The sequence below is a fragment of the Planctomyces sp. SH-PL62 genome (genome assembly GCF_001610895.1).
Lineage (GTDB): Bacteria > Planctomycetota > Planctomycetia > Isosphaerales > Isosphaeraceae > Paludisphaera.
The window spans coordinates 1786950-1902292 of record NZ_CP011273.1 but is presented as its reverse complement, the minus strand read 5'-3'; the positions used below and the strand labels follow the sequence as shown (position 1 = coordinate 1902292).

General features: G+C 69.5%; 81 protein-coding genes and 3 pseudogenes (2 of these 84 cut by a window edge). 46 read left to right on the top strand and 38 right to left on the bottom strand.

Features of this window, described 5'->3' with window-relative positions; translation table 11 throughout:
• Positions 1 to 203 carry the final stretch of a metallophosphoesterase gene (locus tag VT85_RS07305; RefSeq protein WP_068412684.1) on the top strand. 508 nt of this gene lie to the left of the window's left edge, so 203 of the gene's 711 nt are visible here — the last part of the coding sequence; its start codon lies off the left edge, out of view; its stop codon occupies positions 201 to 203.
• Positions 204 to 273: 70 nt separating this feature from the next.
• Entirely contained in the window at positions 274 to 732 is a 459-nt protein-coding gene (locus VT85_RS27415) for a hypothetical protein (RefSeq protein ID WP_156512724.1), read from the top strand.
• 133 nt (positions 733 to 865) lie between these two features.
• Here VT85_RS27415 and VT85_RS07295 read toward each other — a convergent pair whose 3' ends face one another.
• Positions 866 to 2437 carry a hypothetical protein gene (locus VT85_RS07295; protein ID WP_068412678.1) on the bottom strand — a complete coding sequence of 524 codons (1572 nt, stop codon included), beginning with the start codon at positions 2435 to 2437 and terminating at the stop codon, positions 866 to 868.
• A gap of 454 nt (positions 2438 to 2891) precedes the next feature.
• A complete protein-coding gene (locus VT85_RS07290) occupies positions 2892 to 3908 on the bottom strand; it encodes a HEAT repeat domain-containing protein (RefSeq protein WP_082858419.1) in 1017 nt (338 codons plus the stop codon).
• 488 nt (positions 3909 to 4396) lie between these two features.
• Between VT85_RS07290 and VT85_RS07285 the strand changes: the two genes are divergently transcribed.
• Positions 4397 to 5254, top strand: a complete 858-nt coding sequence (locus VT85_RS07285; protein ID WP_068412676.1) for a hypothetical protein — start codon at positions 4397 to 4399, stop codon at positions 5252 to 5254.
• On the opposite strand, the gene VT85_RS07280 is transcribed toward VT85_RS07285, so the two are convergent.
• Entirely contained in the window at positions 5154 to 5990 is an 837-nt protein-coding gene (locus tag VT85_RS07280; RefSeq protein ID WP_068412674.1) for an RNA polymerase sigma factor RpoD/SigA, read from the bottom strand. The genes VT85_RS07285 and VT85_RS07280 overlap by 101 nt on opposite strands.
• Positions 5991 to 6611: 621 nt before the next feature.
• Here VT85_RS07280 and VT85_RS07275 point away from each other — a divergent pair.
• Complete coding sequence (locus tag VT85_RS07275; RefSeq protein WP_082858418.1) at positions 6612 to 7832, top strand: DNA methyltransferase; 1221 nt, start codon at positions 6612 to 6614, stop codon at positions 7830 to 7832.
• Positions 7833 to 7897: 65 nt separating this feature from the next.
• On the opposite strand, the gene VT85_RS07270 is transcribed toward VT85_RS07275, so the two are convergent.
• Positions 7898 to 9781, bottom strand: a complete 1884-nt coding sequence (locus VT85_RS07270; protein WP_068412672.1) for a 30S ribosomal protein S1 — start codon at positions 9779 to 9781, stop codon at positions 7898 to 7900.
• Positions 9782 to 10180: 399 nt separating this feature from the next.
• On the opposite strand from VT85_RS07270, the gene VT85_RS07265 reads away from it, so the two are divergent.
• The 3 genes from VT85_RS07265 to VT85_RS07255 all read left to right on the top strand — a co-directional run bounded on the left by VT85_RS07265 (position 10181) and on the right by VT85_RS07255 (position 15400).
• A complete protein-coding gene (locus tag VT85_RS07265; protein ID WP_082858417.1) occupies positions 10181 to 10726 on the top strand; it encodes a DUF3568 family protein in 546 nt (181 codons plus the stop codon).
• Between the two features lie 949 nt (positions 10727 to 11675).
• Positions 11676 to 14240 carry a heavy metal translocating P-type ATPase gene (locus tag VT85_RS07260; protein WP_068412667.1) on the top strand — a complete coding sequence of 855 codons (2565 nt, stop codon included), beginning with the start codon at positions 11676 to 11678 and terminating at the stop codon, positions 14238 to 14240.
• A 65-nt stretch (positions 14241 to 14305) separates the two neighbouring features.
• Positions 14306 to 15400 carry a heparan-alpha-glucosaminide N-acetyltransferase domain-containing protein gene (locus VT85_RS07255; RefSeq protein ID WP_068412665.1) on the top strand — a complete coding sequence of 365 codons (1095 nt, stop codon included), beginning with the start codon at positions 14306 to 14308 and terminating at the stop codon, positions 15398 to 15400.
• A gap of 350 nt (positions 15401 to 15750) precedes the next feature.
• Here VT85_RS07255 and VT85_RS07250 read toward each other — a convergent pair whose 3' ends face one another.
• The 4 genes from VT85_RS07250 to VT85_RS07235 all read right to left on the bottom strand — a co-directional run bounded on the left by VT85_RS07250 (position 15751) and on the right by VT85_RS07235 (position 21599).
• Positions 15751 to 18726 (bottom strand): zinc-dependent metalloprotease, encoded by a 2976-nt coding sequence (locus VT85_RS07250; protein ID WP_068412662.1) that lies wholly within the window; start codon positions 18724 to 18726, stop codon positions 15751 to 15753.
• A gap of 261 nt (positions 18727 to 18987) precedes the next feature.
• A complete protein-coding gene (locus VT85_RS07245) occupies positions 18988 to 20193 on the bottom strand; it encodes a rhomboid family intramembrane serine protease (RefSeq protein ID WP_068412659.1) in 1206 nt (401 codons plus the stop codon).
• A gap of 22 nt (positions 20194 to 20215) precedes the next feature.
• A complete protein-coding gene (locus VT85_RS07240; protein ID WP_082858416.1) occupies positions 20216 to 20926 on the bottom strand; it encodes a CAAX prenyl protease-related protein in 711 nt (236 codons plus the stop codon).
• Positions 20927 to 20942: 16 nt separating this feature from the next.
• Positions 20943 to 21599 carry an HAD family hydrolase gene (locus VT85_RS07235; RefSeq protein WP_068412656.1) on the bottom strand — a complete coding sequence of 219 codons (657 nt, stop codon included), beginning with the start codon at positions 21597 to 21599 and terminating at the stop codon, positions 20943 to 20945.
• A 211-nt stretch (positions 21600 to 21810) separates the two neighbouring features.
• Here VT85_RS07235 and VT85_RS07230 point away from each other — a divergent pair, with 211 nt between their 5' ends.
• Positions 21811 to 22764, top strand: coding sequence for an aldo/keto reductase (locus tag VT85_RS07230; RefSeq protein WP_068412653.1), 954 nt, complete (start codon positions 21811 to 21813; stop codon positions 22762 to 22764).
• A 232-nt stretch (positions 22765 to 22996) separates the two neighbouring features.
• On the opposite strand, the gene VT85_RS07225 is transcribed toward VT85_RS07230, so the two are convergent.
• The 5 genes from VT85_RS07225 to thrS form a co-directional block, all read right to left on the bottom strand.
• Positions 22997 to 24178 (bottom strand): hypothetical protein, encoded by a 1182-nt coding sequence (locus VT85_RS07225; RefSeq protein ID WP_068412650.1) that lies wholly within the window; start codon positions 24176 to 24178, stop codon positions 22997 to 22999.
• Between the two features lie 159 nt (positions 24179 to 24337).
• Positions 24338 to 24835 (bottom strand): YajQ family cyclic di-GMP-binding protein, encoded by a 498-nt coding sequence (locus VT85_RS07220; protein WP_068412647.1) that lies wholly within the window; start codon positions 24833 to 24835, stop codon positions 24338 to 24340.
• Between the two features lie 110 nt (positions 24836 to 24945).
• Positions 24946 to 26247, bottom strand: coding sequence for a C4-dicarboxylate transporter DcuC (gene dcuC / locus VT85_RS07215; protein ID WP_068412645.1), 1302 nt, complete (start codon positions 26245 to 26247; stop codon positions 24946 to 24948).
• 980 nt (positions 26248 to 27227) lie between these two features.
• A complete protein-coding gene (locus VT85_RS07210; RefSeq protein ID WP_068412642.1) occupies positions 27228 to 28214 on the bottom strand; it encodes a pyridoxal-phosphate dependent enzyme in 987 nt (328 codons plus the stop codon).
• Positions 28204 to 30414, bottom strand: a complete 2211-nt coding sequence (thrS, locus tag VT85_RS07205; protein ID WP_068412639.1) for a threonine--tRNA ligase — start codon at positions 30412 to 30414, stop codon at positions 28204 to 28206. The genes VT85_RS07210 and thrS overlap by 11 nt, the downstream gene beginning before the upstream one ends.
• 314 nt (positions 30415 to 30728) lie before the next feature.
• Between thrS and VT85_RS07200 the strand changes: the two genes are divergently transcribed.
• The 3 genes from VT85_RS07200 to VT85_RS07190 are packed head-to-tail and all read left to right on the top strand — an operon-like array spanning position 30729 to position 35261.
• Entirely contained in the window at positions 30729 to 33692 is a 2964-nt protein-coding gene (locus VT85_RS07200; protein WP_068412636.1) for a PVC-type heme-binding CxxCH protein, read from the top strand.
• Positions 33693 to 33708: 16 nt separating this feature from the next.
• The gene (locus VT85_RS07195; RefSeq protein WP_068412633.1) at positions 33709 to 34491 is read left to right on the top strand and encodes an amidohydrolase family protein; all 783 of its coding nucleotides are present in this window, start codon (positions 33709 to 33711) and stop codon (positions 34489 to 34491) included.
• Positions 34488 to 35261 carry an amidohydrolase family protein gene (locus VT85_RS07190; protein WP_068412630.1) on the top strand — a complete coding sequence of 258 codons (774 nt, stop codon included), beginning with the start codon at positions 34488 to 34490 and terminating at the stop codon, positions 35259 to 35261. Before VT85_RS07195 ends, VT85_RS07190 begins: the two co-directional genes overlap by 4 nt.
• A 33-nt stretch (positions 35262 to 35294) precedes the next feature.
• Here VT85_RS07190 and VT85_RS07185 read toward each other — a convergent pair whose 3' ends face one another.
• The 3 genes from VT85_RS07185 to VT85_RS07175 are packed head-to-tail and all read right to left on the bottom strand — an operon-like array spanning position 35295 to position 37734.
• On the bottom strand, positions 35295 to 35726 hold the full coding sequence (locus VT85_RS07185; RefSeq protein ID WP_068412627.1) for an STAS domain-containing protein: 432 nt from the start codon (positions 35724 to 35726) through the stop codon (positions 35295 to 35297).
• Positions 35723 to 36361 carry a pyridoxamine 5'-phosphate oxidase gene (gene pdxH / locus VT85_RS07180; protein WP_068412624.1) on the bottom strand — a complete coding sequence of 213 codons (639 nt, stop codon included), beginning with the start codon at positions 36359 to 36361 and terminating at the stop codon, positions 35723 to 35725. The genes VT85_RS07185 and pdxH overlap by 4 nt, the downstream gene beginning before the upstream one ends.
• A gap of 14 nt (positions 36362 to 36375) precedes the next feature.
• On the bottom strand, positions 36376 to 37734 hold the full coding sequence (locus VT85_RS07175) for an AGE family epimerase/isomerase (protein WP_068412621.1): 1359 nt from the start codon (positions 37732 to 37734) through the stop codon (positions 36376 to 36378).
• Between the two features lie 307 nt (positions 37735 to 38041).
• On the opposite strand from VT85_RS07175, the gene VT85_RS07170 reads away from it, so the two are divergent.
• A complete protein-coding gene (locus VT85_RS07170) occupies positions 38042 to 38647 on the top strand; it encodes an RNA polymerase sigma factor (RefSeq protein WP_068412618.1) in 606 nt (201 codons plus the stop codon).
• Complete coding sequence (locus tag VT85_RS07165; RefSeq protein WP_156512723.1) at positions 38647 to 42585, top strand: serine/threonine-protein kinase; 3939 nt, start codon at positions 38647 to 38649, stop codon at positions 42583 to 42585. The genes VT85_RS07170 and VT85_RS07165 overlap by 1 nt, the downstream gene beginning before the upstream one ends.
• A 36-nt stretch (positions 42586 to 42621) precedes the next feature.
• Here the strand turns inward: VT85_RS07165 and VT85_RS28295 are convergent, their stop codons facing one another.
• Positions 42622 to 42900, bottom strand: coding sequence for a hypothetical protein (locus tag VT85_RS28295; RefSeq protein WP_068412611.1), 279 nt, complete (start codon positions 42898 to 42900; stop codon positions 42622 to 42624).
• Positions 42901 to 44372: 1472 nt separating this feature from the next.
• A pseudogene (locus VT85_RS29965) lies at positions 44373 to 44525 on the bottom strand (LEPR-XLL domain-containing protein); the annotation flags it as partial.
• A 453-nt stretch (positions 44526 to 44978) separates the two neighbouring features.
• Between VT85_RS29965 and VT85_RS07150 the strand changes: the two are divergent.
• Positions 44979 to 53081, top strand: coding sequence for an MG2 domain-containing protein (locus VT85_RS07150; RefSeq protein ID WP_156512722.1), 8103 nt, complete (start codon positions 44979 to 44981; stop codon positions 53079 to 53081).
• 373 nt (positions 53082 to 53454) lie between these two features.
• Here VT85_RS07150 and VT85_RS07145 read toward each other — a convergent pair whose 3' ends face one another.
• The gene (locus VT85_RS07145; RefSeq protein ID WP_068412603.1) at positions 53455 to 54609 is read right to left on the bottom strand and encodes an HD-GYP domain-containing protein; all 1155 of its coding nucleotides are present in this window, start codon (positions 54607 to 54609) and stop codon (positions 53455 to 53457) included.
• 315 nt (positions 54610 to 54924) lie between these two features.
• Here VT85_RS07145 and VT85_RS07140 point away from each other — a divergent pair, with 315 nt between their 5' ends.
• Positions 54925 to 56247 (top strand): protein kinase domain-containing protein, encoded by a 1323-nt coding sequence (locus VT85_RS07140; protein ID WP_197491144.1) that lies wholly within the window; start codon positions 54925 to 54927, stop codon positions 56245 to 56247.
• A complete protein-coding gene (locus tag VT85_RS07135) occupies positions 56244 to 58058 on the top strand; it encodes a tetratricopeptide repeat protein (protein WP_197491143.1) in 1815 nt (604 codons plus the stop codon). The genes VT85_RS07140 and VT85_RS07135 overlap by 4 nt, the downstream gene beginning before the upstream one ends.
• 17 nt (positions 58059 to 58075) lie before the next feature.
• On the opposite strand, the gene VT85_RS07130 is transcribed toward VT85_RS07135, so the two are convergent.
• The 6 genes from VT85_RS07130 to VT85_RS07105 all read right to left on the bottom strand — a co-directional run bounded on the left by VT85_RS07130 (position 58076) and on the right by VT85_RS07105 (position 64634).
• Positions 58076 to 58864: an energy-coupling factor ABC transporter ATP-binding protein gene (locus VT85_RS07130; protein ID WP_068412594.1), complete on the bottom strand. Its 789-nt coding sequence runs from the start codon at positions 58862 to 58864 to the stop codon at positions 58076 to 58078.
• 3 nt (positions 58865 to 58867) lie between these two features.
• Positions 58868 to 59491, bottom strand: coding sequence for an energy-coupling factor transporter transmembrane component T family protein (locus tag VT85_RS07125; protein WP_068412591.1), 624 nt, complete (start codon positions 59489 to 59491; stop codon positions 58868 to 58870).
• Complete coding sequence (locus tag VT85_RS07120; protein WP_068412588.1) at positions 59481 to 60488, bottom strand: energy-coupling factor ABC transporter permease; 1008 nt, start codon at positions 60486 to 60488, stop codon at positions 59481 to 59483. Before VT85_RS07120 ends, VT85_RS07125 begins: the two co-directional genes overlap by 11 nt.
• A 138-nt stretch (positions 60489 to 60626) precedes the next feature.
• Positions 60627 to 61874: a hypothetical protein gene (locus VT85_RS07115; protein ID WP_068412585.1), complete on the bottom strand. Its 1248-nt coding sequence runs from the start codon at positions 61872 to 61874 to the stop codon at positions 60627 to 60629.
• An 81-nt stretch (positions 61875 to 61955) separates the two neighbouring features.
• A complete protein-coding gene (locus VT85_RS07110) occupies positions 61956 to 62741 on the bottom strand; it encodes an alpha/beta hydrolase (protein WP_068412581.1) in 786 nt (261 codons plus the stop codon).
• A 321-nt stretch (positions 62742 to 63062) separates the two neighbouring features.
• Positions 63063 to 64634: a CARDB domain-containing protein gene (locus VT85_RS07105; RefSeq protein WP_068412578.1), complete on the bottom strand. Its 1572-nt coding sequence runs from the start codon at positions 64632 to 64634 to the stop codon at positions 63063 to 63065.
• 349 nt (positions 64635 to 64983) lie between these two features.
• On the opposite strand from VT85_RS07105, the gene VT85_RS07100 reads away from it, so the two are divergent.
• The 3 genes from VT85_RS07100 to VT85_RS07090 all read left to right on the top strand — a co-directional run bounded on the left by VT85_RS07100 (position 64984) and on the right by VT85_RS07090 (position 68529).
• On the top strand, positions 64984 to 65820 hold the full coding sequence (locus VT85_RS07100) for a DedA family protein (RefSeq protein ID WP_068412575.1): 837 nt from the start codon (positions 64984 to 64986) through the stop codon (positions 65818 to 65820).
• Positions 65821 to 66197: 377 nt separating this feature from the next.
• On the top strand, positions 66198 to 66989 hold the full coding sequence (locus tag VT85_RS07095) for a hypothetical protein (RefSeq protein ID WP_068412572.1): 792 nt from the start codon (positions 66198 to 66200) through the stop codon (positions 66987 to 66989).
• 250 nt (positions 66990 to 67239) lie between these two features.
• Positions 67240 to 68529: a lactate racemase domain-containing protein gene (locus tag VT85_RS07090; protein WP_068412569.1), complete on the top strand. Its 1290-nt coding sequence runs from the start codon at positions 67240 to 67242 to the stop codon at positions 68527 to 68529.
• 412 nt (positions 68530 to 68941) lie between these two features.
• Here VT85_RS07090 and VT85_RS07085 read toward each other — a convergent pair whose 3' ends face one another.
• On the bottom strand, positions 68942 to 70336 hold the full coding sequence (locus VT85_RS07085) for a Gfo/Idh/MocA family protein (protein ID WP_068412565.1): 1395 nt from the start codon (positions 70334 to 70336) through the stop codon (positions 68942 to 68944).
• Between the two features lie 219 nt (positions 70337 to 70555).
• Between VT85_RS07085 and VT85_RS07080 the strand changes: the two genes are divergently transcribed.
• The gene (locus VT85_RS07080; protein WP_197491142.1) at positions 70556 to 72040 is read left to right on the top strand and encodes a hypothetical protein; all 1485 of its coding nucleotides are present in this window, start codon (positions 70556 to 70558) and stop codon (positions 72038 to 72040) included.
• A gap of 1 nt (position 72041) precedes the next feature.
• Here VT85_RS07080 and VT85_RS07075 read toward each other — a convergent pair whose 3' ends face one another.
• Positions 72042 to 73292, bottom strand: coding sequence for an SGNH/GDSL hydrolase family protein (locus VT85_RS07075; protein ID WP_068412562.1), 1251 nt, complete (start codon positions 73290 to 73292; stop codon positions 72042 to 72044).
• A gap of 300 nt (positions 73293 to 73592) precedes the next feature.
• Between VT85_RS07075 and VT85_RS07070 the strand changes: the two genes are divergently transcribed.
• The 3 genes from VT85_RS07070 (at position 73593) to VT85_RS07060 (ending at position 77628) form a co-directional block, all read left to right on the top strand.
• Entirely contained in the window at positions 73593 to 74933 is a 1341-nt protein-coding gene (locus tag VT85_RS07070; protein ID WP_197491141.1) for a hypothetical protein, read from the top strand.
• Between the two features lie 9 nt (positions 74934 to 74942).
• Positions 74943 to 76166 carry a hypothetical protein gene (locus tag VT85_RS07065; protein ID WP_068412557.1) on the top strand — a complete coding sequence of 408 codons (1224 nt, stop codon included), beginning with the start codon at positions 74943 to 74945 and terminating at the stop codon, positions 76164 to 76166.
• Between the two features lie 94 nt (positions 76167 to 76260).
• Positions 76261 to 77628, top strand: a complete 1368-nt coding sequence (locus VT85_RS07060) for a BNR-4 repeat-containing protein (protein ID WP_068412554.1) — start codon at positions 76261 to 76263, stop codon at positions 77626 to 77628.
• Between the two features lie 4 nt (positions 77629 to 77632).
• Here VT85_RS07060 and VT85_RS07055 read toward each other — a convergent pair whose 3' ends face one another.
• Positions 77633 to 79069, bottom strand: a complete 1437-nt coding sequence (locus tag VT85_RS07055; RefSeq protein WP_068412551.1) for an APC family permease — start codon at positions 79067 to 79069, stop codon at positions 77633 to 77635.
• 165 nt (positions 79070 to 79234) lie between these two features.
• Between VT85_RS07055 and VT85_RS07050 the strand changes: the two genes are divergently transcribed.
• A complete protein-coding gene (locus VT85_RS07050) occupies positions 79235 to 79639 on the top strand; it encodes a hypothetical protein (RefSeq protein WP_156512721.1) in 405 nt (134 codons plus the stop codon).
• A 34-nt stretch (positions 79640 to 79673) separates the two neighbouring features.
• Here VT85_RS07050 and VT85_RS07045 read toward each other — a convergent pair whose 3' ends face one another.
• The gene (locus VT85_RS07045; protein ID WP_068412545.1) at positions 79674 to 80441 is read right to left on the bottom strand and encodes a class I SAM-dependent methyltransferase; all 768 of its coding nucleotides are present in this window, start codon (positions 80439 to 80441) and stop codon (positions 79674 to 79676) included.
• A gap of 154 nt (positions 80442 to 80595) precedes the next feature.
• On the opposite strand from VT85_RS07045, the gene VT85_RS07040 reads away from it, so the two are divergent.
• The 5 genes from VT85_RS07040 (at position 80596) to VT85_RS07020 (ending at position 84358) form a co-directional block, all read left to right on the top strand.
• Positions 80596 to 81360, top strand: a complete 765-nt coding sequence (locus VT85_RS07040) for a 4'-phosphopantetheinyl transferase family protein (RefSeq protein WP_068412542.1) — start codon at positions 80596 to 80598, stop codon at positions 81358 to 81360.
• A gap of 117 nt (positions 81361 to 81477) precedes the next feature.
• Positions 81478 to 82353: an RING finger protein gene (locus VT85_RS07035; RefSeq protein ID WP_082858412.1), complete on the top strand. Its 876-nt coding sequence runs from the start codon at positions 81478 to 81480 to the stop codon at positions 82351 to 82353.
• Between the two features lie 154 nt (positions 82354 to 82507).
• Positions 82508 to 82816 (top strand): Rieske (2Fe-2S) protein, encoded by a 309-nt coding sequence (locus VT85_RS07030; protein ID WP_068412539.1) that lies wholly within the window; start codon positions 82508 to 82510, stop codon positions 82814 to 82816.
• A 72-nt stretch (positions 82817 to 82888) separates the two neighbouring features.
• Positions 82889 to 83875, top strand: a complete 987-nt coding sequence (locus VT85_RS07025) for a GNAT family N-acetyltransferase (protein WP_068412536.1) — start codon at positions 82889 to 82891, stop codon at positions 83873 to 83875.
• A gap of 78 nt (positions 83876 to 83953) precedes the next feature.
• A complete protein-coding gene (locus tag VT85_RS07020) occupies positions 83954 to 84358 on the top strand; it encodes a hypothetical protein (protein ID WP_068412533.1) in 405 nt (134 codons plus the stop codon).
• 28 nt (positions 84359 to 84386) lie between these two features.
• On the opposite strand, the gene VT85_RS07015 is transcribed toward VT85_RS07020, so the two are convergent.
• Positions 84387 to 85370, bottom strand: a complete 984-nt coding sequence (locus VT85_RS07015; protein ID WP_068412530.1) for a serine hydrolase — start codon at positions 85368 to 85370, stop codon at positions 84387 to 84389.
• Positions 85371 to 85767: 397 nt separating this feature from the next.
• On the opposite strand from VT85_RS07015, the gene VT85_RS07010 reads away from it, so the two are divergent.
• Complete coding sequence (locus tag VT85_RS07010; protein WP_068412527.1) at positions 85768 to 86868, top strand: peptidylprolyl isomerase; 1101 nt, start codon at positions 85768 to 85770, stop codon at positions 86866 to 86868.
• 55 nt (positions 86869 to 86923) lie between these two features.
• Here the strand turns inward: VT85_RS07010 and VT85_RS07005 are convergent, their stop codons facing one another.
• Entirely contained in the window at positions 86924 to 87898 is a 975-nt protein-coding gene (locus VT85_RS07005) for an NAD-dependent epimerase/dehydratase family protein (RefSeq protein ID WP_197491140.1), read from the bottom strand.
• A 395-nt stretch (positions 87899 to 88293) separates the two neighbouring features.
• Between VT85_RS07005 and infC the strand changes: the two genes are divergently transcribed.
• From infC to VT85_RS06965, 8 genes and pseudogenes are all read left to right on the top strand, one after another.
• Positions 88294 to 88806, top strand: a complete 513-nt coding sequence (gene infC / locus VT85_RS07000; protein ID WP_068421543.1) for a translation initiation factor IF-3 — start codon at positions 88294 to 88296, stop codon at positions 88804 to 88806.
• A 279-nt stretch (positions 88807 to 89085) separates the two neighbouring features.
• Positions 89086 to 89274, top strand: a pseudogene (rpmI, locus tag VT85_RS29960) (50S ribosomal protein L35); the annotation flags it as partial.
• Between the two features lie 212 nt (positions 89275 to 89486).
• On the top strand, positions 89487 to 89885 hold the full coding sequence (gene rplT / locus VT85_RS06990; protein WP_068412521.1) for a 50S ribosomal protein L20: 399 nt from the start codon (positions 89487 to 89489) through the stop codon (positions 89883 to 89885).
• Between the two features lie 11 nt (positions 89886 to 89896).
• A complete protein-coding gene (pheS, locus tag VT85_RS06985) occupies positions 89897 to 90904 on the top strand; it encodes a phenylalanine--tRNA ligase subunit alpha (protein WP_068412518.1) in 1008 nt (335 codons plus the stop codon).
• A 73-nt stretch (positions 90905 to 90977) separates the two neighbouring features.
• Positions 90978 to 91214: a hypothetical protein gene (locus VT85_RS06980; protein ID WP_068412515.1), complete on the top strand. Its 237-nt coding sequence runs from the start codon at positions 90978 to 90980 to the stop codon at positions 91212 to 91214.
• Between the two features lie 11 nt (positions 91215 to 91225).
• Complete coding sequence (locus tag VT85_RS06975) at positions 91226 to 92785, top strand: APC family permease (RefSeq protein ID WP_068412512.1); 1560 nt, start codon at positions 91226 to 91228, stop codon at positions 92783 to 92785.
• Between the two features lie 4 nt (positions 92786 to 92789).
• Positions 92790 to 94811 carry a phenylalanine--tRNA ligase subunit beta gene (pheT, locus tag VT85_RS06970; protein WP_068412509.1) on the top strand — a complete coding sequence of 674 codons (2022 nt, stop codon included), beginning with the start codon at positions 92790 to 92792 and terminating at the stop codon, positions 94809 to 94811.
• Between the two features lie 99 nt (positions 94812 to 94910).
• Positions 94911 to 96518 carry a hypothetical protein gene (locus VT85_RS06965; RefSeq protein ID WP_068412499.1) on the top strand — a complete coding sequence of 536 codons (1608 nt, stop codon included), beginning with the start codon at positions 94911 to 94913 and terminating at the stop codon, positions 96516 to 96518.
• Between the two features lie 573 nt (positions 96519 to 97091).
• Here VT85_RS06965 and VT85_RS29955 read toward each other — a convergent pair.
• Positions 97092 to 97721: pseudogene (locus VT85_RS29955) on the bottom strand (efflux RND transporter periplasmic adaptor subunit); the annotation flags it as partial.
• A gap of 245 nt (positions 97722 to 97966) precedes the next feature.
• Between VT85_RS29955 and VT85_RS06960 the strand changes: the two are divergent.
• Both VT85_RS06960 and VT85_RS06955 read left to right on the top strand, forming a co-directional pair.
• Positions 97967 to 99325 (top strand): Gfo/Idh/MocA family protein, encoded by a 1359-nt coding sequence (locus tag VT85_RS06960; RefSeq protein ID WP_068412496.1) that lies wholly within the window; start codon positions 97967 to 97969, stop codon positions 99323 to 99325.
• A gap of 110 nt (positions 99326 to 99435) precedes the next feature.
• Positions 99436 to 99672, top strand: a complete 237-nt coding sequence (locus VT85_RS06955) for a hypothetical protein (protein WP_156512720.1) — start codon at positions 99436 to 99438, stop codon at positions 99670 to 99672.
• A 36-nt stretch (positions 99673 to 99708) separates the two neighbouring features.
• Here VT85_RS06955 and VT85_RS06950 read toward each other — a convergent pair whose 3' ends face one another.
• The 3 genes from VT85_RS06950 to VT85_RS06940 form a co-directional block, all read right to left on the bottom strand.
• The gene (locus VT85_RS06950) at positions 99709 to 100764 is read right to left on the bottom strand and encodes a tetratricopeptide repeat protein (protein WP_068412490.1); all 1056 of its coding nucleotides are present in this window, start codon (positions 100762 to 100764) and stop codon (positions 99709 to 99711) included.
• Between the two features lie 17 nt (positions 100765 to 100781).
• Positions 100782 to 103559, bottom strand: coding sequence for a tetratricopeptide repeat protein (locus VT85_RS06945; protein ID WP_156512719.1), 2778 nt, complete (start codon positions 103557 to 103559; stop codon positions 100782 to 100784).
• A 108-nt stretch (positions 103560 to 103667) separates the two neighbouring features.
• Positions 103668 to 104117 carry a beta-lactamase hydrolase domain-containing protein gene (locus VT85_RS06940; protein WP_068412484.1) on the bottom strand — a complete coding sequence of 150 codons (450 nt, stop codon included), beginning with the start codon at positions 104115 to 104117 and terminating at the stop codon, positions 103668 to 103670.
• 235 nt (positions 104118 to 104352) lie between these two features.
• Here VT85_RS06940 and VT85_RS06935 point away from each other — a divergent pair, with 235 nt between their 5' ends.
• From VT85_RS06935 to VT85_RS06925, 3 genes are all read left to right on the top strand, one after another.
• A complete protein-coding gene (locus VT85_RS06935) occupies positions 104353 to 104976 on the top strand; it encodes a TetR/AcrR family transcriptional regulator (RefSeq protein WP_068412481.1) in 624 nt (207 codons plus the stop codon).
• Positions 104973 to 106319: an efflux RND transporter periplasmic adaptor subunit gene (locus VT85_RS06930; protein WP_068412478.1), complete on the top strand. Its 1347-nt coding sequence runs from the start codon at positions 104973 to 104975 to the stop codon at positions 106317 to 106319. The genes VT85_RS06935 and VT85_RS06930 overlap by 4 nt, the downstream gene beginning before the upstream one ends.
• A 61-nt stretch (positions 106320 to 106380) precedes the next feature.
• Positions 106381 to 109527 (top strand): efflux RND transporter permease subunit, encoded by a 3147-nt coding sequence (locus VT85_RS06925; protein ID WP_068412474.1) that lies wholly within the window; start codon positions 106381 to 106383, stop codon positions 109525 to 109527.
• Between the two features lie 123 nt (positions 109528 to 109650).
• Here the strand turns inward: VT85_RS06925 and VT85_RS06920 are convergent, their stop codons facing one another.
• The gene (locus VT85_RS06920; RefSeq protein ID WP_068412471.1) at positions 109651 to 109893 is read right to left on the bottom strand and encodes a hypothetical protein; all 243 of its coding nucleotides are present in this window, start codon (positions 109891 to 109893) and stop codon (positions 109651 to 109653) included.
• A gap of 805 nt (positions 109894 to 110698) precedes the next feature.
• Between VT85_RS06920 and VT85_RS06915 the strand changes: the two genes are divergently transcribed.
• From VT85_RS06915 to hslU, 3 genes are all read left to right on the top strand, one after another.
• Entirely contained in the window at positions 110699 to 112318 is a 1620-nt protein-coding gene (locus VT85_RS06915; RefSeq protein ID WP_068412468.1) for a glycosyltransferase family 39 protein, read from the top strand.
• A gap of 132 nt (positions 112319 to 112450) precedes the next feature.
• Positions 112451 to 112999, top strand: coding sequence for an ATP-dependent protease subunit HslV (gene hslV, locus VT85_RS06910; protein ID WP_082858411.1), 549 nt, complete (start codon positions 112451 to 112453; stop codon positions 112997 to 112999).
• Complete coding sequence (gene hslU, locus VT85_RS06905; protein ID WP_068412463.1) at positions 112981 to 114357, top strand: ATP-dependent protease ATPase subunit HslU; 1377 nt, start codon at positions 112981 to 112983, stop codon at positions 114355 to 114357. The genes hslV and hslU overlap by 19 nt, the downstream gene beginning before the upstream one ends.
• A 444-nt stretch (positions 114358 to 114801) precedes the next feature.
• Here hslU and VT85_RS06900 read toward each other — a convergent pair whose 3' ends face one another.
• Positions 114802 to 115239 (bottom strand): hypothetical protein, encoded by a 438-nt coding sequence (locus VT85_RS06900; RefSeq protein WP_156512717.1) that lies wholly within the window; start codon positions 115237 to 115239, stop codon positions 114802 to 114804.
• A gap of 20 nt (positions 115240 to 115259) precedes the next feature.
• Positions 115260 to 115343: the end of a DUF1559 domain-containing protein gene (locus VT85_RS06895; RefSeq protein ID WP_068412456.1), read on the bottom strand. 897 nt of this gene lie beyond the right edge of the window; 84 of the gene's 981 nt are visible here — the last part of the coding sequence; its start codon lies beyond the right edge, outside the window; it ends in the stop codon at positions 115260 to 115262.

The window sequence follows — 115343 nt, the reverse complement described above, 5'->3', positions numbered from 1 at the left end:
TCGTCGTCGGCCCGAGTCTCATCGTCCTGCCCGCGTTCTCGGGCAACGCCGCCGGGCTCGACGTCGCGACGGCGGCGACGCCCGCCGCGTGGGGCGCCTCGGGGCTCCGCTGCCTCGTCGCGGCCGGCGAGAGCTTGCTCGATTTCGGTCCGATCGAGACCCTCGCGGCCCGCCTTCGCCCCTCGGCCGCGAGGCTGGATTGATCGGGCCGGTCGGGCGAATTACGATGGGGCGAGTCCTCAACGCAGCGACCGCTTGAAGAAGGTCCCTCCCATGAAAACCCCCGTTCGCGGTTCTCGAGGACGTTGGCGGAGCACCCTTCGCGTCGCCGGCCTCGTCGGACTCGGTTGGCTGCCGCTCGGCTGCGGCTGGTGGTCGGACGAGATACCCAGCCTGGTCTGGGGCCAGGTTGTCGCAAGGGGGAAGCCGCTCACCCAGGGAACCGTCATCCTCATGCCCCTCGCCGAGGACACGACGACCTGGGGCATCGGCGCGCTGGATTCCACCGGCCGATTCGAACTCATCTCGTCGAGGTTCGACATCCCGATCCAGCCCGGCCGCTACGCCGTCTACATTCGTCCGCCGATCTACACCGATCCCGAGACGATGAAGATCATGCCGCCTCCCGGCTACGCCGTCCCGCCGAGGTTCCTCGACCCCGAGAGCACGGACATCACGATCGACCTCAAGGCCGCCGAGCCGACCCGGCTCGACCTCACGCTCCAGGATTGAGCCCCGCCGCGTGGGGCTCGATCCCCCGGAAAAGGACGAGGGGCGGCGCCGTTCCCACGGATGGGAGGGCGCCGCCCCTCGTCGAATCCTCCGGCCCGCGACGGTTCGGCGTCGCGGGCCGGGATGGTTTCGCTCAGTAGCAGGTCAGGCAGGTGGGGACCACGACGGGGACCGTCGTGTACTGCTGGACGGCCACGGTCCGGGGGACGTAACGGGCGACCACGCGGTTCGTCGTGACCGGGACCTGCTCGGCCACGGTCACCGGGACCTGGCGGCTGGCCGTCTCGGCGACCATGCGGGTCTGCGTCACCGGGACGTTTTCCACCCGCTCCTCGGCGACGTAGCTGCATGTGGTCACCGGGATCGTGTCGACCCGCTCCTCGGCGACGTAGCGGCAGGTCTGGACCTCGTAGGGCTCAACCCGCTCCTCGGCGACGTAGCTGCAGGTGGTCACCGGGATCGTCTCGGAACGCTCCTCGGCCACCATCTCGCAGGTGCGCACCTCGTAGGGCTCGACCCGCTCTTCATTGACGTAGCTGCAGGTCTGGACCTCGTAGGGCTCGACCCGCTCCTCGGCGACGTAGCGGCAGGTCTGGACCTCGTAGGGCTCGACCCGCTCCTCGGCGACGTAGCGGCAGGTGGTCACCGGGGTCGACTCGACGCGTTCCTCGGCGACGTACCGGCAGCGAGTGACGGGCACCTGGCGGACCATGGTCTCGCGGACGTAGGTCGTTTCGGAGACGTCGCGGGTGACGGGACGCGAGACGAAGACCCGCTGGCTGACCGTCCGGGGCGGGCACTGCACCGCGACCGTCGCGGTCACCTTCTTCTTGTGGAGGCAGCCGAACAGGCCCCGAGGACGCTCGTAGCCGCAGGGCTCGCACACTGGCGCCGGAACGCGGACCTGCCGCTCGACCACGGGGCCGGGGATGGTCGTGTACTGCCGCTCGAAGTAGCCGGTTTCCACGACCTCCTGGCGAACCGTGGTGACGGGACGGCAGACCGTGTAAGGCTGATCGACCATGACCGTCTCGGTCACGGGCTTCATCACCGTATAACGCCGTTCCTGATTGACGGTCTGATACACGGGCTTGGTGACGGTGTAACGGCGCTCGCGACGCTCGGTCTGATACACCGGCTTCATGACCGAGTAGCGCCGCTCCATCTTCTGGGTCTGATAGACCGGCTTGGCGACGGTGTAGCGCCGCTCGAGCTGCTGGGTGCGGACCACCGGCTTCATGACCGTGTACTTGCGTTCCTGGTTCACGGTCTGGTACACGGGCTTGGTGACGGTGTACCGGCGCTCGCGACGCTCGGTCTGATACACGGGCTTCATGACCGTGTATTTGCGCTCCTGATTGACGGTTTGATACACGGGCTTGGACACCGTGTATTTGCGCTGGACGTACGAGGTCTCGACGACCGGCCGCATGACGGTGTAGTTCTCCGTCTGCAAGGCCGTGCGATACCGCGTCTCCATGAGGGTGACGGGCTGGTTTTCATAGACGGTCTCATAAACCGTCTGATAGACGGTCTGCACCTGGGGGGCCAGGGCGACCACGCTCAACTGGGTTGCGACGACGGGAGCGGGGGCGCACGAGTGGCAAGCCCCACCTCCGTAGGTGGCCCACGCCGGCGAGGCGAACCCGGTGAGCAGGGCCGCGGCGGCGCCGGCGAGACGCACGGCTTTCAAGGACGTCAACATGCGGAACTCCTCGGCGGATCCTCGGGCTTCCACCTCGCCGCCGGACCGTTGCGGACCGGCGGCCAGCCCCGAGGGAGTCGCTGTCTCGTCCCTGAGATAGCCCTCCCGACAAAAATTCTTTCCGGCCTCTCGAAAACTCCCTCAAGAGACCGACCGACTCATGCCGAAATCAATACGTTCGAGGCTCACTGCGGGCCCCACGAAGTCGAGTATAACACCGGCCGATTTCGCGACTTTAGGAATTGGCGGGAATTCCCGGCGGCCTTCGTCCTTCTCTAGCGATCGCAACGCCTGAGCCGGAAGGATGGGTCGCTCTCATCGGGGAAGTGGAGCAAGCCGCATGCCGACGGGGCGATGCGGCCGGTCGCCCTCCCCATCTGCACTGTACGCAGAATCCTTGCGAAGGGTGCGGAGATTTGCGCCTAACTCTCAAGTATTGCGCGGTTTGTAAAATTTACAGGCGGGGGCTTGCTTGTAGTTTTTGCAAGACTTCCGCAGCCCTTATGCGGACGGCCGCCGAGCCCGATCGCGTGAGGGCTTCCACCTCGGGCTGGAGTCGATGGAAGGGATCGATCGTGGCCGCCGCGATGATCGCTTCGAGAGCCTGGAGCTGGATCGTCTCGACGAGTCGGGACGAGTCCGGTTCGTCGGGCGTTTCGAGGGGCCGTTCCAGTTCGGTCGTCGCGAGCATCTCGCGGAGGGGGGCCGTCGCGGCGGGGTCGCCCCGCCTCGCCAGCGCGACCGCGGCGTTATAGCGGACGAAGCGGTCGGCGTCGCTCTCGACCCGAACTTTCAGGGCGTCCGACGCGGCCTCGCCGGCGCAGAAGCCCAGCCCGAAGACGGCGAGACGTCGAAGTTCGGGCGAGTCCGGGGCCGCCGCCGCCCCGGCCAGCGCGGCGACCGCGCGAGCGTCGTCGAACCGGCCATCCAGCCTGGCGGCGTGCCGGGCCAGGCTCGCCGCGGCGGCCAGACGGATCGGAATCCCGAACCGGGCGTCGAGCGCGGTGGAGAGCGTCGCCAGGGGATCGACGGCGCGGCCGTCGGCGAGCCTCGCGTCGAGGGACTGGAACGTCCCCAGCGCCAACGTCAGGTAGCGGGCCAGTTCCGGGTCCTCCGCGCCGGCGAGCTCGGCGTCGAGCATCTCCGTCAGTTCGCCCAGCAGCCTCGGGTCGCTCGCCAGCGCGGGATCGTTCCCGAGCAGCGTCGCCAGCTCGTAGGCCGACCGCCAGCTCCCGGAGCCGGAACGAATCTCCCGGACGTAATCGAGCGCATCCCGTCCGCCGCCCGCGAGTTTGCCGAACAGCAGCCAGACCGCGACCACCGCCACCACCACCGCGGCGGGGATCAGGAACAGCTGCACGACGAAGCTCGCCGAGGGAAGCTCGACCGGCGGAAGGTCCGGCAGCTCACGAGGGGAGTCGGAGGCGGGCGTCCGCGCGCCCTGTTCGTCGGGCGGGATTGGAGAGGTCATGGTGATCGTCGCCGCGGGATCGTCCGCGACGCCGCCTCGCTGGTTGGAAGTCGTCGGGGGGAAGGCGACGGCGGTCCGCCACGCCTCCCCCGAGTGTAGGGGCCGGGGGCGTGGGCGAGCAAGCGCGAGCCGTCGCGATCGAGGGCCGCGGCCGTCAGGCGTGGCGAGGAGGCTCGTCGCGATCGCGACGGTCGGGACGCTTGCGGCGGATTTCGGGGTTGACGGACGCGGCGCTCCCGGTTTTAATCCTCGGCGTCGCGGACCATGAGGACGCCGCTCGCGCGGTCGCCCCCAGAGCTTCGACGGACGGAAGCTCGGATGCACACCTTCGACCTGACACCTTCGTTTCCGAACCGGGTCCCGACGACCCTCTTCGGCTCGTCCTCCGCGCCCCGGGCGCGGCGGAAAGTCTAAGAGATCAGCATGATGCCGATCACCAGGAGGTCAGGTCGCGCTCGCGGGATGCGAGCGTACGAGGGAACGTCGCCATGCACCGGATGCGAAACGACATCAAACGATTGGTCATTCCCGCTCTCGTGCTCGTCTTGAGCAGCCTCGGCTCCCCTTCGCGCGGCGAGCTGATCCGTCCCCACGGCTTCCGAGCCTACCCCAACATCGCGGGCGAGATGGCCGGGGAGCAGACGTACGAGTACGACGCGCTGTCGCAGACCGGGGTTTTCCGGGTCACCAACGCGCCCCACGTCATCACGCTCGGGCCGACCGGGCGTCAGATGATCAACGTCATGCCCGACGTCGAGGGGACGCTCAACGAGACCCTGAATCTCACGCTCGACCGCGAGGGCCGGCTCGTCGATCAGGACGACAACAATTTCGAGCTGCGCGGTTCGGTCACGATCGGCGGCCAGGTCTACGAGGGCCTGCTGCTCACCGGTCGGCCCACGGCCTTCGGGGCGCAGACCCTCGGCGAGAAGGCGGGGGGAGGGGCGGGGATCTTCGATCTCAGCCTGAAGGTGACCGGCGGCAAGCTGGCCAAGGCGTTCGGCCCGGAGGCGTACTTCCGGATCACGCCCCAGGTGGGGGGCACGTTCCAGGGGACCTTCGCCGAGAACTTCTCCGGCGACCGCCCCCTGACGAGCCTGCGGGCCTCCCGGTCGGATAGCGCCCCCATCCCGGTGCCCGAGCCCACCCTCCTGCTCTTCATGGCGACCGTCGGCGGAGGCTGCATCGCCGCCCGCTCCGTTCGTCGTCGCCGGTTCCGCCGTCGGCAGGCCCTCGCCGCCTCGCTCAGTCGGCCTGCATCTGCGCCGACAGCTTGCCTAGCGCCTCGTTCTCGATCTGCCGGACCCGCTCCCTCGTCAGCCCGAGGGACTCGCCGATCTCCTTGAGCGTCTTCGGCTCCTCGTCGTTGAGGCCGAATCGCATGCGGAGGACCGTGGCCTCGCGCTTGTCCATCTCATCCAGGCGATCCATCACCATGCGGAGGTTGTCGGCCTCGACCATCTCGACGTCGGGGGCGCGAGTGCGCTCGTCCATCAGCATCTCGCCCAGGCTCCAGCCGTTCTCGGGCTGGTCGGTCTGGGGGACGAGGTTGTAGACCTTGATCGCCTTCTTGACGATCGCCAGCTTCTTCTTGGGGAGCTTCAGGGTCTTGGCGATCTCCTCGACCGTCGCCGCCCGCCCCAGGGTCTCTTGCAGCTCGGCCGAGGTCCGCCGCCACTTGAAGAGCAACTCGACCATGTAGGCCGGGATGCGGATCGGCTTCGCCGTATTCACCAGCGCCCGTTTGATGGATTGCTTGATCCAGTAGCTGGCGTAGGTGCTGAACCGCGTCCCCACGGCCGGGTCGAACCCCTCGACGGCGCGGAGCAGCCCGAGGTTCCCTTCCTCGATCAGGTCCTGGAGCGCGAGGCCCTTGCCGACGTAGCCCCGGGCGATATTGACCACCAGGCGGAGGTTCGCTCGAACCATCCGATCCCGAGCCTGGTCGTCCCCGTCCGCGATCCGATAGGCGAGTTGCTTTTCCTCGTCCGCGGTCAACAGGGCCACTTCATTGATCTCCCGGAGATAAGTCTCCAGGGGGCTCTGCACCGTATCACGGCGATGTCGTCGAATCCGGGCCATGAAGATCCTCGTTGTATCGGTCGTCAGCAGGTCCGCTCGCGTCCCCCGATTCGGGGCACGCGATACGAAGCCGGGACGGTGGGCCCAAGGGAGGACGCAGACCGGGACCCAACGCCCCGCGTCGACGCGACGATTCGAATTCGAAACACCCCGCCAGCATCGAGGGAGAGTCTCCCCCCCGCGACCAGGCGGCGTCGGCGGGCGATCCCCGACGCACCGTCGTCTCGCGACGGCCGACGCCAGGTCCGACCCCGAGTTCGCGGCGAGGCCAGGCACCCGGGCGGAAACCCCTCCAGATCAGGGCCTCCTCCCGCTCGCGCTCCGCATCCCGCCTCACGCCCTTGCGACTCCGCCATTCGCGGCTTGACAATCGAAATATCGGATGTTCGGCGGTTGGATGATAAGCTGAGAGAGGATTGGAAAACTAGGATAATTTGGAAATGTGTGGGGCATGGGGGTTTGAGGGTCTGGTTAGAAGGCATGGTATAGCTCGGATGTCGCGGGTTTGCCGGTTAGGCAAGCCTTGCCAGCTTTATTAAGAATAGAGATGTGCTTCGTCCGGGGTCAAGATGAATGCAAGGCAAGTTGAGTTCGTGTACGGGTGCGAGACCTGGGTGCTGCATGAATGCGTTTGATTCGCCCTCGGTCCTCCTGGGCGACTGCCTGGCGCACTTGAAGGGGATGGCGTCGGGGGTCGTCGGGCTGGCCTACCTGGACCCCCCCTTCCAGACCGGGCGGGTCCATCGGCTGTCCGCGAGGGATCGCGTGACGGCCTACGAGTTCGACGACGTCTGGGAATCGCCACAGGCCTACGAGTCGTTCCTGCTCGCGAGGCTTGTGGAGGTCCGGCGGGTGCTGACCGAGACCGGATCGCTCTTCTTCCACTGCGGTCGCGACGCCGGCCACGTCGCTCGGGGGTTGCTGGACCGGGTGTTCGGCCCGGAGCGGTTCCGCTCCGAGATCATCTGGCACTACCGGCGCTGGTCGAGCGGCGCGTCGTCGCTGCTCCCCGCGCACCAGACGATCCACTACTACACGAAAACCGATTCTTACGTGTTCAACCCGATCTGGGAGGCGTATTCGCCGGCGACGAACGTCGACCAGCTCCTCCAGCGCCGCCGCCGCGACGCCTCGCAGAAGGCGATCTATGATCGCGACGAGGAGGGCCGTCCGGTCCCTTCCGGCCCGAAGCGCGGGGTGCCGCTGGGCGACGTCTGGGACCTCCCCTACCTGAACCCGAAGGCCCGCGAGCGGACGGGCTATCCGACCCAGAAGCCGCTCGCCTTGCTCGAAAGGATCATCGCGCTGGCGAGCCGTCCGGGCGATCTGGTGCTCGATCCGTTCTGCGGCAGCGGGACGACGCTGGTCGCCGCCGCGGCGCTGGGGCGGCGGGCGATCGGCATCGACCGCTCGGAGCCGGCCGTGGAGTTGGCGAGGGCGCGGCTGGAACGCCCGGTGCGGAGCCGTTCACGCCTGCTGGAGCGCGGTCGCGAGGCGTACCGGACGGCCGACCCGGTGAGCCTCGCGCTCCTGGCCGGGCTGGACTGCGCGCCGGTCCAGCGGAACGGAGGGATTGACGCGATCCTCAAGGAACCTCACGACGGCCTCCCCGTCGCGGTGCGGGTGCAGCGCCCGGGGGAGACGGCGGCGGAGGCCGCGGCCAAGCTCCGTCGCGCCGGGGCGTCGAAGCGGGCGTCGCGGCTCATCCTCGTGGTTCGCGAGCCGACCGAGCCCGGCGCGGCGTTCGAGGGAGTCGAACTGATCGAGTCGCCGGCCGCCGCGATCACGCGTCGGCTGGGGGGCGGCCTCGGCGATCCGGGGCCGGATTCGCCCGGCGCATGAAAAACGCCGCCCCGGGATGGTCCCGGGGCGGCGTTCGTGAGATGGCGGTTCGAGGCGAGCCTCGGTCAGCCTTCGGTTTCGGCTTCAGCTTCGGTCTCAGGCTCGGCTTCGGCTTCAGCCTCGGGTTCGGCTGCGGCCTCGGGCTCGGGCTCGGGCGTGGGCTCGGGTTCGGCCGGCGTGGTGCCGCCCATGCTGAAGAGGGGGCCGCCGCCGCCGAGGCCGCCCTTGAGTTCCTTGTTCTCCTTGGACTCCTTCGGAGCCGTCGTGGAGAGTTCGCCGCCCTCGGAGGTGGCTTCGCCTTCCTCATCCTCGCGGCCCGACCAGTGGGCCTTCTTGCGGGAGAGGCCGATCTTGCGCTCGCCGCGGTCGACCCGGAGGATCTTGACCTCGATCTCGTCGCCGACCTTGACCACCTCTTCGGGGCTGTCGACCTTGTGGTCGGCCAGCTCGGAGATGTGGAGCAGGCCTTCGAGGCCCGGCTCAAGCTCGACGAAGACGCCGAAGTTGGTGAGCTTCGTGACCTTGCCCTTGACGACGTCGTTGGGCTCGTAGCGGCCGGGGATGTCGGTCTCCCACGGGTCTTCCTTGAGCTGCTTGAGACCCAGGGCGATTCGCTTGCGGTCCTGGTCGACGTTGAGCACCTGGCAGCTGATCCGCTGGCCCTTCTCGAGCACCTCGTTGGGGTGGCCGATCTTGCGGGTCCAGCTCATGTCGGAGATGTGCAGGAGGCCGTCGATGCCCTCCTCGATCTCGATGAACGCGCCGTAGTTGGTGAGGTTCCGGACGGTGCCCTCGACCATCGTGCCCGGCGGGTACTTGTTGGCGACCTGGTCCCAGGGGTTGACCTGGGTCTGCTTCATGCCGAGCGAGATCTCCTGCTTGTCCTTGTTGATGCCAAGGACGACGACCTCGATCTTGTCGCCGGTGTTGACCAGCTCGCTCGGGTGGTTGATCCGCTTGGTCCAGCTCATCTCGGAGATGTGGACCAGGCCCTCGATGCCCTCTTCCAGCTTGACGAAGGCGCCGTAGGACATGACGTTGACCACCTCGCCGACGACGCGGGTGGTGACCGGGTACTTGTCGGCGACGTTCTCCCAGGGGCTCGCGCTCTTCTGCTTGAGGCCCAGGGCGATCTTCTCGCGTTCCTTGTCGACGTGGAGGACCATCACCTCGATCTGGTCGTCGATCTTGAGCATGTCGCTGGGATGGTTGATGCGGCCCCAGCTCATGTCGGTGATGTGCAGCAGGCCGTCGATGCCGCCGAGGTCGACGAACGCGCCGAAGTCGGCGATGTTCTTGACCGTCCCCTTGCGGATCTGGCGCTCGGCGATCTCCTCGAGCAGGGCCTTCTTCTGCTGCTCGCGGGTGATCTCGATCAGCTTGCGGCGGCTGACCACGATGTTGCGGCGGGACTCGTCGATCTTCAAGATCATGCACTCGATCTCTTGATCGATGAAGTCGGCGATGTCGGACGGGCGGCGGATGTCGACCTGGCTGGCGGGCAGGAAGACGTTGACGCCGATGTCGACCAGCAGGCCGCCCTTGATCTTGCGGGTGACCTTCCCCTTGACCACGTCGCCTTCGTGGTACTTGGAGATGACCATTTCCCAGGCCCGCATCCGGTGGGCCTTCTTGCGCGACAGGACGATCTCGCCGGTCTCGTCCTCCATGCCTTCGAGCAGGACCTCGACCTCGTCGCCGGGGACCGGCGCGGGCTCGTCCTCCCACTCGTTGAGCGAGACCAGACCCTCGGACTTGTATCCCACGTCGACGACGACCTGATCGCCGACGATCTCGATGACCTTGCCCGAGACGATCCCGCCGATCTCGAAGTTCTGGCCTTCGCCCAGGAAGTCGTCGAGGGTCTTCGAGCCGTCCTCCGCCGTGATCACGGCGGCCAGTTCGTCCTCGTTGACGTCGAATTCACGAAGGAGGTTGCGATCTACCATATGTTCGATTCGTGGATGTCTTCCGCCGGAAGCCAAGCCGCGGCCGTGGCGGACTCGCCGGCATGCGTCCCCCCGCGCGGCGGCCCGAAGGCCGATCGGCGAGGTCCCGCGGAGACCTGGCGAAAGCTGAAAAACAAAAACCACCCCGATACGCGCGGGATGGAGGGACTCTGACGAATCCTATCAGCTAAGGTGGGGCGATGACAACCTCATTCGGCCCGCCGCTTGCAAACACGCCGCGCCGCCCCCCCCGAGATCGTCCCGCCGTCGAGAGGACGGGGTTGACCGCCCCCTCGGCCCGCGATAGCGTGCCGCCGATTCGGAAGGCGCCCGGCCCTCGCCCGTGCTTCGCGGAAGGCCGTCGGACGCCCTGGGCATTCGCGCCGAGGTGATTCACGGATGAGACGCCGAGCGACGAGACGGGCCTCCCTGGCGGCCGTGCTGCTGGTCACGGCCGGATGCGCCGTGACATCGCCTCGGATCGCGCCCCCGATGGGGGTGTCGACGGACGCGGGGGCGGACTTCGCCTATTCCGCCGGGCAAGGCGCGCGAAGCTTCGCCGCCCCCCAGTCGGCGGTCGGCCCGGCGGCCGCCGAGGCCCTCGCCGACCTCGGCCTGCGCGACCTTCGCCCGACCCGCGACGGGACCGTCCTCCGATACGAGGCCGTCACCACCGATGATCGCTCGGCCTCCGTCACGATCCGGTCCCTCGGACGGACGTCGCACGCCGTCGTCAGGGTCGGCTGGTTCGGCGACCAGGCGCTCTCCCGCGCCATCCTGGAACGGGTCGCCGTCCGGCTGGGCCACAGCGCCCCCGAACCCATCCCCGACGCCCCGCCCAGCACTCCCGCCTCCAACCCCTTCTTCTCCCGAAGCGCCGTCCCCGACTCGGTGATGCTCCGCGACCAGGCCGACGCCGCGTACACCGACCGCGTCATCCCCTGATCCAGGCGATCGGACGGCCCCGGCTGCGACGAAAAATAAAGCCGACCTCCCCCGGCGGGTGCAGGTCGGGCGGTCACGTCTTCGAAACGCGCTCGCCGCCGAAAACCGGCGGCGAATGCGATTTATGCTTATTAAAGCTTGTCGTTGGCCCACGGCGGTCCGGTCCGATGGTCACATCCTTGTGATATCGGGGTCCGGACCGTGTGGCCGAACGTGAGCGGACGCCTCCGGCGGGGCCGACGGAGTCCACTCAAGGGGAAGGCCGAACCAGACGCGCGCATCCGTGCCGCCCGGAATCGAACCTTGAACTTTGGGGGGGTGAGGCCGTAGCGTCGGGAAGCGACGTACGGTCGACCGGCATGAAGGGATGAAATAATGACTAACTGGCACTGCGGCATGACGTTTTGTTGATGAATTTCGTCGTCATGTCGCGAACGAACGTCAAAATACGATCAATCTGCGTGCGAGTCAACCCTCCCTATGATTTTTCTTCATGCGGCCGGCTCCGTGTTTCGGGCCCTCCCGAGACCCTGGCGGAGCCAGTGTAAGGCCCTTCGGCGTCCTGGGCCGATCTCTCCGCCGCGAGCCCCGGACGTCACGTCGCGCGAACAAGGCGTGCGGCCGTGATTCGAACCGGAAAGGCATGGCGATGACGGAACGGCCCTTGAGACGGTGGCCGCCGGACGCGAGGTCACGGTCGATCGAGGCGATAGTAAACGTCTTGCCAAACTAGACGGCGGGCGCGGCCGGTTTCCCAGATTGGTTTAATTGTGCTGATCCTCTCATGAAACGCCCTGTTCGCGCTTTGACGAGAGCATGAAACCCGTCTAATGAGCGTCGACGGAGAGGCGGCCTTGCGGGTCGCTCTATAATGCTCCGGTGCGAGGCGCCTCGCTCGGCGGTTCGCCGGCCTGGCGCAAGCTCGATGTCTTGAGTGCGAGGATCAGCCATGGCGGTCGCGACCGAGGTTTGGGATGTTCCGGTCCGGGGAATGACCTGCGGGCATTGCGTCCGATCGGTGACGAAGGCGCTGGAATCGACGCCCGGCGTCGTCTCGGCCGTCGTCGACCTGGCGGGCGCCAACGCGGAGGTCGTCGTCGATCCGGTCGTCGCGAGCCGCTCGGCGGTCGCCCGGGCGATTCGAGACGCCGGCTACACGACCGACGACGGGGACGATCCCGGCGAGGCCGTCCCCCCTCCCCCGGTCTTGCTGACGATCGGCGGCCTCGCGGCGAAGCCGGCGGAGGATTCGACCCCTCCTCCCACGACCGAACCGGCCGTCTCCCCGGGGCCCGCACAGGAGGAATGGGACCTGGCGATCGGCGGCATGCACTGCGCGAGTTGCGTCGCGAGGGTCGAGAAGGCGTTGAAGGAGGTGCCCGGCGTCGAGGATGCGCGGGTCAATCTGGCGACGGAACGCGCGGCGGTGGTCGTCGTTCCCGATCGGGTGGCGATCGAGGATCTGGCCCGCGCCGCCGCCGACGCCGGGTACTCGGCCCGACGGGACGACCTGATGTTCGGGGCCCGCGCCGCCGCGCAGCTCCGCGAGGAGCGGGCCGCGAGCGTCGCCATGTGGCGGAACCGGCTGGTCGTGGGCGTCGTCGCGACGGTCCCCCTGGTGGCTCTCGGGATCGGCTCGATGGTCGTTCCGTCGTGGAGCCACGCCGCCTGGGTCGGGTGGTCGATGTGCGGCCTGGCGGCGTTCCTCCAGGTCGCGCTGGGGGGGCCGTACATCAGGGGCGCGTGGCGGAGGCTCCTCCAGGGCTCCGCCAACATGGACACGCTGATCGCCCTGGGGACTTCCACGGCGTTCCTGTACAGCCTGTATCACCTGCTGGTGGGGCATCTCCATCAGGCCCATTTCTTCATGGACGCGGGCTTGATCCTGACCCTGATCACGCTGGGCAAGTTCCTGGAGGTCCGCGCCAAGGGGAACGCCGGCGCGGCCGTCGAGCGGCTGCTGGACCTGTCCCCGCGGACGGCGAATCGTCTGGACGAGGCCGGCGGGGTCGTCGAGGTGCCCCTCGCCGACCTGGTGCGAGGCGACCGGGTCCGGGTCCAGCCGGGCGAAACGGTCCCGGTCGACGGCGACGTCCTCGAAGGGGAGTCCGAGATCGACGAGTCGATGCTCACCGGCGAGTCGGTCCCGGTCGCGAAGAAGCCGGGCGACCGCGTCACCGGCGCGACGATGAACGGCGACGGATCGCTGGTGATCGAGGTCAAGCGGCTGGGCAAGGAGAGCGCGCTGGAGCAGATCGTCCGCCTGGTCCTGGCGGCGCAGGGGTCGAAGGCGGGGGTGCAGCGGCTGGCGGACCGGGTCTCGTCGATCTTCGTGCCGGCGGTGCTGGTGGTCGCCCTGGCGACCTTCCTGGGCTGGGGGCTCGCCACCGCCGACTGGAGCCGGGCGGTGCTGAACGCGGCGGCGGTGCTGATCATCGCCTGCCCGTGCGCCCTGGGGTTGGCGACGCCGATGGCCGTCGCCGTGGCGACCGGCCGGGGCGCCCGCGCGGGGCTGTTCATCCGGGAGGCGTCGGCCCTGGAGAACATGGACCGGATCGGCGTGATCGTCTTCGACAAGACGGGCACGCTGACCGAAGGCCGTCCGAGTCTCGTCCAGGCCCGCGCCCTCCCCGGCTGGGACGAGCCAGAACTCGTCGCCCTGATCGCGGCGGCCGAGTCGTCGAGCGAGCATCCCCTGGCGCGGGCCTTCGCCGGGAAGGGGGACGACCGGGCCGCGACGGAGTTCCGGGCGATCCGGGGGCGCGGCGTCTCGGCGACCGTCGACGGCCGCAAGGTCCTCGTGGGCTCGCGGGCGCTGCTGGCCGACCAGGGGGTCGAACTCGGCCCCCTGGACCCGATCGCCGACGCCTGGGAAGGCGAGGCCCTGACCGTCCTCTGCGCGGCGGTCGACGGCCGTCCGGCGGGGGCGGCGGCCCTGGCGGATCGCCTCAAGCCGCACGCCCGCGAGGTCGTCTCCGGGATTCGCGAGCGGGGGGGCGACGTCGTCCTGTTGACCGGCGACAACCCGGCGACGGCCCGCGCCGTGGGGGCCGAACTGGGGCTGCCGCCCGATCGGGTGATCGCCGGGGTCCTCCCGGACGCCAAGGCCGCGAAGATCGAAGCGCTCCGGAGCGAGTTGAACGGGAAGAAAGTGGCGATGGTGGGCGACGGCCTCAACGACGCCCCCGCGCTGGCGGCGGCGGACGTCGGGATCGCGCTGGGGACGGGGGCCGACCTGGCCAAGGCGGCAGCCGACGTGGTGATCGCCTCGGGGGATCTCCAGGCCGTCCCTCGGGCGCTCGTCCTGGGGCGGGAAACGCTCCGGGCAATCCGTCAGAACTTGTTCTGGGCCTTCGCGTACAATACGCTGGGGATCCCCCTGGCGGCCCTCGGCCTCTTCGGGCGGCATGGACCCATGATCGCGGCGCTGGCGATGTCGCTCAGCTCGGTCACGGTCGTCGCCCGATCAGGCTGGCTCGCCAGGCTCGACCTCGACGAGTCGACCGCGACTTGAGGTCGGACGTCGTCGCTCCACCGGTCGAACTCGAACGAAACGAAAAAGAAGGGAACGGACGCCGGATGAGCGACGAGCCGAAGGTCTCGCCCGGGCGCATCGCCTCCCTCGACCAGTTCCGGGGCTACACGGTCGCCGGGATGCTGTTCGTCAACTTCGTCGGCGGCCTGGCCGCCTCCCACGCGGTCCTCCGGCATCACAATACGTATTGCAGCTATGCCGATACGATCATGCCGCAGTTCTTCTTCGCGGTGGGGTTCTCGTACCGGCTGACCTTCCTCCGCCGGCTGGCGACGCTGGGCCGCCGCGCGGCGTCGACGGCCGTGATCCGGCGGGCCTTGGGGCTGATCCTGGTGGGGTTCGTACTCTACCACCTGGATGGCGGCGTCAAGACCTGGGAGGAGCTGCGTTCGCTGGGCTTCTCGGGTTTCCTGGCGACGGCGTTCCGGCGCGAACTCTGCCAGACGCTCGTGCAGATCGCGCTGACGTCGGTCTGGATCCTGCCGGTCGTGGCGGCCTCGGCGCGGGGGCGAGCCTTGTATCTCGTCGGCGGGGCGATCTTGCACCTGGTCCTGTCGTCGTGGTTCTACCTGGACTTCGCCATGAAGACCCCGGTGATCGACGGCGGCTGGCTGGGGATCTTGAGCTGGGCGATCCCCATGCTGGCCGGGACGTTCGCCTATGATGCGATCGCCGCCCGAGACGCCGTCGGCCGTCCCCGGGCGTCGGCCGTCCCCGCCCTGCTGGGCTGGGGGGCGGTGATGATGCTGGCCGGTTACGGGCTGTCGTCGATGGCGGGACTCGCTCCGCCGCCGTTCACGCCGCCGGCCGAAGGGTATGTCGTCGACCTCTGGACGATGAGCCAGCGCACCGGGAGCGTGTCCTACATGACCTTCGCGGCCGGCTTCTCGCTGGTCGTCTACGCCCTGTTCGTCGTCGTCTGCGACGCCTGGGGATGGTCGGTGGGCCTGTTCCGCACCTTCGGGACCAACGCCCTGGCGGCCTACGTGCTCCACGGCATGGTCGCCCAGGCCGTCCGCCCCTACCTTCCGCGCGACGCCCCGCTCTGGTACGCCGCCCTGGGGACGCTCGTGTATTTCGTGATCTGCTGGGGCCTGATCCGCTACCTGGAGAAGAACCGGATCTTCCTCAAGCTGTGAGCGGGGAGACGCGATCCGGCCGATGGCTTCCGTGCTCAATCGAGCGGTCTTCCGCCCCCTCGCGGGGGAAGACAGACCCCGCAGGGGTCAGATGAGGGGGAAAACGAGCGCGCCAGCCGTCGGAATTCGCAGTCCGGCCGACCATAACGCCGTCGGTCTTCGTGCTGGTCTTCCCTCTCATCCGGCCCTGCGGGCCACCTTCCCCCGCGAGGGGGGAAGGACGTTATTAGGATTCCGACGGCGCTCGGAATCGTCCGCCGTCAACGAAAGCGGGACCGCTCGGCCGCCGGATGAGGGCGTGCGGAGCGGTCCCGAAGGGGTTCCGGCTTCAGGAGCGAGGTCCGGCCTGATCAAAGGTCGCGGGTGTCGATCCGAGCTTCGAGGATCTTGGCGATCTTCTCCTTGCTCTCTTCCAGGTGGGCCCGGGAGGTGTCGTCGAGCTGGGTGCCCTTGGCGTCGAGTTCCTTGGTGATCCTGGCGGCGATCTCCTTGAGGTGGAGTCGGGCCAGGGAGCGGGCGTCGGCGGGGACGGAGCTGTTGCCGCGGCCGTAGAGGACGACGAAGGTGGGGCCTTCCGCGCCTCCCCCGCCCTGGCCGACGACCAGGAGGCCCAGCCGCCGCAGGTGCTCGCGCTGGAGGTTCCGGCGGACGGTGGAGAGGGCCGGCTTGGGGTCCTTCTCGTCCTGGGTCGGCAGCTTGTCCAGGTCGGCCCAGACGCCGTCGGTGAGGGCGCGGAAGACCTCGTCGATGCGGAGCGGCGACGAGCCGGGGTTGGACTGGAGTTCCTGGTTCTGGAGCCTGGAGAGCGTGGACCCGCCGAGGCAGTGCCCCAGCACGATGCGCTGGATGCCCAGGATCCGCTCATAGACCGAGATGTCGGCGTTGGGGCCGGAGAACAGGCCCTCGTTGCCCCAATGCATCCAGCGCTCGTTGCCGAGCCGCCGCATGACGGAGGGCGAGAACGTGAACGGCTTGTCGGTCAGGATGTTCTCGGCCAGGAACTTCAGGCACTCGCGCTGCTTCTCGCCCGGGATCGGGTCGATGGGGTCGCGGGCGTCCTTGTCGGCCTTGTGGTCGCGCGAGATCGACTGGCCGGCGACGTACTGCGAGGCGAGGGTCGCCGCGTTGCCCCACTGGTTGAGCAGGACGCTGAACGCCCGCCGCATCCGGGACCAGGACTCGCCGTCCTTCACGACTCGCGAATCGAGGTCCTTGAGCAACTCGCTGGCCAGCTCGATCCGGTCCTTGGCGAACTGGCAGGGGTCGGAGCCCAGGTCCCAGCGGTTGACGTAGGGGTCGTCGTTGAGGACGACGTCCTCGTCGGTGGCGTAGGTCAGGTCCTTCTCCGGGGCCCGCGAGGCGATCTTCTTGAGCTCGGCCGCCTCGTCGCCGTCGACCTGCTTGTAGCCGTACTCGATCGCCCAGTAGTCATAGGGGCCGATGGTCGTCGAGTAGTAGTCCCCCTGCTTCTTCCCCCGAGGGGCGAGGTTCACCGGGTTGTAGTCCATGACGCTCCCCCCCAGGCCCTTCTCGCGGGTGACGGCCGTGTCGTTGAGCTGGTCGGCGGTGAGCATGGTGCTGGACTTGAAGTTGTGGCGGAGGCCCAGCGAGTGGCCGACCTCGTGCATCACGACGTCCTTGATCGCCTGGCTGAGGAACTCCTCGGGGAGTTCGTCCTTGATCTCGGGCTTCTTCTTCTCCTCGGGCTTGGCGTCTTCCTTCTTCTCGCCCGGCTTGGCGGCGTCGGCGGCCGGGGTGGTCGGCGCCTGGGGGCCGGAAAGGGAGATGGCGGCCAGGCTGAGGTCCTGGGTGAAGCCCTGGTGGCGCTGGCAGAAGCCCTGCGCGTTGCGGGCGAGGTTCCGGGCGAACTGCCACTTGAGCAGGCTCTGGTCGGCCGGGATCAGCTCGGGGACCATCTGGCCGGGAAGGCGATGGAGCGGGTCGAAGCCCGGCATGGACGACGCCTGGGGGACGCCGTAGCCCATCTTCGAGGCCAGGATCGGGCTGACGACCTCGCCGAGGGCCAGGGGCGTGACCTGGGCCTCGCCGCCGGCGGTCGTCGCGTTGCCGACCAGCAGGGCGTACTCCTGCTTCCAGTGGCGGATCCAGCTGGCGTCGAAGATGACGTCGCCGTCGATGATCTCGCCGGTCAGGGGGTTGGCCCGCACGCACGACATGGCCGAGCCCGACTCGCTGGCGACCCAGCGGAAGGTGCAGTAGTTCGTGTCCTCGGGGTCGAAGTCGTCACGCCCGGACTCCTGCCAACGGACGGCCAACGCATTCTTGAAGCCGATCTTCTCGAACGCCTTGTTCCATTCGAGGATCCCCTCCTCCACGTACGGCCGGTACTCCAGGGGGACGTTGTCCTCGACGTACCAGACGATCTGCTTCTTGGGGGGGGAGAGCTTGGCCTTCGGGTCCGACTTCTCCAGTCGCCAGCGGTAGATCGAGCGGACGAAGTTGCCGTCCTGGCTGTCGCTGCCGAAGTCCTTCGCCGCCGCGAGGAAGTAGCCCACGCGGTCGTCGGCCGGGCGGCTGCGGAAGCCGGCGTCCGGCGTCTTCATGATGCTGTAGTGGACCACCACCGTCAGCCCGCGCGGATCGGCGACCCCGCCGTCGCCCCGGCCGAAGTTGCCCCGCCCGGTATAGGTCGTTTCGAGCTGCAATTCCACGTTGTTCGGGAACCCCTTGACCTTCTGCCAGGTGCTCCGCGAACGGTCGATCGAACCCAGGCCGAGCTGGGCGAAGTCGGTCATGAAGATGTCCGACAGGTTGATCAGCGGCGCTCCGCCTCGCATCGGGTTGAGCGTGACGATCGGCAGGGCCATGAGGATCGAGTCGGTGTAGTTCTGCTTCACCGCCTTGTCGATCGGCGTCCCGGCCGGGGCCTTGTAATGGATGTTGCGGCGCACGACCTGGATCCGGTCGCCGACCCGCTTGAAGATCAGGACGAGGTCGTCGTCGCCCACCGGCATGCCGGCGTTCGCCATCCCCTTCGCGATCGTGACCGGCACGAGCAGCGTCTGGTTGAACTGGTCCGGGCGGATCTCGGCGTAGAGGTTGTCGCCGGTCTTGTACAGGGTGAACAGGCCGTCGATCTTCTCGGCGTCCTTGGTCACCTCGTTGAAGTCGCGAAAGTTCCCCTGGGGGCCCGGCCGGGCCCCGCCGGAGCCCTGCGCGGCCCTGGCGGCGGCGATCGCCTCGCCCACGTCGAGCTTCGCGCCGTCCTGGACTGGGAGGCTCGCCGGCGACTCCTGCGCCTTCGCAGCCGGCAACGCCGCAAGCGCCAGGGACGCCAGGACCCCGAAACGACCGATGCGCGTCATGAAGCGCTCCTCGAAGGTGGATGCGGACTCGGGAAGTGTCGCAAGAGGTCGCCCAGGGCGACCGTCGGAGGGGGAGCTCGCCGCGGGAGAAGCCGTCGAAGCGGAAGAATCGCCTCGCCTTTCCCAGGGTGTGCGACCCTTTCATCCTGCCTAACGGCTTCGGGGATTGCAAGGTCGACAGGCGGCGCTCAGGCGTGCGGGTGCCGTCTTCAAGGAGATTGGCGATTGGGTAGGTGGCGACGGTCTCGAGGGCGATGGCGGTCAGAGAGGCTGGACTGCATCGTCCAGCTCCAGGACTCCTTCCTCGCGGAGTTGCTCGGCCAGGGTCACCAGCTTGCGGCGAGCGTCGACGAGGTTTCCGGGGAGGTCGGATTCGGGGAGCCGTTCGATGGTCCGGAGCCCGGCGACGGGGCGTTCCAGGCGTCGGATCAGCACCTCGGCCAACTTCAGGCGGATCTTCGGCGAGGGGAGGTTGGACTCGTCCAGGTAGGCCTGCATCACCCCGGCGGCCTCCTCCCAGGCCTGCGCCGCGACCAGGGCCTTGATGAGATCGACCCGTTCGGGGTCCGGGGGCCGCCAGCCCCGCAGCCGCCGGCGGGTCGTCCGGTAGAAGCTCAGGGCCGCCTCGGTCTCCTCGGCGTCGAGGTGGCCCCGGAGCGTCCGGAGCGCGACGACGTCCGGGGCCTCGCCGGCCTGCTTCGCCTTCTTCGCCTTGGCGAGCTTCTTCTGGGCCTTCTCGACGAACGAGCGATGCGGCTTCCGCTTGGTGGGTCGGTGCATCGTCCCGGTCCGGCCGTGCTTCATGCGAGAGAGCAGATCCCAGCCCTCGCAATCGACCAGGTCCAGCTTGAGCAGCGCGAGCCCCAGGAGCACGCCCCCGAGCGCCCCGAAGCTGTGCCCGAGCCCGCCGACCCAGGCCACCCCCGCGATCGACAGCGTGCTCACCTTCACCACGTCCCAGACGATGTAGAAGGCCGCGAACCAGAGGATCGGGATCTCCGGCTGGAAGACCAGCATCCGCATGAACCCGCCGAGGATCACCAGGCAGTACAGGTCGTTCCTCGGCGCCCAGATCAGGCAGAGCGCCATCAGGCCGAAGATGGCGCCGGACGCTCCCATCGCATGGCCGACCTCCTCGCGAGACACGAGCGCCTGGATCAACGCCCCCGGGAAGATCCCCAGGATCAGGTAGGCGGCCAGGAATCCGATCGCGCCCAGCTTCCCCTCGACGATGATCCCGAACGCCCAGAGGAAGAGCAGGTTCCCCAGCAGGTGGCCGATCCCCTGGTGGATGAAGATGTGGGTCGCCCATTGCACCGGATGCAGGCCGTCCCCCAGCGCCAGCTGCCATTCCGTGTGCCGGTGTCCCGGATCGATCGCGAAGACCAGGACGCACGCGACCATCACCCCGACCGTGGCGATCGGCCGGTGGTAGATCGGGGCGTCGGTCCCCCAGGGGATGATCATGCGGCCCCTCCCAGGGCGAGGCTCACCAGAACTTCCACGACCTGGTGGCGATCACATAGATCCCCAACGCCAGGTTCGCGACGACGTGGCTGATCACGCAGGCCGAGATCGAGTGCGAGTAGGCCAGCAGCCCCGCCCAGATCAGGCCGGTCAGGAGCGCGGGGAGCCATTCGGGATGCGCCAGCGCGAACGCCCCGGAGCTGATCAGGGCCGCGGTCCAGGTCACCCGGCCGATGGGGACCTTCCAGAACTCCTGGTCGATCAGCCAGCGGATCAGGAACGACCGCCAGAACAGCTCTTCGAACACCGGGACCAGCAGCACCAGGCCCGCCAGCCGCACGGCGACGAACGCCATCCTCCCCGCCGGGCTCAGGACCTCGGGATCGAAGGCCTGCCTCGCCCCTCCCATGAACGGCAGGTCGGGATAGCGGCCGTCCAGGCCGATCCAGAGCGCGAACACCACCAATCCGACCGCCGTCGCCAGCACGACGTCAAGGATCCGGGGCGCGGGCCGGAGGTCGCTCCAGGTCGAGCGGAAGTACCACATGATCGCCGCCACGACCGCCGCCTTCGCCGCGTAAGCCGCCGGATACCAGCCGGGGCTCGGGAGGTAGCCCTCCAGGCTCGAAAGGGCGACGTACGCGAACATCGGGGCGATGTAGGGCAGGAAGTCTCGAGTCACCGTGGGGAGGGCGTCGAACGTCTGGGGGGGGCTCTCGACGGGGGCGGACATCGGCGTTCTCCTTGGGTCAGGAGCCCAGCCGCGCCAGCAGCGCGGGGGCGTCCAGGCGGGGGACGATCAGGTCGGCCAGGCCGAGCCCCTCGGCGACGCTGTGCGTGTGGGGCACGGCCACCACGAAGGCCCCGGCGGCGCGCGCCGCGGCGACGCCCGCCGGGCTGTCTTCCAGAACCATAAGGCTTTCGGGCGCCACGCCGAACCCTTCGGCCGCCTTCAGGTAGATTTCCGGCTCCGGCTTGCCCCGCTCCACGTCTTCCGAGCCCAGGACGAACGCGAACCGATCCCGCAGCCCGTGCCCGGCCAGCAGCCGTTCGGCGTGGGCCCGTCGCGACGACGTGGCGACCGCCTTGGGGAGCCTCCGATTTTCGAGCCGATCCAGCAGGGCCAGCAGCCCCGGCGTCGGCGCGGCGTCGGTGTCCAGCACCGCGAGGTATCGCTCGCGGACGTCGGCGAGCAGTTCCGCCGGGTCGGCGTCGATCCCGCTCATCGTCTGGAGGACGTGGCCGGCCTCGACGGCCCGGCGGCCGATCATCGCCGCCATCATCTCGGCCGTGAACCGGCCCCCCCGGGCCTCCAGGGTCTCGCACGCGACCCGGAAGAACAGGGCCTCCGTGTCGAACATCAGCCCGTCCAGGTCGAACGCCACGGCGTCAATCGTCGCTTGCATCGTTCTCTGCGGTCCCCGGCCTCGGTTGCGTCCCCGCCCCATCCTGTGGCGGGCGTCTCGACGAGCTTACCGTTTCGCCGTGCGTTTCGCATCCGGGACGGCTCCCGGTCCCCAAACGGCGGTCGCGGTTTGCCTGCCCGCTAAAATGTCGGCGAAGCGCGGCGAAATGTCGAAGCTGCGTCGCGGAACACCTCGAACAGGGAGATGGACGATGGAAAGGCGCAAGGTCGGCGGCTCGGAGTTGGAAGTCGTCCCGCTCGCGCTGGGCGGGAACGTGTTCGGCTGGACGATCGACGAGGCGGCCTCCTTCCGGGTGCTCGACGGCTTCGTCGCCGCCGGGTTGAACTTCATCGACACGGCCGACGTCTACTCGCGATGGGCCCCCGGCAATCGGGGGGGCGAGTCCGAGACGATCCTGGGCAAGTGGTTCAAGGCGAGCGGCAAGCGAGACCAGGTCGTCCTGGCGACCAAGGTCGGCATGGACATGGGCGACGGCAAGGTCGGCCTGAGCAAGTCCTACATCCTCCGCGCCGCGGAAGACTCGCTCAGGCGGCTCCAGACCGACCGCATCGACCTCTACCAGACCCACAAGGACCAGGACCCCGAGACGCCCCAGCAGGAGACGCTGGAAGCGTACGACCAGCTCATCAAGGAGGGCAAGGTCCGTGTGATCGGAGCCTCGAACTTCACCGCCGAGAGGCTGGCCGAGGCCCTCAAAATCGCCGCCGATACCGGCCTCCCGCGCTACCAGTGCCTCCAACCGCACTACAACCTGGTGGAGCGGGCGGACTTCGAGGCCGAGCTGGGTCCCTTCTGCCTCAAGGAGAACATCGGCGTCATCCCGTATTACTCGCTGGCAAGCGGCTTCCTCACCGGCAAGTATCGCCGCGAGGACGACCTGTCGAAGAGCCCCGCGCGGAGCACCAACGTCAAGAAATACCTCAACGATCGCGGCTTCCGCGTCCTCGACGCGCTCGACCAGGTGGCGTCCGGCCTGAAGGCCAAGCCCGCGAGCGTCGCCCTGGCCTGGCTGCTCGCCCGCCCCGGCGTGACCGCCCCGATCGCCGGCGCCAACAGCGTCGAACAGCTCGACGATCTCGTCCAGGCCCTCTCGATCAAGCTCGACGCCGAGGCGATGAAGCTCCTCGACGACGCCAGCGCCTGATTCCTGGGACCTGACGACGGTTTGAGCCCTCATCCGGTCTATCGGGCGATCTTCCCCCGCGAGCCGGGAGGGCGTTCGGTCGGTCTTCGAAATGAGCGACACGAGGGGGAAAAGGATGTCGCCGCCCGCTTTCGCGTTCGGCTTCCCCCCTCGTGGCTCGATCGGACGGCGACGGCCCCGGGTCGCGAAGGCTGACGACTCCGCGGGCCGTTGCGTTCGATTGGTTCGTGGATCAGGCGGCGGCGGTCAGCCAGCGCTTGATGCGGTCGACTTCCGCGGCCCAGGATGCGGCCGTCTTGCGGTCGCGGTAGGCGGCGAACAGCAGGTCCAGCGTCTCGGCGAAGTGGCGGAGGCCGTCGATCCGCTCGCACTTGGCCTCGTACGGGGCCAGGCGGTCTTCGGGCTTCGGGAGCAAGGCGCCGGTGACGGCGAGGCTCTCGGCCTGGATGGTGAACTCATACTGGGCGCCGTGGCGGACGACGATCAGGCCCGCCTTGCGCGGCAGCTTGCCAGACTGGAGGGCGCGGAAGGCCTCCGGGAGCCGGGTCGGGGCGTCGTCGGTGAGGCTGTCGCGGCCGGTCTCGCCGCGAGGGCAGTCCAGCATCAGCGTCTTGGCGAGCATCACGGCGACTTCGGTGCCGTCGGCCAGCGGGATGGTGTCGCTCTCGTTCTGGAGCTGGTGCCAGAGCCAGACCAGGAACTCGTTACCGAGGTGGTCGAGCATGTTCGGGGCCTTCTCGGCCCAGGCGACGGTGGAGAGCTGGTCGCCGCTGTCGCCGCCGTACAGGTTCAGCGAGTTCGTCCCCAGTCGCTCGGCCGTGCGGTCGGACTCCTCGATCGTGTCCGGGCTCCCCATCGCCAACGCCCCGGCGGTGATCGGCTCCAGGGGGCGCTCGAACGTCTCGCGGAACAGGGCCGTGGCCCGCTCGACGACGTTCGAGCTGGTCGAGCCGACGTAGAGGATCCCCTGACGGCCGTCCCAAAGGATCGGATAATGGTTGCAGCGGCGGAATCGGCCGTCGGCGGCCTCGGACTCGGCGCGGGCCTTCGCGGCCTCCTTCGCCTCGGTCTTCTGGGCCTTCGTGGGCGTCCCGCTGGGGTTCATCGCCGCCCGGGCGTCCAGCTCGATCTGGGTGTAGGCGCGGAGCAGCGTGCCGGGGATCTTGTCGGTGTCGACGCGGATCGCGGCGTGGAGCGAGTCGTTGATCAGGTTCTTGTCCAGCTCGAATCGGACGTCGAGGACGTGGCTCCCCCCCGCCCAGCCGGTGGTCACGCCGTCGGCCGGCTCCGCCGCGCTGTGGTGGCCGATCCGATGGCTCTCCAGCACCGCCAGCGTCTCCTCGGAGAACGGCAGCGGGGACGGGCCGCCCACGCGGAACCGGGTGAAAGTCATTCGTCCGTTCAGGAAGCCCATCCGTCATCCTCCTCGATAGTCCGTCCGGGCGGCCTCTCGCCGATCCGCGAGCCCGGATCACAGCCAGGTCTCTATCAGATCGGCGTCGGGAGGATGTCGCTTCACCCCGTACCCGCCGGTCGGGCCTTCGACCCTGCCGGCGCGGTGCGGTCGAGAGGGTCAGGTGAAATTGACGAACTGGAGAGGATATTCCGGTCCGTTCTCCTTCAGGTGGGCGATGACCGCCTGGAGGTCGTCCACTTTCTTGCCCGTGATCCGGACCTTGTCGTCCATAATCTGGGCCTGGACCTTGATCTTCATCTGCTTGACCTCCTTGACGATCTTGCGGGCGTCGTCCGACTCGATCCCGGAATGGATCGTCATCGTCTCGCGCACCGAGTCGTGCGAGGCCTCCTCCAGCTTGCCGCGGACCACGGCGTTCACCGGAACCCCGCGCTTCGCCATCTTCTCCTTGAGGACCTGGAGGACCGTCTCGAGCTGTCCCTTGTGATCGCCGGTGAGCGTCAGGGTGTTGTCCTTCTTGTTGTACTCGATCGCCGCCTTGGTCCCCTTGAAGTCGTAGCGCACGGTGCACTCGTGCTGGGCCTGCGTGACGGCGTTGTGCATCTCAACCTGGTTGATCTCGCTGACCACGTCGAACGAATGGTTGTCGGCCACGGCTGGACGGGCTCCCCTCGGGCTGGCGTTTCGGGATCGGGCACCACGGGCGTGCGTAAGCCTTTACGGATACCAATCCCCGACGCCGGCGACAAGTCGATCGCCTCGCGTCAGAAGAGACGGAGGACGCTGACGACGATCATGACCGCCATCCCGACCAGGAGCGGCGGGACGACCCGGCGTATCAAATTCGTCGCCGACTCGCCCGACAACCGGACGCACATGGCCACGACGGCCGCCGCCGGGCTCATCGTCCGGCCGAAGTGCGCGCCCAGCGACGCAAGCGTCCCGATCCGGACCGGGTCGAGCCCCAGGTGCTCGGCCGCCGGCACGAAAAACTCCATGATCGCCACCGCCGGCGCGATCCCGCTCCCCGAGATCACCCCCAGGCTCCACGGGATGACCACCGAGGCCATCGGCGCGAGCGCCGGCTGATCGCCCAGCAGCCGCACCAGGACCTGGATCAGCCCGCTCCGCCGCACACCCTCCGCGAAGGTCGACGCTGCCACGATCAGCGAGATGACGTGCGTATAGGCGTAGCCCGCCCCCTCGAAGAACTCCGGAGCGAGCCGCGAACCGGTCTTCGGCACGGCCGCCCACGCCAGGAGCACGCCCACGAGCATCGCCGTCAGGATCTTCGACGGCCCCGCGAACTCGACCAGCGGCGAACTCGGCCCCATCGCCCCGTCCATGAACAGGATCGCCAATGGCGCGATCGGGATCATCGCCTTGAACGGGTTGACCCGCATCTGCCCGAGACCATCCTCGGCCTCGACGTCCGCTTCCGACTCCGACCGCGCCCGCCGCGCGGCCAGGATCCAGAAGGTGAGCAAGGCCGAGCCGCAGGCCGCGAAATTGAGCGGGGCCTGTCGCGAGACGACCTCGTGCCCGGCGATCCCGGTCAGCTCGGAGAGCTTCCGCATCTCGACCGCGCCGGGGTTGAACAGCTCGCCCCCCATCGAGGCCCCCATCAGGAGCACCGCGCCGGCGGTCGCCGCGTCGAGCCCCCCCGCCCGGAGCAGCGGGATCAGGATCGGCCCCAGCACGGCCGCCGTCCCCGCCTGGCTGACGATCGTCGTGTTGACGAGATAGCCCGCCGCGATTCCCCCCGGAACCAGCAGCGCAGGGGCTCGACGGAGCGGGCGGAGCAGGAGCCGGACCATCTCGCCGTCGCACCCCGTCATCCGGAGGACGTACGCGAACCCCATCGCCGAGCCGATCGGCACGATGGTCGCCGCGTTCGACATCTCGGCGGCCACCTTCCGCATCATCTCCACCATCCCCGGCCCGCCGGCCGCCGCGAACAGCGGCAACGCCCCCAGCAAGAGCACGAGGCGCACGTCGACCCGGCGCGCGGTGAGCAACACGACCGCGAGCAGGTCGACGACGGCGAGCCACGCGAGGATTGTCATGAACGTTCTCGGAAGCGCAAGCGGAAGATTCCACGACCGCCCCGATCTTGCGGGCCGATCGCCCCCCGCACAAGGCCCCCGCGGAGTTTCGCACGGCGACGGTCGCTCCCGACGCGATCAGACCTTCTCCCCTGACGATGCCCCGCCGGAAACACCCGGCGTCGCTCGGCCCGCCCGACCCGTGGCCCCGCCGGCCCGGCCGGGCGTCGACGGCGTGCGAGGGGCGTTAGGGCCCGGCCCCGGATCCCGGCGGCCTCCTCAACTCGAAAGGCCTCTGGCTTCCGTGCGAGGAAAGTCTTCCCCCCTCGCGGGGGAAGACAGACCGCGAAGCGGTCAGATGAGGGGGTGACGGGCCGGGAAGCCGTCGGGGTTCGCGACCCAGACTCAGTTTACGCCGACGGTCTTCGTGCTCGACAACCGTCTTCCCCCCTCGCGGAGTAAGCCAGACGCCGAAGGCGTCAGATGAGAGGGAAGACCGGCACGGGAGCCGTCAGATTCCGCAGGTCGGCCGCTTGAAACGCCGACGGTCTTGGTGTTCGTCCCCCCCTCATCCGGCCCTTCGGGCCACCTTCCCCCGCCAGGGGGGAAGGGCTTGATGACGGGGACGGCGGGCAGGGGCGCCGTCGGGATTCGCAGACCGGCCGCCTGAACCGCCGGCGGTTTCCGTTCTCGTCCTCCCCCTTCGCCGCGAGGGGGGAAGGGATGAGATCTGCGACGAGGGCGGATTCCTCGCCGTAACCGGGTTCCAAGGTGCATCGTCAAGGTAAGCGACGGTGCGCCTCGGCCCTCGAAGTCTCGGCCGTTGGGCGTCGCGAATCGCTGCGGGGACGCTTGACGCGATGCGACGAAAACCGCCGGACGAACCCAATTTCCAAAGCCGAAATCCGGCCGTAAAGTCATTGCTATGTTGGATTTGCGTCGATTGGGTTCGGTCGACGGGGGTTGCGAACGAAGCCAATCGTGGGGCCGATTGCTGGGCGTCAGAGCCAGCGGGCGGCGAGGGCGTCGAAGAACGGGCCCAGGTCGACGTTGCCGCCGCTGAGCACGGCGCCGATCCGACGGCCTTCGAGGTCGAGCTTGCGTTCGAGGAGCGGGGCGACGACCACGGCGCTGGAGGGTTCGACGACGAGCTTGAGACGTTCCCAGAGGAAGCGGAGGGCGTCGACGATGGCGGCCTCGCTCGCGGTCTCGATCCGGTCGACCTGGCGGGAGATGACGGCGAACGGGCGTTCGCCGAGCGAGGTGCGGAGTCCGTCGGCGATCGTCTGGGGGTCGCCGGAGGGCTCGATCCGGCCCGAGGCGAGCGAGCGCCGGGCGTCGTCGGCGCGCTCGGGCTCGACCCCGATGACGAGGGTTTCGGGGGACCGCGCCTTCACGGCGAGGGCGGTTCCCGCGAGCAGGCCGCCGCCGCCGACGGGGACGACGACGGCGTCGAGCGGCCCGACCTGGTCGAGCAGCTCCCACGCGGCGGTCGCCTGGCCGGCGATGACGTTCCAGTCGTTGAACGGATGGACGAGCGTCAGCCCCTTGCGGGCGATCTCGTCGGCGACGGCCGCCTCGCGGGCGGCGAGGGTCGGCTCGCAGAGTCGGATCGTCGCCCCGTACCCGGCCGTGGCCGCCTGCTTGATCGGGGGGGCCGTATCGGGCATCACGACGGTCACCGGGACCCCCAGCAGCTTCCCCGCCAGGGCCAGGGCCTGGGCGTGGTTGCCGGAAGAGTGCGTGACGACCCCCGCCGCCTTGCTCGCGTCGTCCAGTTGCAGGAGGGCGTTCATCGCCCCCCGGAACTTGAACGCCCCGACCCGCTGGAGGTTTTCGCACTTGAGGAAGACCGACGCGCCGGCCCGCTCGTCGAGCGTCCGCGAGGTCGCCACCGGCGTCAGGTGGACCCACGGCGCGAGCCGTTCGACGGCCTCGCGGATCTGCGACTCGCCGATTGGGACGGCCGGCGAGGTCTCAATACTCATGGTTTTCGGCCGACTCGTCGCCGGTCGTCGGGGGGGCGAGCGGGGCGGCCTGGTGGAAGACGCGCTCGTCGTCTTCCTTGCGGACGCGGGCGAGCGCTTCGTCCAGGCTCATGACGCCCTGGTCGCCGGCGACGCGGTCGCGGTAGGCGACGGCGCCGGCCTCGGCTTCCTTGGCGCCGACGACGAACATGACCGGGATCTTGTCGAGCTGGGCGTCGCGGATCTTGGCCCCGATCTTCTCCGGGCGGTGGTCCAGCGTGGCCCGGAAGCCGGCGTCGGTGAGCCGCTTGAGGACGGTCTCGGCGTAGTCGGCGGCCTTCTCGGAGATGGGCAGGATGCGGACCTGTTCAGGCGCCAGCCAGAGCGGGAACGCGCCGGCGAAGTGCTCGATCAGGATGCCCATGAACCGCTCCATGCTGCCGAAGGGCGCGCGATGGATCATCACCGGCCGATGGGTGTGGTTGTCGGCGCCGACGTACTCCAGGCCGAACCGCTCGGGGAGGACGTAGTCGAGCTGGACCGTCCCGAGCTGCCACTGGCGGCCGATGCAGTCGCGGACGATGAAGTCGGCCTTGGGGCCGTAGAAGGCCGCCTCGCCGGTCGCCTCCTCGTACGGCAGGCCCATCTCGTCGAGCACCGACCGGATGTCTTCCTCGGCCTGGCGCCAGGTGTCGCCGGCGGCGCCCTGGTATTTGGGGTCTTCGGGGTCGTGCTTGGAGAGCCGGACGCGGTAGTCCGCCAGCCCCAGCGAGCCGAGGATGTGCTGGGTCAGCTCCATCGTGGCCCGGAATTCCTCGCGGACCTGGTCCGGGGTGCAGAACAGGTGGGCGTCGTCCTGGGTGAAGCCCCGGACGCGGGTCATGCCCGAAAGCTCGCCCGACTGCTCGTAGCGGTAGACGGTGCCGAACTCGGCCAGCCGGAGCGGCAGCTCGCGGTAGCTCCGGGGCTGGGCGTCGAAGATCTGGATGTGGTGCGGGCAGTTCATCGGCTTGAGCAGGTATTCCTCGAACTCGCAGGTCTGTTCGAGGTAGCCGATCCGCTCCGCGACGCTCATCTCGAAGTAAGGCCGGGTGAACTTGGTCTCCGACGCGGCGTCGGGCAGGCGTTCGGGGATGCCGGCCTTGCCCAGCAGGACGCGCTGGGCGTCGTCGTCGACGTTGCCGGCGATCAGGCCGTCGAGCAGCTCCTTTGCGGAGGCGTCGGCGGGCATCTTGAGGGTCGGGAACTGCGAATCCTTGTAGTACGGATAGTGCCCGCTGGTCTTGTAGAGGTCGACCTTGCCGATGTGCGGGGTGTAGACCGGCTGGTACCCCCGCTTCATCAGCTCGGACTTCATGAAGTTCTCGAGCAGGCCGCGGATGATGGCGCCCTTGGGCATCCAGAGGATCAGGCCGGGGCCGACCAGGGGCGAGATTGTGAACAGGCCCAGCTCCTTGCCGAGCTTGCGGTGGTCGCGCTTGCGGGCCTCCTCGACCTGGGCGAGATAGGCGTCCAGCTCCTTCTTGTCGAAGAAGGCGGTGCCGTAGAGCCGCTGGAGCATCGGCCGGTCGGTGCGGCCCTTCCAGTACGACCCGGCGATGGAGAGGAGCTTGAACGCCCCCAGCTTGCCGGCGTTGGGGATGTGGGGGCCGCGGCAGAGGTCGACGAACTCGCCCTGGCGATAGAAGCTCAGGACGCCGAACTTCGCCAGTTCCTCGTCGATGTGCTCGACCTTGAGCGTCTGGCCGAGGTCGGCGACGAACTCGCGGGCCTTGTCGACGGGGAGCGAGAACCGCTCGAAGGGCTCGGCCTCCTTGGTGATCTTGGCCATCTCGGCCTCGATCGCCGGGAAGTCGTCCTCGGAGATGCTCCGGCCGTCGACCTCCATGTCATAATAGTAGCCGTTGGCCGTGGTCGGCCCGAAGGCCAGCCGCACCCCCGGGAAGAGCCGCATGACGGCGCGGGCCATGATGTGCGCGGTGGAGTGCCGCAGGACGTCCAGGGCTTCGCGGTCGCGCGAGGTCAGGAGCCTCAGCTCGATCGCCCCGTTCGCTGGGTCGCCGATCTCCAGCGGGCGGTCCATGTCGACGATCGCGCCGTCGACCACCGCCGCGATCGACGCCTCCGCCAGCCGCTTGCCGATCCCGGCCGCGACCTCGCGCGGGCTGGTCCCCTCGGGATATTCCTTGATCGACCCATCCGGCAACTTGATCTGGAGCATCTTCGGCCGCGTCTCCGCTCTCCCCGAACCCTGCGCAGGCCGGGGCGTTCCCCGCACTCGCTTCAAGCTCCCCAGCGTAACCGACCGCCGCACCGCTGCCAATGTCGAACGACCGGGGCCGAGCGGCGAAGCTTCAGCCGGCCGCGCCTGCGTTGGGAAGCAAGGCCCGGCCTGCCGGATTGCTCCCCCGGCCGGGGCGGGTTATCTTCCGGAACCGTCGCGGCCGGCGTCCAGGCTTCGGGCCTGTCGATGAGACCGGAGGACGGCCGTTCCTCCGTCGCCCTCGGGCCACGGCAGCCTTACCGGGTGGTGCTATGAATCGGTCACTCAAGGCGGGGCTCGCCCTGCTGACGCTCGCCATCCTCGGCGCCGACGACCCGCTGCCGAGGCTCGCCCCGCAAGAGCCGGCCGAGGCGGCGAAGTCGTTCCGGATGCAGGCGGGATTTCGGCTGGACCTCCTGGCGGCCGAGCCGCTGGTCATGGACCCGGTGGCGGCGGCCTACGACGAAAACGGGCGGCTTTACGTCGTCGAGATGACCGACTACCCGCACGTCGACGCTGCGAAGGATCGCCCGTTCGCCGACAACCAGGACCCCCCGGTCGGCCGCGTCCGGATCCTGATCGACGACGACGGCGACGGCGTCTTCGACCGGAGCGAGATCTTCGCCGACAAGCTCTCCTGGCCGACGGGCGTCGCCGTCTGGAAGGGGGGCGTGTTCGTCGCCGCGACCCCCGACGTCTGGTATCTCAAGGACCACGACGGCGACCTGAAGGCCGACGAGCGGCGGCAGGTCCTCACCGGCTTCCGCAAGTACAACGTCCAGGCGGTGATGAACAACCTCCAGTGGGGCCTCGACCACAAGGTCTACGGCGCCGGTTCGAGCAACGGCGGCAAGATCCGGCCGACCGACGCCCCGGAGCAAGCCGGGGTCGACGTCGCCCGTCGCGACTTCCGGTTCGACCCCGGCTCCGGGCGGGTCGAGGTCGTCTCGGGCGGGGCGAGGTTCGGTAACACGTTCGACGACTGGGGCGACCGCTTCCTCTGCGACATCCGCAACCCGGCCGAGCACGTCGTGCTGCCGTCCCGCTACCTCGCCCGCAACCTGTTCCTCCCCACCCCGAAGGTGCTGCACGACGCAGCCGAGGCCGGCGACGCGATCCCGATGTACCGGGTGAGCCCCCCCGAGCCCTGGCGCGAACTCCGCGCCCGGCGCTGGACGGAGGTCGGCAAGGCCCTGCCCCGCAGCGAGCTGGTCGCCGGCGGCAGCCTCACCTCGTCGAGCGGCCTGACCGTCTACCGGGGCGACGCCTACCCGGACTCCTATCGCGGCCAGCTCTTCCTGGGCGAGGTCGCGAACAACCTCGTGCATCGCATGCGTGTGGAGCCCGACGGCGTGACCTTCCGCGCGACCCGCGCCGACGACCGGGTCGAGTTCGTCGCCTCCACCGACACCTGGTTCCGCCCGGTCAATTTCGTCAACGCCCCCGACGGCACGCTCCACGTGCTCGACATGTATCGCGAGACGATCGAGCACCCCTGGTCGATCCCCGAGGACATCCTGGCGAGGCTGGATCTCCGCAGCGGCGAAGACCGGGGCCGGATCTACCGCCTGGCCCCGCCCGACTTCGTCCACAGGAGGGCCCCCCTGCTGGGCGACGCCGACGTGGAGACGCTCGTCAAGCTCCTGGAGCACCCCAACGGCTGGCACCGCGACACCGCCCACCGGCTGCTCTTCGAGCGCCAGGACGCCGCCGCCGTCCCGTTCCTGAAAGCCCTGCTTCGCGACTCCCGCGAGGCCGTCGGCCGGCTCCACGCGCTCTATTCGCTGGAAGGGCTCGCCGCCCTGAGCGACGCCGACCTTCTCCTGACGCTCGGCGACGTTTCGCCGCACCTCCGGGAGCATGCCGTCCGGCTGGCCGAACCGAGGCTCGGATCGCCCGAGCTGCGCGAGGCGGTGCTCAGGCTGGCCGAGGACCCGGAGCCGAGGGTCCGATTCCAGGTGGCCTTCACCCTCGGCGAGATCCCCGGCGAGGCCGCCGCGCCGGCGTTGGCGGCGATCGCGCGGCGGGACGCGGCCGACCCCTGGATCCGCACGGCCGTGCTCAGCTCCGCGACGGTCGATCCGGCCGGGTTGTTCGAACGGCTCCAGGGGGACGGCGGGTTCGCCGCCGCCGGTGACGGGGCCTCCCTGCTGCGGTCGCTCGCCCTGGTCGTCGGGGCCCGCGGCAAAGACGATGAGATCGGCCGCGTCCTCGCCGCCCTGTCTCGTGGCGGACGCGACGACGCGGCGTCCGACGCGGCCCTCGGCCTGGGGGACGGACTCGCGCGGAACCGGCGGCGGCTCTCGGGCCTGGTCGGCCTGCCGCCCGAGTCGACCGCCTGGCTCGACGCCCTCTTCGCCACGGCCGCGAGCACCGCCCCCGACGAGTCCGCGACGCCCGCCGCCCGGGTGCGTGCCGCGGCGATCCTCGGCCAGATGGACTACGATCAGGCCGCCGCCGTCCTCGCCCCCCTGCTCGGCCCGGACCAGCCCCCCGCCCTCCAGTCGGCGGCGGTGAAGGCTCTCGCCGGGTTCGACCGGCCGGAGGTGGCCGGGATCCTGCTCGGGCCGTGGAAAGGCTACACGCCGGGGCTCCGCACCGAGGTCGCGGCGCGACTCCTCGGCCGCCGCGCGTGGCTCGGCCCGTTGCTCGACGCCGTCGAGGCGGGGACGGTCGCCGTCGGGCAGATCCCGCCGACCCGCCGCACCCTGCTGGTGGCGGACAACGACCCGGCGGTCCGGGCGCGCGCCCAGGCCCTGTTCGCCGCCGAGGCCGTCGGCCCCCGCGCCGAGGCCGTCGCGCGATTCAAGCCGATCCTGGAGACTCCCGGCGATCCCGATCGGGGCCGCGCCGTCTTCGACCGCGAGTGCATGGTCTGCCACAAGCTCGGCGAGCGCGGGCACGCCGTCGGCCCCAACCTCGCCGGGGTCCGGCGGCGCACGGCCGAGGAGATCCTCGTGAACATCCTCGACCCCAACCGCGAGGTCTCGCCCGAGTTCCTCGAATACACCGTCGCCCTCGACGACGGCCGGGTCGCGTCCGGGCTCGTCGCCTCCGAGACCCCTTCCGGCGTCACCTTGCGCGGCCGGGAAGGAGTCGAGGAGACCATCCTCCGGCGCAACCTCGCGGAGATCGCCGGAACCGGGAAGTCGCTGATGCCGGAGGGGCTGGAGACGTCGATCACCCCGCCGGAGATGGCCGACCTGATCGCCTTCCTACTGCGGATCCAGGATTGAAACCGGGAGTCTCGCCGTGATCTGGGACCTCCACACGCATCTCGCCGGCAGCGGCGAACGGACGCCCGAGGAAGCGATGGCCCGGCTCGTCGTCGCCGCCGACCGGATGGCGATCGACCGCCTGATCGTCTTCATGGGCGACCCGTTCATCGCCGACCCCTCGCCGGCCGAGCTGGTCCGCCAGAACGACCAGGTGCTCCGGGCGCTTGAGCACTGGCGGCACCGGGCCTTCGGGTTCGTCTACGTCAGCCCGGCGCACGTCGAGGCCAGCATCCGCGAGATCGACCGCTGCGTCCGAGACGGGCCGATGGTCGGCCTCAAGCTCTGGGTCGCCCGCCGTTGCGATTCGCCCGAGGCCGACGCCCTGGTCCGGCACGCGCAGGCCCTCAAGGCGCTCATCTTCCAGCACACCTGGATCAAGGCGAAAGGGAACCTGCCGGGCGAGTCGACCCCTTCGGACCTGGCGGCCCTCGCAGCCAGGCACCCGGACGCCTCCTTCGTCTGCGGCCACATCGGCGGCCAGTGGGAGCTGGGCCTCCGGGCCGTCCGGTCCTCCCCCAACGTGGCGGTCGACCTGGGCGGGGGCGACGCGACGGCCGGGATCGTGGAGACGGCCGTCCGCGAGCTGGGGGCGGAGCGCGTGCTCTACGGCAGCGACGCCCCCGGCCGATCCTTCGCCACGCAGCTCGCGAAGGTCTTCGGGGCCGAGATTTCGGAGGCCGACCGCCGGCTCATCCTGGGCGAGAACCTTCGCCGACTCCTCCTGCCGATCCTCCGGGCGAAGGGCATCGAAGCATGATCGACGTCAACGTCTCGCTCTCCCGATGGCCCTTCCGCCGGCTCCCCGCCGACGAGCCGGAAACCCTCGTCGCCCGCCTTCGCGCCCTGGGCGTAACTGAAGCCTGGGTCGGCAACTTCGACGCCCTCCTGCACCAGGATCTCGGGGCGGTGAACGCGCGGACCGTCGCGATCTGCCGCCGCCACGGCGACGGCCTGCTCCGCCCCTTCGGCGCGATCGACCCGATGCTGCCCGACTGGCGGGAAGAGGTCCGTCGATGTCACGAGGAGCACGGGATGCCCGGCGTCCGGCTCCACCCGGACTACCACGGCTACCCCCTGGACGACCCCGCCGTCACCGACCTGCTCGACGAGGCCGGCCGGCGCGGCCTGATCGTCCAGATCGCCCTGAGGATGCAGGACGAGCGGACCTTGCACCCGCTTTTGAAGGACCTGCCGAGGGTCGATCCGGCGCGGCTCATCCCCCTTCTCGCCCGGCCTTCCCAGCCCAAAATCGTGATCCTCAACGCACTGCGGACCCTGAGCGGGGACCCGCTGCGGCGGCTCCTTGCGGCGGGCGAGGTCTGGGTCGACATTGCGCTCCTCGAAGGGCTGGAAGGGCTGAAAAGACTGGTCGCCCAGATCGGCCCCGACCGGCTCCTCTTCGGCTCGCACGCCCCCTTCTTCTATCCGGAGGCGGCGCACTTCCAGCTCAAGGAATCGGCCCTTCCCGCCGAACCGTCCGAGGCGATCCGGCGGGGCAACGCACGGACGATCCTCCCCGCGACCTGATTCCGCGGACCCGCCGCCCTCACCGCCCGGCGCTCACGGTTCGATCTCGAAGAACGAGGCCAGGCGGGTGACGCGGAGGATCTCCTGGAGGTCCGCGTCGAGGTGTCGGAGGGTCAGCCGGCCCTGGGCCCCGATCAGCCGCTTGCGCAGGCTGAGCAGGCGGCCGAGGGCCTCGCTGGCGATGTAATGGACATCGGAAAGATCGAGGATCAGGCGGTCGCCGGGGCGGAATTCGACCGATTTCAGGAACTGGTCGAGCGGCCCAGGGTCTCTCAGGTCGTACTTCGGCCGCGCCACGGGGGCGCCGTCGTCGCTCCGGCTCCAGGTAAACCAGTCGCCCCGGCCGCATCGGGGGCAAGGGGCGTCGAGGTCGTCCCCCTGGGGGATCGCGCCGCAGGCCGGGCAGGGTGGCCGCGGGGGATTCGTCGTCGGGGCGGCGGGCTCGGGTGGGGGTTCGCGATTCATGGGGAGAGCCGCTCGATGGTCCAGGCCTCGCCGGCGGCCTTGCGGTAGCGGAGCCGGTCGTGCAGCCGGCTGGTCCGACCCTGCCAGAACTCCATCGTTTCCGGGAGGATGCGGAAGCCCCCCCAGTAATCGGGCCGGGGGACGACGCCGTCGGCGTGCTTCGCCTCGTACGCGCGGAACAGGTGTTCCAGGTGCTCGCGCCCGGGGATGACCTGGCTCTGTTTGGAGACCCAGGCGCCGATCCGCGAGGCGAGGGGGCGACTCTGGAAATACTCCTCGGACTCCTCGGCCGACACCCGCTCGACCGGGCCCTCGACCGACACCTGCCGCTCCAGGTCCTTCCAGAAGAAGAGCATCGAGGCGTGGGGGTTGGCCTCCAGCTCGCGTCCCTTCCGGCTGCCGTAGTTGGTGAAGAAGGTGAAGCCGCGAGGGTCGCAGCCCTTGAGGAGGACGATCCGCGCCGAGGGACGGCCGTCGGGGGTGGCCGTGGCCAGGGTCGCGGCGTTGGCCTCGACGACGTCGGCCGCCAGGGCCTCGGCGAACCAGCGCTCGAACTGGCGGATCGGGTCGGGGTCGAGGTCCTGCTCCAGGAGGCTGTGGCGGAGGTAATCGCGACGGAGATCGGACAGGCTCATCGAGTCATCCCCTTTCAGGGCGTTTCCGAGGTGGGGGCCGAGGCCGGCGCCGGGGTCAGGAGCCGGGCGACGTTCATCATGGCCCTCGCGGTGTGGTAGTCGGCCTTCCAGGGGCTGGCCTTGGCTCCGTCGCCCCGGAGGCGGCCGTCGCGCTCGGCCTCGGCGAACCAGCCGCCGAATTCGGGGTCGAGCAGGCTCCGTTCGATGAACCCCCATTGCTGGGCGAAGGCGCGGGCGTAGCGGTCGGTCTCGCGGCCGTATTTCCGGTCCAGCATCGCCAGCGCGTTGAGCCCTTCGGCCTGGGTCCACCAGACTTTCGTGAAGTCGTAGGCCCCGGCGGCGAACACGTCCCCCTTGTCGTAGAAGCCGCCGAATCGGTCGTCCCAGCCCCAGTCGAGGGCGTGGTCCACGAGGCCCCTCGCCACCTTCCACGTCGCCTCGTCGTCGGGCATGTGGAGGACCTCGGCGGCCTCGACCAGCAGGTAGGCCGTCTCGACGTCGTGGCCGAACGAGTCGTGCGCCGGGACCGCCCGCCAGTCGCGGGTGAGGTACAGGTTGAGGGCGCCGGGCTCGACGGCGATCTTGTCGCGGACGATGTGGAAGGCCTCGCGAAGCCGCTCCCGGACGATGGGGCGGTCGTCCACCTTGGCCAGCTCGGCCAGGGCTTCCAGCAGGTGGATGTGGGAATTCATCGTCTTGTAGCCGTAATAGACCCCCAGGCGGTCCTTGCGGCCGGCGACGGGGGCCTTCGGGTCGAAGCCGGTGATCGCCGTCCCGTCGCGGCGGACGGCCTCGAACCAGCCGCCGTCCCGGGGGTCGTGGGCGTGGGCTTCGAGCCAGTCGAAGGCGTCGCGGGCGACCTTCAGGGCGAGGTCGTCGCCGGACACGGCCCGCAACTTGGCGGCGGCGTAGACGACGAAGGAGGTCCCGTAGACGTGCTTCTCATCCCCCAGCGCGGGGTCGAGGCGGCCCTTCGCGTCGAGGATCCAGTGGAAGCCCCCCTGCTCCGCGTCGCGCATGACGGTGTCCAGGAACGCCAGGCCGTGGCGGGCGTAGGCGAGATGCTCGTCGCGCCTCGCGGGCTCGAACTCGGCGTACGCGGCGGCCGTCCAGGTCATCCGGGCCTGGTAGACCAGGAACTTGGACTGGTCGGGGCGGATCGTCCAGTCGCGGGCGATCTCCTGATGGAACCCCCCGGCGTCGCGATCGACGGCGGCCGGGAGCCAGCGGCCCGTCTCGGCGGCCAGCAGCTCGCGGAGCCTCGCGGCGGTCGGCGCGGCGGGCTCGTCGGCCCCGGCGGCGAGGGGGGCGACGGTCAGCACCCAGGCGGCGACGACGATCGCCAGGCCCCGCGTTCTCGGTTGGGATCGCATCGGCGTTACGGCCCTCCGGCCATCCGGCGGCGGACGTGGAAATCGTTCGTCGCGGCGGCTCACAAAGTCGGATTATCGCCATAAGCTGAGGGCGAGGGCAACGGGAGACGCGGTTTGGCCGCTCCAGCGGGCCGCCCCCCCTCCCCTCGCCGGTCGGGCCGACGCCTTGTCAACGGCGACGGCCGGAGGTTAGCCTGGGGCGTCCGATCCACGTCCCAGGCCAACCAGGATAGGCCGGGCGGGCCGGCGCGAGGAAGCGGGACGGAGAGCCGGGGGTGATCGCCCGGCCGGGCCGAGGAGGCGAATCATGTCGGTCGGCGATCCTTCGGTGCGGGAAGAGAGCCAGTTGGCCGACTTCCTGAAGCGGATCCAGCAGGGCGACGAAGGGGCCGCCCGCGAACTCCTGCAGCGGTACGAACCCGAGGTCCGGCTGGTGGTGCGCCGCCAGCTCCCCCGGCTCCTCCGCTCCCGGTTCGACTCGCTGGACTTCCTGCAGAGCGTCTGGGGGAGCTTCTTCCGCCGGATGCGCGACGCCCCCACCGATTTCGAAGATTCGCGGCATCTTGTCGCCTTCCTGGCCCGGGCTGCGAAGAATAAGGTGATCGACGAGTACCGTCGCGCCGCCAGCCTCAAGAACGACATGCACCGCGAGGAGCCCCTCTGGGGCGACGGCCGCCGACCCAAGGAGGTGGCCGACCCGATCGACTCTCCCAGCGAGGTGGCCCAGGCCCACGAGGTCTTCGACCGCCTGCATGCGCTCCTGCCCGAGGAACGGCGGACGATCCTGGAGTTGAAGGCGCAGGGCCTCTCGAGCCGGGATATCGGCGACCGCCTGGGGATCAGCGACCGGACGGTCCAGCGCGTGCTCGAGGAGCTCAGGCGACGCATGGAGTCGGAGTGGGAGCCGACCTGATGAGCGTAGGCGCCTGGGGCCGGACGTGGGAGGACGCCTCGACGCCCTCCGCGGCCCGCCTCACCAGACGATACGAGCGCGCCTGGCGCGACGCCCAGGCGTCGGGCTCGCGGCCGGACCCCCGGCTCTTCCTCGCCGGCTGGTCCGAGCCGGGCGGGTTCCCCGGCGCCCGCCTGGCCCTTCTCCGCACCGACATGTCGCTCCGCTGGGAGGCCGGCCAGCAGCCCTCGGCCGACTGGTACGTCGCCCACTTCCCCGAACTCGACCAGGACACGATCGTCGCCCTGATCTACGAGGAGTTCTGCCTGCGGGAAGAGGCCGGCGAGGCGCCCGAGGCCGCCGCCTTCCTCGGCCGCTATCCGTCCTACGCCGAGCCGCTCCGGCGCGTGCTGGACATCCACACGCTCGTCGGCGGGGCGTCCACCTCCAACTTCACCGAGGGATCGACCTCGGGCGGGGCGGCCGAGTCGGCCGACGAACCCGCGTCGAAGCCCCGATTCCCCGAGGCGGGCGACGCCATCGCCGGGTTCCAGCTCGTGGAAGAGCTGGGCCGGGGCTCGTTCGCGCGCGTCTTCCTGGCCCGCGAGACCCAGCTCGCCGACCGCCTGGTGGCCCTCAAGCTGAGCCTGCGGGGCTCGCGCGAGCCCCAGACCCTGGCGCGGCTCCAGCACACCCACATCGTCCCGGTCCACTCGCACCGGGTCGATTCGGCGACCGGCCTCCACCTGCTCTGCATGCCCTACTTCGGGCGGGTCACGCTGGCGCGGGTGCTCGCCGAGGTGGAACGGGCGAGCGGCGGCGAGCCCCCCACCGGCCCGGCCCTGGTCGCGGCGCTCGACCGCCTGGAGCCCCCCGACGGCGCGCCGTCGGGGCCGTCGACCGGCCGCCAGGCCCTGGCGAGCCGAAGCTTCCCGCGGGCCCTGGCCTGGTGGGGCTCCCGACTCGCCGAGGCGCTCGGGCACGCGCACGATCGGGGGGTGCTCCACCGCGACGTCAAGCCGTCGAACGTCCTGGTCGCGGCCGACGGCACCCCCATGCTCCTGGACTTCAACCTCGCCCACGAGGTCGTCCTCCCCGGCGATGCGGACAAGGCCGGGGCGAGCCTCGGCGGCACGGTCGACTACATGGCGCCCGAGCACCTGGAGGCCCTCGCCGAGGGCCGCGGCGACCACGTCGACGCCCGCTCCGACGTCTTCTCGATGGGCGTGATGCTCTATGAGGCGGTGGTCGGCGAGAAGCCGTTCGCCCCCCCTCGCAAGACCGGCTCGATCGTTGAGGCCCTCCTCCGCGCGGCCGACGAACGCCGCGAGCCCCGGGGACTCTTCCCGGCCGGGTCTTCCGTCCCCGCCCCGTTTCGGTCCGTTCTGGAGCGCTGCCTGGCCCCCGCCCCGGCCGACCGCTACCAGTCGGCCGAGGAGCTGGCCCTGGACCTGCAAGCCGTCGCCGACGACCTGCCGCTCGCCTTCGCGCGCGAGCCGGTCTGGAGCCGTCTGGCCCGCCGGCTCCGTCGCAACCGTCTCCGGTTCGCCACCGCCGCGCTCATCCTGCTCTCGTGCGCGGCGGCCGGCGCGGCGGCGATCAACCTCGGGATCGAGCGGAGCGACCGCTACGCCCAGGCCCGCCGGCGGCTCGAAGGCGGCGACGACCTGATGCGGAAGCGCGATTTCGACAAGGCGGTCGTCCAGTTCGAGGCCGCCCTCCAGTTCGCCGAGGGGCCCGATCAGGGCTTCCTCGACCGCGTCTTCGACTGGCGGAACATCCGCGACCTGGCCGAACGCGCGCGAGTGCGGCTGGCCGAGCCCGACGCCCACAGCGACCTCGAACGCCTGGAAGAACTGGCCAAGGAGAAGAAGGCCCTCGCCGATCGTTCGGCCACCAAGCGCCGGGAGGCCCAGGCGATCCACGACGCCTCGGAGGGGCTGCGGATGCGGTTCGTCGGCATCGGCGAGGACCGCGCCGGCGCGACCGAGGAGTTGCAAGTCCTGCTGAAGCCCTTCTACGTCCTCGGCCAGAAGGACTGGACCCAGCTCGACCACAACCTCGACATGCTCGACCCGGCCGAGCTGGACCGGCTCAGATCCGAGGTGAACGAGCTGCTGTTCCTCTGGATGGTCGGCGTCGAATCGGCACTCCCCGCCGCGGGCTCGGCCGACGCCCCGGCCCGCGAAAAGTCCGTCGCCGCGGCGATCGAGGTCTGCGACAAGGCGCTCCGGTTCGTGACCCCGGCCGGCCCCTGGCTGGAGCTTCGCTCCCGCTTCCAGGCGCGGCTCGCCGACCAGGACGACCCCGAATCCGCGGGCGGCGACGTGACCGCCGAGCCCCAGGTCGGCGACGAGCGATCGGCCCTGGCCTGCTTCCAGTGGGGGATCCTCCATTCGAGCCGTCGCGAGTCCGGCCGCGCCATCTCCTGGCTCCAGCGGGCCGTCCGGATCGACTGGTCGAACTACTGGTATCAGTTCTATCTCGGCTACCTGGAGGACGAGGAGGGCGCGGAGGATGAGGCGCTCTACCAGTACAGCGTCGCCGCGGCGGTGAAGCCCGAATCCCCCTGGGTGCTCTTCAGTCGAGCTCGGATCTACCGCAAGAAGGGGAGGTGGACCTGGGCGCTGGAGGACCTGCAACGTTCCCTGGAGCTGATGGGCCCCCGGCCCGAGGCGCTGAAGGTCCGCCTGGAGATGGGCTACGTCCACCAGGCGCTCGGCGACTTCCCTCGGGCCCGCGCCCAGTATCATGAGGTGGTCAAGGCCGACCCGACGGACGAGTTGGGACGGGCCGCACGGCTGAACCTGGCCAATCTCGACGCCGAGTCGGGGGACGTCGACCGCGCGCGGGCCGGGTACGCCGAGGTCCTGGCGCTCGACCCGGACGATTCCGCCGCGCGGCTCAGCCGGTCCCTGCTGGATCTTCGGGAGGGGCGCCCGGCGTCGGCCGCCGAGGCGCTCGACGGCCTGATTCCCCGCGAGCGTCGCACCGCGGCGCGGAGCGACCTGCTGGCGACCCGGTCGGTCGTCCGCATGATGCTCGACCGAGACGACGAGGCGGTGGTCGACGCCCTCGAAGCGCGTCGGCTCGATCCCACCCCCGCCCGCGACCGCCTGGTCGAGCGGGCGCTCCTTGCCGCCGGACGCGACGACGAACTCCAGCTGGATCGTCCCGAGGAACTGGTGCTGTTCCCGTTCGGCGCCGCGCCGCTTCGGGCTGATCTGGAAGCGGCCGAGCGGCGGCTGGCCGAATCGGCCAGAGGCCGTCCCGGGGTCGTCTACCGCGCCCAGTCCACCCGCGCGGTGATCCTCTCGGCCCTGGGACGTCACCGCGAGGCCGCGCTGGCCGCGCGCGAGGCGATCGCGGCCTCCAACCAGAACTCGCCGGAAGCCCACCTGATCGCCGCTCGGGTCGCGCATCGCGCCGGCGACCGCGCGTGGGCGCTCCAGGAGGTCGAGCTGGGCCTTCGGCTCGACCCCGGCGATCCGGGGCTGCTCGAAATCCGGGGCGCTCTCCGCGCCGAAGGGGGGGACGCCCAGGCCGCACTGCCGGATCTGGAGCTGGCGATCGCGCGTTCGGGGGGGACGTTCGCCCACACCCGCAAGGCCGAGGCCCTCCGGCGTCTGGGCCGCCTTGAGGAGGCCGTGCACGAGTGGACCTTGACCCTCAGGCGCGATCCCGAGACGGCCGCCGGCTATCTCGGCCGGGCGCGCTGCTATCTCGACCTGTCCCCCCCGCAGATCGAATCGGCCCTGGTCGACCTGGAACAGGCCGCGTCGTGGTCTCGAAACGACGCCGAAACCGAGGTCGGTGTCCTGGTCGCCTACGCCCATTGCCTTCGCGAGCGTCCGGACCGCTTCCCCCGATGGCTAAGCCTCCTCAGGCGCTCCATCGGACGCCTCGGGACGATCGCCATGCCCTGGGTGGACCGGCACGACGACGTCCTCGCGGACTGACGTTGAAGGGGCGCCGGCTCGGGCTTCCGCCTCCGATCAGAGGCTCTTGGGGTAAGCGGGGAACTTGCCGGCCGACGCGCGACGTCGGGAGGGGCGGGACTTGCGGAAGAGTTTCTTCCGGGCGAACGCGATGAGGTCGGGATAGAGCGGTCCGGTGGCCAGGCCGAGCCCGATGAGGAACCCGAAGGCCCGGGTGGCGAGCCCTGCGCGGGCGAGCTCCTCGCCCTGCGCGTCGGCGTCGAGAAGGGAGGGCGCGGTGAGGTCGTCGGCGAGGAGGTCGGCCGCCTCAAGCTGGCGTTCCAGGCTCTCCACCATCGCCTCGGCGTCGCTGCGGTCCTCCTTCGCGTGGAGGGTGCCGACGAGGATCGGCGCCCCCCCGCGCCCCGAACGGTCGCGGTCACTGCGCCCGGCTCATCGCCGGGGCCGGCGTCGGCGAGCTTTCCTGGTTCGCTTCGGCCGCGGCCCGATCGGATGCTGAGGAGCAGCTCCGGATCGAGGCTGAACCCGAACGCATTCTGGGCGTCCGGACCGGAAGAGGCGGCTCGGGAGGTGGCGGGGGTCGGGTCGTCGGTCGAGGTGGCCAGCCCCGGACCGAGAGGCGCGGAGGTCCGCGAGACCAGAGGCCCCAGGAAGACCGAAGGGGCCGCTTCCTGGGGGATCCCTGCGTCGTCGCGGTCGATTTTCGAGGACCGATCGACGTCGCCGACGACGCCGCTCGTCGCGGCCCCCGCCTCCGAACTCGCGGAGGACTCCGCGGTCCTCGGGGCCTGGATCTTGTCGGGGGTCGCGGACGGCAGATAGATGACGGAGGGGGCGCCGTTCGACGTTGCGTACGTCGCGAGGGTCACGCTCGATGCGGGCGAGGGCTTGGGGCTGGCGTCGCTACGCTGAACATTCAGCTCGTAGGTGGCGGGGGACCAGGAGGGATCGTCCGGCGCGTCGATCGGGGATGAGGGGAGTTCTGGGTCCGGTTCGGTCGACGCGGGGGCGTTGTAGAACGGCACGACGCGAACGAGCAGTTCGCCGCCGTTCGGCACGCCGTGGAGGGACACGAAAAGCGTCTGGCGGCTGTCGCTGGTCATGAAGGCGACGTCGCCGATCTCGGCGAGGACGTCCCCACGAGGCCCGAGCAGGAAGATCTGATCGACCTTCACGCCGACCGGGTCGCCGTCGCGCCCAGGTCGCACGTCCACCTTCAGCATGTTCGTCACCGGACCGACGGGGATCCTGAAGAAGCTGGACCCCTCGCCCGGTTCCAGGGTGCCGTTGAACGTAATATTCGCCTTCCAGGGGATCTTCGGAGTTGCGGCCAGCTGTTGGGGCGGCGGCGGTCCCGATGGGGGCTCGAACGCCAGGAAGGGCTCGAATTGATCCGGGTCCATCCCCTCCCCGCCGACATCCCCCCCCGGACCCGTCTCCAGTTCCAGGTTGGGGAGGTAGAACGCCGGGTCGAGCGACGATCGCGTATTGCCGGCCTCGTCCTCCAGCAAGATCTGGGACGAAATCAACGGCCCGACGCGGACGGGCTGAGGCGTCGTGATCCGAGGGGCCTGCGGAAAGATCGCGTCGGCCCCGTCCGGAAACAGCGATTCGAATTCAAGGGGATCGCCCGCGTTGGGGGCGAACGTGGAGGAGGCCACGGACCTGGGGGACGGTCCTTCCCCATTCCAGCCCCCGCCTTGATAGCCGAGGATGAACGGAGCCACCGGGCCGACGAAGGGGCCGCGGCCGATCTCCAGCACGCCTGGTCGGTCTGCGGGAGAGACTTCCGAGGAAGGCCAGAGCGAGCCCACGTCCCCACTCAGGAGCATCCGGGGCTCCAGGACCTCCAGACGACCTAGGCGCGCCGGAGAGCCGTGCGACGATCGGCGACGATGGGGCGATCGGCGTCTTGCCTCATGCAATCGTCGCCAAAATCCATGCACGGCTGTCGCCACCATCGGTCTCCGTCAGCGTAGGTTCGTCGCGAAGCGGGGCTGGCGACGAAATTCTAAGGAATCCTTCCCGGCTGTCGAGCGAAGTTGCGTAATTCGGGCCGAAAAAATCGTGCGGGATGATTCGCGTTGCTGTGAAATATCTCGGCTTATGGAATAACCTCGTAATCCGGCGTCGTCCGGCGACAGGTCTCTACCGGAATTTTTCCAGCGGGCCCATTTCGACGGCGGATCTGGATCGGAAGGCTAAGAGAGTCGATTCCCGCACGTAGAACCCACCGGCCCCCTCGTCGCGCGGAGATCAAGGGAAAGGGCTGGTTCCACGGAACCAGGGGCCCGTTCCGGGCATCTCATGGCATGTCGTGCAGGCCGCTTTCGACGGTTTTCGGGATTGAGTGGATGCGTCCTCCTCGGGTGCGCCCCGTCCCTCTCCGCCTCTGCTTGATGGAGACCGATCTCGTGAAGCCACGTCGTCTGCAACTCGTCCTGTTCATGTTCGCGGCGACGGGGATCGTCGGGGAGTCGGCGACGGTCGACGACGCGGCTCCGGACGCCCCCGCCGTCGCCCCGACCGGAGACGAGGCCAAGGGGAGCCCGCCCGCCCCGGCGCCCGCCCTCCCCGGCGAGATCGTCGCGGCCCTACAGGAGAAGAAGTTCGCCGAGGCCCGCGCGGCGCTCGCGGGGCTTCGCGAGAAGGCGACCGGCGACGACGAGCAGGCCTACCTCGAATTCCTGTCCGCCGTGGCCGACCGCCTGGAAGGTCGCCGCGACCCCGGGCGGGAGACGCTCCGCAAGGCGATGACGGCGCATCCCCAGAGCGTCTGGATCCCCAAGATTCGATACGAGCTGGCGACCCTGGAATTGGCGGCCGGCGACCCCGCCCGCGCCGAGGAGCTGGCGAGGGCCACGGCCCTCCCCCTGCTCGCCGACGAGCGGAAGGACCGCCTGGCCGACGTCTACAAGTCGTTCGCGCGGGGCCTGCTCAAGCCCGACGACCCGGTGACGCCCCCCGACCCCCAGGGCGCGCGCGAGTTGCTGATCCAGGCGAGGCTGCTGGCCAAGGGGGCTGCGGCCCGCGCCGACCTGACCGTCGAGATCGCCCACGCCAGCCGATTGATGGGCGACCACGCCCGGGCGGTCCAGGAACTCGAGTCTCGTCTCAGGGACTATCCCGGCGTCCCCGGCCGTTCGGCCGTCCGTCTCGCCCTCGGCGAATCGCTCCGCGACGCCGGCCGCATGCTCGAGGCCCGCCTCGCCTGGACCGACCTGGCGCGCGACGTCGAACGGATGAAGCCCGAGGAGCGGACCCCGGCGGACGAGGATTCCCGGGCGCTGGCCCTGGCGCAGATCCCGGCGACCTACGGCGTGCCGGCGCCGACCGACGACCCCAGCCTGACCCTGGGGGTCGCCGCCTTGCAGCGGTTCCTCGCCGCGTTCCCCGCCCATCCCCGGGCCGTCCGCGCCGCCTTCGACGTCGGCGCCTCGCAACACGCCCGGGGCAAGAGCGACGCCGCCCTCGCCGCGTTCGGCCGCTTCCTCGCGGGCGATGGCTTCAAGGCGGAGTCGGACGAGGCCCGCAAGGACCTGGCCGAGCTCTCGATGACCGCCACGTTCCTCTCCGGCGAGATCCTGCTGGGCCAGGGGAAGTTCGACGAGGCCGTCGCCGCTTGGGAGGGCTACCTGGCGAAGTTCCCCAACGGCCCCCAGAGCGCCGACGCCCAGCGTTCGATCCTGGAGGCGAGGCTCCGCAAGGCCGACGACGAGATCCGGCTCGGCCGCCACGCCGAGGCCCGAGCCCTCTGGGCCGAGTTCGTCGCCCAGAATCCGCTCGACGCCCGCGTCCCGGAGATCCTGTTCCAGATCGGCCGGAGCCACCTGCCGGAGAAGCAGTTCGACCAGGCGATCGCCGCCTGGTCGACGCTCCTGGGGAAGTTCCCCGGCGTCGAGCCGGCGGCCCACGCCCAGTTCCTGACCGGGACGATCCTGGAGGTTGAGAAGGGGACGCTCGCCGAGGCGGTCGAAGCCTACAAGAAGATCCAGATCCAGCCCTGGGCGGCCCAGGCGGCCCAGCGGATCGCCGTGATGGAGACCAAGGCGCTGACGGTCGTCACGCCCCGCGCCTTTCGGAGCGGCGAGGCCCCGTTCCTGAAGGTCGCGACGCGGAACCTGGAGCGGCTGACCTTCACCGCGTACAAGCTCAACGCCGAGTCCTATTTCCGCAAGAAGCACGGATTCGAGAACGTCGAGGCGCTCGACATCGGCCTCGTCGCCCCCGACGCCGAGTGGACCGAGGACGTCCCCGGCTACGCCCGCCTCAAGCCGGTCGAGGTCGACTACGCCCTCAAGAAGCTGGAGTCGCCGGGCGTCTACGTGGTCAAGGTGACGGACCAGAAGACGCTCCAGGCGACCACTCTGGTCGTCGCGAGCGACCTCGACGCGATCGTGAAGACCTCCCGCGACCAGGTCCTCGTCTTCGCCCAGGATATGAAGACCGGCAAGGGGCGGCCCAACGCTCGGGTGCTCGTCGCCGACGCCGGGCAGGTCGTCCTGGAAGCCGCGACCGGCGCCGACGGCGTCCTGCTCCACGACTGGTCCCCCCCGCGCGAAGGGGGCCGGAGGCTCACCTATCTCGTCGTGGACGGCCCGCACGTCGCCGGCTCCAACCTGGGCGTCCAGGAGGGCGTGTCGCAGGGGCTCGCCCCGCGCGCCTACATCTACACGGACCGGACGGCGTACCGGCCGGGACAGACGGCCGAAATCCGAGGCGTGGTCCGCGAGACCAGGGACGGCCAGTACGCCAACCTCCCCGGCGCGGTCTATCGCTTCGAGGCCGTCGACGCCGCCGGCCGCCGGCTCGTCTCGCGCGACGTGACCCTCTCCGAGTTCGGCACGTTCCACCAGTCGGTGGCGATCGACTCGGCGGCCCCGGTCGGGACGTATCAGGTCCGCGTCTTCCAGCCGGGCAAGAGCGAGTTCAGCGGCTCGTTCGAGGTCCAGTCGTATCAACTCCAGCCGATCGGTTTGAGCTTCGACCTCCCCCGGACCGTCTACTATCGCGGCGAGACGATCGAGGCCGACGTGCTCGCCCGGTTCCACTACGGGGCCCCGGCGTCCGCCCGGCCCGTCGAGGTCGCCCTGCCGGACGGCCGGACGATCCGAGGCGCGACCGACGCCGAGGGCAAGTTCCACGTCAGCTTCCCGACCGAGGGCTACGCCGAGGAGCAGCGCCTGCCGCTGGTCGCGACCCTGCCGCAGGACGGCGTCCGGGCCGTCGCGGCGGTGGCGCTGGCGGTCAAGGGGTTCGCGATCCAGGTCGAGACGACCCGCGACGTCTTCCTCAGCGGCGAGACGTTCGACGTGAAGGTCGGGACATCCGACGCGCAGGGCTCGCCCCTCGCGCAGGAGTTGTCGGCGGCGCTCGTGAAGATCGTCGACGACCACGGGCGCACCGTGGAGCGCGAGGTCGAGCGGAAGCCGGTCTCGACCGACGCGGCGGGGCGCGGCGTCGTCGCCTTCCGGGCCGATGACGAGAGCGGGGGCCGGTTCCTCGTCCGAGTCGCGGGGACCGACCGATTCGGCAATGCGATCGTCGCCGACCGGGGGGTCTTCATCTCCGGCAAGGACGACGAGACGACGTTGCGGCTGATCGCCGACCGGACCCGTTTCAAGGTCGGCGAGCCCGCCAGGCTGAACCTGCACAGTCGCGGCCGCGCCGGGACGGCCCTGCTGACCTGGGACGCCGACCGCATCCTTACTTATCGGATCGTGACCCTGGCCGACGGCGACAACGCCGTGGCCTGGGACGTGGACGGGCCACAGTTCCCGAACTTCACGCTCACCGCGACCCGGATGTGGCGCGACAAGCTCGACCAGGCCCGGCTCGACGTGGCGGTCGAGCGCGACCTCCGCGTGACCGTCGCGGCGACGAAGCCCCAGGTCGGCCCCGGCGAGCCCGTCGAGGTGGAGGTCACGACGGTCGACCAGCTCGGCCGCCCCGTCGCCGCCGAGCTTTCGCTGGCGGTCGTCGATCAGGCGCTCCTGCGTCGGTTCGCCGACGCCCGCCCGATCGGCGGGTTCTTCTACGACCAGACCCGCGTGGGGGCCTTTGCGGTCTCCTCCACCAACACCTTCCGCTACGCCCCGGCCACCACGCCGGTCGCGCGGGCGATCGTCGACGAGGCCGAGCGCGCCGCCGCGACGCTCGCCAACGCGGCGAGCCAGGTCGACATGCGGAGCCGGCTCGCGGAGATCGCCCCGCCCGCCGCGGCCCCGGCGTCGCGGCCCGCCCGAGGGCAGGTCGCGGACGGGGCCGGGATGATGGGCGGCGGTATGGCTGGGATGGGCGGGATGATGATGGGACGCGCCGGCCAGGACCAGCTCAGGAGGAAAGCCGGCGCCGCGTTCGACGCCGCCGGGATGCCGGGCCTCGAGACCGAGGCCCTGGGGGAACCGAGCAGCTTCTTCTCGACTGGTTTGGCCGCCGACAAGAAGGAGCTCGGCGACGTCGCTCTCGGTTTCCGCGACGGCCGGGACGCCGCGCCCCCTCGCGAGCGGACCGTCGAAACGGCCTACTGGAACCCCGCCGTCGTGACCGGGGCGGACGGCAAGGCGCGGGTGACGTTCCCGGCCCCCTCGTCGCTCTCGGAGTACCGGATCACGGCCCGGGGCGTCACCGGCTCCGACACGCTGGTCGGCGAGGCCACCTCCACCGTCCAGGTCCGCAAGGACTTCTTCGTGGACCTGAAAGTCCCCCCCGCGCTGACGCAGGGGGACCGACCCCGTTTCGTCGCGAGCGTCCACCACCTGGGCGCGGCCGGGGCCGCGACGCTCAAGCTGGCCGTGGCGGCGGGGGGCCGGTCGGAGGTCTTCCCGAAGACGATCGAGGTCGAGGGGGACGGCGTCGAGGAGGTGTTCTTCGACCCGATCGAGGTGGGCGAAGGGCCGATCCGGCTGACGCTCTCGGCGACGCTCGGCGAGCGTTCCGACGAGGTCGCGGCCGAGATCCCCGTTCGGCCCTGGGGCGTGCAGGCGTTCGCGTCGGCCTCCGGGTCGAGCGGCGACGGCGAGACGGTGTTCGTCGGCCTGCCGCAAGGCCGCTCTTATGAGAATCCGGCGATGCGGATCGTCGTCTCGCCGAGCCTGGATCGGATGATCGTCGCGCTGGCGCTTGGGGAGGGCGTCCGGCCGCTGGACGCCTCGCCCTCGGTCGATTGGAGGTGCTTCCCGCCCGACACCACCGCCGACCGCGCCGCGGACCTGCTGGCGGCGACTTCGGCGCTCCAGTATCTCCGCAAGTCCCGGCCGGGCGACTCGGGCGAAGCCCGCCGGCTAGTCGATCGCATCCAGGGGCTCGTCTCCCAGTTGACGGCCTCCCAGCGCGAGGACGGCGGCTGGGGATGGATGGCCGCGGCGCCCGACCGGCCCGAGAACAACAAGCAGGTCTCCGGCAGCGATCGCTTCACCTCGGCCTCGGTCTTCTGGGCCCTGGCCTCGGCGGAGGAGCTTGGCCTCCTGCCCGATCCCGGCGTCCGCGACCGGGCCGGGGCCTGGCTCAACTCGGCGATCACCGGGACCGACCCCCGCGACCGCGACGCCCGCGCGGCGATCCTGCACGCGCTCAGCGTCCGCAAGCTCGCCGGTTTCGAGGCCGCCAACAGCCTCAATCGCGAGCGTCAGAATCTCTCCAACGGCGCGCTGGCGTATCTGGCCCTGACCTTCGCGAACCTGGGGCGGCCGGAGCTGGCCGCCGAGGCCCTGGCGATCCTCGGGCCCCGCGCGAAGGTCGAGACGCCCGCCCCGGGCCGTCGGCCCCGGCTCTCGTGGGAGGGCTCGGGACAGTCCGCCGGCCTACGCTCGACGCCCGAGACCACGGCCCTCGTCTGCCTGGCCTACGCCCGCACGCGGCCCCAGGCGGCCGAGCTGGCCCAGGGGATCGACTGGCTGGAGGCCCACCGTTTCGGCCTAGGCTGGAATCCCCGCAAGGCCAAGGGACCGGCCGTCGCCGCGCTCGCCGCCTTCCACGGCAAGACGCCGGAGAGCGGCGACCGCTACAAGCTGACGATCACCGTCAACGACCGCAAGGTCTCCGAGATCGACGTCGCCGGCGCGGTCGAGCCGACCGAGATCGCCGTCCCGGCCGACGCGGTCAACGCCAACGACGCCAACCGCGTCGGGTTCGCGATCGAAGGCCAGGGGACCTTCCACTACGCCGTCTCCCTGACCGGCTTCACCCGCGAGTTCGGCCCCGACCAGGCGCGAGACGGCCGTCCGGCCTGGATCGAGCGTCGGGTCTACTGGCCGGCCCCGCCGGAGCTGGACGGGAAGGCGCTTCCCACGGGCTTCGGCGTCGCCGTCAATCCATCGACGTTCGAGAACGTCGCCACCCGGACGACCCTCGGCGGCAAGGCCCGCGTGGGCCTGACCGTCTGGCGCAACATCCCGGGCGACACTCCGGAGTGGGAGCGCGACTTCCTGATCGTCGAGGAACGCCTCCCCGCCGGGACCACGCTCATCGAGGGCTCGGTGGTCTCCTCGGCGGCCTCGTTCACCCTGGCCGACGGCGTCCTCACGTTCTACTTCCCTCCCGACCGCAATCCCGGCGGCATCCAGTACGACGTCTACGGCTGGCTTCCGGGCCAGTACCGCACGCTCCCGGCGAGCGTCCGCAGCGCCGACGAGCCGGGGCGGTTCCACGTCGGCGAGCCGGGCGAGTTCGGCGTCCTCTCGCCGGGAGAGCCCAACCCCGACAAGATCCGGGCCACGCCCGACGAGCTTCACGCCCGCGGCAAGATCCTCTTCGACGCCGGCAAGCTCGCCGACGCCGGGCCGCCGCTCGAAGCCCTGATCAACGACTGGACGCTCCGCGACGACGTGGCGAAGGACGTCTCGCGGATGTTGCTGCTGATCACCGTCGCCCATTACGACGCCCGCAAGATCGTGCGGTACTTCGAGGTGGTCAAGGAGCGCTCGCCGGAGCTGATCCTGTCGTTCGACCAGTTGCAGGTGATCGGACGGGCGTATCGCGACATCGACGAGCCCGAGCGAGCCATGATCGTGTGGCGGGGGCTGATCGAGGCGGGCTACGTCGAGGACGCCCGCGTCGGCGAGCTGCTCCGCCAGCGCGGGGAGCCGCTGGAAGCGTCGGCGTACCTCATCGACCTCTGGCGGAGGTATCCCAACACGCCCTCGATCGAGACCGATTTCTTCGGCCTCTCCCAGGTCGTGGCCGACGCCGCGACCCGGGCGGTCGACGACCCCGTCCTGCGCCGGAAGCTCGCCGCGGCGGGCGTCACGCGGTCGGGCCTGCTGCTCCATGCGGCCCGGATGATCCAGACGTTCCTGGCGCAATCGCCGACCAACCCGACGGCCGACGAGGCCAGCCTCGCCCTCCTGGGGACGCTCCTGGAGCTGGACGACCACGCCGGCGTCGTGAAGGCGGCGGCCCGCTACGCGGCGATGTATCCCAAGAGCCCGTTCCTGGACGGCTTCCAGTACAGCCAGGCGCTCGCCGACTTCCACCTCGGCCGGTACGACGAGGCGGTGACGCTCGCCGAGGCCATCGCCAAGGCGACCTACAAGGACGCCTCGGGCGTCGAATCGCCCAGCCCCAACAAGTGGCAGGCGATCTACATCCTCGGCCAGATCTTCGACGCCCGGCGCATGCCCGCGCGGGCCCTGGAATACTACCGTCAGGCCACCGACCGCTTCACCGACGCCGCGGACGCCGTCGCGTACTACACGCGCAAGAGCCTTCGCGTCGACGAGATCACCGTGGTCCGCCCCGCCGTCGAGCCCGCCGCGACCCCCGCCGCAGGGACGCCGCGGATCACGCTGACCTACCGCAACATGGCCAAGGTCGACGTCACCGTCCACCCCGTCGACCTGATGCAGCTGTACCTCGCCCGGCGGAACCTCGACGCCATCGCGGGCGTGGACCTGGCGGGGATCACGCCGCTGTTCGAGCAGTCCGTGACCCTCGGTTCGGGCGACGACTATGAGGACAAGACGAAGGTCATCGACCTGCCGCTGACCAAGCACGGGGCGTACCTCGTGATGATCCGAGGGGGCGACCTCTACGCCTCGGGCGTCGTCCTGGTCTCGCCGCTGGAGGTGGACGTGCTGGAGGAGGCGGCGCCCGGCCGCGTCCGGGTCGTGGTCCGCGACGCGACCTCGAAGGCGCCCGCGAGCCGCGTGCAGGTGAAGGTCGTGGGGGCGGCGGATCCGGAGTTCCAGTCCGGCGAAACCGACCTGCGCGGCGTGTACTCAGCCGAAGGCCTGCACGGGGCCGCCACCGTGGTCGTCCGCAAGGGGACCACGGAATACGCCTTCCACAGGGGGACGACCTACCTCGGGACCCCGCCGACCCCGAACGCCCCGGCCGAGGTCCCGCCCCAGCCGGAAACCAAGCCGGGCCAGGCTGGCGACGCGAACCAGTCGCTCGACGCCAACCTGCGGATGCTGAATCGGAGCAACAACCTCAAGCAAATCGAGCGGCTCCAGAACCGCTATCAGGTCGTCCCGCCCGAGCAGGCCCCGGGAGCGGCGGCCGGCGAGTTCCGTTGAGCCGGCGGCGCCGTGACGGAACGACTCGGAGTCCGTCTCGGAAGCTCATGCCGGGGCGGCCTCCTCACGGTCTTCCCCCTCGCGGGGGAAGACGGACCCCGAAGGGGTCAGATGAGGGGGAGGACCAGCACGAAGGCCGTCGGGATTCGCAGCCCGGCCGCTTGAGTCGCCGACGGCCGCCTCGCTCGTCCTCCCCCTCATCCGGTCCTTCGGACCACCTTCCCCCGCGAGGGGGGAAGGAATTCATGGGCCCGGACTCGGAGGGCCGGCGGCCTCCTCAACGGTCTCTCCCCTCGCGGAGGTCGTGGCCACGACTGTCGGGCTCGCCCGGTTCTTCGGACCAGCTTCCCGCGCGAGAGGTCGGGAGCGACTCTCAACGGCGGCCCAGGGTCACGTCGACGACGCGGATGAGGCTGTCTCCCAGTCCCTTCTGGCGGATCGCCTCCACGTCCATCCGGCAGGCCCGCAGCGCGTCGACCACGTCCGGGTCCCATTGCACGCCCTTGCCTTTCGCGAGGATCTCGTCGATCTGCATCGGCGAGAGCCGCTTGCGGTACGGCCGATTGCTCGACATCGCGTCGAACGAGTCGGCGACGGCCAGGATGCGCGCCTCCATCGGGATCTCCTCCCCTTCCAGGTGGTCCGGGTAGCCCGTCCCGTCGAAGCTCTCATGGTGGTGGCGCACGCCCGGCATGATGTGCCGGAGCTTCTTGAGGTCCTGGAGGATCGTCACGCCGATCTCGACGTGCTCCTGGATGCGGCGGTACTCCTCCTGGCTGAGCGGCCCGACCTTCTTGAGCACCTCGTCGTCGATGCCGATCTTGCCGATGTCGTGCAGCAGGCCCGTCAGGTACAGGTCGCTGCGCTTCTGCGGCGGCATCCCCAGCTCCTCGGCCAGCCGCACGGCGATCCGCGCGACCCGCTCGGAATGGCCTGACGTGTAGGGGTCCTTGGCGTCGATGGCGGCCGTCAGGGCGCGGATGATCCCGAACAGCAGGTCCTTCAGCTCGGCATAGATCCGGGCGTTGTGCGACTGGGTGGCGATCAGCGAGGCGATGTACTGGGTCCGCTCGACCTCCAGGGGACTGATGACCGCGCCCGGAGGGGGGTTGACCACCACCAGGGCCCCCGACGACCCGGCGACGACGATGGCGAACTGTCGGACGGAGTCGGGGGCGAGCCCCGGCCGATCCTGCCGGGCGTCGACGATCTGGACGGCGTCCCTGCCGTACGACCCCGCGATAACGCGGAGCGCCGTGGAGGTGAGGCCCGGCACCTCGCCGCTGACGACGACCGGTTCATGCTCCTCGGCGGGGACCCAGGCCGTCGCCTCCACTCCCAGCGACGCCCGCAGGACGTTCGTCGCCAGCGTCTGGAATCGCGTCGGGGCGTCCGAGATCTTGAGCCGGCGGATCAGCCGGCCGATCACGACGTGTTCCCCCTCCTCCCCGGCCGGCACCCCGTCCGAGGCCTCGTCCGACCTGACGTTGTCGAGCCGTGGCGCCCGCTCTTGGCGCTCCGCGTACATAAGGAATTCTCCCCTCGGACCGAGGCACGTGTCCCGCGATGCGAAAGCCGCACGTCCATCACCAGGAAGCCTAGGACACGTCTCGGCGGGCGTCGTGATTGCTCGGCCCGTTCGAGGGGCGTGTCGACGAAAAGCCACAGACCCTGGACATCTCCCACGGCGGGGCCTAGTCAGTTGAGTGGGGTTCGTGCATCCATTCGTTTAGATCGCCGGGGGCGACGCCGCTCGCCGCGACGGATGCAAGGGAAGGACTCGCGGCGGCTCGTCGAGGAGCCTCGCCGCGAGGGCGATTCGACCGAGGAGGACCAGAGCCGAATGAGTGGCGACCGCTCGAACGAGAGAGAAGACGAGGTGCTCTACGGCGCCTGGGAGATCGACTCCGTTCGCTCGCTGGACTCGCTCCGACCGTCGCTCGGCGGCGTCCGGGGGCCGCACGCGAAGGTGCCCAGCCGACCTTCGCGGTCGAACGGCGCCGGGGAGGTTCCCGGCGAGGTCGCGGCGCCGAACGGGGGGACGGGAGGCGGTGGGCTCTCGCAGACCTGCGTGCACCTCGAAGGGATCGGCTCGGCGAGCGAGGCGGGCTCCGCTTCGGGCGCCGGCCACTGCCCCGTATCCCTCGAACAGCTCCGTCTCGGCGACGAGGTCGGCGGCTTCCGGCTGATCGCCGAGCTGGGTCGGGGGGCCTTCGCCCGGGTCTTCCTCGCCGAGGAGGCGAGCCTCGGCGGCCGTCGCGTCGCCCTGAAGATCTCCGCGGCCGAGGGGGACGAACCCCAGATCCTCGCCCGGCTGCAGCACGCCCACATCGTCCCCGTCCACTCGGTGCGCGACGACCCGCGGACCGGCCTCCGCCTCCTCTGCATGCCGTTCCTGGGGGGAGCGAATCTGGCGCAGGTGATGGAGGAGGCGCGCGCCGTGCAGGGGGCGAACCACGAGGGCCGGAGCCTGGTCGAGGCGCTCGACCAGCTCAGCCGACGCTTCCCCTGCCCCGTGGAGGACGGTTACCGTTCCGCCCGTCGGTCGTTGATCCGGTCGCGGTCGCACGACGGGGTCTCGTTGCGGGTCGACCCGCCGGTGGGGTCGTCCCGGAAGGCGGCGACGGCCGGCCGCTGCGATCGGCCTTCGCGACGGTTCGGCCCCCTGCGCCGGATGCTCGAGCGCGGGGCCGAGGCGGAAGACTCGGGGCCCGAAGGGGCCGCCGAAGAGATGCTGCCGTCACGTCGGTTCCTCCGCGGGGCCGACGTGGTGCGGGCCTCGGTCTGGATCGTCGCCAGGCTGGCCGAGGGCCTGGAACACGCCCACGGTCGCGGGCTGCTCCATCGCGACCTGAAGCCGTCGAACGTCCTGATCGCGGCCGACGGCACGCCGATGCTCCTGGACTTCAACCTCGCGGTCGAGTCCGAGGTCGTCGAGTCGGCCGACGAGTCGGTCGCCCGAGCGACGGTCGGCGGGACGCTCCCGTACATGGCGCCGGAACACCTGGATGCGCTCGATCCGGAGGGGACGACCTCGCCGGACGCGGTCGATGAGCGTTCCGACCTCTATTCCCTGGGCCTGATCCTCTTCGAGATGATCGCGGACGCGCCGGCCTTCGAACCCGTCCCCACGGGCGGGGCCCGCTGCGGATGCTGCGCCGGATGATCCGAGAACGGCGCAAGCCCGCCCCTTCGCTCCGCTCGCGAGTCCCCGAGGTCCCCCCCAGCCTCGACGCCCTGGTGGCGAAGTGCCTGGACCCCGATCCGGCGCGTCGGCATCGGTTCGCGGCGGATCTCGCGGAGGACCTCCGCCGCTTTCTCGACGACCTGCCGATGAAGCACGGGCCGGAGCCCAGCCTCGTCGAACGCGGGCGAAAGTGGGCGAGGCGGCATCCGGCGGTCAGCTCCTCATCGTCGACCGCCCTGGCCTTCGCCCTCCTGCTCGGGCTCTCGATCTTCGGCGCGTTTCAGGCCTATGAAGCGATGCAAGGGCTGCAGGCGCGGCTCAAGCTTCGGGCGTTCCATCGCGACTTCCTGGAGTGCCAGTTCCTCCTCAACACCTTCGGCGACTCCGACGCGAGGATCAGGCGGGGCGTCGAGCTGGCCGCCTCGACCCTGAAATCGGCGGGCGTCGACGAGTCGGGATCGGCGAAGGGACCGCTCGGGGGCCCCTGGGTCGATCGGCTCGCGCCCCAGGAGCGCGACGAAGTCAGGCGATCGATCGTCGACCTCATCCTCGAAGACGCCCGCGCCCGGGTGGTGCTGGCGGGCCGGGAGTGTGAGGACGAGGCCCGTCGCGAGGCGTTGGCCCGGGCGGTTTCGCGGCTGGACCGCCTCCAGGCGAGCGTCGATCCGGCCCCGTCGGCCCTGTTCCGCGAACGCTCTCGCTATCGTGCGGCCCTTGGCGACGCGCAGGGATCGATCGCGGATCTCGCCGAGGCCGACGCGCGTCCGCCGTCGACCTGCCACGACTGGACGGCGCTGGGGCTCTCATTCCTCTCGACCGACCAGGTGGCCGAGGCCGAGGAGGCGCTGACGCAGGCCGTGGCCCTCGACGTCACCTCGTTCTGGGCCTGGTTCGCGCTGGGACACTGCCATTTCGAGCAGGAGCGCTTCGAGGAAGCCGTCGGCGACTTCACGGCGTGCGTGGTGGCCCGTCCCGAGTTCGCGTGGGGCCACTACAATCGGGGACTCGCCCTGGCCCGCGCGGGGCGTCCTCGCGAGGCGTGCGACGCCTATTCCCGGGCGATCGCGAACGATCCCCACTTCGCGGAGGCGCGGATCGATCGCGGCCTGGTCGAGCTGGATCTGGACCGCCCGGCGGCCGCCGAGGCCGACCTGCGGAGCGGGCTCGATCGCGCCCGACGCGACCCCCGCGTGCTGTCCGCGCTGGGCGACGCGCTCGCCCGTCAGGGCAAGCCGGACGAGGCCGAGCGGCTGTTCGCCGACCTGCTGGCCCACGAGCCGCACGACGCGGCCGTTCGGACGGCTCGCGGCATCATCCGTCTGGGGCTCGACCCGAAGGGGGCGGCCGAGGATTTCGCCCTCGTTTTGTCGGACGATCCTTCCTGCGCCCTGGCCCACTACGGCATGGCTCGCGTGGTCCGCGAACGCGACCGCGACGCGGCGCTGAGCCATCTCGACCAGGCCTTGCGGGACGATCCTCGGCTCTTCGAGGCGGTCGAGCTGCGTGCGCTGGAGCGGGCCCGCCGGGGCGATCGCTCGGCCCTGGACGACGTGGACGTGCTGGTCAAGGCTCCCACCGCCAACCGCCTGTACAATGCGGCCTGCGCCCTGACGATCCTGGGGGAGAAGACCCAGGACGAGGCGAGCCTCTCCCGGGCCGTCGACCTCCTGGGCCGCGCCTTCCTCGCCGGGGCGCCGACGTCCGCCGCCGATTCCGACCCCGACCTGGAGCCGCTTCGTCGGCGGGGCGACTACGCCGAGGCGACGGCCCGGTCGGCCGTCTCGCGGTGAGGACGGGACGCGCCCGATTAGCGCAGGACGTCGTCGCGGCGGTGGATCAGCAGGCTGAGCGGGCGTTCGAGCCCGTGGGCTTCCAGGAGGGGGGCGTCGTCGAGGATCTCGCGCGAGGGGCCGTCGGCGACGACGCGGCCGGCGTCCAGGAGGATCGTGCGAGGGCAGACTTCGAGGACCATCTCCAGGTCGTGCGTGGCGATCAGCTTGGTGGCCGGGAGCGACGCGACCAGGCCGATGAACCGCCGCCGGGCGCGAGGGTCGAGATTCGCGGTCGGCTCGTCGAGGACCAAAACCGACGGCCCGCAGGCGAGGACGCCCGCCAGGCAGACCCGCTTCCGCTCGCCGAAGCTGAGGTGGTGCGGCGGCCGTTCGGCGGCGTCCTCCAGGTCGACCCGGGCCAGGCACTCGAGCGCCAGCCGACGGGCCTCCTCCTTGCCCATCCCCAGGTTCAGCGGCCCGAACGCTACGTCCTCGATCACCGAGGTGGAGAAGAGCTGGTCGTCGGGGTCCTGGAACAGGAGCCCGACCTTGCGGCGGACGGCGGCCGCGTCCCTGGCCGCTTCCAGGCCGTCGATCCAGACCGAGGGCCCGTTGCGGCCCCGGAGCCGACGGCCGGGGAGGAGGCCGTTGAGATGGAGAAGCAGCGTGCTCTTGCCGGCGCCGTTGGGGCCGACGAGCGCCGTCGACTCGCCGGGCGCGATCGTCAGGTCCACCCCGTCGAGCGCGCGGCGGCCGTCGGGGTAGTCGTAGGTCAGGCCCCGCAGGCGGACGGCCGGGGCGGGCGTCTCGTCGGTCGTCGCCACGGGTCAGTCTTCCAGGGTGCGCATGGTGCCGTCCCAGCCCCGGGCCGTCATGGCCGCGAAGACTCGCTCCTCGCGTTCCAGGGCGCGGAACAACAGGGCGGCGATCAGGCCCGCGAGCGTCCCGAACCCCAGGCCGAACCGCCCGAAATTGCGGGCGCGGCGGGCGGTCGTCATCCGTTCGAGTTCCTCGCGAAGGACGAACAGGTAGCGGAACATCAGGCCGAGAGTCGTCACCAGGACCGCGGGCACGCCCAGTCGTCGCATCGCGCCCAGCAGCTTCGGCCAGGGCGTGACGTGGGCCAGGACCATCATCATGACGATCGCCAGGCTGTTTCGGATCACCAGGTCCAGGACCACGAGCTTCGGGCTCAGCCCGGTCCGCGCCGCCAGGCTTCCCGCCGTCAGCAGCGCCAGGAATCCGACCACCAGGGCGAACCCCAGCCAGCGGGCGAACAGGCGGAGCGGCGAGACTCCCGCGATCGTCGCGACGACGGCGAGCGCCGCGGCGAGCGTCCCCTGAGTCCGCCACGAGCCCGGGGGCAGGGCGACCACGACGACGACGAAGCCGACGGCCGCGAGCAACTTCACCCGCGCGTCGAGGCGGTGGATCGGGCCGTCAGGCGACATCGATCAGCACTCCGTCTCGCTTGGGGTCCTTGGCGGCGAAGACGCGGGCCATCGTCCAGGCCAGGGCGAAGACCACCAGGGTCCCGGTCAGGCCGGCGGCGGCCGTGGCCAGCTTCACCTCGTCGACGGCGTCCAGGCCGGCCGGCAGTGGAGCCTGGTAATCGGCCATCGGAGACTTCACGAGGGGCGGGGTTTCGGACTCGGGCAGGAAGTCGAACTTCTCGCCGACGAACTCCAGGCCGTCGGGCTTGTCCCAGGCGAAAGGGGAGGCGAAGACCGCCACCCCGAGGGCCACGCCCAGGCCCGCGACCGCCGTCGAGAGCCATCGCGCCGCGAGGGTCGGCGTCGCCGCGCCTTCGTAGTCGGCCTCCTCCTCGATCAGCTCGGGGCGGGTGAGCAGGACGAAGCGGACCACCAGGCCGGTGATCAGGGCCTCTCCCACGCCGATCGCCGCGTGGACCAGGGCCATCCAGCTCAGGACGCGGAGGAAGTCGTCCCGGCCGGACCCGGCGGCCAGCTCGATCGTGAACGCGCCGGCGGCGAGCAAGACGGAGAACCAGGCCGCGATCATCGACCCGATGAGGATTCCCCGACGCCCCCCGAGGGCGCGTCGGATCGGGGCGTAGATGGCGTAGCCGCCCACGGCGCCGATCACGCCCATGTTGAGGAAGTTCGCGCCGAGCGCCGTCACGCCGCCGTCCTGGAAGAGCAGGCACTGGACGATCAGCACGGCCGCGAGGACCACCGCCCCCGCCCAGGGCCCCAGGATCACGGCCGAAAGCACGCCGCCGAGCAGGTGCCCGGAGACGCCGGGACCGACCGGGAAATTCACCATCTGGGCCGCGAAGATGAAGGCCGCCGTCATCCCCATCAGCGACGTCGTCCGGGGCCCGTGGCGTTCCTCGACCCGACGCAGGCCGTAGGCCAGGCACGCCGCCCCCATGACCGTCGTCGCGATCGAGATCCGGGAATCGATCAGTACGTCCGGGATATGCATGCCTGTCGTGGCTCCGCTCGAACTGCGAGGCGACCGCCCGCGCCGGGGGCGACGGCCCGACCGACACTCTCGAAATCATATCGACGGTATGGCGTCCGGTCAAAACATCATACCGAACCCGCGGCGACGAGTCGCGACTCAGGACGCGCCGGAGGCCTCGTTCGCGTCCCTCGCCCGGCAAGCGGGGAGGCTGAGCAGGCCGTGCTGGAATCGCTGGATGATCTGGCAGAAGGCGTCGTCGTAGAGGACCCTCTCGGCCTCGTCGCCCCGGTTCTGACTGAGCGCCAGGCGGCCTGCGAGGTACGACGCCATGTTGGGGACGGGGACGCGGGTGTGGGCGTTGGGGGCGGTCGTCCAGATTTCCCGGCCCCGCTCGCGGAGGGAGAGCTTCGCCTCGATTCGCGAGGTCCGATTCTGGGTGCCCAGGTAGGCCGCCTCATGACGCTCCAGGATTCGATAGGAGAAGCGATAAGGCGCGCGCGACCAGAGTTCCCGCCACCGGGTCGACTTCGGCGGCGGCAGGTAGCCTTTATTCCGGAGGGCTTCCACCGCCGGAGGCTCGAAGACCTTCTCATAGCCGGCGGGGGTCCCCAGCACGAACTCGCCAGGCTCCGCCTCGATCACGACGCCGAATCGCTCGACGAGCGAGGACGCGATCGCATGGAACCGATTGCGGGCGGCGTCCTGATCGGGCTGGGGGAGATGGATCGCCAGGTCGCCCCCCTCGACGCATGACTGGAAGGCGGCGTCCGGGACGGTTTCGTGGAGGGCCTGCCGTTCGGTCTCGCCGATCCACGCCCGGAGGACTTCGAAGAACCGGGCCTCGATCTCCTTCCGGAGCGAGGTCAGGTCGCGATCCGCCCCCACCCGGGCCACGACGTTCAGCCAGGCTCCGACCGGCTTCGACGAGCCCGGGTCCTCCGCCAGCTTCGTCACGACGTCCTGGAGGTCCCGCCGCGCGAGATCTCCGCGATGCAGCCGGAGGGACTCGGGGTCGGCGAGCGGCGTGCCGGTCGACGGGGCGACCTCAAGGGCCGAGTCGAGGTCGACGAGGGCCAGGTCGAGGCGGCCGTCGTCTTCATGAGACTTCGAGGACTCGATCAGGCGTTCGACCGCGCGGACCTTCGCCGCCCGCTCGCCGCGGATCAGGACCTGGACGCCGGCCGTCCCGATGATTCCCATCAGGACGATCGCGAGCGCCGCCCAGGCCCAGGGAACCCATCGCGGCCGGGTGAAGCGAGCCCGCTTCCACTCCCCGTCCACGCGGGGGAGGAACGGGACCTCGATGAGACGGCCGCAGAACGAGCAGCGGACCTGTCGCCCGGGGCTCGTTCCTCGCACCTGAACCGTCTGGCCGCACTCGGGACAGGCGAATTCGCCGTCCATGTCAGGGGAGTCTCTCCGGGTTGGGCGGGGGGGGACGCGACGCGGCGTCCGATTATACACCAACCCGTGATGAGAGGTGAATCAGACGGCGGGGTTGCCCGTGCAGCGCGTCATGAGCCAGTTGTCGACATCGGCGAGCATGTCGGAGTCGAGGCGGTGGTTGCAGGGGTAGGACTGGAAGGCGACCCGAAGCCCGGCGGCTCGGAGCGTGCCCACCTCGCGACGGGCGCGAGAGAGGGGGACGCGGGCGTTCCAGGCGCCGTGGACCACCAGGACGGGGAAGTCGCGACAGGCGTCGAACCGGGCGAGGGGACGGAACTCGCCGGGGAGCCAGCCGTTGATCGCCACGACCCCGGCGAACCGATCCGGGAAGCTGAGGCCCAGCCGGTAGGCCGCCGCCGCCCCCTCGCCGCAGCCGACCAGGAAGATCCGCTCGGAGTGGACGTGCAGGTGGCTCCGCGCCTCGCGGACGCTGGCGAACACCCCCTCTTCCAGGCGAGTGATCGGGTCCAACTCGGGCTCGCACATCGCCCGTCGGAATCGATCGGCCTCTCGGAGAGCGGGGCCCTGGCGGAAGCTGCACCGTTCGGGGATCTCGAACTCGGAGCCCCAGGAGTAGCCGACCAGGCGTTCGCGCTTCACGACGGGGACGGGGCCCCGCAGGCCGAGGCCGACGTAATTCTGCCGGCTCAGGGCGGGCATCGCCCGGATGAGCTGATCCTCGTCGCCACCCTTGCCGTGCAGCAGGACCAGGAGCGGGTAGGCATAATTGGGCTCATACTGGCGCGGCACGAAGCGGGCGTCAGTCAGCGCCCCGATTCGTGAGGCGGTCGAGGAGCCATGTGCGTCTGTCCGGTCCTGGGCCATCGTGAGATCCTCAGTGAGCGAGACTTCAAAGAAGTCGACCGATATCGACCCTGGCGGAGACCGGACGCCGGGCTCGAGGACGCCTTCCTACGATGGATGGAAGGAAGGAGTCCGACGAGGCAAGCATAGCCGCGATCTTACCGCTCTTCAACAAACCGCCTAGCTATTTTCCATTTTGTCTCAAGTTTCCCGGAATGCGATCCGAGCGACCCCCGAATCCATGAAATCTGCCAGGGTTGTGTCGATTGACGCTTGTCCGAAGCTTGCGCGGGATGCGCAAGGTCCGGAAACAAGGTCGCGGGTTGCGGTCGCGGCGTTATGTCAAAAGAGGTCGTCCAGGAAACTTCCGACCGATTTGGGGAAGATGCCCAGGGCGCGATCGCTCTTGACCTTGGGGGGCGGCCGTCGGAAAAGCTTCTTGGTCGGGGCGGCCTGGCCGTTCTGGGTGTCCGCGGCAGCCTGGGCCAGTTTCACGGACTTCTGATATTTGGCGAGACTGGGCCGGTTGATCGACAGCAGCACTTCCGGATTCGGCGTGTTGGGCACGTACGTGGTGCCGTCGCTGCCGAGGAGGCGGAGCGAAACCGGGGCCGAGGTCGCCGTATTGTTGTTCTTAAACGTCTCGTTGATCCCGTTCTCCGGGTCGGCGATCGCCACGATCTTGGCGGTCCCCACGCCGTCCAGGAGGATCCCCGCGGGGAGCCGGCTGGGGAGGGAGACGGTCTGGGTGATCGGCTGCTGGTATCCCGGCGCGAGGCCCGGGATGACGGCGTCGCCGAGGAAGATGGTGCGCGTGGTGTTGCCGCTGGGGCCGACCAGCAGGAAGCGGACGCGGAACGGGCCGGGGTCGATCGTCCCCATGTTCTGGACGCTGGTGGCGACGTCGAAGCTGCCGCCCCAGACCAGATCGCTGGTCGACGGGGTGACGGTGGCGACGGCCAGGTCGGGCAGGATCTCGTGGATCGGCGCGCCGGACGCGCCGGCCGGCAGATTGATGTTGACCACGGCCTGATCGACGCCGATCCCGCTGATCGCGAAGTGGGGCCCGACCGGGTTGGTGAGGAAGTCGCCGTCGGGCAGGATCGTCAGCGTGAACTGGCTCGCGCCGGAGAGCAGGACCGGCGGGATCTCCGGGAGGGTGAACGACTTCTCGGCGTTGACCGTCTGCCAGGGCTGGATCGCCGGCACGGTGATGCTGCCGATGGTGACGTCGGACCCGGTCCCCTGGGCGATGCCCGCGGGGGTCAGGATGACCTGGGCGCGGGTCGCCGGGGCCGCGCCGTACGACTTGTTCGTGATCTGGGTCGTCACGGAGAGGGTCTTGCCCCACGTCGCCGTGGTGGGGTAGGTGCCGACCGAGGTCGCGATGAGCTGGGCGGGCTGCTGCGGGGCGATCGCGACGACCGCCTGGTCGAAGCCGGGGCCGACGCCGGAATTGTTCCGCTCGTTGGCCTCGTTCACCTGCCGCTGGGAATCCACCTTGAGCGACAGGTGGAGCAGGCCGGTGGAGCCCAGTCCCGGCACCGGGTTGGACGGGAGCTTGACGACCGTGGTGAACGGCACGGACTGGCCGGCGGCGAGGCCGTCGGGGACCGTGACTTCGCCCAGGTAGACCGAATAGCGGCCGACGTTGGCCCGGCTCCCGGCGTAGATCGCGACGTTGAACGGGCCCGTGGCGCCGGCGTCCCCCTGGTTGGTGATCTGGCCGGTGGCGGTGACGGTCTCGCCCCAGTCGGCGTCCTGGACCACCACCATCGAGGAGCCGACGAGGTCGGGGAGGCCGTGCCCGGCGGCCGACAGGACTTCGCGCTTCTCGAGGGAGTCGAATCGCAAGATGATCGGACCGCGCCCCCAGGCGCGTCGACGTCCCTCGGATCGTCGCTTGTCGGACATGCTCGTCCTCCTCCTTGATGACCTCGGCGAGGCCGCGGCCCGAACGGGAGGGCGGCCCCTGCGCCGTCGCCCGGCCTCCCCATGAACGGCGACGGGGGGGGAGGCGGCACGGCTCTCGAACTTCGGAAACCCATCCTGGGCTTCGCGGGAAAATACCCCCGCCTCCGATCGAGGTCAAGACGGTTCGAACGGGGCGACGATCCCCGAGTCGGGCCCGGCGCTCCGCGGGCGACGCCGGGGCCTGCGAAGGAGGGCCTCGACGCACCGGCCGCGTTGTGATACCAAAGGTTGAGGCGCGGCGTCGACGGCGCCGACGGGCCGGATCGCGTGGCGGAGTCAGGAGCCGAGGTTGACGGAGCAGCTGATCGGACAACTCGGGTACATCGGGATCGCCCTGACCCTGGTGGCGGGCGGCTTCCTGCCCATACCGGAGGAGGCCCCGGTCCTGCTGGCGGCGATCCTCTCGCGCAACGGCAAGATGTCGGGGCCGATCGCGTTCTCAGCCTGCATGCTCGGCGTGCTCCTGGGCGATTTCCTGGTCTACGCCGTGGGCTACCGCTTCGGCGAGCGGGTGCTCAGCCTCCGGCTGACCCGCCGACTCCTGACCAAGCCCCGCGAGGCCCAGATCAAGGGCTACTTCCATCGCCACGGCTTCAAGATCCTGATCCTGGGCCGATTCGCGGTCGGTTTCCGGACGGCCGCCTATCTGACGGCCGGCATCCTGAAACTCCCCCCGCTCAAGCTGCTGCTCACGGACCTCGTCGCCGCGCTCCTGAGCACCAGCCTGATGTTCGGGCTCGGCTACCTGTTCGCCCACCAGATCGAGAAGGGCCTGCACGAGGCCCAGCAATGGATCGCGATCACCATCGCGGTGGGGGTCGTCGTTTGCGTGATGTACCGCCATTACAAGGGACATCAGCGCGCCGGGCTCCCCGTCGGCCCCCCGGTCCTCGTCAGCGACGACCTCCCCCTTCCCCCGGACGATCTCGAGGTGGACCCCTGCCCCACGCCGCTCCTCGAGACGGCGGCCTCGGCGTCCACGCCGACGCTCGCGACGGCCCCCCCGGAGCCGAAGGCCGGAGAACGTCCCGATTCGTCCAGCTTCCCCGCGCCGCCGGAGCCCCCCCAGCACGCGGCCCTCGCCGTCCCTCGCGAGAGCGAATCCCATCCCCTCACCCGCGCCTGAACCGTCGCGCCGGTGCGTCCGCCGCGATCGAAATTCGGCCCGAACAGGCGGTGGAAGGCGGTCGCAAGAGGAGTGGCGTGAGGTGGTGGCTGGACGCCTAAAGTCGTGTTGACCGACTTGAATCTTCCTGGTAATTTTCGCCTTCGTCTCCGACCGATGGAATCCAACGACGTCGGCGGAACTGCGATCTGCCATCTGAGTAGTGGGGAGTCGCGGCGGGGATCGCCGGTTCGATTCCTCCCGACCCGCATTCGACCGACAGCGGCGCGCGGGTACCGCCCGGAGACGTTCTCCGGTCGGCGAGTTATGGATCGACTCGCACGGGGCCGTTCGTGATGCGACGAGCAGCCCGGATCAACCTTGGAAGATCGACTCGAATGAACAAGTTCACCTTTGCTCTCGCCCTGGGGGCTGGTCTCGTGTTGAGCGCGGCCGGTCGGACCACCGACGCCGCCCCGATCGTTCAGAATCTGGACGCCCCCGAGCTCTCCGCCTCGGAGTTCAACAGCCTCTTCAAGCCCATCGCCGAGGCGCCGCCGATCACGGCCGAGTATCGCTTCATCAACACGCCCCTCACGGGCGTCGTGCAGTCCCAGGTCCTGGAAGGGACCGGGGCGTACGCCGGGCTCTACGCCTACGCCTACCAGTTCGGCGTCAAGGACGTGAAGGACGAGTCCGGCGAGCCCACCTCCGTCAACAGCGCCTCGCTCCAGTTCAACGCCACCCCCACCCGGGCCGACCTGCTCGGCACCGGCGGGCCCGGCAGCGCCGTGTTCGTGGTCAAGGACGGCACGGTCGGCGGCCTGAGCGTCCCCGTCTCGTCCGTCGCGGGCGGCGGCATCCAGATCCCCAGCTCGGTCGCCTGGCTCCCGGGTGAGAAGACCGGCGCCCTGACCTTCCAGTACCTGGACGCCAGCAAGGCCACCGACCCGATCGGCGCCGGCTCCACCACCGGCACGATCGTCGTGCTGACCACCGAGAAGTGGACCAACAAGCTGGTCAGCCTCCAGAACGCCAACCCCCAGATCGTCTACCCGTCGGCCTACGCCTCCGAGGGCGGCCCGATCCAGGAAGTCCCGGTCCCCGAGCCGTCGACCGTGCTCGCCTGGGCCGGCATCATCGCCGCCGCCGGCCTCGTCCAGCGCCGCCGCAACCGCCGCGCCGCCTGACGTTCCGAGGCGAACGACCGACCGACCGCAAGTCGCCACGGAAGCCCCCCTCGCCGTCCTCGGACGCGAGGGGGGCTTCGGCGTTTCGAACCGGACCCCGATCCCTTACAATGAGGAAATCCGAGACTCCTCATTCGACTCCACCGAGTTCCGGCCGAAGGCCGTCTCCCGCCCCCCCTTGAGGTGGTGGTGTCGAGCGAGGTGTGTCGGCAATCCGCGGGAGATCCCCGCGAAGCCGGGTCGCAACATCATGAACACGCCCACCATCGCCAGGGTCCGACGGACCTTCGACCAGCCCGAGCTCCCCGACCCGGCCGACGCCGCGGCTCGCGCCGTGGTGGCCAGCGGCCTCGTCGCCCGGGTGCCGGCCGGCGGCCAGGTCGCGATCACGGTCGGCAGTCGGGGGATCGCCGGGTTGCCCGAGATCGTCCGGGCCGTCGCGACGGCCGTGCGCTCGGTCGGCTTCCACCCCTTCGTCGTCGCGGCGATGGGGAGCCACGGCGGCGGGACAGCCGAAGGTCAGCGGGCGCTCCTGGCCGAGCTGGGCGTCACCGAACGAAGCGTCGGCTGCCCCGTCCGCTGCGAGATGGACACCGTCGTCCTGGGGACCAACGCCTTCGGCCTGCCGATCCACTTCGACCGCAACGCGTTCGACGCTGACGGCGTCATCCTCCTGAACCGCGTCAAGCCCCACACCTCGTTCACGGGCTCGTATGAGAGCGGCCTGCTGAAGATGCTGGCCGTCGGCCTGGGCAAGCGCGAGGGGGCTGCGCAGGTCCACAAGCTGGGCCTCCCCGGCCTGATCAGGCTGCTCCCGGAAGTTGGCGCGTTCCTCCTGAAGCGAACGCCCGTCGCGCTCGGGCTGGCGATCATCGAGAACGCCGCCGATCGCGTCGCTCGGATCGTCGCGGTCGAGCCCGAGGAGATCCTGGAGGTCGAGCCCGCCCTGCTTACGGAGGCCCGCGCCTTGATGCCGGGGCTGCCGTTCCCGGAGCTGGACGTGCTGATCGTCGGCGAGCTGGGGAAGAATTACAGCGGCACCGGGATGGACCCGAACGTCATCGGCCGCCTCCGCGTCGAAACCATGCGCGACCACCCCGCGCCGGTCGTCACCCGCCTGGCCGTGCTCGACGTCTCCGAGGAATCGCGCGGCAATGCGCTGGGGATCGGGTTCGCGGACCTGACCACGGAGCGGCTGGTGCGGGCGATCGACCCGACGCCGATGCGCGTGAACAGCTTCACCAGCAACTTCCTGGCCCGCGCCCGAGTCCCGCTGGCCCTGCCGACCGACCGCGACGTGATCGCCGCCTGCCTGGACACCTGCTGGCGGATCGACCCGGCCGAGGCGAAGCTCGCCTTGATTCCCAACACCCTCGAACTCACCACGCTCTGGGTCACGAGTCCGCTCGCCGGGGAAGTCGAGGCCCATCCCGGGCTGGCCTTCGACTCCGACTATCTTCCAATCCCGTTCGACGACCAGGGGAACATCGTTCAGGAAGACCTGTTCCCCGAGAGCCTCCGCGCCCGCCGGGGCCGGTGACGAACGACGCCGATCGTCGTTCCGCAAACGGCGTTCGTCGACCATCCTCTCCTTAAGGGAGAGTGCGCGCGGACCGCGCGGCACGCCGGCGGCGGGCTCGATTCAGGTTGAACGGCAACGACCACGTTTTGCGCCGAACGAACCCAATTTTGGAAGCCGGCCCTGTGGTCTAAGTGATGTCAAGTAAGACAGTTATGTTGATCGGGTTCGGTTCGGGGGCGTCGCGAACGAAGCCGATTTCGGGATGGGCCGGCGGGCACCCCGGCCGAACGGTCTGCGACCTTCGAAAACGCGCGAACGAACCCAATCCGTGTGGCCGAGTATTCGTTCCAAGTGTTTTTGAGCAAGCGATTTGCCTCGATTGGGTTCGCTCGCGGGATGGCGCGAGCGAACCCAATCATCGGCGGGGGCCTCAGGCCGTGACCTGCATCTTGATCGGGTCCCAGCCGATGAGCTTGCTCTCATAGAGGCTGGTGTTGCAGAGGAGGGCCGGGGCGGCGGCGCGGTAGCCGAAGACGGCGTCCTCGTAGACCGGCTCGCCCTGGCGGACCGAGGTGAAGAACTTGACGAAGTGGTCGAGGCGGGGGTCGTACCCCGCCGGGGGCTGGAAGCTCTGGGCCCCTTCGTAGGGGGCCGGCTTGCGACCCTTCCTCGGCTCGGAGGCGAGCTTGGCGGCGATCGCGTCCTGCTGAGCCTTGGAGAAGGTCTGGACGGAGTTATACCCCTTGAGCTCCTGTTCCGGGGTCGGCCAGGAGATGCCGGTACGCTCCAGCTTGAGCGAGGCGAGGTCGGTGGAGATCACGCCTTCGTCGCCCACGAACCGGAACGAGGTGGCGTCTCCGCCGCCGTCTTCGAAGTCGCACTGGAGCGAGACGGTGAAGGCGGGATGGGCCTCGACGGCCGGATAGTCGAGCAGGCTGAGGATGACGTCGTAGACGTCGCGGCCGTCGTCCCAGTAGCGGAGCCCGCCCATCGCGGCGACCTTGTTGGGGCCCTGCGAGTCGGTGGCGCGGTGGATGGCGGTCAGCAGGTGGACGAACAGGTCGCCGGCGACGGCCGTGCCGTAGTCCTGGTAGTTCCGCCAGCGGAAGAAGCGGGTGGCGTCGAACGGCCGCTTGGGGGCCTTGCCCAGGAACCGATCCCAGTCGACGGTCGCGGGCGAGGCGTCCAGCGGCAGGGTGTACTGCCAGGCTCCGAGCGAGGAGTTGCGGTTGTATCGGGCCTCGACCACGTTCAGCTTGCCGATCGCGCCGGCGGCGATCATCTCGTGGAGCTTCTCGAAGACGATCGAGCTGGCGAACTGGCTGCCGACCTGGAAGACGGCCTTGGTCTCCTGCTGGACCTTGATGACGTCCGGCCCCTCGGCCAGCGACTGGACCATCGGCTTCTCGCAGTAGACGGCCTTGCCGGCCTTCATAGCGTCGACCGACATCTGGGCGTGCCAGTGGTCGGGGACGCAGAGCAAGACCGCGTCGACGTCCTTGCGGTCGAGGATCTCGCGATAGTCGACGTGGGTCGAGACGTGGTCGCCGTACTTTTCCTTGACCCGCGTCCGACGGCCTTCGTAGAGGTCGGCCGCGGCGACCAGCTCGACGCCCGGCGCCTGCAGCGCGCAGTCGGTGTCGATGAAGCCGATGATCCCCATGCCGATCGTCGCGATCCGCACCTTGTCGTTGGGACCGGCCTTGGCGAGCGCCGAGGCGGCCGCCTCGGTCTCCGGGTTGCGGGCCAGGATCGTCACGGCCGTCGAGGCCGCCGCCGCCGTCTTCAGGAACCCTCGGCGCGTATTCGCATCACGACGCTGCATCAGCGACCTCCAATTCATCATTGTTTTGGCGAAGGCCGTCTCATCGGCGGCCCTCGGTCGATCCAGCTTAACGATTGTCCCGCCCCCTCGCGACTCCTTCGCCCCCCTTCAGGCGTCAGGCCGACCGGGTTCAAGAGCGCCCTCAGGGCTGTTAGGATGGCCCCCGCCGCCGGGCCCGTCGCTGGGCTGGAGGCCTCGGGGCCGTTCTGGGAGACCGCCATGAATCCGCACGCGACACGCTCCGCCTGCGTCGCCTTGATCCTCGCCCTCGTCGCGCCCCGGCTGGCGGCGCAGGAACAGCCCGGAGCCGGGCCGGTCGTCGAGGGCGAGGCCTCGCCCGTCGACGACCGCTTCGCCTGGCGGCGCTCCGAGCTGAACGTCGGCGGCGTCTTCCCGCAGCTGGCCGTCATGGCCCCGAAGACCGGCAGCCGGACCGAGGCGGGGATCGGGGCGATGATCCCCTGGGCCGACCGGCTCTGGGCGGTCGGCTACGTCGCCCACATCACCGGCTCCGGGCTGGGGCTCTACGAGATCCGCGAGGACATGGCGGTCCGGCTGCACCCCGAGTCCGTCACCGGGACCTTCGCGAATCGGATGGTCCACTGGGGGACGCGCCAGGCGATCATCGGCCCCCACGTCATCGACGAGCACGGCGCGGTGCGCACCATCAAGGAGCTGTCCGGGCACCGCCTGACCGCCACGGCCAGGCACCTGACCGACCCGGAGAACAAGGTCTATTTCCTGACCATGGAAGGCCTCCTCTTCGAGACCGACCTCCACACGCTCGAATCCAAACTCCTCTACGACCTCATCAAGGAGCTGGGGATCGACGGCTACAAGCACTTCAAGGGGGCGCACACGGCCCACGGGCGGCTCGTGGTCGCGAACAACTCGTACGACGAGAAGGAGTTTCTGGGCGAACGCCAGGCCGGTCGGCTGGCCGAGTGGGACGGTAAGACCTGGACCATCCTGGAGAAGAACCCGTTCGTCGAGGTCTCCGGCCGCTACTCGCCGTCCGACCCGCTCTACGCCCTGGGCTGGGACAAGCGGTCGGCCATCCTCCGGGTGCTCGACCGGGGCGAGTGGTCGAGGTATCGGCTGCCGAAGTCCAGCCAGACGTTCGACCACCAGTGGTGCACGGAATGGATGCGGATCCGCGAGGCGTCCACCGAGCGTCAGTTGATGGACGCCTTCGGCCTCTTCTACGAGATGCCGCTGCACCGCTACGCCGGCAAGCTCTGGGGCGTGCGGCCGATCGCGTCGCACCTCCGGGTGATCCCCGACTTCCTCCACTGGCGGGGCCTGTTCGTGATGGCCAGCGATCAGGGGGATTCGGTCGTCGGCCAGCCCCAGTCCGGGCTCTGGTTCGGCAACATCGACGACCTCTGGAAGATGGGAAAGCCCACCGGCTGGGGAGGCCCCTGGTGGAACGACCCCGTCGAGGCCGGCGCGGTCTCCGACCCTTACCTCATGACCGGGTTCGACAAGAAAGTCCTCCACCTCTCGCACGACTCGACCGAGCCGGTGCGGTTCACCGTGGAGGTCGATTTCCTCGGCGACGGTTCGTGGAAGACCTACCAGACGATCGCCCTGTCGTCGAAGGGATACGGCTTCCACGTCTTCCCGGACGGCTACTCCGCGCACTGGGTGCGCGTGACCGTCGACCGAGCCTGCACGGCGTCGGTCTATTTCATCTACAACTGAGTCAGGGCGTGGGCGTCGGGTCGTCGAGGATCGCGCGGGCGACGGCTTCGGCCATGATCTCCAGGCCCGCCTGGTTGTAGTGGCAGCAGTCGTCGATGTAGAGCGACTCGGGATGGTCGCGGAAGATCCCGGTGAGGTCGTGGAAGGCCACGCCGCGTTCGCGGAGGGCTTGGCCCTCGCGGAGCAGGAGCGGATAGCCCGCCTCGACGCCCCGGCGATACGGGTGGTCGGCGTTGAAGGCCACGCGAAGCTCGGCGGCGTCCATCGGCTTGGAGTCGGCGACGTACTGGTTGGGCTGCAGGAAATGGACGTACCGCGTGCCGTTCTGGCGACAGAGGGCGTGGATCGCCAGGGAGCTGTTGGACCAGATCGAGACCATGTGCTCGAACAGCTCGTCCCGCCCGCCGAACTCGCGCAAGGGGCCGGTGGCGACGTACGGACCGGCCTGATCCTTCAGTTCCTGATGCCCCTTGGTGATCGAGTACGACGACCATTCCAGGCGGCGGTCCTGCAACTTCCAGACGAGATTCGCGACGATCGACCACCGCCAGGGCGAGGTCGAGGCCCACCGCGACCAGGTGATGCGACGATCCTCCAGGTTGTTCAACTCGGCCCGCGCCGAGCCGAGCCTCGGGTCGTTCATGCCGACCCGCGCGTGCCAGCTTCGAGGGAAGGCCGGGAAGACGTGGTGCCCGGCGTTCTCCAGCTCGTGGAGCGCCACCTCGTTGAAGCCGTCGATATTGACGACGAGGTCGAACTCGGCCCCAAGGGCCGTCAGGTAGGCCAGCGTGGTCAGCTGCTGGGGCTGCTTGTAACCGCCGAGCGCGGCGTTGACGAACACGAATTTCTTGTCGGCGAATTCCGGCGAGCGTCGGAGCGCCTGCTCCAGCCGGCTCACGCCGTTGACCCCGAAGTACGAGGCGACCGAGCCGCCGAAGATCCCGACGATCAGCTTGCCGGGCTCGCGCTTGTGGATCGGGTCCTTGTCGTCCACGTAGCCGAAGTTCGAGACCGGCATGGTCCGGCCGTCGCTCTGGCGCACGACCCCGCTGTCGGGCCGGGGATCGCGGACGTAGCCGACGAAGGGGTGGACCTGCGAGAAGACCGCGCCGCCGATTCCGTCGGGCCGGTTCGCCCGCTCCCGGCGCTCGTCCTGGAGGGCGGACCAGGAGAACCGCTGGCCGGTCGCGAGCCGGAACAACGGCCAGGCCGCCAGTTCGCAGGCCCCCCAGGCCATGCCGAGCAGCACCATCGCGAACGCGATCCGCTTGCCTCGGCCGGGGCCGCGCCGCCGCGGGGGGGCGTGGACGAGCCGGCCGTGGAGGGGCCGTCCCGGCGCGTCCGCTGCCCTGCCCCATGCTGAATCATCGACGCTTGCGAGTCTTCCATGACGACCGCTCCTCGGATGGCTGCGCGGAACCGGGCCGCAACATATCCGTTAACCCCCTTTCAGGCAACTTGGTTTGGACGCAGGACGACGCCTCCTGGACTCGGGGTCGCCGGGTTGTTATACAGGCGTTGAACACCCGCCGAAGTCGCTGGAGGAACGCCGATGGACGTGAAAGAACCCGATCCCGCGCCCGGCTTCGCCTGGACGCGCCGCGCCGCGATGGGGGCGATGGCCGCCGGCGCCGTCGGGGCCGCCCGCGGGCGGGCCGAGGCCCAGCCGGCGGTCGCGACGACGCCGAAGCCCCGGCCGAGGATCGCCGCTATCGTCACCTGCTACTACAAGACTTCCCACGGCCAGGGGATCGTCGACCGATTCATGGACGGTTACGGCTGGCAAGGGGGACACCACCGGCCGGCGCTCGACGTCGTCTCGCTCTACGTCGACCAGCGGCCCAAGGGCGATCTGACCGACGAACGCGTCGCGCGCCATCCGGGCCTGAAGGTCTACCCCACGATCGCCGAGGCCCTGACCCGGGGTGGCCCGACGCTCGACGTCGACGGCGTGGCCCTGATCGGCGAGCACGGCGACTATCTCCGCGACGATCGCGGCCGCATGCACTACCCACGGTACGAGTTCTTCAAGCAGACGGTCGACGTCTTCCGCAAGTCGGGCCGCTCCGTCCCGGTCTTCAACGACAAGCACCTGTCGTGGAACTGGGACTGGGCGAAGGAGATGGTCGCGACTTCCCGCGAACTCAACTTCCCGTTCCTGGCGGGCTCGTCGCTGCCGCTCACCTGGCGCATCCCCGAGTACGAGACGCCCCCCGACGCCCCGATCGAGGAGGCCGTCTGCGTCGGCTACGGCGGCGTGGACAGCTATGATTTCCACGGCCTCGAATCGCTCCAGTGCTTCGTCGAGCGTCGTCGCGGCGGCGAGACCGGCGTGAAGGCCGTCGAGGCCCTGCGCGGGGCCGACGTCTGGAAGGCGCTCGACCCCGCTTCGGGGGGCTCGGCCCGGACGAAGGCCCTGTTCGACGCCTGCCTCTGCCGGAGCTTCCGGCTGACCTCGCCGATGCCGGGCTACGGCAACGCCTTCCCGAACCTGGAGCAGGCGGCGAAGCTCGTCCCGGACCCCCTGCTCTATCGCCTGCACTACAACGACGGCCTGGTCGGCAGCCTGTTCATGATGTCGGGACTGGTGGCCGATTTCACGGTCGCGCTCAAGCTGGAGGACGATCCGGCGATCCGCTCGACGCAGCTGTACCTCTGCGGGATCTCGCCGAATCAGACTTTGCCGAACTTCTTCAGCCCGCTGGCGAACCACATCGAGGCCATGTTCCTCACCGGCCGGGCGCCCTACCCCGTCGAGCGGACGTTGCTGACCTCGGGCGTGCTTTGCACCGCCGTCGACCTCCTGGCCGAGAAGCGCGGTCGGGCCGAGACCCCCGACCTGGCGTCGATCGTCTATCAAGCCCCCCGCGAATCGCAATATATGAGGAGCTGAGTCCGAGCCATGCGAAGCCGCAAGCCGATCGACGACGCTCCGCAATCGCCCCCCGCCCGCAAGCGGCTGGCGATCGTCACGACCGTCTGGAAATACCTGTCGCACGCCCAGCACATGGGCGACCGCTTCCTCGTCGGCTACCCGATCGACGGGGCCTGGAAGAAGCCGGCCATCGACGTCGTCTCGCTCTACGTCGACCAGAAGCCGGACGACGACCAGAGCGCCGAGCGGGCCTCGACCTTCGGGTTCAAGGTCTACCCGACCATCCCCGAGGCGCTCCGCCAGGGGGGCGACAAGCTGGCCGTCGACGCCGTCCTGATCATCGGCGAGCACGGCGACTATCCGCGCAACGAGAAGGGGCAGATCCTCTACCCCCGCTACGAGTTCTTCAAGCAGGCGGCCGACGTCTTCGAGGCCGACGGCCGCTCCGTCCCGGTCTTCAACGACAAGCACCTGTCGTACAGCTTCGACAAGGCGAAGGCGATGGTCGACGCCTCCAAACGCCTGAAGTTTCCGTTCCTGGCCGGCTCGTCGCTACCCGTCACCTGGCGGCTCCCCTCGGTCGACCTGCCCTACGGCGCGGTCGTCGAGGACGCCCTGATGGTCGGCGTCGGCGGCTCGGACCCGATGGATTATCACGCGCTCGAAGCGATGCAGTCCGTGCTGGAGCGCCGTCGCGGCGGCGAGACGGGCGTCCGCCGCGTCCAGATGATCGAGGGCGACGCCGTCTGGAAGGCGGCCGACGCCGGCCGATGGTCGCGCGAGCTGCTGGGGGCCGCGCTCTCCCGGACGGACTCGCTCCAGGGCCTCTCGGTCCAGGACGGCCGCCCCCAGGCGCTCGGCGAGGGGGATGAGATCGCGCTCATCGCCCAGAACCCGGCCGCGTACTTCATCGAGTACGCGGACGGAACCCGCGCCACGCTCCTGATGCTCAACGGCGTCCTGGCCGACTACAACCTGGCCGTGAAGGTCCAGGGGCGGCCCGACCCGCTTTCGATGCAATTCCTGCTCCCGCCCAATCCCAACGTCGCCTACTCGGCGCAGTTGATGGACAAGGTCGCCCGCATGATCGAGACCGGCCGCGCCGCGTATCCCGTCGAGCGGACCATGCTCGTCTGCGGCATGCTGGAAAGCTGCCTCGACTCCCGGCAGAACCGCCAGGAGCCGCTCGACACCCCCCATCTGGCCGTCCGCTACGAGTCGCCCCGCGAATCCCAGTTCGCCCGGACGTGAGCCGGTCTCCACGCCCCTCGCGCCCGCGTGGCGCGGGGGGCGGGCGTGACGACCGCCGACGGCCTTGCGACGCCCGACGCCGAGGAAACCGCCCGTGAACGTCCTGCCGATCTTGCTGCTCTGCTCAGCCCTCGCCGCCGACGACCCTCGCCCCCTCCCCCGCGCCGAGGGCTACGTCGGCTGCTGGTATTCGATCGGCTCGACGAAGGATGAATACAGGTACAAATACAGCGGCGGGCTCGCGACCTATCCCCAGCAGCAGTCGCCGATCGCGATCTACGACGCGCCTTCGAATCGGACGTACTTCGTGTACGGCGGGGCCGACCCGGCGCGGAAGTCGATCCTGCACATGGTTTCGTATTACGACCACGCCACCGGGACCCTCCCCCGGCCGGTGATCCTGCTCGACAAGAAGACGAACGACGCGCACGACAACCCTTGCCTCGCGATCGACGCCCAGGGGTTCCTCTGGGTCTTCTCAAACGCCCACGGCACGGCGAGGCCGTCGTACATCCACCGGAGCCTCGCCCCGCGCTCGATCGACGCATTCGAGAAGGTGGTCGAGACGAACTTCTCGTACGGCCACCCGTGGCCCGTCCCCGGCCGCGGCTTCCTGTTCCTGCACACCAAGTACCAGGCGGGCCGGGGGCTCCGATTTACCACCAGCCCTGACGGCCGCGCATGGAGCGAGCCGACCCCCGTCGCCCACATCGATCTGGGCGACTATCAGGTGACCTGGGCCCGTGGGGAGACCGTCGCGACGGTCTTCGACTTCCACCCCAGGCCCCTCGGCCTCGATGCCCGGACGAACCTGTACTATCTCCAGACGCGCGACTTCGGAGCCACCTGGACCCGCGCCGACGGCCAGCCCGTCCCCCTCCCGCTCACCAACCCCGACAACCCGGCGCTCGTCCGCGACTACCAGGCCGAGGGGAAGCTCGTCTATCTGAAGGACCTGAATTTCGACGCCGAAGGTCGTCCGGTCGTCCTCTTCCTCACCAGCAAGGGCCACCAACCCGGCGCGAAGTACGGTCCGCACGAGTGGCAGACCGCCCGCTGGGACGGCCGAGACTGGGTCGTCCGGCCCTTCACCACCTCCGATCACAATTACGATCACGGCTCCCTCACCATCGAGGAAGACGGCGTCTGGCGCGTGGTCGCCCCCACCGAGCCCGGCGCTCAGCCGTTCGGCACCGGCGGCGACATGGTGATGTGGACCAGCGCCGACCAGGGGACGACCTGGACCCGGGTGAAGCAGCTCACCGCCGACAAGGCCCGCAACCACACCTACGCCCGCCGTCCGCTGAACGCCCATCCCGACTTCCACGCCCTCTGGGCCGACGGCGACGCCCGCGCGAAGTCCGAGTCGAGCCTCTACTTCACCGACCGACTGGGGACCCAGGTCCGCCGCCTGCCGATTACGATGACGGGCGAGACCCAGGCCCCCGAGGTCGTGGAATGAGCGATCAGGCGGCTTCGGCCGGGCGGGAACGCGAGGCCAGGAAGTAGATCGGGATGCCGACCAGCATGCTGACCAGCGAGATCGTCGAGACGAACGGCGCGCTGACGAACGCCGCGACGAGCAGCGTCCCGGTCAGCAACAGGTAGACGGCCGGAGTGACCGGATAACCCGGCGTGCGGAACGGGCGCGGGAGGTCCGGCCGCTTGACCCGCAACACGAAGATCGCGCTCATCGCCAGGAGCGAGAACATCGACAGTCCGACGCTCGCGTAGATGAACAGGTTCTCGAACGAGCCCGTCCACAACAACACCAGCGTGGCGGCGATCTGGAAGAGCGTCGCCACGCCCGGCGTCTGCGTCCCCGGCCGGAGTCGGGCCGCGATCGACGGGAACTGCCCGGCCTTGGCCATCGCGTAGATCACCCGGGGGCCGAGCAGCATGTACACGCTCAGCGACGAGAGCATCATCAGGCCGATCGCCACGCTGAGCGGGTTTGACCACTGCTCCCCGAAGAGTCGACGGCTGGCGATCTCGGCGATCGGCGCGACGGCGTCGAGCCCCTGGGTGTTGGTCGGGTCGGCGACGATCGCCTGCACGTCGGCCGCCGACAACGCCAGCGCGTAGACGACGTTCACCGCCAGATAGAGGACCGCGACGATCCCCGTGCCGATCAGGATCGCCCGCGGCAGCACCTTCTGGGGCTCGCGGATCTCCCCCGCGAGGTAGGACGCCCCGTTCCACCCGGTGTACGCGTAGTAGACGAAGACCATCGAGAAAAGCATCGTCTTCGCCAGGCCGGCGTCGATCGGCCGGGCGTCGTTCAGGTTCGCCGTGTTGGGCCAGCCCACCGACAGCCCGGCCACGATCAGGACCAGCAGGACGGCCACCTTCAGCCCCGTGATCCAGCCCTGGACGAGCGACGTCCGCCGCCGGCCGGAGACGTGGATCGCGGCGAAGATCAGGATCGCCACCGTCGCCAGCCCGCGCTCCGCGAGCATCGCGTTCGTCCCCGAGAGCCGAAGCGGGGCGAGGACGTACTTCGCCGAGCCGTAAGCCGCCGTGGCGCTCGGGCCCGAGAACCCCATCAGGAACGAGACCCAGCCTGACAGGAACGCCGCGAGCGGTCCATAGGCCTCGAAGAGAAAGACATAATCCCCCCCCGTCTTGGGGAGCGCCGCCGACAACTCGGCCAGGGTCAGCGCGCCGCAGATGGCGATCAGGCCGCCGACCAGCCAGAGCGCCAGCATCAACCGATTGCTGCCGACGAGCGCCATCGTATAGCCCGAAGTCGTCAGGACCCCGGTGCCGACCATGCTCGCGACCACCACGGACACCGCCATCCAGACGCCGAACTCCGCCGGCATCTTGGCCTCGCCGGCTGCGGAATCGGAAAAGTCGGCGGCTTCGGCCCGGTCTTCGGAGGGGGACATCGCGATTCCCATAAAAGTTTGTCCTCCCGGGAGTATCCTTCCAGATAGGAGCAGGATAGGAAACCTGCCTGGTGAACACTTGAACCCTGGAGAGGCTGGAGATAGAATCAGGGCGGCGACGGACACGCCATCGGCGTCACGAACGACGAACCGCGGCACCGGAAGGAGACGCGTTCGATGAGTGAACTTGGTGCGTTGCAGCGAGCGTCCACCGCCTCGCGTCGTCGGGGAGGCGTCCAGCGTCGGCTCAACATGCCGGTCGCCGAGGCGTCCACTTTAGCAGCCCCGCAGCCGTTCGCGGACGGTCCCCCGGCCGTTCGGTTCCGACGTCCTCGGAAGGCGGCTCCCGCCCTCCGGCCCGAGCCGGTCGACCGGACCCCGCCGCCGCCGGTCTTCCATCCCCTGGCCTATCGAAGCGTCGTCGCCGCGTGGTCGCTCGACGCCCGCGAGCGCTGGGGACGCCGGTCGAACGAGCTGGAGGATGAGGGCCTGTCGTGGCGAGACGCCGAGACCCAGGCGTTCGTCGAGGTCTGGAACCACCTGCGTCGCGAGGGGGGCTTCGCCGATCCCGGCCCGTGCTGACGGGCCGGGTCGACGTGGGACCTCGCGAGGCCGCTCACGGCGCGACCGGCGCGTCGGGCTTGTGGAATCGCGCGAAGAAGTTCTCGACCAGTTGGGGACGAGCCCCCTTGGCGTCCAGGGTGAAGCCCGCCGCTTCGATCTCACGGAGGAATTCCGCCTGGCCTGCGCGGACGTGCTTGAGCACGAACTCGCTGCTCTTCCCCTCGACGCGGTCGAACTCGATCAGGATGAGCGTCCCGCCGGGCCGGAGCGCCTGGCGGATCGACGCCAGCATCTTCTCGTGATCCTCGAAATGATGGTACACGTCGCTGAGAAAGACGAGGTCGACGGAGTTCGCCTCGAGGTTCGTCGAGTCCTGCGAGCCCAGCACGGTCTTGACCTGTTTCCGGCCGTTCTTCTCCGACTCGGCGGCGATGTGGCGGAGGAATTCCTTGGAGACGTCGACGGCGAAGACCCGGCCTTCAGGGCCGACCTTCTCGGCGAACAGCCGAGTGAACAGGCCCGACCCCGCGCCGACGTCGGCGACGGCCATCCCGGGCTTGAGCCCGAGGGAGGCGACGATCGCATCCCGCTTCGCGAACACCTCGCGGTCGTGCGACTCGAATCGTTCGATGAAGCCCTTGGCGTGCCCCGGCTTCTGGAACTGGTCGTTGATCTTGGGGTCCACCCTGGTCTTCGGTCCCTTCCCCTCCTGGGGAGTCCCCTGGGCCGCAGTCGTCGACCCCGCCAGCGCGAGCGTGACGCCCACCAGCCCGGCCGTCGCCGATCTCAGCAGTCGGATGCTCCGTCGATACCCGGCCATGTGAAACCCTCGGTTCGAAGTCGTGTGGACTCCTCGCAAATCGACTTCCAATAAATACCAGGGCCGGGTTCTGATACAAGGGCCTGGCCCGCGCCCCTCCCCTCCGTCGTCCCGAGAGGCGGGCCCCGCGCCCGGCCCCCATTTGGAACGAACGATGCCGTCGCCGAACGACTTTCCGCCCCCCCCGAGGTTGCTCGACTACCCATCCGGGCTCGCGACCATCAACCAGGCCCCGGCCGATCGGGAGGTTCACGTCTACCGCGTGGACCTGTCTTCCGGCCCCGAGGGAGACGCCTTCCGCGACGCGCCGGAGTGGGAGCGGCTCTCGACCGAGGAACGCGCCCGGGCGGAGCGGTTGGTCCGCGCCCGCGACGGCCGTCGCTTCGTGCGCTGCCGGGGGGCTCTGCGGGCGATTTTGGGGGCTCTCACCGGAATTCCGGCGGCCGACGTGAGGTTCCAGGTGGGGCCGGGAGGCAAGCCGGCCCTGCCGACATCATCCGACGTCGCGCACGAGACCTGGCGGTTCAACGTCACGCATTCGGGAGAGTTGGCCCTGATCGCCGTCGCCCGTCATCTGGAGTTGGGAGTCGACGTGGAGCAGACGCGACCGATCCAGCAGGCCGAGCGGATCGTGCAGTCTTACTTCACGGCCGACGAGGTCGCCGAGTTCCTGAAGCTCGACGACGACGGCCGGGCCGCCGCGTTCATCCGGGGATGGACCCGGAAGGAGGCGGTCGTGAAGGCCCAGGGGGTGGGCCTGGCCGGGTTGGCCACCGAATTCGAGACCCTGTTCGGGACCGCCCCCCCCGCCGACGACTTCCGACGCTGTTCGCCCTGGCCGATCGTCCGGGGCTGGACGCTCTGGGAGGTCTCCCCGCGACCGGGATACGTCGCCACCCTGGCCGTGGCGGAGGGTTGAGCCCGACCCTCGGATTCGGGGGATTATCGCGTTGCCGGGGCGGCCCCGCCGTCTTTAAGATGGGAGTCGCGTCCCGGCGATTTCCCTTCCCCTTGCCGACGGGAGCGACGACCTCGCATGGGCTTGATCGGCTTTGCGGTGTGCGTTCTGGTGGCGTATGGGCTGATCCGGCTGCTGGCCAAGTCGGCGGCCTGGGTGACCGGCTCGCGCTATCGCGCCTTTCGCCGGCTGGCCGCCCGTCACGGAGGCCGCTACGAGACCCGCGGCCTGTCCGACTCGCCGATCGTGAGCTTCCCGCAGGGGGAGGATCTCGTCCGCGTGGGCCTCGCGCCGGCCTCGGCTCGCCGCCCGGGGGTGATCAGCACCCGAGTCGTCGTCCGCTTCCGACGGGGGATTCCGTTCCGGCTCGATCTCGCGCCTCGGGAGTCGCCGCAGCTCCGACCCCCAGCGAAGGGGACGCAGCCCGTCTTTCTGGGCGACCGCGAGTTCGACGGCGCGTTCGTCGTTCAGGCCAACGACCCGGACATGGCCCGCGACTTCCTGGCGCCGGCCACCAGGTGGGCGATCGCGGGGCTCCAGCGCCTGGTGCGCCCCGGCGGCCTGACGCTCGCGGTCAGCCCCGAGCGGCTCCTTGTGCAACTCGACCGGGATCTGAGCGACGACGAAGACTCCCTCGTCGCCGCCGTCGCCGAGACGCTGACGATCCACCAGGGGCTTCGCGAAGGGGTCCGCAAGCGGATCAGCGAGGGCGTGACGCTCCTTGAGGAGGACGGCGAACCCGACCCCGACGAAGGCCCCGCCGTCTGCAAGGTCTGCGGCGAGGTCGCCGATCTCGGCCCCCTCGTCGTCTGCGTCAAATGCGGCGCGCCCCATCACCGCGACTGCTGGGAGTTCGTCGGCTGGTGCTCGATCTACGGTTGCGGAGGCAAGATCGGCAGGCCCCCCGAGGCGGCCTCCCCGCAGGCGTCGCGCTCGCTTCCCCCCCGCCCCTGAGAAGCTTCGACCGACCGTCGAGTTTTCGCGTAATCATCTAGAACGCCGGGACCTCGCCGACCCCCCACGATCGGTCGTGATTGTGGTAGACTGGCGTCGAGGAGAGGTCCGGCGAGTCGCCGCGACCGCGTGCCGAGCAGTCGAGGTCGTGCGCATGCCCAAGTTCGTGAAGATGGCCACCCGCGAGGAACTCCCCGTCGGCGGCGCCAAGGAGGTTGAGTTCGAGGGGCGCGTGTACGCGCTGTTCAACGTGGACGGCCAGATCTCGGCGATCGACGGCATCTGTCCCCACCAGGGGGGCCCGCTGGCCGACGGCCCGCTTGAAGGCTGCATGGTGGCCTGCCCCTGGCATGGTTGGGAATTCAACGTCCAGACCGGCCAGACGCCGCTGGGACCGAAGATCAAGGTCGACGTCTTCGAAGTCAAGGTCGAGGGCGACGACGTGCTGGTGCTCGTGCCTTGAACCGCCGGACCGGCCGCGCCGAGGCCGCGTCGGTCCAATTCCCCGACGTCCTGGAACCTCGCGACTTCGCCGGTGATCCACTTTCGACCCTTTCGCAATCCCGACCCCCCCGCCCTGCTGAAGCTCTGGAACGCCGCCGTTCCCGAGTCCGTGGCCGCACGCCCGCTGCGCGTTCACGAGCTGGACGACCAGGCGTTCAATCCGGTCATCTTCGACCCGCGGGGGCTGATCGTCGCCGAGCGTGACGGTCGACCCGTCGGGTTCGTGCACGCGGGGTTCGGCCCGGATGAGACCCATCCCGAGCTTCCGTTCCATCTCGATCACGACCTGGGCGTCGTCTCGATGCTCGCCGCCGAGCCGGGCGACGAGGAGGCGGCCGTGGCGCAGGCCCTCGTCGTCGAGGCGGAACGCTACCTTCGGAGCAAGGGAGCCAAGGTTCTTTACGGCGGCGGTCGCTTCCCGCTGAATCCGTTCTACTGGGGGATCTACGGCGGCAGCGAGGCTTCCGGCGTACCGTCGAGCCACAACCGGTTCTCCTCCGCGCTCAGCAGCCTGGGCTATGAGCCGATCGGCACCGCCGTTCACCTGCACTTCGACCTGACCCGCCCCGATCCCCGCGATCCCCGGGCGGCGATCCTGCGACGCCAGCTCAACCTCCAGTTCGACGAGGACCATCTCCCCACGTCGTGGTGGGAGAACATCGCCCTCGGCGATTTTCATCCGATCTACGCCTCGCTGCGGTCACGCGACGATGGTGCCGAGGTGGCACGCGCCAAAACCTGGGACATGAGCGCGTTCGGCCGGGTCGATGGTCGGGCTCGACTGGGAGTCTTTGACGTCGAGGTCGCCGCGACTCATCGTCGCAACGGATACGGCCGCTTCCTCATGGGCGAGGTCGTCCGCGAGGCCCGCGAGCGAGGCTTCCAGGTGGTGGAGGTCCAGACCCTGGCCGAAAACGAGCCGGCGCTCGCCTTCTACCAGGCCCTCGACTTCGAACCCGTCGAACAATCCACCGTCTTCCGACTCCCCGCCCCTTTCCCCGACCGTTCCCGACCCTGACAGAATCTCGGGACGCCGCCGCGTCCCCTCGGTCCTTCCTTCGACCACATGAGACGTTCCGAGCGGAGACGCCCGAAGATGACGGTCGACGAGGCCTGTCGTTTGGTTTCCTTCGGGCTCGTGATCCTGATCTGGATGGTGCAGCGCATCGTTTACCCGGGATTCGCGGCGGTTGTCCCCGAGTCGTTCGTTTCCTGGCACTCTCGGTACACCCGCGCCATCACCTGGATCGTCGGCCCCTTGATGCTCGCCCAGGTCGCGCTGCTGGGGTGGCTTCTGTTCGACCGTCCGAACGTCAGGCTGGGACTGGCCGCCGTCGCGGTCGGCGCCGCCTGGGTGTCCACGATCGCCCTCTCGGTCCCCGCCCACGACGCCTTGCAGGCGGGCGGGCGCGACGCCGACGTGATCCGACGACTCGTCGCGACGAACTGGATCCGGACCATCGCCTGGACCTCGGCGTTCCTGCTCCTGATCGGCTCCTGAGCCGCAAATCACCGCAGAGCCGAGGAACTCAGGGGTGATCCGGCCCCCGCTTCGCTCCTCGCAACTCGTCCACGGCGTCCCTGGCGATCCGGTCGGCCGCGTCCTGGAGCTTCGCGGCGGCCTCGGCGGGGGGCGTGGCGCCCGGATCGTCCAGGGCGAGCATGACGACGTAGACGATCGTCGGGGCGTCGGGCCGTTCGTACCAGCCGGTGACCACGCGGGTGATCGGGAGCGAGTCGAGCGCCCCGTTCTTGAAACGGCGACGGCCCCGAGCGGCGTCGTCGGAAACTTCGACGGCCGTCCGGCAGGCTTCCACCGTGGCGGCGTCCAGGCCCGGGACCTCGCGCGACGCGAGACGGCGGAGGACTGCGCCGAGGCCCTCGGCGGTCGACTCGTTGTCGCCCCGGGCCTTGCGATCGGTCAGCATGTAGCGGCGGACCATGATCGAGGCGAAGCCCGGGTCGCGTGCGTGGACCAGCCGGGTCGCCTCGTCGGGGCCGCCCAGGAGCGCGATCGCCACGTTCGAGGCCGCGTTGTACACGAGGTTCGTCGCGTTGTCCGAACCCAACATCACGCGGCCGATCCGTCGCACGCTCGCCCCCGAGAGCCCGGCCCGGATCTGCTCGCGGCCCCTGGGCTCGAAATGGGCGACCGCCGGATGATCGTCCTTCAGGATGTCATCGAGGCCGGGGGGCGGGGCGTCGAGGTCCCTGGAGAACTTCGCGAACATCTCGATCATGATCGCCGTCTTGATCGCGCTGGCGGTAGGGAGGACGGCGTCCGCGTTCTTCCGGAGAACGGCGGCCTCCCCCTGCGTTCGAGGGAGTTCAAAGACGTCGACTCCCACGCGGACCCCCTCATCGAGCCCCTCCATCAAACGGTCGACGACGGCCGGGCCGACCAGGGCTTGCGCGTCGTCGGCGCGGGACGCGGCGTCCGTGAAGGTCATCAAAAAGCCGGTGAGGATGGTCCTGAGGAGGCGGACTCCCCTCCGCGAAATCGTCTTGGGCACCGATCCATCCCCCGTCGCTTGCTGGCCTGGTACGCGTCGCGGCTGGCGCCTGGCGTGAACATCATCGACCACCGCATTCGTCGCCGCAACCCCGGCGCACGGAGCCCGGCCCGGAGACGCTCGACCAGGTCGGTCGCCGCCCTCCCGTCCGTCTCCGCGACTCCGCGCCGCGGGCCGCGACGTCGCCCGACATGACGGCGCCGTCGGGCAGGTTCCGCCGGTTCGGAGAGCCCCCAGGGTTTCTGGGGCGATTCGCGCGGCGGGACTTGAGGAAATCGTTATAATCCGGAAAATCGGCCGACTCGTCGTCCCGTGCGAACGACTGAGGAGGAGGCCCGACCGGATGGAGCCCTCGGGCGTCGGTCGGTCCGTCGCCTTTGTGTAGGGAGAGCCCTTGATGCGCAGGATCGTATTCGCCAGTCTGGCCGTCGTCGCGGCGGTCGTCGGATGGAACATCGCGGCCGGCATGGCCGTCGCCCAGAACGCCCCCGCCCAGCCGAAGGCCGGATCGCCGCCGCAGGGGCAGGCCGGGGCGCCTCCCGCGATCGCCAACCCCGCCGAGGTCGTCGCGACGGTCGACTACAACGGCGCGACCGAGAAGATCACCAAGGGCGAGGTCTACAACGTCATCACCCGGTACCCGATCCCCCCCACCGAGGATCGCGACCTGGTCTACCGCGACGCCGTCGACACGCTGGTCAACACGAGGCTGGTCACCCAGTTCCTCAACCGCCAGCGGATCACGATCAAGCCCGAGCAGGTCCAGGAGGAGATCGGCAAGCTGGAACAGGGGCTCAAGTCCGAAGGCAAGGACCTGGCCACGTCGCTCCTGGAGAACGGCTTCTCGCTCGACGAGATCAAGAAGGAGATCGAGGACCGCCTGCGCTGGATCGAGTACGTCAAGGCGAAGGCGACCGACGCCGAGCTGAAGAAGTTCCTCGCGGCCAACCATGACCTGTTCAGCGGGACCCAGGTCCGGGCCAGCCACATCCTGCGGAAGACCGAGCCCAACGCCTCCGCCGCCGACAAGGCGAAGGTGAAGGGGCAGCTCCTGGCGATCAAGAAAGAGATCGACGCCGGCAAGCTGACCTTCGCCCAGGCCGCCGACAAGTACTCGGAGGACCCGGCCAACGAGGGAGGCGCCGGCGGCGACCTGGACTTCTTCAACCTGAACAGCGGCTTCATCCCCGAGTTCACGGACGTCGCCTTCAAGCTCAAGCAGGGCTCCGTCTCCGAGCCCGTCGAAACCCCCTACGGCTACCACCTGATCCAGGTGACCGACCGCAAGGAAGGCAAGCCGGTGGACTTCGAGCAGAACAAGCCGTACATCACCTCGGGCTACGCCGCCGAGCTCCAGCGGAACCTTCTCACCGAAGCCCGGAAGGCGGCCAAGGTCGAGGTCAAGCCCATGCCCAAGGATCTCTTCCCGCCGATCCAGGCCCAGGCCGCTCCCGCCGGGGCTCCCCCGGCCTCTGCTCCCAAGGCCAAGGCCGAGTAAGGCGCCCGCCGATCGAACCCGGCCCCCTCCTCCGCGCGAGGAGGGGGCCCGATCCTCAGCCCAGGTCCGACAGGTCGAGTCTCCCCTCGCGATGGAGGCTCGCGAACCGTTCGAAGGTCTCGGCGATCCCCTGACGCAGCGGCGTGCGGGGGATGGGGCCGAGCGCGGCCTGGAGGCGGGAGTCGTCCAGGCTGGGGGCGATGGGAAGCTGCTTGTCGCCGTGGCTGACCAGCGGCCCGGCGGCCGGGACCACCTGCGCCAGCGTCTCGACGAACGCCTCGATCGGCTCGACCGCCCCTCGCAGGTTGAACGCCTCGGCCCCCTCGAACGGAGCCTCGAGCGCCCTGACGAACGTATCGGCCACGTCGCCGACGTATTGCAGGTCCTGATACCCGCCGTAGCTGATCCGATAGGGCCGACCCACGGCGACCGACTTGATGGCCTTGGTCGGCTCGCTCGTCATGCCGAAGTCCCGGCCCACGCCGTAGACCGTCCAGGGACGCAGGCCCACGCTGACCACGCCCCGGTCCAGCCAGTAGACTCGCGCGTTCAGCTCGTTGCAGACCTTGAACGCCCCGTAATGGGTGAGCGGGGCCAGCCGGATCCGGTCCGCCAGGGGGCCCTGCGATCCCTCTTCGGGCGGGCCGTGCACCGCGGCCGAGCTGGCGTAGACCACCCGCGCGACCTGCTCGCGAAGGTCGGCCGCCGCCTCGAACACCGCCAGGGTGCCGATCACGTTGACCATCGCGCCCCGGATCGGGTCGGCGCGGCAGGTCGGCGCCTGAAGCCCCGCCAGGTGGAGGATCTGCGTCGCCCCGGTCTCCTCGACGGCCTTCCGGACCGCCCCGCGATCGGCAACGTCGCCGGCCAGGAAGCGGACCCCCGCCTTCGCCGAGGCGTCCAGGATCAAGTCGAGCCGGTGGGAGTCCTCGACTAGGTCGAAGATCGAGACCTCATGGCCCGCCTCGACCAGCCGCTTCACCACCCAGGAACCAATGCAGCCGTAGCCGCCCGTCATCAAGACCTTCACCCGCTCGCTCCTTTCGGCGTCGATCTTCGACGGCCGCGAGGCCCTCGCCCCACCTTCGCCGCGCGACGCACTTTGCTTCGCGGCGTTGTACGGCATCGGCCAGGCCGCGCCAAGCATCTCGACGCCGGCCGCCGAGAGGGGCGCGAGGTCGGCCCGAGGCGGGGGGAGGCGACGACCGCGCCAGGAAAACGGCGGCTTCGAACCTGCTATGGACTTGACATCTCGACGCTGTCGACATAATGGTTTAAGTTGCCTTGCGACGACCGAATCGGACGGCCGTAGGGGCCGTACCGGGGTCGTTCGGGATCGGCCGACCGGCCACCCGACGCGGGCGGGCCTGCGTCGGCCCCCACGCCGTGAGGCGATCCCTGTCACCCGTCCCCGAGGAGGACGTCATCGGACCGATCGAGCGAGGACTGAGGGTCAACGAGCAGATCCGTATCTCCCCCGTGCGGGTCATCAACGCGGAAGGCGCCATGCTCGGCGTCATGCCGACGAACAAGGCGCTCGAGGCCGCGCGAGAGGCGGGGATGGACCTGGTCGAGGTCGCTCCCAACGAGCGGCCGCCGGTGTGCAAGATCATTGACTACGGCAAGTTCAAGTACACCCAGAAGAAACGCCTGACCAAGCAGAAGCAGCACCAGGTCCAGATCAAGGAAATCCGCGTCCGCCCCAAGACCGGCGACCACGACATCGAGGTCAAGGTCAAGCGGGCCCGCGAGTTCCTGGAAGCCAAGGACAAGGTGCTGGTCAACGTGCTCTTCCGGGGCCGCGAGCTGGCGCATATCGACGAGGGCCGGCGCGTGATGGACGAGGTCCTCCACGCCCTCGAAGAGGTGGGCAAGCTGGAGAAGACGCCGTCGATGGAAGGCCGGAGGATGACCGCCATCCTGGCCCCTCGGGCGTGATCCCGGGATAGAAAGGGCTCGCTCGGCGCGGATTTCCTGCGCCAAGCCGGGCGGGCCGACTGGACGACGGCGGCGGCGTTCTGTTACGATGGGCCGCTTGCCCGCCATCGGTCCCCGATCGGCGTCCCCCCGGTGCCGGCTCTGGGCTGCCAACGCCGACGCCGACCCGGGGCGAGACGATCCGTTCCCGACGCGGGGCGACTCCGCGGCGGCGAGGCGTCCCCCGCGACCATCGGCCGGGCGACGACCGAAACATATTGGAAACAGGACGGTAGCGCAATGCCCAAGATGAAGACCCATAAGGGGATGAAGAAGCGGTTCAAGGTGTCGGCCACCGGCAAGGTCTCGCACAAGCGGTGCGGGTCGTCGCACTTGAACAGCCACAAGAGCGGCAAGAAGATCCGCCGGCTCCGCAAAAAGAGCTTCCTGGGCGTCTCCGCCGAGGCGAGTCGCGTCCGCAAGGCCCTCCGCCGGCGCGTGTCGACCAACCCCCAGGCCGTCGAGGCCGCCCGTCTCGCCGCCATGGCCGAAGACAAGGCCCTCGAGACCGAAGGCGCCGCGGCCGCTTCCGCTCCCGCCGCCGCCGAGTGAACCGCCCCCAGCAGCCGCTCTCCAGCGATTTCCCGAGTCCTTTCAGCGGGCGCCCGACCCCCATCGCGCCCTCAGCGAGATTTTGAATCATGCGTGCAAGAAAAGGTGCGGCCCGGCGTCAGGCCAAGAACCGGCTGTTCAAGGCCGTCAAGGGATTCGTCGGCGGCCGCGGGCGGCTGCTCAAGTCGGCCAAGGAGACCCTCCTCCGCGCCGGCATGTTCTCGTTCCGGGACCGCCGGGCCAAGAAGCGCGACTTCCGCAAGCTCTGGATCATCCGCCTCAGCGCCGCCGCCGAGATGCGCGGCCTGAAGTACAGCCGCCTCATCCACGGCCTGAAGCTGGCGAACATCGCCCTCGATCGCAAGAGCCTCTCCGAGCTCGCCATCTTCGACGCCGAGACCTTCGACGCCATCGTCGCCAAGGTCCGCGCCGAGTTGGACAAGCACGAGGCCCAGGTCCAGGCCCGTCAGAAGGCCAAGACCGCCTGAAGCGAGCTGCGATGAGCCCCACGGAATCGCTGGAACCCGCCCTCCTGGAGCTTGACAAGCTCCAGGACCAGGGCGTTCGCGCGTTCGAGTCGGCCGCCTCCCCGGACGACGTCGAGACGGCGCGCATCGAATATCTGGGCCAGAAGCAGGGCCGGGTCAAGGCCGCGCAGGAACGGCTCAAGTCGCTCCCCCCAGACGTCAAGAAGGAATACGGCCGCCGGTTCAACGGCGTCAAGCAGGCCCTCGAAGCCGCGATCGAGGCCGCTCGCCGGCGCGTCGAGCGACGGGCGGTCGCCGACGGCGGCGTGGACGTGACCCTGCCGGGGATCGCCCCCCGGCTCGGGCACCGCCATCCGCTCTCCCAGACGGCCGACGAACTGATCGACATCTTCGGTCGGTTCGGCTTCGCCGTCGCGCGCGGACCCGAGGTCGAGGACGTCCGTCACAACTTCGACGCCCTGAACATCCCTCCGGTCCACCCGGCCCGCGACCCTCTGGACAATTTCTATTTGTCCGAGGGGACCATGCTCCGGAGCCAGACCAGCACGATCCAGATCCGCGTGATGGAGTCCCAGCCCCCTCCGGTCCGGGTCGTCGCCATCGGCCGGGTCTATCGGCCCGACACCGTGGATGCGACCCACTCGTTCATGTTCCATCAGATCGAAGGTCTGATGGTCGACGAGGGGGTGACCATGGGGGACCTCAAGACCATCCTCCGCCTCTTCGCCAAGAGCTATCTGGGCGAGGACGTGCAAATCCGCTTCCGGCCCTCGTTCTTCCCGTTCACGGAACCGAGCGTCGAGGTGGATATGCTCTGGCACGGCGGGCGGCGATGGGTTGAAATGGGGGGGGCGGGGATGGTCGACCCCAACGTTTTCAAGGCCGTCGGCTATGATCCCGAGCGAGTGACCGGTTTCGCCTTCGGCCTGGGCATCGAACGCCTCTGCATGCGTCGGCACGGCATCGACGACATTCGCCTGCTGTACCAGAACGACGTCCGCTTCCTCGACCAGTTCTGAGGTTCCGGCGGCTTGCTCGATTCCGATCCGGGACCTGTCGCAGGGCACACCGAACGAGTAAGGGGCCTCTCTCATGAACGACGTCAAAGACAGCGTGATCGTGACCGCGGGGGCGACGTCCCACGGCGTCTGCGTGCATCATCACGACTTTCCCGAGGTCCGCGCCGAAGGCCAGAACCCGAAGGAGGCCGCCGTCCTGCTGGGGAGCCGGCTGGCCGCCGCCATGGACACCGCACTCACCGACTGGCGGCGTGCGTCGTTGACCAAGGCGATCACCGACGTCGACGAGTACGTCAAGCGGGAAGGCTGAGAACGATCCCCATGGCGAGCGAGCCCTCCGAACCCGCGAAAGCCGCGAAGTCCAGGCGGGCGCCGGCCCTGGTGCGAGATCTGGGCGTCCTGGACGCGGCCATGCTCGTCATGGGCTCCATGATCGGCTCGGGCGTGTTCATCACGTCGGCGGAATCGGCCCGACTGGTGGGCGCTCCGGGCTGGCTGATGGCCGCCTGGGCGCTCGCAGGCCTGATGACCGTCGCCGGGGCTGTCTCCTCGGCCGAGCTGGCCGGGATGATGCCCAAGGCGGGCGGCCAGTATTATTATCTGCGCACGGCGTATGGGCCGGTCGTCGGCTTCCTGTTCGGCTGGTCCATGTTCCTGGTCGTGCAGACCGGGACCATCGCGGCGGTCGCCGTGGCGTTCGCGAAGTTCCTCGGGGTGTTCATCCCGGCCGTATCGGACAAGGTCGCTTTGCCAGCCCTCCGGTTCGGCCCCTATGCGCTCCGAGTCTCGACCCAGCAGGCGGTCGCCGCCACGGTGATCGTCGGCCTGACCCTCGCCAATACGCGGGGGCTGAAGCTGGGGAAGCTCATCCAGAATTCGTTCACCCTCGCCAAGACCGGCGCGCTCGTGGGCCTGATCCTCGTCGGCGTCCTGCTCGGCGCGAGCGGGAAGGCCGCGGCGTGGACCGCGTCGTGGTGGGACCCCTGGGCGAACGGCTGGACACCCAACACCTATTACACCGAGCCCCTGCCGGTCGACGGCTACGGCGCCGTCCTGCTGCTGCTGGGGCTGGCGATGATCGGCCCCTTGTTCTCCTCGACGGCCTGGAACAACGTCACCTTCGTGGGCGAAGAGATTCGCGATCCCAGCAAGACCCTCCCCCGGGCCCTGTTCCGGGGGACGTCGGTGGTCGTCGCGCTTTACCTCCTGGCGAACGTTTCGTATCTGGTCTCCCTCCCCTTCTCGGAGATCCAGAACGCGCCCCAGGATCGGGTGGGGACGGCGGCGATGGAGGCGGCGGTCGGGTCGAGCGGCCGATATCTGATGGCCGGCGCGATCCTGATTTCCACGTTCGGCTGCGTCAACGGCCTGATCCTGGCCGGCGCCCGCGTCTTCTATGCGATGGCCCGCGACCGCCTGTTCTTCCAGGCCGCAGCCCGCACGAACGCCCATCACGTGCCGGCCGTCGCGCTTTACGCGCAGGGGATCTGGGCTTGCCTGCTGACCCTGCCGGTGACGGTCTCGGTCCGCGAGGAGACCGGCGAGGTCGTCTACGGCAATCTCTATAGCGAGTTGCTGGAATACATCATCCCGGTCGACATGGCGTTCTGCATCGTCATGGTCGCGGCGGTGATCGTCTTGAGGAAGAAAGCCTCGTTCCTCAGCCGACCCTACAAGACGTTCGCCTACCCGCTGCCGCCGGTCGTCTACATCACCCTGGCGACCCTGCTGGTGGTCGATTTCCTGTACCTGAAGCCCCTGACCTCGGGCGTCGGATTCCTGATCGTGCTGGCGGGCCTGCCGGTCTACCTGCTCTGGGACCGCGTCCGATCGTCGTCGTCCGGGCGCCGGACGCCGAAACCCGAGCCCGCGAGCGAATAGCCCGATGATCGTCAGCTGGAACCAACTCACCGAATACGTCCGCCTCGACATGCCCGTGGAGGCTCTCGCCGAACGACTGGCCCTGACCGGCTTGAACCATGAGTCGACCGACGACGTCGGCGGCGACCTGGCGATCGACCTGGAGGTCACCAGCAACCGCTCGGATTGCCTGGGGCACCTGGGAGTGGCGAGGGAGATCTCGGTCCTGTTCGAGAAGCCGCTCCGCATCCCGGCCGCCGCGCCGAGGACCTCGGGAATCGGCGTCGAGGCCCTGGCCGGGGTGACGGTGGAGACCCCCGAACTCTGTCCGCGGTTCTCGGCGCGGGTGATGACCGGCGTGAAGGTGGGCGAGAGCCCCTGGTGGATGAGGCGTCGGCTGGAGACGCTGGGCGTCCGGCCGGTCAGCAACATCGTGGACGTGACGAACTACGTCATGTTCGAGTGCGGCCAGCCCCTGCACGCCTATGACCTGGACAAGCTGGAAGACCGTCGCCTGGTCGTCCGCAAGGCTCGTAAGGGAGAGACGCTGAAGGCCATCAACGGCCGCGATTACCTCCTGGAGCCCGAAATGCTCGTCATCGCCGACGCCTCGCGGCCGGTCGGGCTGGCCGGCGTGATGGGGGGGCTGGAGACGGAGATCGGGCCCGGGACGACGAACCTTCTCATCGAGGCCGCCCGATTCGACGCAATGTCGGTCCGCAAGACCTCGCGCGCCCTGGGCCTGTTCAGCCCGTCGAGCTTCCGTTTCGAGCGGCCCCTCGACCCCGAGGTCGCCGACTGGGCCAGCCGCCGCTGCGCCGAGCTGATCCTCGAGCTTTGTCCGGGGAGCGTGCTGCATCCGGGGGTCGTCGACGTCGGCCGCCCGGCCCCTCGCCGCGAGCCGATCATCCTGCGGCTGTCCCAGATCCCCCGCGTCCTGGGGATCACGGTCGATCCGATCGAAGTCCGGCGGATCCTGGAGTCGCTCGGGCTCGAGGTCGTCGAGGAGAACGTCGGCTCGATCCGCGTCGTCCCGCCGAGCTGGCGAGCCGACCTGGATCGCGAGATCGATCTCATCGAGGAGATCGCCCGGATCCACGGGTATGAGAAGATCGTCGAGAACCGGCCGATTCCGGTCACGAGCGCCCCGCGCGGGCGTCGCGAGCGCGTCGAGTCGGCCGTTCGAGACACCCTGACGGCCCTGGGGATGGATGAGGCCGTCACGTTCAGCCTGGTCGAGGACTCGCTGGCGGCGCCGGTCGCGGGCGAGGGCGCGGACGCCGCCCCGCTGCGGGTCTCCCACTCCAGCCGGAAGCGGGAGAACGCGCTAAGGCGGAGCCTGATCCCCAGCCTGCTGGCCGTCCGGCGCCACAATGAGGCCCACGGCGTCGCCGACGCCCGCGTGTTCGAGATCGCCGACGTCTATCTCCCCCGCGAGGGGGGCCAGACGCCCGAACAGCCCACGCGCCTGGGAATCGTCGCCGGCCTGGATTTCCGAGGGCTGAAGGGGGTCGTCGAGACGCTCCTGAGGAGCCTCCTGGTCGCCGAGCCGCTCTCGGCGAAGCCGGCCGTACTGCCGCTGTTCGCCGAAAGCCGCGCCGCGGAGTTGTTCGTCGGCGAGGTCCGGCTCGGCTGGATCGGCGAGGTCGACGCCGGCAAGATCCAGGAGTTCGACCTTCGCGCGGCCTGCTCGGCCGTCGAACTGGAGTTGGGCGTCCTGCTGGACAGGGGACGGACGGTCGCCGCTTATCGGCCGCTCCCCAGCTTCCCGGCCGTCGTCCGCGACCTCTCGCTGGTCCTCGATCGCGCGGTCTCCTGGGGCGAGTTGGCGGCCGTCGTCGGCGAGTCGGCCGGGGAGTCGTTCCGCCAGGTCGACTACCTCGACACCTTCCGCGGCGGCAACCTGACCGACGAGCAGCAAAGCGTCCACTTCAGCCTCATGTTCCGTCGCGACGACCGCACTCTCACCGGAGACGAGGTCGAGCTGGCGGTCAAGAACGTCGTCGAGGCATGCTCCCGGAAGCTGGGCGCGATGTTGCGCGCGTAACGGACGGGCACGCGATTCGCGGGACATGATCGGTGAAACCCGTTCCTCTGGGCGTCCTTCTTGAATGGAGGGCGACCCGAAACCGCGAGTCGGAATCCCATGGCGGACCTGCGAGAGACCTTCAGCGGCTGGCGGATGAACCTGACGCTGCTCCTCCGGGAGTGGCGGACCGGGGTCTTGCTGCTGCTCTTCCTCGGCCCGTTCGGCGTCTACATCGTGCTGGGGTCGCTCTGGCTCTGGGAGCACGGCTGGATCATCCCCGGGGTCCTGGCCTGGATCGCGGCCGGCGGCCTGTTCGCGATCTTCGCGGCCCGGTGGACCACCAGCACGCGGACGGTCCTCCCCCCTCTCGACTGGGACGCCCCGAAAACTTTCTCGCCCCAGGACCGGGAGGCGTGGGAGATCATCGAGGAGGAGGCCCGTGCGTCGGAAGCGCTGGCGATGGAGGCCCTGATCGACGGCGACCGATACATCGAGACCGGCCGCTCCCTCATCGCCCGACTGGCGAACCACTACCACCCGGACTCCGCGCACCCGCTCGACGAGGTGCCGGTCGTCGAACTCCTCAGCGCGCTGGAGCTGGCGGCCGAGGACCTCGCGAAGCTGACCCGCCAGGTCCCCGGCGGCGACATGATCACGCTCTCGCACTGGCGGCGCGCCCTCCAGATGGCCAATTACATCTCCAAGGCCAACGACCTGTACGCGTTGGTCTCGCCGTTCCTCAACCCGCTGAGCGGGCTGACCCGGATCGGCACCCGCGAGCTGATCGTGAAACCGGCCTGGAAGAACATGCAGCAGAACGTGCTGCGCTGGTTCTTCCAGGCGTACGTCAATCGCCTCGGCGTGCACCTGGTCGAGCTGTTCAGCGGCCGGCTGGCGATCGGCGTTGACGAGTACCGTCGGCTGACGCGCCGACGGCCGATGTCGTCGCTCAAGCCCGACCCCGACGACACCCTGACCATCGCCGTCGTCGGTGCCCGCGAGTCCGGCAAGTCCCGCCTGATCCAGGCGACTCGCGACATCTTCCAGGGGGACGACCGGCCGGTGCGGGCGAGGCTCGAAGGTCTGGGGCTCGACGGCTCGCTGGTCGACCGCCTGAAGCACGTCAAGTACACGGAGGTCCCCGGCTACACGGCGAAAGGCTCGGCCGAACGGGAGGCGCGGTCGGATCGGCAGTCGCGTGAATTCGCGGTCGCCTCGTCCTTGGACGCGGACATGCTGATCCTGGTGGTCGACGGCCTCAAGAGCCTCCAGCCGGCCGACGTCGCCTTCGCGAAGGCGTGGGACGCCCATTTCCTCCAGAATCCGCATCGGGAAGCCCCGCCGGCGCTCGTGGTGGTGACGGGGATCGACCGCGCCGAATTCGGCCCGTCGTGGCAGCCCCCCTACGACTGGACGGCCGGGCAGGGCGTGCGCGAGACCGCTGTCCGGAGCCTGTTCGACTCGCTCCGGGCCTCCTTGCCGCCGACCTTCACCGAGTACGCCGCGGCCGGATTGCCGGAGGAATCGGCGTTCGGAGTGGTGGAGCACGTCCTCCCCTCGCTCGCGGCCCAGCTCCACCGCGCCGAGCGAGCCGCCCTGCTCCGTCGCCTCCAGGCGGCCGCCGGCCGATCCAAGCTCGGCCGGGTCGTCGGGCAGATCGGCGCGCAGGGTCGGAACGTCTGGACGCACCTCAAGAACCGGCGCAAGGCGGCGAAGTCGTCCTGATCGAGATTGATTAGAACGGCGTGGCGCCGGGATTCGCACCCGGGGCCGGCTGAGCGGGCCGCCTCGGCGACCGAGGGGCGGGCCGCGACGGGGGATCGCCGGCGGCGGGCCTGGTCGGCGCCGCGCGGGCCGGCGAGGTCGCCGGCGCGATCGAGGCGGCCTGGCCGGGCTGGCCGGGGTCGGGGGGGCGCCCTCCACCTTGTCCCCGGCGCCGAAGCGGACGAACGTGCCGGGAAGGAGCGGCACCGACGTCGCCACGATCAGCGCGTCGCTCGCCCGGAATGCGCCGGAGACCTGCACACGCTCCGGGCCGACGTTCCCCAGCGTCTTGATCCGCACGTCGACGACGTGCTCGGCGCGAATGACCTGCACCGTCGAATCCGGCGAGCCCGCCGCCGGCACCTTGATCGCCGCACGCGGCACCACCGCCACCGGCGAGATCGGCAGGCTGGTGGTCCTCAGGCGAAGCCCGGGCTCCAGATCGCCCTTGGTGTTGGGGACGTGGATCCAGGCGGCGGCGAACGGGGTCGCCAGTTCGCGAAGGGGCTGGAACTCCTCGGTCGTCGGCAGAGGGATGATCGCCTGGACCTTCGCGGACTGCTCCTCCCCCTCGATCGAGACCCTGGTCTCCTCGCCGGCCTTGACCGCGCGGCGATCGACGGGGGCGAGGGCCTTGAGGATCGAGACGTCGGCCAGCTCGGCGATCACCGTCCCCTTGAGGACGTACTGCCCGGAGGAGACGGGCGTGGCCACGATCCGCCCCGCGAACGGCGCGCGAAGGGTGAGGCGGTCCAGCTCGAGCCGGGCCAACTCGACGCGCGCCTGGGCGATCTCGACCCGGGGCTGCTTCGCGTTGGGCGCAGGGGGCGAGTCCGCGAACGCCAGCTCAATTTCGAGCAGCTCGGCCTGGGCGATCCGCAGCCGCGCGGAGGCCTCGGCGCGGTCGATCTCGGCGATCTGCTGGGTCTCGCGCACCGTCGAGCCCAGGGTCGCGTCGATGCTTCTCAGCACCCCGTCGGCGGGCGCGATGAGCGACACGTTGCGGATCGGCTCCAGGGTCGAGACGACCTGGAACCGCTCGGGCGCGGTCAGCTCCAGCGGCTCCGCGTCGATCGTGGCCGAGGTCGGCAGGCTCTGGGCGCGGGCCTGGGCCGACAGGGCGAGCAAGGCGATCGGGGCGAACCTCTTGAGGACGTGGTTCATGGGAGCCCTCGCACGGCGACAGGAAGAGAGGGGCATGCGGCGTCCCTTCGCGTGGATGGGGACCACCGCGGCGTTTCGGCCATTGTACGGCAGTCGACCGGCGGCGGGCCACGCCCCGTCCGGCCGACGATCGCGGCCCTTTCTTTCGGCCCCGGCGCGCAGTACGATCGGCGTCAAGGACCGGTCGACGGCCCTTCCCCACGCTGCGGTGCGATCCCATCCAGTCCCAGGCGAGGCGAACAGCGATGACGAACGAGAATGTCACGAGGCGAGGATTCGTGGGGACGGCGGGCGCCGCCGTCGGGGCGGCCTCCGTGTTCGCGGCCCCGGCGATCGGTCGGGCCTCGGCGGCGAGCGAGCGCAAGCGGCTGGGGATCATCGGCGCGGGGAGCCGGGGGAATCAACTCCTGGACGACTTCCTGAGGCAGGAGGACGTCGACCTCGTCGCCGTGGCCGACGTCGACGACAATCACGCCGGCGCGACCGCCGACCGGATCAAGAAGGTGAAGGGGGGCGAGCGCCCCGACGCCGGCCGCGACTACCGCGCGATGCTCGACCGGAAGGACCTCGACGCCGTCATCATCGCCACGCCCGACCACTGGCACGCCCTGCCGACGCTCCACGCCGTCCTCGCCGGCAAGGACGTCTACGTCGAGAAGCCGGTCGCGCACAACATCGCCGAAGGCCGGGCCATGATCGAGGCCGGCAAGAAGACGGGCAAGATCATCGCCGTCGGCACCCAGCAGCGGTCCTCGAACCACTTCCGCAAGGCCGTCGAGGTCGTCCAGTCCGGGAAGCTCGGCAAGGTCTTCTGGGTCCAGACCTGGAACTTCGAGAACATCAGCCCGGTCGGGATGGGTCCCTCGCCGGACGTGGAGACGCCGCCGTACGTCGACTACGACAGGTGGCTCGGCCCCGCGCCGGAGCGGCCGTTCAACCTCAACCGCTTCCACCTGCTCTTCCGCTGGTACTTCGACTACGCCGGCGGCATGATGAGCGACTGGGGCGTGCATCTCAACGACATCGTCCTCTGGGCCCTCAACGCCAGGGCGCCCCACAGCGTCTATGCCACGGGGGGCGTCCGCACCAGCGAGGACGACCGCGACACGCCCGACACCCTCCAGGTCGTCTACGAGTTCCCCGAGACCACCCTGACGTACTCGATGCGGAAGGGGAACGGGTACAAGTTCAACGGCCACGACTACGGGATCCTCTTCTGCGGAACCGACGGCAGCCTGATGCTCGACCGCTCGGGCTTCGAGATCATCCCCGACCAGGTGGTCCTGCCCTACGGCATCAAGCTGGTCCACGGCGACCGCGAGCCCCGGAAGATCGCGCTGGAGGCGTCGAAGGAGAAGGGTGACGACGGCCAGGGGCCGCACGTCCGCAACTTCCTCGACTGCCTGGCCTCGCGCGACAAGCCGACCAGCGACATCGAGATCGCCCACCAGTCGACCAACACCTGCCACCTCGGGAACATCGCCTACAAGCTGGGCCGGAAGCTCTCCTGGGACGCCGACGCCGAGCGCTTCAAGGACGACCCCGAGGCTGACGCCCTGCTCTCCCGCGAGGCCCGCAAGGGCTACGAACTGCCGAGCGTCTGACGCCGGCCCCGAAGAACCGCGAAAAATGCACGCCGGGCGAGGGCGAGGCGGGAGTCTCGCTTCCGCCCGGCGTTTCCACACGACCGGCGTCCTGATTCGAGATGATCGCCATGCCCCGCCATTCCGGCCAGCTTCTCCGCATCCTCGGGCTTCTGATGGAGATGTTCGGCCTCTCCTCCCTGGGCCTCTCCGCTCGGGACGGCACAGGCCACTGGTTCGGCATGACGTCGAACCAGGTCTGGGCGATCGTCGTCGTCGGCTTCGTCTTCTGGCTGACGGGGACGATCCTGAACTTCAACGAGGCCGTCCGACGCCGCGAGGAATCGACGCGCAGAGACGACGACTGACGCCCCGGGCCGAACCGGATCGCGCCGCTCGCCGCCTCAGCCCTGGGGTTGCTTCGTCCAGAGGCTGTTGGGGTAGTCTTGCTTGAGGCGCTGGGCGTACTCGTCGGCGCGGGGAAGCTGGCCCATCTTCCGGAAGATCTGCTCGATGCGGCGGAGCGAGCGCGGGTGCTCCTCCTTGTCCTTGCCGTAGAGCAGGTCGACGTGGAGGTAGGCCAGCAGGGCGTCCTTGGGGCGGGCGGCGGCGGAGAGGCAGTCGCCGAGCGTGTTGTAGGCCTTGGACTGGATGGCGGCGTCGTCGGCGTCGGCCGCCGCGATCACCTGGCGGACGAGCGACTCGGCCTCGTCGTACTTGCTGGCGGCGATCAGGGTCTCCGCCTTGACCAGTCGGAGCTCGACCTGTCGCGGGGAACCCTCCGGGGAGGCGGCGATCAGCCGATCAAGGTCGGCGCCGGCGGCCTGGAGGTCTCCCCCCTTGAGGAGCAGGCGGGCCTTCAAAACGGCCGCCTTCTCCGCGCCGGGGGGGATCTTGGCGAGTTCGGCGAGGTTCGCCTCGGCCCCCTTGAGGTCCTGGGCGTGGAGCTGGAGCTTCGCCAGGATCTCGCGCGCCGGGACGATGTGGCGACCCTTCCCGTGCGTCTGGATGAAGGCCGAGAGCTTGCCCATCGCCTCCTTGACCTGGTCGGGCTCGGTCAGGGCGAGGTCGGCCAGGGTGGCGGCTTCGCGATAGAGGGCCGCCTCGACGATCAGGGGTTTGCCGGCGGCCTCGGCGGCCGCCTTCTTGAACTGGGCGAGCGCCTCCGCCGCACGACCGGCGCTCGCGTTGGTCTCTCCGAGTTGCAGCGACGCCGGCTGGCCCTGGTATTCGATCGAGTCGATCTGGTCGGTCGGAACGTTGATGGTCGCGGTCCCGAGCGAGACCACGACCTGTTCCGGCGTTTCCGACTGGACCTGGCCGCGGACGGCCCCCCCCTGCCCCTGCTTGAAGGTCGTCCCCGGGATCAGGTGGACGACGTCGGAGCGGGCGGTCCCCGCGGTCAGGGCGAGGACCGCGAGTCCCACACCGGCCCCTCGGATGAACTCCATCGGCGACATGCGGCGGCCCTCCCGGGTCACTTCAAGGTGGCGAGCAGGTCATCATACTTCTGCTTCATGGCGGGGCCGCCGACGCCCGGGTTCAGCCGCATCACGGCGGTGAGCGTCTGGCGGGCCCTGGCCGTCTGCTTCTGCTTCGAGTAGGCGAGCGCGGCGCGATACCAGGCGTCGAAGTAGGATTCGGGCTTCGGCCGCGATCGGCTGAGCTTCTGGGCGAGGTTCTGCCAGTGCGCGCACGAGGCGTTCCAGCTCCCCTGGCCCGCCTCGGCCTGGGCGTCGAGCAGTTCGCCCTTCTCGACCAGCGGGTCGAGGTAGCGCTTGAACGTCGAATCGGCCAGCAGTTCGTCCAACACGGAGGCGGCCTGGTCGAACTTCTTCTGGACCCGCAGGGCCGCGGCCAGCTTCACTTTGGCCCGCAAGATGCGCTCGGCCGCCCCTGACTGCTTCAGGAACTCGGCGTCGTGTTCGTACTCGTCGAGGAGTCCGCGAAGGACCCCCTCGGCCTCGGCGCCGGCTTCGAGCGATAGGAGGCCCTCGGCGGCCCATCGCAGGGATTCGAAGGTCTGCCCGCTCTTGCTCGCGGCCAGGGCGAGGAGGAAGTTGCGGAACGATTCCTTGGTCTGGGCGAGCTTCTGAGGCTGGTTCGCCTTGCGGACGCGGTCGACCTCTTCCTCCAGCAGTCGGCCGAGCTTGTAATAGAGCTGGGCCCGATTGGTCTCCTGCCCGCTCTCCTCGACGGCCCGCATCGACGCGATCGCCGGCTCGACCTGCCCCGCGTTGATCTGCGCGAGGAGGTAGGCTTCCAGCAGCCGGGCGTAGGCCGGCCCGAGTTTCGACGTCTGGGATTCGACGATCGGCCGGAGCACGGCCAGGGCGTCGTCGACCTTGCCCCACTCGGTGAGCGCCGCGCCGAGGTCGGCGGCGTTGCCGAGATATCCGGCGTCCCCCTGCGGCGCGCCGGCGGCCTTGCGATCGTCGAGCGTCTTCCGAAGGATGGCGACGGCCTTCTCCGCCTCGGCGTCCGATTCGGCCTTCTTCTCGTCGCCGCCCCGGGCCAGGGCGCGGCTCTTGGCCCAGTGGGCGCCGCCGAGTCGCGTCTGGGCTTCCAACCGTCGGGGCGACCGCTCGCGAACTCCGTCGAAGTCGGCGATCGCGCGGTCATACGCGCCGCGTCCCTGGTGGATCTGGCCGAGCGCGATGCGGGCGTCGTCCGCCTCGTCGCGCTCGGGCCAGGTGCGGACGGCGAATTCGGCCAGGTCGATGTACCGCTCGAGGTCGCTGGCGCGGTCGGCCGGGGGGGACGAGTTGTACTGGTCGAGGATCGCCTGCATCGCGAGCGCGGCGGACGGCGGGGCGTATTCCCAGCCGGTGCGGTGCCGGGCCAGGTGGCCCGCCAGGACCTCCGCTTCGAGGAATTGCTTGTTCATGTAGAAGGCGAACGCGAGATTGTAGCGGGCCAGGGCAATCCGGTCGGCGTCGCGGCGAGGGTCGGCCTTGGAGGCGGCGGCGCGAAGGAGTGCGATCGCGCGGTCCCATTCGCGGGCGGCGAGGGCCTCTTCCCCTTGATTGAGGGCCTCGTCGAAGCTCAGGCGGGCGATCTCGCGGGGCTCGACGGCGGTGTTCGGCTTGTACTTCTTCAGGAGCGCCAGGGCGTCGTTCTTGTAGCGGGTCGGCATGCGCACGACCTGGGAGAGGGCCTCGACGATCTTCTTCGCCGCCTGGTCCTTCTCGGCCTTGGGCGTCTCGGCGTTGATCTGGGCGTCGAGGTTGCGGGCCAGCTCGTAATAGACGCCGGCCCCCTCGATCGAGCGCCGCTCGTCGCGGCGGTCGTAGGTCTGGAGCCACTTCACGGCCTCGTCGGCGGCCAGGGCGTACTGCTTGCGCTTGCCCAGGGCGACGATGTGGAAGTAGTGGACGTTCCGCTTCAGGTCGCGGAGCCTCGGGTCGGGCTGGCCGAGGACCTGCTGATAGATGCCGATGGCCTCGCCGATCTTGCCCTGCTCCTCGAAGCACTTGGCCTCGAACATCTGGGCCGCGAGGCCGGCGAGCTCGGTCCGGTAGTCCTTGTAGAGGGCGTGGAATCGGGCGATGGCCTGATCGAGGATCGCTGCCCGTTCCTGGGAGTCTGGGGGGTGGGTCTGGGCCAACTCGTAGAGGGCGATGCCCCGCTTGAGCGAGGCGTCGAGCATCGCTGTCCGGGTCCGGTCGCGGTCCTCGATGCGGGCGTCCCCCTTGGGGATGAACCCGGCCTTGGGCTTGTAGACGGCCTCCAGGCGTTCGGCGGCGCGGGCGTAGGCGTCGGCGGCCTGCTGGAAGGTCGTGCGGGACTCGTCGAGCTTGGCGGCCTTCTTCTCGGGCTCCTGAGACTCCTCGCCGACGAGCCTGGCCTGGTGGCCGCGTTCGAAGAGGCTGCGGGCGATCTCGACGAGCGCCTCCAGGGTGGTCGCGTCCTCGGGACGGTCCTTGATGAACGCCTCCAACCGCCCCGCCGCGCGGTCGAGCAGCTCGCGCCGCCGCGCCAGGTCGGTGGTCCGGGCCGCCTCGTCGATCAGGGCGCGTCCCTCCTGATAGTCGAGCAGGCCCTTGAGGGGTTCGCCGACGCCGGGATCGGATCGGAGCCGTTCGATGTACTCGGAGGCCAGGTCGAAGTAGCCCCGCTCCCGGAGCTGGAGCAGGAACGCCTCGGCCGTCCGGGAGTCTTCCCCGGCTCGGGCCTCGCGAGCCGCCCCCAGGAGGGCGAGGCCGAGGCCGGCGACGATCATCGAGCCGACGAATCCGCGACTGGGACGTGGCACGGCGGGCTCCCCCACACAGCGTCGGAGAAAGGTCTTCGAGAGGCGCGACGGCACGCTCATCCACTCTAGGACGCGATGTTTTCGCGAGTCAAGCGCCCCCGTCCGGCGTCACGCCTTCGTTTTCAGATAGGCCTCGACCTTCTCCTTGAGGGGCGGATCGAGGATGATGCCGAGTTCGCGCCCCCTGGCGACGGCCTCGTCGGCTTTCCAACCGTGCGCCCTCGCCTGCTGGATCAGGACGATCGCCGCGGCCCGCCCCCCCTTGCGGCAGTGGACGAGCACCTTCCCCTTCGCCGACTCACGGTCGATGAAGTCGCACGCCTCGGCCACCCCGGGGTCCGACAGCGGCGTCCCGCCGACTCCGAAATGATGATAGGCCAGGCCCAGGGCGGCCGCCTCGCGGCCCTCCCGTTCCACGTCCATCGGCTGCTCCGGCTCGCCATCGTTGCGGAGATTCACCACGCCCGCGTAGCCCCCATCCCGAAATCGGGAGAGGTCCCGCTCGTCGGGCTGGTCCGCGATGGTGATCCGATCCGTGACCGGGCGTTCGAGATTCATGGCGACGTCCCTCGGGGAGTGGGCGGGGGGAGTGACCGGAACGGTGTGGACGCCCCGGCCTTGGAAGTCGGCCGCGCGTCGCGTTTCCCGATTGTACAACGTCGACCGCAGGGATGAGAGCCGGGGCGTCCGCCAAGGTTCCGATTGACGGAATTCCGAAGTTTCTCTCATAATACCTACCGGTCGGTATACGACGCTGGACGAGCCCGGATTGGACGATGAACGAGGTGGCGCGTTGACGAATCCCGCGAGGCCCGAGGAGAGCGAAGTCGCCAGACACGTCGCCCGGACGGCGGCCCGGCTGTTCGCTCGTCGAGGCTTCGAGGCGACGTCGATCCGGGAGATCGTCGAGGCGGCGGGGGTCGCCAAGCCGACCCTCTACTACCACTTCGGCAGCAAGGAGGGGCTGGCCAGGGCCTTGCTTTTCGAGCCTCTGGCCAGGCTGGGGGAGAGTTTGGAGCGGATCGTCGGCGAGCCGGGGGACGCGGTCGAGGTCCTGGAGAAGCTCCTGGAGGCCCACTTCGCGTTCTGCCGGGAGGACCCCGATCGCTTCCGGTTCTTCTTCGCCGTCGTCTTCGGGCCCCCCGAGGCGGAGGTTGCGTTGTTGATGGAGTGCTGCAAGCACAACCTCCAGAACTGGACCGACGCCGCCTTCCGACGCTGCGTCGAGGCCGGGGTGCTCGCCTCGGAGGATCTCGACGAGTTCGCGACGATGTATCGGGGCGTGCTGGCCATGTCGGTCATTGATTTTCTGTACCAGGACAAACCGCTCGGGGAGGACCGCGCGCCCGTGCTCGTCGCGGGGCTTCTCCGGGGCTTCAAGGGGGCCCGCCAAAGCGGTCGGGATCTTCGCCGATGAAACCTCGCGTACTCGCTTCCATCCTGGGGCTAGGATGGCTGTCAGTCTCCCTGGCGGGTTGCACCCGTCATGAGAAGGCCGAAACCAAGTCCACCGAGGCGCTGCCGATCTACGTGACCGTCGCCCCGATCGAGCAGCGGTCGATCGAGCGGACGATCGAGGCCGTCGGCTCGCTTCGGGGCTGGGAGCAGGTCACGGTCGGGGCCAAGCGGGGCGGCAGGGTCCTGAGGGTCCTGCACGACATAGGCGATCGGGTGCGGCCCGACGAGCCGCTCGTCCAGCTCGACCCGGTCGACGCGAAGCTCTCCTACAACGTGGCCGAGTCCAGGTATCTGGCGGAGCTGGTGAAGCTCGGCCTGACTTCCGAGATGGCCGAGACGTTCATCAAACGCTACGGCATCACCGAGACGCTCGTCACCGGGCCGCAGACGGAGGAGGTCATCGAGAAGGTCCCCGCCGTGGTCCAGTTCCGGGTGGCGATGGACCGGGCGGCTCAGAACCTGGCGCGCCAGCGGAACCTCAGCCGCAAGGGGGCGGGGACGGCCCAGGAGCTTGAAGATCAGGAGAGCGATTACCGATCGGCGGCGGCCGCGTACGACAACGCCAAGTCCACCGCCCGGAACGTGATCGCGCTGGCCCTGGCGAACCGGGTCGCGCGGGACCAGGCGGACCAGATGCTGACCGATCTCAACGTCCTCGTCCCCCGCCCGCAGGAGCCGCCGGTCTCCGGGAAAGCAGGCGAGATCCTTTATGCGATCACCCAGCGGTCGGTCTCCGAGGGCCAGATGATCCGCGAGGGAGACCCGGTCTTCGATCTGGTCGTCGAGAACCCCCTGCGGCTCTGGGCGAACATCCCCGAGCGTTACAGCGACCGCGTCCGCGAGGGCCAGCCGGTACGGATCGCGGTCGCCTCGCACCCGGGCCGGACCTTCGAGGGGAAGGTGTCGCGGGTCAACCCGTCTGTCGACCCGGTCAGCCGGACGTTCCAGGTCGAGGCGCTGGCGCCCAACGAGGAGCGTCTGCTGCGGCCCGGCGGGTTCGCCAAGGTCGTGATCGTCACCGACTCCGAGTCCGAAGCGATCGTCGTGCCGATCGAGTCCGTGGCCCGCTACGCCGGCGTCACCAAGCTGTTCGTCGTCGAAGGCCAGACGGTCCGCGCCGTCGACGACCTGACGTTGGGCAAGGAGGGCCCGGGCTGGGTCGAGGTCGCGAGCGCCTCGATGCCCAGGTCGGGGTCCGTCGTCACGACGGGCCACACCAAGCTGGCCTCCGGTTCGCGGATCGTCGTCCGCGAGCCCGAGGCGCCCGCTCCCGAGAAGTCGGACGTGGAGCCCGGGCCTTGAAGGCGGCCCCGGCCGGACCTCGCCGCTCGAACTCGCTGGGCCTTTGCACCGGAATGAACTCATGACGCTATCCGACGTCTGCATCAACCGTCCCGTCTTCACCTGGGTGCTGATGATCGTACCCCTGGTTCTGGGGGCGGTCTCCTACGCCGAGCTGGGGGTCGACCTGTTCCCGGACGTGGACTTCCCGGTCTGCTCGGTGACGACCGTGCTCCAGGGGGCGAGCGTGGAGGAGATGGAATCGACGGTCACCAAGCCGATCGAGGACGTCATCAACACGATCTCGGGCATCGACGAGCTGCGGTCGACGACCCAGGAGGGGGTCTCGGTCGTCACGGTGCAGTTCCAGCTCTCGAAGAACGGCGACGTCGGCACCCAGGAGGTCCGCGACAAGGTCAACACGATCCTCGCCGACCTGCCCGTGGGGACCGACCCGCCGATCATCGACAAGTTCGACACCGGGTCGATCCCCGTCATGACGATCGCCGTCTCGGGCCGTCGCGACTTCCGCGAGGTCACCGAGCTGGCCCGGAAGCAGATCAAGGAGCGGCTGGAGACCGTGCCGGGCGTCGGCTCGATCAGCCTGGTCGGGGGCCGGACCCGGGCCATGAACATCGTCGTCGACACCGACCGACTCGCCGGCTACAACCTGTCGGTGGAGGACGTCCGCCTGGCCCTGACGCGGCAGAACCTGGAGATCCCCGGCGGCCGGGTCGACCAGGGCCCTCGGGAACTGGTACTGCGGACCCTCGGCCGGCTCAAGACCGAGAACGAGTTCGGCGACCTCATCGTCGCCAATCGCAACGGATACCCGATCCGGGTGCGCGACATCGGTCGCGCCGAGGACTCGATCGAGGAGCCGCGCAGCCTGGCCCGGCTCGACGGCGACGGCGCGGTGAGCCTGGTGGTTCAGAAGCAGTCGGGCGTCAACACGGTCCAGCTCGTCCACGACGTCAACGAGCGGCTGGAGGGGCTCAAGGCGGCCCTCCCCCCGGACATCGCCACCGAGATCATCCGCGACCAGTCGCGGTTCATCGAGAAGTCGATCGAGGAGGTGAAGTTCCACCTCCTTCTGGCCGCCGCCCTGGTCTCGGCCACGATCCTCCTGTTCATCCGCGACTGGCGCACCACCGTGATCGCGACCCTGGCGATCCCGACGTCGATCATCCCGACGTTCATGTTCATGAGATACATGGGATTCACGCTCAACAACTTCACGATGCTGGGCCTGATCCTGGCGATCGGCATCGTGATCGACGACGCCGTGGTCGTCCACGAGAACATCTTCCGCCACATGGAGGAGGACGGCCTGGACGCGATGACGGCCTCGCGCAAGGGGACCCGCGAGATCGCCCTGGCGGTCATGGCGACGAGCCTCTCGCTGATCGTCATCTTCCTGCCGATCGCCTTCATGGGGGGGATCGTCGGCCGCTTCTTCTCCAGCTTCGGGCTGACGGTGGCCTTCGCCGTGGCGATGAGCCTGTTCGTCTCGTTCACGCTCACGCCGATGCTCTGCAGCCGCTTCCTAAAGCTGGAGCCGGCCGAGGAAGGGCACGCGGCGAAGTCCAAGTCGGGGCCGGTCTGGCGGCTGATCGACGGCGGCTACGGCGCCATGCTCCGCGGCGCGCTCCGGTTCAAGATCGTGGTCGTCGTCCTGACGCTCGTGGTCATCTGGTCGACCGTCCCGCTCGGCAAGGCCGTCGGATTCTCGCTCATCCCTCGCGACGACCAGAGCGAATACGAGATCAGCGTGACCACCCCCGAGGGCTACAGCCTGGAGCGGACCTCGGAGCTGATGAAGGAGCTGGAGGCGCGGGCCTGGAAGCTCAAGGGGACGAAACACGTCTTCACCTCGATCGGCTCCAGCGGCGGGAGCCGCGCGGTCAAGGGCGCCGGCGACGTCACCCGGGCGACGATCTACGTCCGGATGGAAGAACTGGAAGACCGCGACTTCTCCCAGTTCGCCATCCAGAAGGAAGCCCGCGAGTTCCTGGCGCTCTACCCCGACTTACGTGCCAGCGTCAACGACGTCTCGGCGTTCCAGGGGGGCCGTCGGCCCCAGACGTTCCAGATCAACCTCGGCGGCCCGGACCTTGACCAGCTCTCGATCTATGCCGACCGGCTGATCGCCGGTCTGAAGAAGGACGGCCGAATCCTCGACCTGGACACCACGCTCTCGCTCCGCAAGCCCGAGGTCCAGGTGGTCGTCGACCGCGAGGCCGCCAGCGACCTGGGGGTCCCGGTCGGCACGGTCGCCGACAGCCTCCGCGTGCTCGTCGGCGGCCTCCCCGTCACCCGCTTCCGCGACGGCGAGGAGCAGTACGACGTCTGGCTCCGCGCCGACGCCGCCCTCCGGGGCTCGATCGACGAGATCTACGGCCTCACCCTCCCCTCGCCGACCGCCGGCCTGGTCAAGCTCTCCAGCCTCGCCAGGCTGGTCGACGAGCGCGGGCCGTCCGAGATCGAGCGGCTCAACCGCGAGCGGATCGTCACCGTGCTGGGCAACCCCGAGGGGATCGTCCTTGGCGACGCCGTCACGCTCGCCCAGGGGATCATCGACGAGATGCAGCTCCCCCCCGGCTACTCCTACGTCCTCACCGGCCAGGCCAAGACGCTGGCCGAGACGATGTTCTACTTCCTGATCGCGTTCGGGCTCTCGGTGATGTTCATGTTCCTGATCCTGGCCGCCCAGTTCGAGAGCTGGATGCAGCCGATCGCGATCCTCATGGCCTTGCCGGTCACGGTGCCGTTCGGCGTCCTCTCGCTCTACTTCTTCCAGACACCGCTGGACCTGTACGCCCTGTTCGGCCTGTTCATGCTGGTGGGCATCGTCAAGAAGAACGGCATCCTCCAGGTCGACGCCACGAACCAGCTGCGGGCCGCCGGGGCCTCGCGGCACGATGCGATCCTGGGGGCCAACCGCACCCGGCTCCGTCCGATCCTCATGACGACGGTCATGCTGGTCGCGGCGATGGTCCCGATGGCGCTCGGGCAGGGTCCCGGCGCCGGCGCGCGGGCGAGCATGGCGAAGGTGATCATCGGCGGGCAGATGCTCTCGCTGATCCTGGCCTTGCTCGTCACGCCGGTCTTCTACACCCTGCTCGACCAGCTCGTGAACCTGTCGCGACGGCTCGGCATCCGCTTCTCCGTCGAACACCCGCCGGTGCGGGCCGTCGAGCCGTCGCTGGAGACGGTCGACCACGCCTGACCCCCCGCGGGTCGGGAGGAAAGCCCGGAAACGCAAGCCGCCGCTTCGACCTTACGAGATCGAAGCGGCGGCTGGTTTGTTATGGGCATGAGGCCGGCGAGAGGCTCGGGAGGGGCCCGAGGCTCAGTTCGCCTCGACGAGCGGCGAGACCAGCGCGAGGCGATTGACGATATTGACCGCATCGGCCGCGCGTCTGGGGTCGGAATATTTCGCCAGGGGGGCGGACGTGGACTCGTCCGTATACACGCCGACGACCGTGAACAGACCATTGCACTCGCGGGCCTCGGCTCGGAGGAAAAGCCCCGAGCGGATCAAAGAGACCAGATTGTGCTGCCAGAGCTGGGTTTCGGCCAACTTCGCGGTCATGGCGTTCCTCGTTTCGTTCGTATGGAAGAGTCGACCACTGTCAGACGCAGCCGCCAGGCGTCCACTGAAACTCCGCTTCGCCGAGCTTCGAGCTTCATATCACTAGGATGCTGGAACCGGAAGTCCGGAACGCGACGATCGGCGGCTTCTTTCCTCTCCTCCTGCGTGGTCCTTTAATCACTAGACGCTGACCGGGGGGCTTGAGTTCGCGAGTTTCCAGGGAAGCTCCCGAGTCGGATGCGAGGGCCTCGCCCTCCTACTCAACTGTAACTCACTTCCGCCCCGAGCCAAGGTCGCCCCCCTCGATTCTTCAGGATTCCCAGGGGCGATGTTCTTGCCAAGAGCAAAAGCAGGGCCGTTCCGGTCCGCACCCGTTGCTGGACAATCGGAAATTCCCGTGCAGACCCTTCGACGGCGCAAGCCGAGGCCGGGTGGTCCTGGGGCCGGAGACTTTCTCGACCCACCCTTCTCCGCCTAGGAATCGACTCGAAGCCGAGTTGCGCGAATTCCAGGCGGCGCATCGCAGGGCTCGCTGGTCGACGCTTCGACCGTTGGGTCGAGTTCCGAGAATTCTCAGGACCGGGGGGCGGCGATGGCGGCCGGGAGAGGTCGGTTTTTCGCCCACCCGGCTTTTCGCTCCCGTTTCTGCACTCTCCGCGTGCAATTCCTGCCTGGAACACGGACGTTCTGGTTCGCGCCGGTCGTGGGAGGCTCGGCGAGTTGGCCTCGTCGGGAATGCGTTCGCCGGGTAAGACGTGACTCGCCCTTGAGATCGCCACAGCCTCCGCGGAGAGCGAGAACGCTCATGACCCCCAAGCACGCGACGCTCCTCCTGATCGCGACGTCGACGTCGCTGCGGCTGCTGGCCGCCTTCTCCCTCGGCCTGGGGAACGACGAAGCCTACCACTTCCTCTACGCGATGCACCCCGCGCCGAGCTACTTCGACCACCCGCCGATGGTCGCCTGGGTGGAGATGCTCGGGCTTCGGGTCGTGGGCGACGCCTTCTCGACGTTCGGGCTCCGGCTGGGGTTCGTGGCCCTGTTCGCGGGCTCGACGTGGCTCATGGCCCGGATCGCCGGCCGGTGGTTCGGAGGCTGGGCGGGCTTCTTCGCCGCGCTCGCCCTGAATCTCTCGGGCTATTACGGGCTCGCCGTGGGGACGTTCGCCCTGCCGGACGGTCCCCTGCTCTTCTTCTGGCTGCTGACCCTGGATCGGCTGGACCTCGCTCTGGAGGAGCCGGGGCGGTTGCGACCCTGGGCCGGCGTCGGGCTGGCGTGGGGCCTGGCGATGTTGAGCAAGTATCACGCGATCTTCCTTCCCGCGGGGGCGGCGCTCTACATCCTGGCCAGTCCGACGCGGCGACGGCTGCTGAAGGCTCCCGGCCCGTATCTGGCGGCGGTCCTGGGAATCCTGGTCTTCGGCCCGGTGCTCGTCTGGAACGTCCGCAACGGCTGGGCGTCGTTCGCCTTCCAGGGAAGTCGGGCGGTCGGCGTCGCGTTCCGGCCCGACTGCCTGCTGGGGGCGATCGCCGCGCAGGCGGCTTACCTGTTCCCCTGGATCTGGGCGCCGCTGGTGGTCGTCGGCTGGAAGGTGGCGAGGAGCTGGAAGGACCGCGACGAGCACGAGCGGCTGGCGTTCTGCCTCTGCGTCGCGCCCCTGGCGATGTTCACGGCGGTCGCCTGCGTCCGTCCAGTGCTGCCGCACTGGGGACTGGTGGGGATGCTGCCGCTGTTCCCCTCGCTCGGCCGCGCGCTGGCCGTTCGGGCCCATGCCGACCCGTCGCGGACGCGGCGACGGGTGGCGTTCGCGGCCGGGTTCTCGGTCCTCATGCTCGGCCTGACGATCTCCGAGTACCACCTCGGCTGGCTCCAGCGCAGGCCGGAGGGGGGGGCTGGCGTTCTCACCGCCAAGACCGACCCGACCGCCGAGCTTTACGGCTGGGACCAGGTCGCGGAGAGGCTGGACCGTCTCGGCCTGCTCGACGACCCCCGGACCTTCCTGTTCACGAAAAACTGGTATCAGAGCGCCCAGATCGCCCACGCCACCGCGATGCGGCGTCCCGTCCACTGCTACAACCTGGAAGACGCCCGTGGGTTCGCCTTCTGGAGCGACCCCGCCGGGGCGGTCGGTCGCGACGGCGTGATGCTCATGATCAACGACGACTACACCCCGTTCAGCTTCTACGAGCACTGGTTCCGGAGCGCGGAAGCCCTCGACGACTTCACCGTCCTCCGCGCCGGGAAGCCGGTGCGACGGGTCCGCATCTTCCGCCTGAACGAGCAGCTTACGGCCTTCCCCCTCCGGTACACGGCCGAGGACGCCGCGAAGCGGATCAAGCTCCGCGAGCGGCTCCAGGGCCATGCGGTCAGCTACTCGCCGCCGCCCGAGGTCGGGGAGAAGCGGCCGACGACCCGGCGCGACTGACGGCCCGCCGCGACTTGGCACGGGCTCCCTCGATCCGGTATCCTCGCGAGGGCGAGCGATCCCGGCGTCCCGAGCCGTCTGATGGACGGAGACGGCGAGCCCGGACGCGCACCGACCCCAGGAGACGACCCCTTGAAGTGGCATGCGACGACGATCCTCTCGGTCCGCAAGGGGGGGAAGGTCGCCATCGGCGGCGACGGCCAGGTGACGCTCGGCACCCAGGTCATGAAGGCCGACGCGGTGAAGATCCGCAAGCTGCTGGACGGCCAGGTGATCGTCGGCTTCGCCGGCTCGGCGGCCGACGGCTTCGCCCTCCTGGAGCGGTTCGAGACCAAGCTCAAGGATCACCCGAACAACGTCCCCCGCGCCGCCATCGAGCTGGCCAAGCTCTGGCGGACCGACCGCATGCTCCGCCGCCTGGAGGCCGTTCTGCTGGTCGTCGACGCCCGCCACAGCCTCATGCTGAGCGGCTCCGGCGACGTGATCCAGCCGACCGACGGCGTCCTCGCCACCGGCTCCGGCGGCGGCTACGCCCTGGCCGCCGCACGGGCCCTGATGCAGCACTCCGAACTCTCGGCGGCCGAGATCGTCCGCGAGTCGCTGACCATCGCCGGCGGCATCGACATTTACACGAACACGAACCTGACGGTGGAGGAACTCCCGTGCCCGAGCACGAGCTGACGCCCCGGCGGATCGTCGCCGAGCTGGACCGCGACATCGTCGGGCAAGCCGACGCCAAGCGGGCCGTCGCGATCGCCCTGCGCAACCGCTGGCGCCGCCGCCAGCTCGACGACGACCTCCGACGCCAGGTGACGCCCAAGAACATCCTGCTGATCGGCCCGACCGGCGTCGGCAAGACCGAGATCGCCCGCCGCCTCGCCAGCCTCGTCGGCGCGCCGTTCGTCAAGGCGGAGGCCACCAAGTACACCGAGGTCGGCTACTACGGCCGGGACGTGGAGAGCCTCATCCGCGACCTGGTCGACGCCGCCATCCTCCTCGTCCGCAACGTCGAGCGCAAGCGGGTCCAGGAGCAAGCCGAGGCCCGCGTCGAAGACCGCCTGCTGGACCTGATGCTCCCGGCCCCCGCGTCCTCCTCGTCCTCCCCCTGGGACCCGACCCCGGTCCCCGGCGCCGCCGACGAGGCCGCCGAGCGGCGGGCCCGCTCGCGCGAGAAGCTCCGGGCCCGGCTCGCCGCCGGTGAGCTGGAGGACCGCGAGGTCGAGGTGACGATCCCCGGCCGATCGGCCGGGCCGGTCTCGATCCTCGGGGCCGGCAACCTCGAACAGATGGAGATGGACCTCCAGGGCATGTTCGAGAAGATCATGCCCAAGCCCTCCCAGACGCGCCGGGCGACTGTGCGCGAGGCCCGGCCGCTTCTGCTCCAGCAGGAGGTCGACGCCCTGCTCGACCCCGAGAAGATCAACCAGGCGGCCGTCGAGCTGGCCCAGGAATCGGGCATCGTCTTCATCGACGAGATCGACAAGGTCGCCGGCGACGACAGCGGCTCGCGCGGGCCCGACGTCTCTCGCCAGGGCGTCCAGCGCGACCTGCTGCCGATCGTCGAGGGGACGACGGTCAACACCAAGCACGGCCCGGTCAAGACCGACCACGTCCTGTTCATCGCCGCCGGCGCCTTCCACCGCAGCAAGCCCTCCGACCTGATGCCCGAGCTGCAAGGCCGGTTCCCGATCCGGGTCGAGATGCACGACCTCGCCCGCGACGACTTCGCCCGGATCCTCCGCGAACCCCGCGCCTCGCTCCTCCGCCAGTACGAAGCCCTGCTCGGGGCCGAGGGAGTCGACCTGGAATTCGCCGACGACGCGATCGAGGCGATGGCCGATCTGGCCTTCCAGGTCAACCAATCCACCCAGAACATCGGTGCCCGAAGGCTCCACACGATCCTGGAACGGGTCCTGGAAGACCTCAGCTTCGAGGCCCCCGAACGGACCGGCGAGCGCGTCGTCGTCGACGCCGAGCTCGTCCGCAAACGCCTGGAGGACGTCGCCAGGGATGAGGACCTCAGCCGCTACATCCTCTGATCCCTCTTCGCGAGAATTGGCTTCGGTCGCATTCCCCGACGAACGAAGCCATCGGTCGTAAGTTGTTTTCAGGAATGGAGTTGGGTTGTGATTTGGGGGCCAGGGATTGGCTTGGTTCGGCGATTTCGTCTTCGGTTTCTTGGGGTGAAGCAGGATACGATCCGCAGCTTGCCGAGGAAGCGTTTCGATCGAGGCGCACCCCCGAATGACAATGCGGTACGGGAGCCGATCTCGGCGAGGCGACGCGCCCATTTTCCCCTTGGGGGGGTTGGACGAACACGGAAGCCATGCGCGTCCTGATGACTCGAACGCCCTCCCCGGCGGGTCCGGATGATCGGAAAGGCGGGCGTGAGGGCCGTCGCGGGCGGCTTGCGCCCGCGACGGCCCAGCCTCCTCATCGGAGGGCGGGCGCGGCGGAATCCGGCGATTCTCGCTGGGCTCGGATCAGGACTTCTTGGCAGGCTTCCCCGCGGGGCCGAGCGTCCTCGGCTCGTGCGAGAGCTTGCGTTCGGCGAGGTTCTTGAGGTCTTCCGCGTTGGGCTCCTGGGCGTCTCGCAAGGCGTAGACGGAGGTCTCGGCGGCCTCCCAGTCGCCGGACTTGGCCTTGGCAACGATGTCTCGAAGGGCGTCGCACTCGGCGTCGGAGCACGTCCCTTCGTTATGAAGCTTCTCGATCAAGGCGGCGTTCTCGTCGAGCAGCTTAGGGTCGCGGACGGAGACGGCGGTCGCCAGCGAGATGATCAGGTCGCGGTTCTCGCCCTTGAACTGGACGCCGCCGCCGCACCCCGGCGCGGCGAGCAGGAGCGCGACCAGGGCGGAGGCCGCGAGGCGGAGGGACCGGCGCGAGGTCGCGGCCGGCCCGATCGACGAAAATGGCATCACGTTCGTTCGCTCCCTCGGGGTCAGAACTGGTCGGAACTGATGATCTCGCCCCCGGCGCGGGTGGCGAGGGCCGGCCAGACGACCTGGCTGATGCTGGAGCTGGC

What these genes read in the sequence shown, in the direction of transcription:
- VT85_RS27415 (WP_156512724.1), top strand. Translation starts at nt 274, where the DNA reads ATGAAAACCCCCGTTCGCGGTTCTCGAGGACGTTGGCGGAGCACCCTT.
- VT85_RS07295 (WP_068412678.1), bottom strand. Translation starts at nt 2,437, where the DNA reads ATGTTGACGTCCTTGAAAGCCGTGCGTCTCGCCGGCGCCGCCGCGGCC.
- VT85_RS07290 (WP_082858419.1), bottom strand. Translation starts at nt 3,908, where the DNA reads ATGACCTCTCCAATCCCGCCCGACGAACAGGGCGCGCGGACGCCCGCC.
- VT85_RS07285 (WP_068412676.1), top strand. Translation starts at nt 4,397, where the DNA reads ATGCACCGGATGCGAAACGACATCAAACGATTGGTCATTCCCGCTCTC.
- VT85_RS07280 (WP_068412674.1), bottom strand. Translation starts at nt 5,990, where the DNA reads ATGGCCCGGATTCGACGACATCGCCGTGATACGGTGCAGAGCCCCCTG.
- VT85_RS07275 (WP_082858418.1), top strand. Translation starts at nt 6,612, where the DNA reads ATGAATGCGTTTGATTCGCCCTCGGTCCTCCTGGGCGACTGCCTGGCG.
- VT85_RS07270 (WP_068412672.1), bottom strand. Translation starts at nt 9,781, where the DNA reads ATGGTAGATCGCAACCTCCTTCGTGAATTCGACGTCAACGAGGACGAA.
- VT85_RS07265 (WP_082858417.1), top strand. Translation starts at nt 10,181, where the DNA reads ATGAGACGCCGAGCGACGAGACGGGCCTCCCTGGCGGCCGTGCTGCTG.
- VT85_RS07260 (WP_068412667.1), top strand. Translation starts at nt 11,676, where the DNA reads ATGGCGGTCGCGACCGAGGTTTGGGATGTTCCGGTCCGGGGAATGACC.
- VT85_RS07255 (WP_068412665.1), top strand. Translation starts at nt 14,306, where the DNA reads ATGAGCGACGAGCCGAAGGTCTCGCCCGGGCGCATCGCCTCCCTCGAC.
- VT85_RS07250 (WP_068412662.1), bottom strand. Translation starts at nt 18,726, where the DNA reads ATGACGCGCATCGGTCGTTTCGGGGTCCTGGCGTCCCTGGCGCTTGCG.
- VT85_RS07245 (WP_068412659.1), bottom strand. Translation starts at nt 20,193, where the DNA reads ATGATCATCCCCTGGGGGACCGACGCCCCGATCTACCACCGGCCGATC.
- VT85_RS07240 (WP_082858416.1), bottom strand. Translation starts at nt 20,926, where the DNA reads ATGTCCGCCCCCGTCGAGAGCCCCCCCCAGACGTTCGACGCCCTCCCC.
- VT85_RS07235 (WP_068412656.1), bottom strand. Translation starts at nt 21,599, where the DNA reads ATGCAAGCGACGATTGACGCCGTGGCGTTCGACCTGGACGGGCTGATG.
- VT85_RS07230 (WP_068412653.1), top strand. Translation starts at nt 21,811, where the DNA reads ATGGAAAGGCGCAAGGTCGGCGGCTCGGAGTTGGAAGTCGTCCCGCTC.
- VT85_RS07225 (WP_068412650.1), bottom strand. Translation starts at nt 24,178, where the DNA reads ATGGGCTTCCTGAACGGACGAATGACTTTCACCCGGTTCCGCGTGGGC.
- dcuC (WP_068412645.1), bottom strand. Translation starts at nt 26,247, where the DNA reads ATGACAATCCTCGCGTGGCTCGCCGTCGTCGACCTGCTCGCGGTCGTG.
- VT85_RS07210 (WP_068412642.1), bottom strand. Translation starts at nt 28,214, where the DNA reads ATGAGTATTGAGACCTCGCCGGCCGTCCCAATCGGCGAGTCGCAGATC.
- thrS (WP_068412639.1), bottom strand. Translation starts at nt 30,414, where the DNA reads ATGCTCCAGATCAAGTTGCCGGATGGGTCGATCAAGGAATATCCCGAG.
- VT85_RS07200 (WP_068412636.1), top strand. Translation starts at nt 30,729, where the DNA reads ATGAATCGGTCACTCAAGGCGGGGCTCGCCCTGCTGACGCTCGCCATC.
- VT85_RS07190 (WP_068412630.1), top strand. Translation starts at nt 34,488, where the DNA reads ATGATCGACGTCAACGTCTCGCTCTCCCGATGGCCCTTCCGCCGGCTC.
- VT85_RS07185 (WP_068412627.1), bottom strand. Translation starts at nt 35,726, where the DNA reads ATGAATCGCGAACCCCCACCCGAGCCCGCCGCCCCGACGACGAATCCC.
- pdxH (WP_068412624.1), bottom strand. Translation starts at nt 36,361, where the DNA reads ATGAGCCTGTCCGATCTCCGTCGCGATTACCTCCGCCACAGCCTCCTG.
- VT85_RS07175 (WP_068412621.1), bottom strand. Translation starts at nt 37,734, where the DNA reads ATGCGATCCCAACCGAGAACGCGGGGCCTGGCGATCGTCGTCGCCGCC.
- VT85_RS07170 (WP_068412618.1), top strand. Translation starts at nt 38,042, where the DNA reads ATGTCGGTCGGCGATCCTTCGGTGCGGGAAGAGAGCCAGTTGGCCGAC.
- VT85_RS07165 (WP_156512723.1), top strand. Translation starts at nt 38,647, where the DNA reads ATGAGCGTAGGCGCCTGGGGCCGGACGTGGGAGGACGCCTCGACGCCC.
- VT85_RS28295 (WP_068412611.1), bottom strand. Translation starts at nt 42,900, where the DNA reads ATGGTGGAGAGCCTGGAACGCCAGCTTGAGGCGGCCGACCTCCTCGCC.
- VT85_RS07145 (WP_068412603.1), bottom strand. Translation starts at nt 54,609, where the DNA reads ATGTACGCGGAGCGCCAAGAGCGGGCGCCACGGCTCGACAACGTCAGG.
- VT85_RS07140 (WP_197491144.1), top strand. Translation starts at nt 54,925, where the DNA reads ATGAGTGGCGACCGCTCGAACGAGAGAGAAGACGAGGTGCTCTACGGC.
- VT85_RS07135 (WP_197491143.1), top strand. Translation starts at nt 56,244, where the DNA reads ATGATCCGAGAACGGCGCAAGCCCGCCCCTTCGCTCCGCTCGCGAGTC.
- VT85_RS07125 (WP_068412591.1), bottom strand. Translation starts at nt 59,491, where the DNA reads ATGTCGCCTGACGGCCCGATCCACCGCCTCGACGCGCGGGTGAAGTTG.
- VT85_RS07120 (WP_068412588.1), bottom strand. Translation starts at nt 60,488, where the DNA reads ATGCATATCCCGGACGTACTGATCGATTCCCGGATCTCGATCGCGACG.
- VT85_RS07115 (WP_068412585.1), bottom strand. Translation starts at nt 61,874, where the DNA reads ATGGACGGCGAATTCGCCTGTCCCGAGTGCGGCCAGACGGTTCAGGTG.
- VT85_RS07110 (WP_068412581.1), bottom strand. Translation starts at nt 62,741, where the DNA reads ATGGCCCAGGACCGGACAGACGCACATGGCTCCTCGACCGCCTCACGA.
- VT85_RS07105 (WP_068412578.1), bottom strand. Translation starts at nt 64,634, where the DNA reads ATGTCCGACAAGCGACGATCCGAGGGACGTCGACGCGCCTGGGGGCGC.
- VT85_RS07095 (WP_068412572.1), top strand. Translation starts at nt 66,198, where the DNA reads ATGAACAAGTTCACCTTTGCTCTCGCCCTGGGGGCTGGTCTCGTGTTG.
- VT85_RS07090 (WP_068412569.1), top strand. Translation starts at nt 67,240, where the DNA reads ATGAACACGCCCACCATCGCCAGGGTCCGACGGACCTTCGACCAGCCC.
- VT85_RS07085 (WP_068412565.1), bottom strand. Translation starts at nt 70,336, where the DNA reads ATGCAGCGTCGTGATGCGAATACGCGCCGAGGGTTCCTGAAGACGGCG.
- VT85_RS07080 (WP_197491142.1), top strand. Translation starts at nt 70,556, where the DNA reads ATGAATCCGCACGCGACACGCTCCGCCTGCGTCGCCTTGATCCTCGCC.
- VT85_RS07075 (WP_068412562.1), bottom strand. Translation starts at nt 73,292, where the DNA reads ATGGTGCTGCTCGGCATGGCCTGGGGGGCCTGCGAACTGGCGGCCTGG.
- VT85_RS07070 (WP_197491141.1), top strand. Translation starts at nt 73,593, where the DNA reads ATGGACGTGAAAGAACCCGATCCCGCGCCCGGCTTCGCCTGGACGCGC.
- VT85_RS07065 (WP_068412557.1), top strand. Translation starts at nt 74,943, where the DNA reads ATGCGAAGCCGCAAGCCGATCGACGACGCTCCGCAATCGCCCCCCGCC.
- VT85_RS07055 (WP_068412551.1), bottom strand. Translation starts at nt 79,069, where the DNA reads ATGGGAATCGCGATGTCCCCCTCCGAAGACCGGGCCGAAGCCGCCGAC.
- VT85_RS07050 (WP_156512721.1), top strand. Translation starts at nt 79,235, where the DNA reads ATGAGTGAACTTGGTGCGTTGCAGCGAGCGTCCACCGCCTCGCGTCGT.
- VT85_RS07045 (WP_068412545.1), bottom strand. Translation starts at nt 80,441, where the DNA reads ATGGCCGGGTATCGACGGAGCATCCGACTGCTGAGATCGGCGACGGCC.
- VT85_RS07040 (WP_068412542.1), top strand. Translation starts at nt 80,596, where the DNA reads ATGCCGTCGCCGAACGACTTTCCGCCCCCCCCGAGGTTGCTCGACTAC.
- VT85_RS07035 (WP_082858412.1), top strand. Translation starts at nt 81,478, where the DNA reads ATGGGCTTGATCGGCTTTGCGGTGTGCGTTCTGGTGGCGTATGGGCTG.
- VT85_RS07030 (WP_068412539.1), top strand. Translation starts at nt 82,508, where the DNA reads ATGCCCAAGTTCGTGAAGATGGCCACCCGCGAGGAACTCCCCGTCGGC.
- VT85_RS07020 (WP_068412533.1), top strand. Translation starts at nt 83,954, where the DNA reads ATGACGGTCGACGAGGCCTGTCGTTTGGTTTCCTTCGGGCTCGTGATC.
- VT85_RS07010 (WP_068412527.1), top strand. Translation starts at nt 85,768, where the DNA reads ATGCGCAGGATCGTATTCGCCAGTCTGGCCGTCGTCGCGGCGGTCGTC.
- rplT (WP_068412521.1), top strand. Translation starts at nt 89,487, where the DNA reads ATGCGTGCAAGAAAAGGTGCGGCCCGGCGTCAGGCCAAGAACCGGCTG.
- pheS (WP_068412518.1), top strand. Translation starts at nt 89,897, where the DNA reads ATGAGCCCCACGGAATCGCTGGAACCCGCCCTCCTGGAGCTTGACAAG.
- VT85_RS06980 (WP_068412515.1), top strand. Translation starts at nt 90,978, where the DNA reads ATGAACGACGTCAAAGACAGCGTGATCGTGACCGCGGGGGCGACGTCC.
- VT85_RS06975 (WP_068412512.1), top strand. Translation starts at nt 91,226, where the DNA reads ATGGCGAGCGAGCCCTCCGAACCCGCGAAAGCCGCGAAGTCCAGGCGG.
- pheT (WP_068412509.1), top strand. Translation starts at nt 92,790, where the DNA reads ATGATCGTCAGCTGGAACCAACTCACCGAATACGTCCGCCTCGACATG.
- VT85_RS06965 (WP_068412499.1), top strand. Translation starts at nt 94,911, where the DNA reads ATGGCGGACCTGCGAGAGACCTTCAGCGGCTGGCGGATGAACCTGACG.
- VT85_RS06960 (WP_068412496.1), top strand. Translation starts at nt 97,967, where the DNA reads ATGACGAACGAGAATGTCACGAGGCGAGGATTCGTGGGGACGGCGGGC.
- VT85_RS06955 (WP_156512720.1), top strand. Translation starts at nt 99,436, where the DNA reads ATGCCCCGCCATTCCGGCCAGCTTCTCCGCATCCTCGGGCTTCTGATG.
- VT85_RS06950 (WP_068412490.1), bottom strand. Translation starts at nt 100,764, where the DNA reads ATGTCGCCGATGGAGTTCATCCGAGGGGCCGGTGTGGGACTCGCGGTC.
- VT85_RS06940 (WP_068412484.1), bottom strand. Translation starts at nt 104,117, where the DNA reads ATGAATCTCGAACGCCCGGTCACGGATCGGATCACCATCGCGGACCAG.
- VT85_RS06930 (WP_068412478.1), top strand. Translation starts at nt 104,973, where the DNA reads ATGAAACCTCGCGTACTCGCTTCCATCCTGGGGCTAGGATGGCTGTCA.
- VT85_RS06925 (WP_068412474.1), top strand. Translation starts at nt 106,381, where the DNA reads ATGACGCTATCCGACGTCTGCATCAACCGTCCCGTCTTCACCTGGGTG.
- VT85_RS06920 (WP_068412471.1), bottom strand. Translation starts at nt 109,893, where the DNA reads ATGACCGCGAAGTTGGCCGAAACCCAGCTCTGGCAGCACAATCTGGTC.
- VT85_RS06915 (WP_068412468.1), top strand. Translation starts at nt 110,699, where the DNA reads ATGACCCCCAAGCACGCGACGCTCCTCCTGATCGCGACGTCGACGTCG.